Consider the following 115,343-nt stretch of genomic DNA (forward strand, 5'->3'; position numbering starts at 1 on the left):
GCAATGATATGGCCTGAATCCGCTTTGCGCAGCAGAGGCAGTCCAGCGCGGATCGTGTGCATGACGCCGTAGACGTTCGTATCAAAAACGCGCTCAATATCCGCGTGATCCGCTTGACCTAGCGAGCGTAGATAACCGAAGCCGGCATTGCAAAAGAGAACATCCAGATGTCCGTGTTCGGTATCTATTTGATCGAAAACTCGCTGCAGCGATGCTGGATCAGTCACTTCCATTTCCACGAAATGAAGATTACCGCGCTCGGCATACTGGGCACGATCACGCTCAATTTGACGTGTTCCTGCATAAACAATCCACCCTTTTTCCGCCAACTTCAATGCTGTAGATAAACCGATTCCTGATGATGCGCCAGTAATGGCAATAATTTTACTCATGTATGAACGCTCCTTATGTTTAAAATGAATACTGTTTAATAACTAAACAATATAATTATTAAACAAAATAGTCAAGCGGAAAAAGAAAAAACCACCGCTTTGCATGGTGGATTTAGAGTGGCAACTTTTCCAGGAGCTTTCTAAGTGAGCTGAGTTCGCCAGCGTCAAAAGGCTTGAAAAGTTGTACGATTCGATTATTATACTCAAGGAGAATCGATTCTATGAGCTGAGTCCCTTGTGCCGTGACATGAATAAGCTGGCTTCTTCGGCTTGTCGGATGAGGCATCCGCATAACCAGGCCTTGTTGTTCCAACTTGTCCAGCAGTTGTGTAACCGCACCGCGGGTCAGGCCGAATTCGTTAGCTATTTGGACGGCGATGCAATCCGGATTTTTACGCAAAAATTCCAATGTGTACATCATGATGGGTGAGATCTCATAATTCGGAAGTACCTGCGTCAGGTAAGAGGTGAGCGAATTTTTGATTTCACGAAATTTTGCCGTTATGAAAAGTGTATCCTCCATCGTAGCAATCCCTCTATTTCTGTTTAGTTGCTATACATTATAGCAAGTTGCCGAAGGAAAAGATATCTACCAGGCCAGTGAACCCTTGAGTTTGCTGGTTTTTTTGCATTTCAAAGCTTCTTAATTCCCCGATCAGGCATAGAGGAAATTCGATATTTTACTGTAGACAGATGTTACAAATGCACTTATTATTATGTTATAAACAAACATTACAGGTTACAAAACAACATTTACCCGAGGAGATGATCAGTTTGTCCTTAAAACCAAGATTAAACCGCATGTTCAGCGCACAAGGCAAATGCTTTGATGTGGCGATCGACCATGGCTTTTTTAATGAGATTTCGTTTCTGTCCGGTATCGAAAATATGAAGCAAGCGATCGCGACGATTGCTGAGGCTGGACCGAACTGCATTCAATTAAGCATAGGGCAGGCCGGGCATCTCCAGTCGATTCCAGGCGGTCAGAAGCCAGGGCTTGTCCTTCGCACGGACGCAGCCAATATTTATGGCAATGTGCTGCCGCGATATTTGTTCAGCGAACTGATTGACAAGGCGATCGAACATGCCGTTCGGATGGATGCGGTTTCCGTATGCGTGAATCTTTTGCTGCTCCCTAATCAACCTGAACTTCATTATCAATGTGTGAAAAATGTTTCCTTACTCAAAACCGAATGTGAAAAATACGGCATGCCGCTCATGGTGGAACCGCTGGTTATGCTCGCTAATGAAGTAAAGGGCGGCTATATGGTGGATGGCGATATCAACAAGATCATGCCGCTCGTCAGGCAAGCTGTCGAATTGGGCGCAGATGTGATTAAAGCGGATCCCTGCGATCATGTAGAGGAATATCATCGCGTTATCGAGGTTGCCTCGGGGGTTCCGGTCCTTGTACGCGGCGGCGGAAGAGCCAGCGATGAAGAAATTATGAGCCGTACCGTTGAATTAATGAAGCAAGGCGCTTCAGGTATTGTGTATGGACGTAATGTCATTCAACACCCTAATCCGGCTGGCATGACTAAAGCATTGATGGCCATCGTACACCATGGAGCCTCTGAAGAGCAGGCACTGGCGTTATTATCACAATAGTTCGAGAGGGGATACTTGGAAATGTCCAAAACAATCATTCGCTTTGGCGTGATCGGCTGCGGGTTAATGGGGAAAGAGTTTGCCAGTGCGGCGTCCCGTTGGTGTCATCTCACACATGTTGATTTCGAACCGAAAATCGTCGCGGTTTGCGACGCCAATGCTGCAGCAAGTCAGTGGTTTCAAGAAAATGTCGCAAGTGTGGAAGCGGCTTATACGGATTACAAAGAACTGCTTGCTGATCCGTCCATAGACGCAATATATTGTGCCGTCCCGCATAATCTTCATGCGCAGATCTATATCGACATTATCGAATCAGGCAAGCATCTGCTTGGAGAAAAGCCGTTCGGCATCGATCAAGAGGCGAACCGTTCTATCCAAGAAGCCATGAAGAAAAATCCTAACGTCATTGTTCGATGCTCCTCTGAATTTCCGTTTTTCCCGGGAGCGCAGCAAATCTATCAATGGGTTCAAGAAAAGAAATTCGGTCGAATCATTGAAGTCGAAGCGGGTTTCTGGCATTCCAGCGATCTGGATCCAACAAAAACGATAAATTGGAAAAGGCGAATTGCAACGAATGGCGAATATGGCTGTATGGGGGATTTAGGCATGCATGTCCTGCATCTGCCGATGCGTTTCGGATGGAAGCCGAAGTCGGTAAGAGCGCTATTATCTAAAATTGTACCGGAACGGCCGGATGCACAAGGCACTTTGGTACCTTGCGAGACTTGGGACAATGCGATCCTGGCCTGCGATGTTGAAATGGAAGACCAGCAGTTCCCTATGGTTCTATCGACCAAACGTATCGCCCCGGGCCATGCGAATACATGGTTTATCCGGATTGCAGGGACGGAATTCTCTGCGGAATTTTCCACCAAAAATCCCAAGCAGGTCGCTTCCTTGCCTTATACAACGGGGGGCGTTCAAGCATGGCATGTGATGGATGCACCTTATAAATCGGCTTATGGTACGATTACCGGTGGTATTTTTGAGTTCGGTTTCTCGGATTCCATTCTCCAAATGTGGGCAGCCTTCTGTGATGAGCTTGCGCATGGCCATGAAACTCAGCAGCCTTTCCATTGCGCAACCCCCGAAGAAGCTGCTGACAGCCATAGAGTATTCACAGCTGCACTGGAATCTAACCGGACAGGACAGACTATTCCGATCAATTGGAGGGAATAACTTTGAGTCGTACCGATGCGGAAGTGATCGTGGCCGGACACATCTGTTTGGATATTATACCAACGATTTATGAGAAACAGTCGGGGATGGACGCCTTATTTGTACCAGGTAAACTGGTTGATATAGGTCCTGCCGTAATTTCGACGGGGGGCGCGGTTTCCAATACGGGGATAGCGCTCCACCGCCTGGGCAGCCGCGTTAAAATGATGGGGAAAGTCGGGGACGATCAGTTCGGCAACGCCATCCTGACGGTTTTGCGGCAGCATGGCTCTACGTTAGCCGATGGCATGATCGTGTCTCAAAATGAGCATAGCTCTTACTCCATCGTCATCAGCCCACCTCATGTGGATCGCACTTTCCTGCATTCAACCGGAGCCAACGATACATATTCGGCTGCAGACTTGAGTCCCGAACAACTGGAAGGAGCGCGCTTGTTTCATTTTGGATACCCGCCATTAATGCGGAAGATGTATGAGAATAACGGCGCTGAATTGGCTCTATTATTGAAAAAAGCTAAGGACAGCGGGTTGACCGTATCCCTCGATTTGGCGAAGCCGGACCCGGAGTCGGATGCGGGGAAAGCCGATTGGCGGGCGATATTTGAACAAACGCTCCCATATGTGGATGTGTTTATGCCCAGTTTCGAGGAAATTCTCTATATGCTGGAACGAGAGCGCTATCATCAGTTGTTGAAAGAGGCTCCTTCAGGAGACTTGCTGCCCTACGCTAGCGGAACGTTGTTATCCGATCTCTCCGATCAGTTACTGAAAATGGGAGCGGCTATCGTGGCGCTTAAATTAGGTGAACACGGCTTTTATGTCCGCACGACTTCGGATGAAGGCCGTCTATCTGCAATGGGACTTTGCGCTCCTGCTCCGGAACTCCGCGCCAACTGGCTCAATTGCGAATTCATTACTTCCTGCTACGAGGTAGTTGTGAAGGGAACCACTGGAGCCGGCGATTGTACGATTGCAGGCTTTCTATATGGCTTCATGCAAGGCTTGCCCATGGAGGAAACGCTTCATGCTGCAGTAGCGGTTGGTGCATTCAATGTGGAACAGGCCGATGCGACTAGCGGCATTCCCCATTGGTCGGACGTTCTCAGCCGAATTGGCAGGGGATGGGCCAAGCGGGAGATGAAGCTTGAAATAACGGATTGGACGCTGAATGAACAGCAGCTGTGGGTAGGACCGCATCATAAATTGCAGGAGACGGGAAGGGATGCCGGATGAAAAGAAGTGAAGTCAGCCAGGCTCAGAAGCAGACGGCGGCGATTTTAAAGGCCAGCGGTATTGTTCTGACTGCGCATGAAATCGGACATATTGAAGTCGCCGGGTTCGGGCTCGGCCAGCTTGAAATTCAGGGGTTGCAGCTCGTTACGTATGTCAATACAGACCGATATTGCGCCAAAGAATTAGTCTTGTTCCCGAATCAGACTTGCCCCGAGCATTTGCACCCGCCCGTAGGCGGTGAGCCTGGCAAAATGGAAACGTTCCGCTGCAGGGCAGGGAAAGTGTTTTTGTATGTGGAGGGAGAAGCGGCTCCGTCGATCCAAGCGAGCTTGCCGGCGGGCAGCGAAGCTTACTACACGGTATTTCATGAAATAGCTTTACTGCCGGGAGAGCAGTACACGATCCAGCCTGGCGTTAAGCACTGGTTTCAGGCCTGCGATGAGGGAGCGGTCGTTTCCGAGTTTTCCAGTATGAGCCGGGACGAGTATGATATTTTTTCGGATCCGCGAATTGAGCGGATGCCGGTCATTCGGGAAGATGAGTAGGGCCAGGTGAGATGAATCTCTACGGTAAAGAATGGACGAGACGCGAATTGGAAGCGCGAGTAGGCCGGATCGAGCAAATTGCCGGTATACGGCGATTCATGGGCGTCGAAGGGAATGAAGCAGGTGTTGAGCAGATTCAGGTTCGCACGGGAGCGGGGCTTAGTTATTACGTAACGCCGACCAAGGGACTAGACATCTCTCTGGCCGAGTACCACGGCGCGTCGATCAGCTGGCAATCCGGTAACGGGGACGCGCATCCTCATTATTATGAGCCGCAGGACAACGGCTGGTTGAGAACGGCATCGGGTGGCCTGTTAATGACCTGCGGATTGATGCAAGTCGGCTCCCCATGCGAAGACGAAGACGAGAGGCTCGGGCTGCATGGCCGGGTGCACCATACGCCGGCGAAACAGGTAGCAGCGGAAAGCAGCTGGCACGAAGATGAGATGGAAATGCGCATTTCCGGCGTTGTCGAGGAAACGGCCATTTTCGGCGGTCATCTACGGATGACGAGGCAGATCCGCAGCCGCTTGGGGCAGAACACCATCCATATTCAGGATGAGGTGCGGAATATGGGCTTTCAGTGTTGTCCGCATATGATGCTGTATCATTTCAACTTCGGTTTCCCTTTGTTAAGCGAAGAAACAACGGTCAAGTTCCATTCAACACAGGTGAAAGCGCGCGAGCGTGAAATGCCGATCGAAGGATATGAAGCTTGGCAGGCCCCGGATGCCGGTTATCGAGAGCGTGTTTACTATCATGACAGCAACGAGAAACCATGGGTGCAAATTGAGAACCCGAATTTTCCGTTCCATTCAGGCAGGGGAAAAGTGCGGGTTTCGCTGCAATGGTCGGCAGAGACGCTGCCAAGGCTCATCCAATGGAAAATGCCGGGAGCCGGCACACATGTGCTGGGCATTGAGCCTGCGAATTGCCTCGTTGAAGGCAGACGGAAAGAGCGTGAGTGGGGATCGCTCTTCTTCCTGGAACCGGGGCAAACCGTTAACTATGAAATCAGGTTGAACCTTGAATGAGATGTTGGGATAATAGAGACATCGAAGAAAGAACTGGGGGTTCTCATGCCGCATCATCAACTGAACCAACGCCAACAGCAAATACTGGACCGGATGGCGCCAGACGGCGAGGTGAAAATCGCCGAGCTGAAAGAAATGTTCCAAGTAACCGAAATGACCCTCCGTAGGGACATGGAGAAGCTGGAACAATGGGGCTATATACGCCGTACGTTTGGCGGCGCGATTTTGCTGGGCAAAGATATCGCTCTGCATGAGCGGACAAGCGTATTAATTGAAGAAAAAATGCGCATCGGCAAACGAGCGGCACAACTTGTGGAATCTGGAGATTCCATCTTTCTGGATGGCGGCTCGACGACGCTTCAGGTAGCGAAATATTTGCAGCCGGACCGGAATATCACCGTTGTCACCAATGCGCTGAATATTGCTGCCGAACTGCAAGGCAAGCGAATTCCGACGATTGTGATCGGGGGCGCAATGCTCGACAATACGTCAACCTTGGTTGGGCCTGTTGCCGCTAATGCCATCGCCAAAATGGCTTTCAACCGCGTGTTCATCGGGACTACGGGGGTGACCGTCAGGCATGGCTTCAGCAACTCGAACATGCATGAGGCGGAAATCAAGCAGTTGGCGATCGAACGGGCGGCGGAAGTGAACATCGTCCTGGACGTAACCAAGTTCGGCAGACAGGATCTGTTTTCATTTGCCCCACTGAACGCCGCTCATCGTATCATTACGGATGGTCTTCCCGATGAGGAGCTAGGCATTGCCTTGAAGGAAGCATCTGTAGAAATCTTGATAGGCTCATGAATGATAATCCCTTTTGGAACGGAAAAATAGGCAGCGAACGGCATATTTTACAATAGATTGTTGCTTCTGTTTGTCAAAGTAATCTTCACATAGATCTACATACATTTCTTTACGAGTTAAAAGATAAAACGCAATCCGTAACATAGCATGGGCCACATTTATTGCTGCTCGTTTTTTACCTTTTCGAGCAGCTGTACGTCTATACATCGCTCCGAGAAAGTTCTTTGATGCAGCAACGGAATGGGCTGCTTCAACGTTGGTGAGGGTTTACATAGCCTTGAAGAGCAAGTTCAAGTTCTTCCTTTTTTCGCTTCAAGGTATAGCTTTTCCTATCTGAATTTGGATCTCCTTTCCTGTAGAAATTAGTATGCACGACTTGAAAAATAAAGTCTTAGACCCGCTGCTTAAATTGTGCTATCGTCACCCGTTAAATCCAGAACGTCTACGTCGATAATTTTGTCTCCGTATTCACTTTAATTCCAACTCCATAAACACATCCGCTCTTACATAGGGCATGGGACCGATCTGCTCAACAGGAACGTGCTTGAACCCCATCGATTCGTAAAGATGAACGGCGTTCGGTAGCTTGGTGCTGCTGCCCAAAAAGAGCGATGTTGCGCCAAGCCCGCGTGCGCTGTTAATGGCGGCATGGATGATTTTCCGTCCGTATCCGCGCCCCCGCAACTCGGGTGTAACGCTCATCTTCGAGAGCTCGAACACACCAGCCCCAGTTGGCACGAGTGCAACGCATCCAACGATCGAATTGCTGTCGCGTGCGATAAGTACGTCTCCTCCTCTGTTCACGATGTTCTCCACTGGGTTATCGAGGATTACCCGGTCCGCCTCTTCGATGGTGAAGATTCGGGAGATCCACTCCTCGTTAAGTGTTTTGAAGGCCCGAGCTTCTTCGGGCGTCTGCATCGAAGTGATCGTGAGCACTGTTTCAAGCATGCTATGTTTCCTCCTCTTGTAAAGGTTACTTTCACTGTAAAAAAAACCGGGTATTCGGAATTTATGGTGGAAATATCAATACCAAGCAGAGTTGTTTCTTCCGATTCACGAATAACGGGGGGCACTTTGAAGCTTGTAGAGGTTCGCTATGCGTCCACAATGAGGGCAAGCTAAAGGTGGAGAGTTCGTCACCACTTGTATTAGAAAATCAAATTCATTCTCACTAATCCTTAGTATGTTGAATTTCTTCAATGCATTTATGATGCAAGTCCCTTTTTTGTTTTCGAGTGAATAGTCAAAATACCACTTAATATAAAAGATAGCAACGAACCGGCAAAGCAAATAGCTGCAAAAATGCCTACGGCGGAAAAACCGTTAAAAGTCGCATAAATCAAGCCTGCGATCCAAGAGCCGAGTGTTGTCGCAGCGTACATGATCGAATTGGCCAAGCTTGAGATCGTGCCACGGATTGTCGGATTTAACGAATTCAGCAGTCCCAAAATCAGCGGAAATGCGATTCCCATATTAGCAAATATTAAAAAGTATACACCCTCGAAAGCCGAAACCGATGGAAGGTGAGGCAAAGCAATAAAACATGCAATAGAGACAAGAAAGCCCACAACCATCGTATTGAAACGGTTCAACATTTTGATCACATAAGCACCGCTAATGCTCCCGACCATATTTCCAAGACCAAGGAAAAACATCACGTACCCCACTTGATCAATCGAAAGGTGATAGCGGTCCGTCATCCATTTTCCAATGAAAGAAAAGGCAGCAAAGAATCCACATTGAAATAAGAAATGAGCCAGGAAAGATCTTCTCGCTATTCGGCTTGTCAATAGTGGGACGTATCTTCTAAATATAGGAATACTGCCTCTTTGGTCTTGATTCGGTTTCATTTCGGGAAAAACATAAAGGATGAATATCGCCACCAATAACGAGCTTGCACCGATTGTAAAAAAAGGATAAGACCAATGGGTTGCAGCAAGCAGGCTTCCAATAGGTATGCCGAACGCTTGGGAAGCAGCCAAGCCTGCCATTACGATTCCTGATACTTTGGCGATCTTTGGCGCAGGAAACAGAGCAGGAATGGATGCCCAGACTTGAGGCGCTGTAAATGCTGCACTGACTCCGGCTAAAAAACGGAATACAAACATCGACCAAAAACCTGTGGCAAAACCGCATAAAATGGTTGAAACCGAGAAGCAAACCATACCGGAAAGCATTACTTTTTTTCGATCCCATCCATCAGAAAGCGGTCCGGCAATCAGTGCAAACACGGCATAACCTAAAGCATAGGCTCCCACCATCCAACCGGAATACTCGGTCGAGATATGAAACAAACTCTGAAGAGTGGGGATGAGCGGAGAAATCAAAAATGTATCGGTACCGATCACAAACATGATGAGGAATAATAATGCTGTTAATTTTTTCATGCTATACTGCACCCTTCCTGTCATGAGATAAACAGCGAGTCATTGAAGCCATCACCGATCGTTTCATGGGCATGTCCTGCGGGCCTACCTGCCTTGCGCCTTATCGCCCCTTAATGTCATACAAGTGCTTGAGGCATGAGCGATGAGTTTACCGTTCTCGTCAGTAATATCGCATTGGATGAACCCGATGGTTTGTCCTCGCTTATACAGCGTAGCATGGGCCTTTATTTTGGCGTTCCACACAGGTCTAAAAAAGTTTACTTTCATCTCGATCGTGGTGAAGGTTTCGTCTTTTTGCAAGGTAGAGCCGTAGGCAATGCCCATGGCCATGTCGGCAAGAATGCCGATGATGCCGCCGTTGCATGTGCCTTGCGGATTCGCGTGGTGTTCCGAAGCCTGCATTTCATACGTGGCCTCGCCCTCTTCTACGCTAATTAGCTTCAGTCCCATAAGGCGCTCAACGGGAGACTGCTCCAATTCTCCGTTCAGCACTTTCCGATAATGCTCAAGAATGGTCATTTTGCATATTCACCTGCTACTTTCCTCTGTCTCTGAATCAAATTATTCATCACCAGCGCGATAATCACGATGAGGGTCCCTGCAAACTGCAACCTTCCGACTTCAACGCCCTGGAGGGCACTGATCGTGACTGTTGTAACAGGGACGATGTTCATAAATAGCATGCCGTTCTCCGGCTTCAAAATTTTATTGCCGACGTTCCATGTGAACACGGCAAGTACACCTGCGATCAAGATCATATACAGCAGTTCCGATCCTGCGCTTCCGATCCTCTCCGCGCTTGGCATCGTCAAGGCTCCAAAAACCGTTGCCGACAGCACGATTAAAATATTCATCAAGGATCCGAAGCACGTTGTCAAAGCGGTGTAGCGAAGCGGAGACCAGCCTGCAATTTGACTGGCACCCATCGTATAGACGACCCAGCATAGAGCACCAAGCATAATCAGCAGACTGGCGCCAATATGCTCTTTGGTTTGAACGATTAGGGAGGGATCTCCATTTGTTATGACTAGCAGTGCGCCTGAAAGCGCAATGAAAATTGAAATAAAAGTAGACGGCTTGGGTTTACTTTTATTCATAACCCAATTTACGCACGTCGTCATTAGTGGCATTAACGACATGATAACGGAGGCAATGATTGCGCCTGACGGTCCGCTGAGTTGTTGTCCGACAAAGGTAAGAAAACCGAAGCCGGAAAACCCAGCAGTGCCAAAAAACAATAACTTCCACGATTTCCCCTCCAATCGGAGAACGTTCTTCCCTTCGAAAACGATCAGCATTCCCAAAAGAATGAGGCCAGCCCATATGTAGCGAATCGTTGTGAAATAGAACGGATCGAGAACCTTCAAAGCAACTTGCATGACGGGAAACATACCTCCCCACGCCAGCACAGGAATCAAACAATAGGTGATACCCGTTAGTAAAGTGTTTCTGTTTATACTCAAAACCTTCTTTCTTGTGATATGCGGATTTTCCAGCGGACTTGATCAGAACCTCCTTTTTCCCATCATAAACGAAGGTGAGTAGAACAGATTTAAAGTTCTAGAACAGAAGGCGTGAGTTTCCGGTATAATAGAGACACATGCGCGAGTGTGTATTTGCGGGTTAATGGGCCTGGGGGCAAAACATATGAAAAAAACAGTTCTTTCAAGCGGATATGCAGGAAAACTGTTTGAACAAATCTATGACTATATTCTGGATCGGATCCGTCGAGGAGAATGGAAGCCGCATGAGAAGCTTCCCTCCATCCGCTCGCTGGCGATGGAATTCAATGTGCATCGACTGACGGTCTATAAAGCCTATCAGCTACTGAAGGAAAATCGGATCGTTGAAGCGAAGGACAAATCCGGCTATTATGTGAGACCGAACGGCAGTCTTCCTGCGGATTCGCTACATGATCCGATCATTTCCGCTTACGTGCATGAAAGCCATCTTTCTGAAATCCATCAGGTGCAAGCCGAATATGTACTGTCAAAATCGCTGCTCGACCCGAACCTGCTCCCTAATCTTTATTTTTCGGAATATGTGAAGCAAGTGTTCGATTTGTATCCCAAAATGCTCGGCACCTACTTTACCGCGCAAGGAGACCAGGAGCTGCGGGATGCTTTGTGCCGTTACTTCACCGATTGCCACCGGTTTCACTTGTCTGCAGACGAATTGTTGATCACTTGCGGATCGCAGGAGGCCATGGATTTGGTTGCCAGAGCACTGGTCAAGCCGAGAGATGCCGTTATGTTGGAGCGTCCTACCTACAGCACGGCGATTGATATTTTCAGAAGACAAGGCGCAGCTATCGTTCCGGTCGAGATCCACCCGTACGGCTACGATCTGGAGCAGGTGGAGAAGCTGATGCAAGCCTACAAGCCGCGGCTGTTTTATCTAAATCCCACCATTCAAAGTCCAACAGGCTATATCGTGCCCGCCGAACAAAGGAAAAGGCTCGTTGAGCTTGCCGAGCGGTATCAATGTCTGCTATTAGAGGACGATCCTTACCGCGACATTTATTTTGGCGAAGAGCCGCCACTGCCTCTTTTTGCTTACGATACGGCAGGATGGGTCATTTATCTTCGCAGCTTCAGCAAATATATCGCTCCCGGCCTCGGCATCGCCATCGTTGCGTGCCGCCCTTCCATCATGAACTACCTGATAAAAGCCAAATTGTTGTCGGACAGCGGGACGCCTTTGGTGAATCAGAAAATTTTTCTGCATTATTTTTTCTCCGAGCGGCTGCAGCAGCATATGGAGAAGCTTCGCATTGCGCTTGCGGTCCGCAAGGATATCGTAGAACAGGAATTGTCCGCTACCGACTGGCAGTGGAACTCCCCAGCAGGCGGATTCAACTTATGGGTGAAGCTTCCGGAAACGGTGGAGGTTGAACGTTTACTCAGTACATGCATCAAGCAATCAATCACCTTTGTGCCCGGAGCGATTTGCGATCCGCTCAAGGAGTACAAATCATGGATACGCCTCAGCTATTCCTATCTGAATGAGCAGCTATTGCGAGAAGGCATCCGGAGGCTTATTGAATTGGCAGACGGGGACAGCGGTTCATCTAAGAGACAATAACAATTTTCACCTTGCATAAAAAGAGGAACCATATACGCTTATAAAGCACCTTACAGTGGACAATAACGAAAAACGATAGTAAATAAATAAACGAAAACCAGTCTAACACTTTATTTTAGTGTTTTGACTGGTTTTTGTTTTTTAGTATTGAACAGTCATTTATTTTCTTTGTAGTTCCGTTTCTGCGCATAGTTTGAATACTGACTTTTGTGCCGGAATAAGCAGTTTTCGAACTATGCAGCGCCTGGAAAACTCATTATTGTGAAGGTGTGAGCAGCAGCAGCGACTACAGACAGGAAGGAGTATCATGCGTATGGGTTTCGTCAGGGAGATTACCAGGAATCGTCAGCTTTATGTACTAGCCGTTCCGGGGATCATCTTTTTAGCTATCTTCTCCTATATCCCCATGCTGGGTCACTTGATTGCGTTTCAACACTTTCAACCCGTAAAAGGCATTTGGGGAAGCCGATGGGTAGGGCTAGACAATTTCAAGTTTTTTTTCGGAGGGCACGATTGGGTGCGGGTTACGCTCAATACGGTGTTTCTGAACTTGTTGTTTCTTGTTTTCGGCATCGGGACTGCCATCGTCTTGGCTATTTTAATTAATGAAATCAGGTCCACGGTCATCAAGAAAATGAGTCAATCGCTTATTTTTCTTCCTTATTTTATCTCTTGGCTCGTTGTAAGCTTAATGATGCTTGCTTTTATGAGCACGGACGGCTTGGTGAACAACTGGTTGAAGAATATCGGGATGGATTCGGTTAACTGGTATCAAAGTGTGCAACTGTGGCCATTTCTTTTGACGCTGGTTTACATCTGGAAGTTTTCCGGCTACTATTCGATTATCTTTTTAGCAGCTATCGTGGGCATTTCATCCGAGTATTACGAATCGGCGAAGATCGATGGGGCAACCCGGTTTCAGCAAATCATTCATATTACGGTGCCTTCGATTCGATCGGTGATCGTTGTGCTGATGCTGCTCGGTGTCGGACGTATTTTCTTCGGAGATTTCGGTATGATATACGGCATTATCGGGGATAACTCGATTCTGTATCCGACGACGGATGTGATCGATACGTATTCGTTCCGGGCGCTGCGCCAGTTGGGCAACTTCGGCATGTCCTCGGCCGTTGTATTCTATCAATCGCTGATGGGCCTCATCACTATTCTTATCTTCAACCGAATCGCCAAAAAAATTGATCCCGATTCCAGTCTTTTTTAGGAGGAGTATATGGAAGCAGCAGCAATGACATCACCTAAAAATAAGGCTCGAACACGCATCCAAACGGATACGTCCTGGCGTGAGAAAGCGTTCCTATGCCTCATTTACTTGTTCATTATCAGTTTCAGTCTCATTTGCGTCATTCCCTTCTGGATCGTCTTAGCGGATTCCTTCGCTTCCGAGTCCAGTTTTCTCCAGCTTGGTTACCAGATGCTTCCAAGTGAGTGGAGCCTGGCTGCCTACAAGTATTTGCTGCATGGAGGACAATTTCTCACAAGTTACAAAAATTCGCTAATTGTCACCAGTGTGGGAACGGTGCTTGCTGTCATCATGACCTCTATGTTTGCCTATGTGCTGGCGCATCCGAAAGTAAAGTACCGCCATGTGCTTTCCTTTTTAACGTATCTGGCGATGGTGCTTGGCGGGGGATTGGTCGGGTTTTACATCATGGTGACGAATTGGCTCCACTTGAAGGATTCGCTTTGGGCGCTGATCTTGCCATATTTACTGAACCCGTTCTATGCCTTCATTCTCGTTGCTTTCTATAAATCTCTGCCTTATGAGATTAACGAGGCGGCCACGATTGACGGGGCGGGGGACATCCGGCTTTTCTATAAGATCATTTTGCCGATTTCCACGCCGGTGATTGCTACGGTCTCGCTCTTTTATGCCATCCAGTATTGGAATGACTGGTATCTATCCCTGCTTTTCATTGACAACTACAAGCTGCATCCGTTGCAATTAATGATCCGCCAATTGATTTCGAATCTCAATGTTTCCGCTTACGTCGGCGGCGGGGCCAGTTACCAAGTATCCGCGCCCACAAGCGCTATTCAGCTGGCGACGGTTTGTCTGACGATCGGTCCGATCGTGTTTCTGTATCCTTTTCTGCAAAAGTATTTCGTGAAAGGCATTACCATTGGAGCTGTAAAAGGCTGACAACACGGCACGGCGGATTCACCCGAGACTCTCGGTATCATATACACACATAGGAGGTCGTAACAATGAGTACGAAAAAATGGACAGGTGCAGCGCTAAGCCTGATAATGCTGGCAAGTGTGCTCGCCGCATGCTCCAGCAATAAGGGTGCGGAGCCTTCAGCTACAAACGCGCCTAGCGCATCAATGGATGCCGCCGTAGGACAGAAAAAGCTTGATCCTGTCACGCTGAAAATCATGGTGCCCGGCGATCGCCCCAAAGATTTTGACGCTGTCATCCAAGAAGCGGAAAAAAGAATGGCCGATTCCTTAAACGTGAAATTGGACGTCGTTTTCGTTCCTTGGGCGGATCTTGCTCAGAAAACGCAGGTCACCTTGTCTTCCGGCGAAGACATCGATCTGATCTTCGATGCGCCTTGGCTGCACCTTACCCAGCAAATTGCGGCTGGCAGCTATGAGCCTTTGGACGATCTGCTCAAGAAGTACGGGCCGAACATTCTCAAAAACCGTCCGCAGCAGATGTGGGATGCGAACAAATTCGACGGAAAAATCATGGGAATCCCTAACGGCAATTCATTTGTTCAGGGACGTGTTTATTACGTGAGGAAAGATCTTCGCGAACAGCTCGGCATTGCTCCAATCAAAACGTATGATGAATTAATCAAATTTGCCTATGCGGTAAAGGATAAGGTGCCGAACATCACACCGCTTGTTCCGGCAGGCCAAGATGTGAACAAAGGGTTGTCGGAAGGCGCTTATCGCCATTATTGGGCGGATAATAAGGAGAATTTGAAACCGAGCCCGGCGCTCTCCGAATCGCTCACTTTGTATACGAAAAATAACGATGGCAAAGTATACAATCTATTTGATCAGATGGAGCCGATGGTTTGGTCATGGATTCAAAATGCCCGCAACCTGTATCAAGATAAAATCATCACCCCGGATGTGCTGGCCATCAAGGATGTTATGGAGCCGGCCAAGCAAGGGAAAGCCGCCATAGTTGTCAGCAATGATTTTGGCGTGAAAGACGATATCCAGAAGGCACTGAAAGGCGGAAATCCTAAAGCGGAATTTGAAGCGGTCACGTTCATGAATCTGAACAAAGGCTCAACCCTGACGAACTCGCAGCAATACAATTTTATCTCGGTTCCTGTTGTCAGCAAGCATAAGGAGCGGGCCATTCAATTCCTGGATTGGGCGAACCAGAAGGAAAACTATGATTTATTAGTGTATGGCATTAAGGATAAGAACTGGGAAGCGATTGGGGATGACCAGTATACGTTTAAAGGCGACGGCTATAAATGGTTCCCTTATGTCTGGGTTTGGAATCCGACGACAGACCGCCAGGATGCCAGTCAGGACGAAGAGACCAAGAAGCTGAACAAGTGGACGGCGGATGCCAGCAATTTTGCAGTCGACAAGCTTTCCGGGTTTACCTTCAACAATGCTTCGGTCAGTAATGAGATTTCCCAGTACACTGCGATTGAAGCCAAATATTATTCCGCCTTGTTCAACGGCGTTGTCGATCCCGAGTCGTATTGGGCCAAATTTAAAGCGGAAGCGGCACCTTTAGCCAAAAAAATTCAGCTCGAAGAGCAAAAGCAAATTGATGCTTTTCTGGCCAAAAAGTAAAAACCAAACCTCATAATCAATAATCGAACCTCACATCTGCCGATATTTGTGCTTTAATAAATAGGGACAAGAGACGATGAAGGGGAATTCAGATGCGGAGATTACTGCCAGAACAAACATACCTTCGAAATTTTTTGAATATGGGAATTTTATTTACGATTATTATCCTGTTGTTCTCCTATTTATTAAGGCAGCAATATTCCAATCAGGCTTATGCGGATATCAATCAATTGATGGAAACGAAGACCGACAGCCTGACTCAAGGCTTTGAGTATCAATTGGATCATCTTCGCTCTTACGCTTTAAATATGTACCAGGATCCTGAAATTACGAATTGGCTGATGTCGGGTACGAATGAACCTTTGCCTGCGGCAGCGGCATTTAAAGCAGTTTCTAAATTTATGAGCTTGCAGTCATTCATCTCTTCGACCTATTTGGTGAATATGAAGACGCAGCAGGTGATTAATTCCAAGGATGGGATTCATACGTTTGCGGATTTTGAGGATCAGGATATGCTGGACCGCATCCGGAACCATCCTCCTGCAATGTTGAGGTTTTTCGATCATACGCTGAATGGCCAATCTTACTTGGCGTTAACGGCTCCTGCGAACCGTTCGAAAATTCCCAGCCAAGGGTATGTCGTGATTTTGCTTGATAAAAGCCTTTTGGAAAAATATTTGCTGCAAAATCTGAACGATGCGACCGCGAGAATTATGATTATGGACGGGGAGCAGCATGCCATTCTTGGGGGTTCCGATACGTTCGATGCCAAGCAATTGCTCCAGCCGGGTATGAAAAATCATCAAATCAATCTGAACAATAATGTGTACCTGATTCATGCTCATGCGTTTAAAGTGGAGGATTGGAAGCTCTACTCTACGGTTAAATTGAAAGACATCAGCAAAAATATCGATCGCATCGAGCTCGAAATCATGGGAATGTGCTTGTTTCTGCTCGTCTTGCTTTCCGCGCTGACGTTTTGGAACTCGCGCCGCCATTTCAAGCCGTTTAGCCAGCTCGCCAGCCATATGAAACAAACCGTTGCTTCCGCCTTGCCTGCGGCCGAGACGAAGCCGAACACAGAGTTCGCGATCATCAAGTCGGGCCTTGATCATATGGTCAAAACGATGGAAGAAATGAACAGTGTGATTCGTAACCATCAGGAAGTGATCAAGCATGAATTTTTGCGGCAATGGCTGCTGCAGGGCGCGTACAATAAGGCTTTTCTGGAAAAAGCAAGCCCTCGTTTGCAAGCGCTGCTCGGCTCCGATATTTATTTGGCGGTCATGCGAATTAATCGCTTCCAGACGTTCTCGGATCGTTATTCGTATGCCTCCAGAAAACTGCTGATTTATGCCATGGGCAATATCGTGGAAGAGGTTCTAACGAAGCATGGCTTCGTGTCCGAGACGGTCGACCTGGGAAGCGACCATTTGGCCGTCATCATTGGTAGCGGCACGGATGACGCAACGCCACTACAGGCCTTGTATGAAGCAAGGGCGGAAATCAGCAATTGGCTGCAGTTCCACGTCACCGTATCGCTCAGCGGGAAGACGCCCGTGCAGAGCCAAATGCGCAGCGTGTACGATCGTACTTATGACCTGACGCTGCTCCGGTTTTTCAATGAGCAGGATAAAGTGTACGTGGCGGATGACTTGGGCGATTATTGGCCGGAACAGCAGCCGGATTTTGATGAAAAGCTGGTGCAAGAACTGATCCAATCCGTGCGCAAGTCGCAGAAGGAGAAGGCGCGCGAGCAATTGGATGGGCTGTTCGCCAAGCTGCAAAACCTGACCTACGCGGAGTGCCAGTTCCAATTGAAGCTGCTGCTGTTCTATATGTTCAAGGCGTTCAACAAAGTGATGGCGGATCAAGAGACAGGCGGCGTAGATTTGCTCCTTCAGAAATTCGATACGCTAATGGATGTGAAGGAGTGGATTTACGGCCAGTTTGTCAAAATTATCGACAGCGTTGCGCTCAAACATTCGACTTCCAACCGGAAGGAAGAATTGGCATCGGAAATTTTCGATTATGTAAAGCAGCATCTTCACGACCCTATGCTGACTCTGGAAAGTATAGCGGATTATTTGGTGCTTTCCGTCAGTTATGTCCGGTTGGTTTTTAAAGAAACGTATCTGATTACCTTATCCGATTTCATTCATCAAGAGCGATTGGAGCAAGCGAAACAGCTGCTCGTCTCTACCGATTGGCCGGTGCTCGATATTGCTGAACGTTCCGGGTTTCAATCGAAAACGACATTCTTTACTTCCTTTAAAAAATACACAGGGTTAACGCCAAACCAATACCGCGAGCAAAATGGCGAATGATCGTTGTAGAACCTATGGAGGTGTATTAATGATAATGGGAAAAAGCAAGAGAATGGTCTGTTTCTTACTGGCATGGATGCTTGCCTTATGCAATCTGCCTGTCTTTATCGCATCGGCAAGCGAGCCATACACGCTGGATAACTTGCTGGCGGCGGATATGGATACGCACTTTGACGGGGGAACAAGCCCGTTTACGTTAGACAAGAGCACGACCGGAGGATCGCAAAAGATTGTAAAGGTTAACGGCAACAACGCGCTCGAGCTTCGCGATGCTTCGCTCGGTTCGAATTTGGCCAGCTATTTTTATTATCAGTTGAACAGCGGCCGACTCAAGAATCGCATCAATGAAGTCTATAATATGCCGGCGGGAAGCCCTCCGGTGGAGTTTATCCTCGAATACAAGCTCAAGCGCAGCGCTGCAAGCGATAAGCCTGTAGCCAAAGATATTTACGCCCAGCTCCAATTCGCGCCTTACGACAATAATCTGGTACCTCGCTTCCCGGCGGATGTGCCGAGTATTGCGGGTACCGCGGCTTATCTGAACAGCCAGCCGGATGTGCTGCTGCCGGTTAACGACAGCGATTTACCGAGTTACCGATTTAAGGTGTACCCCAATGGCGGGCAGCGCACCATCACGAGTGTGAAGCTTGCATTCTCTGTTCGCGTTGATACCGGCGGTACGGATGAAGCTTACATCATCGACGATCTGGCGCTTTATGAAGTGAAAACCGGGCAGACTCAGGACGGCCAAGCGCCTACGGCGCCATCAAATTTAACGTTTACGGGGAAGTCGGATACGAGTGTGAACCTGTCATGGACGGCTTCGACGGACAATGTGGGCGTTACCCGATACGACATTTACCGGGATGGCATTTTATTTGATAATGTAAGCGGTGTCACAACGACGTATGCCGCCATTGGATTGTCGCCGAATACGACGTATCGTTATTCCGTGAAAGCGAGGGATGGTGCGGGAAACGTATCGGATGCCAGTAATGAAGTCTCGGCGACGACGGATCCATCGGCCGGCGGGTTGCCTGCACCTTTGGGAAACCGGGATATCGGCAAAGTAAATCCTGTCGGCAGTGCAAGCTACAACCCGGATACCGGCACGTTCAGGGTACAGGGTTCCGGTACTGATATTTGGGGGACGGAGGATGCGTTCCAGTATGTATACCAGCCTTGGAAGGGAGATGGCCAAGTGGTGGCCCGCGTCTACGGTGTGGAGAATACGGTCACTTGGACAAAGCCTGGGGTTATGATCCGGGGGAGCATGTCGGAGCAGTCGCCTTATGCGATGATGGCGGTTACGCCTGCCAACGGGGCGGTTTATCTAGATCGTCTACAAACGGGAGCGGCCTCAACACTGACGTCGGGGACGAAAGCGGTGTCGCCATATTGGGTAAAGCTGGTGCGGGTGGGCAATGTGATCAGCGCCTACGATTCGAGTGACGGCACGAACTGGACGCTGGTTAAGAAAGAGGCGATGAATCTGCCGGAGACGGTGTACTTCGGACTGGCAGTGACGAGCCACAACACTGGAAAGCTGGCCACGGCGATATTCGATCATGTGAGCATCGGCCAAGTCCCTCCGTCGGAAAGCACAAATTCACCCTATCCGGGAACGATCGAGAGCAGAAGACAGTGGCTATGGGACAAAACCAAAACCATGTCGGAAATGGGCTTGCAATTAAATATCGTCCAGTACGTGGCCCAAATTCTCGATAAACAAAATGTAGATGTGAATCTTCAAAAAATTGACAAAATGTTTCAAATTTATGATCCCGAGCAGTATAAAACGGTTTCCAAAATGTATGCCTATCTGATGGTCGGCGACCAATTCAGAAGTTCCATGATGGACCATGTCAAATGGTATTTCTCGCAATATGCTTATGCCAAGCTGCCGCAAACTGAAAACCTCAGGATGAGCAATTATACGGCAGGATATTTAGTGGGCCAGTATTTTCCCGATCTTAAAGATTTGAATGGCAATTCCGGGGATACGCTGAAAAGCATGAATAGAGCTAATATCGAGGCTATGATTAATGCGGGGGTTCATTATGGGTGGGCTGAATATGAAAGCCCGGAATACACGTTTATGACTTACTTCTGTCTGAATGCCTTATACCAGTATTCCAATGAACCGGATTTTAAGCAGAAAGTAAAAATGGCCATGGATGTGATGTGGTTTGAGTGGGCGAATGACTGGATTGACGGAAACTTCATTTCCACTTCTAATCGGGCAAAAGGCGACTCCGTTTCAGCGAGCGACCCGACATGGAGAGGGGCAGACCATACGGCTTTATCCTGGATGTATTTCGGCTCCCATCGCGCGCAGGAAGGGATAGGCGAATCGGACGCCATGGTTCCTTCCACTTACCGGCCCTATTTAGAATATTTGGGTATGGTTCTGTATCGTGGCATGAACTATACGCCGCCGGAAATGGCTGTCCGAATCGGACAGTCTGCGAATAAAAGCTACACCTCACGCAAGACCAATATGCAGAATTCGAGCGGACGCAACTTGAAAACCTACCGTCAGGCTTATGTACAACCGAATTGGGGCCTTGCAACTGAGGTAACCTACAATCGGGTCGATAACTGGATTGAAGATATTCCTGTTGCCTTACGCTGGCATTCGGCTAAGCCGAACCCGCTGTTTAGGGTCAATGCCGATCAGGGCGACAGCCCTATTGGAAATTACGATCAACCCGCAAACCATCGGATTATGCAGGACGGGAAAGCGGCCGTAGCTGTGTATAAATTAGTAAACAGCCCAAGCTCGAATTATCTCAACGCCATGTTTCCGGACACAGGCTCGATCATAACCCGGCAAGAGCAATCAGGATGGGTCTTTTCCGATACCGGTCCGATGTATTTTGCCTTTAAAATGATAAAGCCTTACGCCTGGTATTATCAGACGCCTACGGATCCGGCGAATAAAGTCAAGACAACGACCCAACTGCATCCTACGAAGCAATTGCTTTATAACTATAATATACTTCGCAGTCAGGCTGACACGAACGGCTGGGTGCTAGAAACCGCAGATGCCTCGGAGTATCCGGACTTCGTCAGCTTCAAGAACGCTATTCTGACGAATACGATGATAGACAGTTCTCATATCGATGATACGAATCCGCGTCTGATTTACAAAAGCTTAAACGGAGATTCGATGGACATTACCTTTGATTCAGCTGCCGACGCTTATAACAACACACATAAAATCAATGGCAATGCCATCAATTATTCGGCTTTCAAGCTTTTTGATACGCCTTGGCTTCAGCAGGGTCAGAACTCGGATACGTTTACCGCGACTCAGGGCGGTGAAGTAATGACCTACAATTTCAACAATTGGACGATAACCAAACAAGGTGAGTCTGTGATTGTTCCTAACGGCAGCTTTGAAAAGGGAGGAACAACCCCTGATGACTGGACCGACAGTTCTTGGGGAGGAACCCCTGTCAGAACATGGGACACTGTCACGTCCAGAACCTATGGCCATGCTGTGAAAATCGATAATAAAGCGCCTGGCGATTACGGCGGGTGGAGCCTGACGGGCGGTAAGCGGATAGCCGTTAATCCCGGAGGCGCGTATACGCTCAGAGCATGGGTTAAAACCAATAATGTCAACCTAGTTGACGGGGCCCATGCAGGAATAACGTTCTTCAAGAACGACGGGACTACGGTCTCCGGCAATACTTCCTTTTCAAATTTTGTGAGGGGCACCGGTAATTGGACCCAAATCGAAGTGACCGCAACGGCGCCGACTGATGCTGCCAAGATTGGGCTTGATTTGAGGCTTAAGGGAGCCGGAACCGCTTGGTTTGATGACGTAGAACTGGTTGGCCCCGCTCCCCAAATGGATGGCACGCCCCCGGTCACCGCAGTTGCGGTAAACCCGGCTCTTCCGGATGGAGCCAACGGCTGGTATGTCCATCCGGTACAGCTGACTTTAAGTGCAGAAGACAATCTGTCCGGAGCTGCGACAACGGAGTACAGTTTGGATGGGGGCGTTTCATGGGCATTGTATTCGGAACCGGTGACGCTGGATAAAGATTCCGAATATACCGTCAGCTATCGCTCGACAGACCATTCAGGAAACGTGGAAGCCGCAAAGTCTGTCAGCATCCATCTGGATTCGACGGATCCGATCATCACAGGTGCACCGACGACGAGTGCAAACGAGAACGGCTGGTATAACACCGATGTAACGTCACTTTACCTGTACGGATGCCTTGTCAGGCATAGGGGGCTGTAATCAGGACACTACCGTCTCTGCGGAAGGTACGGATCAAAGTGTGAGGGGGGAAGCCACGGATCAAGCAGGGAATACCGCCTTTGTTGCTGTAGCGGGTATCAACATCGACAAAACGGCACCTGCGACTACGGATGACGCTCCTGCCGGCTGGGTGAACAAGGACGTGAATGTAACGCTCACCGCCAGTGATAGCGGTTCAGGTATTGTCGGCACTTACTACACGGTTGATGGTGGGGCCCAGCAGCAAGGCACATCCATTGCGATAACGGCAGAGGGTACGCACTCGATTTCCTACTGGAGCGTTGACAGAGCAGGCAACGTTGAAACTCCGCATACGGCGACCGTACAAATTGACAAGACGGCTCCAAGTCTTAGAGTCGTTATGGATAAAACCGCTCTGTGGCCGCCTAATCACCAAATGATTACGGTGAGTGCATCTGTTTATGCCGATGACAGCTTATCCGGAATTGGCTCTGTTGTCCTTACATCCATTACCAGCAACGAGCCGGACAGCGGGTTAGGTGAAGGCGATTTGCCAAACGACGTTCAAGGTGCAGAAATCGGCGCTGCGGATACGCAATTTATGCTTCGGGCTGAAAGGGCCGGTAACGGCGGCGGACGAATTTATACCATTACGTATACGGTTATCGATCGTGCAGGCAATAAAACGGATGCGGTGACGACCGTTACTGTTCCTCATAGTCAGTCAATGATTAGGTAAGATTCAGGACCGGTACATGTTGTGCCGGTCCTTTTGGGGTATGCACGGGGTGGGCATTGGCCCTGATTAGACTTCTTTATGACGGTATCCGGCGGTAAAGCAGATAGATACTGCGTGCGACTTTGAACTTAGCGGGTTTTTATGACTTTTCCCCGGTATTATTGTCCTTCGCTCCGGTTTTCCGGCCATTCGATTTCCGATAAGCTAGCTAGTGTAAGCACTTTCTTCATCGGGCATGGTCAGAGACAGAGAACGGACAGGAGGAGAACGGGATGGAACTGGTGACCGCCAAGATCACCGAATCTAGAGAAACACCGCTGATGCGACAGATAAGGAGGATTTGGAAATATAAGTTGTTATACGCACTGCTGCTTCCCGCCATCGTTTGGGTTTTCGTATTCGATTATCTCCCGCTTTACGGGATCAGCATTGCGTTTATGGATTACAATGCCATTCAGGGCTTCTCCGGCAGCCAATGGGTCGGGCTCAAATATTTCCGGGCGCTGTTCGAATCGGAGATGTTCCTGAATGCTTTCAAGAATACGCTGCTTATCAGCCTGTACAAAATGATCAGCGGCTTTCTTTGTCCGATCTTGTTAGCGCTTGCACTCAATGAAATTAGGGTTGTCTGGTTCAAAAAAACGCTCCAAACGGCCGTCTATTTGCCAAGGTTCGTGTCCTGGGTCGTGTACGGGGGAATCATCACGCTGCTGCTTTCGCCCGAAACGGGTGTCATTAACAAAATCATCGAGTTCTTCGGCGGCAATCCCGCTTACCTGCTTGTGGAGCCTGCCTATTTCCGTACGATCCTTGTCGTCACGGATGCCATGAAGGAAATGGGCTGGGCAGCCATTATCTATATCGCCGCCATTGCCGGGCTTAACCCGGAAGTATATGAGGCGGCTATCATGGACGGTGCGACCAGATTTCAGCGAATTCTTCACGTCACTTTGCCGGGTATTACAGGGACGATCATCGTCATCTTCATCCTGAGAGTCGGATATATCATGAGCGCCGGTCTGGATCAGGTCATCAACTTGTACAATCCGATGGTCTTCGAAGTCGGAGATATTTTGGATACGTACATTTACCGTGTAGGCATCGAGCAATTCAGTCTTAGCCTTGCGGCTGCTGCTGACGTCATCAAAGGGGCTATAGGGCTTGTGTTGATGCTGGTGGCCAATCAAGTCGCCAAACGGATCCATGATTCCGGTATATTCTGACGAAGGAGAAGAGAACCGATGAAGCTTACGAAAGGCGAGAGCGCTTTTGTCGCGACCAATTATGTTGTTCTGACCGTTTTAACGATCATCATCGTGATTCCTTTCTGGTACGTTATTTCCGTATCGGTGACACCGTACCATATTTTCAGCGAGAAGAACGGTTTGATCCTGTTTCCGACCTCGCTTAGTTTGGAGTACTACGCTTACTTGCTCAAGGAAGGTTCGCTGATTTTTTCCGCTTACGGCAATACGATCCGCAATACGGCAGGAGGCGTCCTGCTCGCGTTATTCCTTACCACAACAGCGGCTTACGCGCTTGCGGAGAAAAGGTTGCCCGGCAGGCGAGTCGTGATGCTCTACTTCGTTTTCACCATGCTGTTCAAGGGCGGGATGATCCCCACCTATATCACCATCAAGCAGTTGGGTTTGCTGAATACGAACTATGTGCTCATTCTGGTCATGGCCTACAGCGCTTTCAACATGATCATTATGAAATCGTTCTTTGAAGGCATCCCCGAGAGTTTGCGGGAATCCGCTTCGATCGATGGCGCGTCCGAGTTCCGAATTCTGTGGCAGATCGTGCTGCCCTTATCCAAGCCGGTCATTGCTACGATCGGTCTCCTTTATTTGGTCGTCTATTGGAACGACTTTTTCAATGCGATGCTCTATGTGACCGATTGGCACAAAGCTCCCGTACAGCTCGTGCTTCGTACCATTATTGCCAGTTCCAGCCTCCCACCGGAGCTGCTTGAAGCGGCAGGCTCAACGCCGCCGCCAACAATCGGCATCCAGATGGCCGCCATTGTAATCGTAGCTTTACCCATACTTATCATCTACCCGTTCATTCAAAAGCATTTCGAACAGGGCATGCTGATCGGATCGGTGAAAGGCTAGAAGGTTTGCTTTCCGGCTTCATCCCCATGGGGCGCATATAAAAGAAAAACCAAGGAGGTCTGTTCATCATGTCAAATCAAGCGAAAGTTTGGTCGCATGGCGTGCTTGCGGCCATATTGGCCGGCACGGTTACCGTCGCGGGGTGCAGTAAGGCCGGCGACCCGGCTGCGGCTTCGTCTTCGCCGTCAGCAAGTACGGTCTCGGCAGCACCAAAATCGGAGGAGCCTTACGAGCTTAAATGGTTAAAGGCTCAGGACATCTCCAAGCCTTACGATCCAACGAAAGATGCCGTCAAGCAAGCCGTCGAGAAAAAGCTTAACATCAAAATCGTTCCGGAGATGGTGGACGTCCAGCAGTACAAAACGAAGCTGAATCTGAAAATGTCCAGCGGCGACATTCCCGATGTGGTCCGAATCGATTTTGCCGACGATTTCCAGAAATATGCGCAGCAGGGCGCTTTCGTCGACCTTACGAACCTGATTAACGAAAAGGATACGCCGAATATTCTCAAGGAAGTGCCGAAGGAAGTGTTCGAGCAGGCGAAAGTGAACGGCAAAATTTACGGTATCCCTTATCAGGGAGGACCGGGGGCCGGATACCGCTGGAACCTGGTGCTGCGTAAGGATTATGTGGAAGGCATGGGCGCTCAGGTACCGAAAACGCTGGATGAATATTACAACCTGCTAAAAAAAGTCAAGGCGGAGAAGCCGGACGTGATTCCTCTGGGCGGCTATACGGCTCAGATCGGCCAGCAGAAGTACGCCAACAATTCCTTTGATCATATTTTTGGCGCTTTTGGCGTGACACCCGGCTTTTTCACGGAGAAGGACGGTAAGTTCAACAACTATGATATTGATCCGAAAATGAGAGAAGCACTGCTGTATCTGCAAAAAATGTACGCAGAAGGACTCATTGACAAAGAATTCGCGACCATTAAAGAAGAGCAGCTGCGGGCGAAGCTGTATAGCGGTAAATTATTCTCCTGGATGGGCTGGTGGTCCACGCCGAACGATTACGATACCCAGGTCGAAACCAACGAGCTTAAGAAATCCGGAAAACTGGCAGCAGACGGGAAGCTCCCTGACCAGTCCAATCAACCGTTCAAATATTTGACCTTGACCGATTCGCTTGTCGGAACGGATGGCAAAGCGGTTGCCCCAGCTGGCGCACCATTCGGTCAAATGCACGCGATCAGCGCCAAGACGAAGGATCCGAAGAAAGTGCTGTCCATCATCGAGAACTCGTTGTCGCTTGAGAACCAAATGCTAACCGTATGGGGCATTGAAGGAGAAGATTACAAGATCGACAACGGCAAGATGAAGGTTGTTACCGATCTGGTCGATCCGAAGACGCAGCAAGACAAGAACGGAAACTTCCGTGCGATTCAAAGCTACCTGTTCGCTCCTGGTCTCAAAGGCTGGCCACGTTACCTGGAGTCGCTTCCGCTTCGCCATTCACAGGCGCTGGACGTCGCTATTCATAATAAATTCCAAATTACGGACGCATCCAACTATCTGGACTCCCCGACCAAAATCGCCAAACTGGTGGAGCTGAACACGATGCGCGATTCCGTCTTTACGCAAATTATTATGGGCGGCGACATCAAGAAGTTCGACGAATTCGTGGAAAAGTGGAAATCGCAAGGCGGAGCCAAAATTTTGAGCGAGCTGGAGGAATCTTTTAAGAAAAAGTCAGGCAAGTAGAATCTGTTAGAAACCGGAACCTCCCGCCAGTTATGAGATGCCTGGATTGGCGGGGGTTCTTTTCACCATTACTGGAGGTGATTGATTTATGAAACGAACGTTTAGAAGCTTATGCATGCTGATGCTTGCCTTGCTTTTGCTGCCCTGGTTTCCGGTTCATGCCGGTGCGACGGAGCCGTCACCGCTGTTTGAGGACAATTTTGCAGGAGGTCTGAGCAACTGGGATTTGTTCGGAAGCACATCATGGGCAACCGAAGGCAGTGGGATAGATGCCCTGCTTAAAGGTACAACAGATGCGACTTCTCCCCAGCGCGCGATAGTCAAGTCATCCAAGCTGCCTTATGGCTCCACGGATTACAACATCGGATTTATGGCGAAGGGAGACCGCTTCAGGCTGGTATTCCGTTACGCCTCAGGGACCAGTTATTATTTTCTTGAATTTAAAAATACGAAGTCCGTCGAATTATGGAAATATCCGAACTCGTCTACAAGCGTTCAGGTCGGGACACCTGTCGATATTGGAGCGGCCGTCACGGGATTCAGTCTAACGGATTGGCATCAATACCGGATTGAGGTGAAGGGGAGCGAGTATAAGCTCCTCATTGATGGGGTTTCTGTTACGACGTTTAGCGACTCGGCGCTAACCGCAGGCGGGATTGGCTTTTCGCTGAAAAGTATCGGTCCAGCCGTTAGCGTGAACGTGAAGCAGCTGCTTGTAACGCCGATTGCCCCAGAGGCTGCGTTCAAGATCGTACATACCCCGGCGGCAGAAGTTCCATATAATACGGATCTGCCGGTTTCCTTCACCCTGACGGATGTGTCGAATGCCTCTGCCAGCGCTTCGATCCATTATGCCTATGGGGACGATGCGCCTGATCAAATCATTCCGGCCGCGGGAAGCGGGAGTGGCCCGTATTCGGGCACAATTGCCGGATCGAATCGGGATAACAAGATTCGTTATTACATAACGGCGCAAGACGCTGCAGGCAGGGTGGCGCGCTACCCCGATACCGGGGAGATTACTGTCCCTATCCGCGAGATCGTGCCTTATGCGAATGACTTTGAAGGAGAGACGGCGGGTGCGGCGCCGGCAGGTTGGAAAGTGGGAGGTAACACCAAGGTCATCCAGCTTCCGGATGGCAATAAAGTGTTCAATTTGAATGGTTCGGGCAGCGCCAAGCTGAATATTCCGATGTACCAAAACGCGGATAATTTTACCGTCAAATTCAAAGCGAAATACGAACGAACGAGCACAGCTGTGCAGAACACCTGGCGGTTTCGTTATCGTGCCGTCGACGACGCGAACAATAACGCTATGGAGTGGGCGACACATAACTCCAAATATTTTATCATGCGGAAAACAACGCTCGGCGGCAACTATTATATAGCCAACTATGTCAAATCGATGCTCGATGAGTGGCATGATTACGAGCTTCGCGTAAGCGGCATCACCCATAAGCTGTTCATTGACGGGGTGGAAATCGCAAGCGGGGACGATTCCGATCCGCTCGCACTGAAGAAAGGGTACTTTCAATGGAATGTCGTTGGCGGCATCAATTTGATGATTGACAATTTCACCATTGAACCGATCCCGGTGCCTTATGTGATGGATCTGCAGCCTTCCGGCAATTATGCCGGCATTTATACGCAGGAGGAGTCGCCGGGCTTCAAGCTGGCTTTGGAAGCAGGAGCGGAGGCGCATGACTTTCAGATCGATTATACCGTGCGCCGGGCAGACGGGGACCAATCGATCGTTGCAACAGGAACGAAGTCGTACCGTTTAGAAAAATATGCGAAGCAAACCGAAATTGTGCCTTTTGAGCCAAGGCTTAGCGCGATCGGCACCTTTGAAGTGTCGGCTGCTTTTACAGTTGATGGCATAGCGCAGCCTGCCCAATCGAAAAAGATGCGGCTGGCCGTGATCCATCAAGCAGCGCCCGTCCTGGCACCCGATTTGGACAATGAGAGTAAGTTCGGCCTGAACACGCACTATGCGCTCAATTGGAACGACGATATCATAGACGGAGCCCGCAAGTTGGGGGCGCGCCACCACCGCTCCGGCATTTCATGGGAAGACGTGGACAAAAACGTGAAGGATGCATTAGGAAATACGGTGTACGATTACAGCAGGGTGGATCCGCAGCTTAATAAGCTGTTTTCGTATGGATTTAATCAAATTACAGTGTTAGGCATTGATAAAAACGCCGGCTATCAGGAAGGAACCGTCAACACGACCTCTTCTCTGAAAGCAATGGGCGACTTCGTAGCTCGCACGGTCAGCCGATATAAAGGCCAAATCCGGCAATGGGAGATGCCGAACGAACCCGAGATTTTCTCCAAGCCCTATGTGCCTAGCGAATTCGTACAATTACAAAAAGTAGCATATTTGAATATGAAAAAGGCCGATCCGGACGCGATGCTGCTTGCCGGCGATCACACCTCCAGCGTGCGCAGCGTTCTTCCCAAGGAGTTGGAAGCAGGCTCATTCGATTATGCCGACGCCTATTCTTATCATCCGTATGTCTATAACTCCATGCCGGACGGCAACTTACAAAGTGTCATTGACGGCGTGAAAGAACTTGTAAACGTTTACGGTGGATGGAAAGATTATTATTTGACGGAGGGCGGCTGGCCGACGGCCAAAGCCGGTTACCCTTCGGTTTCAGAGGAAACTCAGCGCGACTATATCGTTCGCGCCTTCCTGAACGATATGATAACGGATCAGGTGAAGGCATACGAATATTACAATTACAAAAATGACGGTACGGATGATCGGTATTACGATATTTTCTGGGGGATGACCGACAATGACGGGAGGCCGAAGCTGGCTTACGCCGCCGTCAATCAATTGATGACTACGCTGGATCAAGCGCGTTACATCGGAACCTGGGACACCGGTGATCCGGACGTCGCCATTCATGTGTTTCTGAACAAAGGAAAACCGGTTATAGCTGCATGGAAAAAAGTAGACCAAAAAGACAATCCGGCCATCAAACCACCTGTAAGCACGATCACGCTTCCATTTGCCGCAGGGGGCGTGCAGATCAAGGACATTAATGGTGTAGACATTCCTGTAACGGCCGTGAACGGTAGCGTGCAGCTTACTGTATCCGGATCGCCTGTCTACATCACGGGGGCATCCGCCGAATTTGTTTTCCAATCCGCGATGAAGCTGTTGCAAGGCAAGCGGCAGGCAGCGGCACTCAAGCTTGGCGTGGCAAAGACGCAGGACAACGCGGCTCTGATCGAGGCCGATATGGCAGAGCTTAACCGCATAGCCTCGCAGATAGAGGCGGCGGCGGGGAGTGGAAGCAAGGCAACTGGGTTGGAGCAGGGCGTCAAGGAGATATACACATTGATGGGTCAGATCGCCGGGCAGATCAAGAACGGCTCCGTGGACCATGCTTCCGGATACGTGGCGCTTGAGGCGCTATATAACATGGCGGAGAGCGTATCCGTCGCCCTGTCCTTTGCACTCGAAGGCTCCGGCGCGAACAGCCTGGATTATGCGTCCGCGGTGCAAGCCGCGACCGCATCGTTCAATGCCAAAAAAGGCGCCTACAGCGTCATGCCGATCTCAACCTCAGCCGTACTGCGCTTGAACAGATACGGTAGGCTGGCGGAAGCAGCTTTCAAACGAGGCAGCTTCGCAGAAAGCTACGCATACAATTTATTGGCGCGGGAGTTTGCGGCAGCAGCTGCTGCCATTGTTGATTCGGAGGCAGCCAAATTTATCGGCGTTTTGGCCAATGTCGTACCGACACAAGAGAGTGGAGAGGCCGGTTACGCCAGTACGATTAACCTATCCCTGGTAAACAACACGGACGTTCCCCAACAGGTTACTGTCAACTTGAAAGTGCCGGCTGGATGGGAATCTTCTCCGGCGACAACCGATGTGACGATTCCTGCGCAAAGCTCGCTTGAGCAGTCCTACGCTGTGCTCGTCCCGGAGAATTCCCTAAAGGGCCGATATGATATTTCTTTTGACATCGTGCATAACGGCTCGGTATTCGATTCGAAGAAGGTGCAGTTAACCGTAGAAGACGGCATCGATGTGAAGCTCCTTCCAGTGAAGAAGACCATTGAAGAATTGGATATTTTGTCCATTCAATTGACAGGAACTTCGTCTTTAGCCAAGACAGGCAAGGTAACCGTTAAAGGCCCGGACGGCGCATTATTGGTGCCGGTCGCCTCGGATGCGTTCAGCGCGCTGCAGAAAGGGGAACACGTTCAGCTGGATTTCCGGTGGACGTATCATCAACCTCTGCCGTTCAACGAATATGCCGTAGATATACAAGTTGAAGAGACGGCCCGTAACAAGGAGATTTTCCGCGATCCGGTCATGCCGGTCGAATTCAATCTTATTCAGCAGGCCCGCAATGTGACGGTCGACGGCGACCTGAGCGATTGGCAGGATGCATTCCCGTTTCATCTTCGCAGCAAGACGCAGAATTCGAGCGGCTACCACGATCCGGACAATTTGGAGGCGACGGCGTACGCCAAGTGGGCTTCCGATGGACTGTATATAGCCGTTTCGGTTCGGGATGACATCCATAAACAATCGGAGAATGCGGCCAATTTGTGGAAGAATGACTCTGTCCAGATCAGTCTGGACCCGTTGAATAACCGGGAATCGCCGTATGGCGCGGATGATACGGAATGGGGCTTTGCCCTGACGGATGACGGTAAGCTGCTCGTCAATATTTTTAACTCCACGCTGCCGAATCCGAATGGGGACGTGAGCGGACTGACGCCGTTCCGAGCGGTTCGGGACGAGGCGGCAGGCAGAACGATGTACGAGGTGAAAATACCATCCTCCTATGTTAAAGATTTGAAGCCAGGGCTCGGAGGAACCATCGGATTGAACGTCGCCGTCAACGATGCGGATCTCCAGAACGGCCGGGATGACTTTATCCAATGGACCAAAGGGACGGCGGACTCGAAGAACACAGCGTTGTATGATTCCTTTCTGTTCATGGACTATAACCCGCCGATTCCGGCAGCGGGCGTTTCCCTGGAACCTCAAGAGCTGCTGCTCCGTCCTGGACAGGAAGCGCCGTTAGCGGCTAACGTCACACCGGTTGAGGCCACAGATAAGACGCTGCTTTGGTCGAGCGCGAATCCAACGGTTGCTGATGTCACCTATAGCGGGACGGTAAAAGCGGTAAGCGACGGGGTAACCGCCGTTACAGTGACAACCAGGGATGGCGGATTCCAGTCTTCCGCGACATTGACGGTGGATGGCACTGCGCCTGTAACTGTCGACAACGCAGCTCCTGGCTGGCACCATGAGGCCCAAACCGTAACCTTGTCGGCTTACGATCAATTGAGCGGTGTCACTCAGACGAATTACCGTCTGGACAACGGATCGCTGATGGCCGGGACCACCGTAACGGTGTCGGGAGACGGGATTCATTCGCTTACTTACTACAGTACGGATCGGGCGGGCAATGCGGAAATGCCAAAAACGGTCGAGGTCAGAATCGATTCAACGCCGCCGGTTATCCGTATGACGGGACCGCTGACCGTATCTCGTGTAACGTACGGAACTTTGGCTTTTGCAGCGGAAGATTCGGGAAGCGGCTTAGTCGAAACATCCTTCCTGTTGGATGGCTTATCCATACCGAACCCTTACGCATTCGAACCGATGTCCATTGCAACGGGCGAACATCATTTAACCATAGAAGCGACAGACGCAGCGGGCAACCGGGAGACGGAGAATTTGATCTTAACGATCACATTTACCATAGAAGAGCTGGATGAAATGCTCGCATACTGCTATGAAAAAGGCTGGATCGACGGCCGGGGCATATTGAACAGTCTCCTGGCGAAGGTTCAACAAATTCAAAAGGATGCCGCCGAAGATCAGAAAAAAGTCGACTTCAACCCCTTGCTCCAAGAAATCCAAGCGCAAACCGGCAAAAAAATTGTTGCTGCATTTGCATCGAGTTTAAAGGAAGATATCGCCTATTTGAAGAAACCATAAAAGAAATAAGCCCCCTCGGACGGCATATACCGGCTGACGGGGCTTCTGCCATAACGCTGTAAAAGGGGGAGGTAAGGATGACGATTCGCGGACAAGTACGGAGCGGCCGTTCTGGATTATTGTCGAGGCTCAGTCTTCCGATATTTGCGTTGATTGTCACGTTCATCGCTCTTTTTGCAACGGCGGCCAGTTACATCCTCATTCGGGTGCAGAACGACCATACCCTCAAAATGGCTGAGCAGTCGATGAAATTCGTTTACAGAAATGTAGGCTACCAATTCGACACGATGAATAACGTTGCTGCTTTCATTCTAAGCAATCAATCGATTGAAAATTTGCTGGAGAGTCATTATCAGGAATCTTTCGAGGCGGCCGGCGATTATTACACGCTGGAGACGAATTTGCAAAATCTATCCTTGCTGTCCCTCTTGAACGATTTCGGCTCCCGCAGCGTTGCGCAGCAATCCTACGTGGTTTCTATCGCGCTGGAACCGGGGAGCGGGCTTTACGCGATGGCACCGGACCATTTTTACCCGATTACGGGGATTTTTAAAAATGAGGATTTGCAGAATAGGGAATGGTTTCACCAATTGAACCGCGGGGAACGGCAGAACGTGTGGTGGGGCGAGAAGGCGGACCCGGCAAATGCCGCTATGATTTATTCAGCAAGGAAAAAAACGAGCCTCAAAGATGGCCGGAGCATCGGTACGGTGATCGTCGGCGCGGATACATCCAGCATCAAGGGCATGTTCGACAATGCCCCGCTTGAGAAGGGCTATCATCTGCTGCTGGATGAAAACGATCGGGTCATCTATAGCGAGCGGTACGATTTTCTCGAAAATGCCGGAGAGCTCCCGTATGTACGCTCATTGACCGGTTCCAAAGGATCGATCATAACGAGAATCGACGGAGAGAGCCACAGGGTGATGTTTGAGACCATGGAAAACGGCTGGAAGCTGCTGGCGGTAGTTCCGGAGAGCCATTTTAGCAGGTACACCTTCGCCATATCGGCATTCGGCGCTGCTATTACAGCGGCAGCCTTGCTCATCGCGGGATTCTGGCTTCGCAGAATCGTCGTGCGGGTAACCGTTCCCATCACTAGGCTGGTTAACGCCATTCAGCGTCCGGAAGTCGTGGAATTCAAAGAGCCGCTTCCTTACCAATACACGGGGATTTATGAAGTGGATGAGTTGAATCAGAAGTTCGCCTCCATGCTCGTCACGATCCATAGTCTGATCGAAAAGTCCTTTACCGAGGAGATTGAACGTCGTCAGCTTCAACTGGAGCTGCTGCATGCACAGATTAATCCTCATTTCTTATATAACACCTTGGATTTAATTAACTGCCGGGCCATTATGGCTGGGGACCAAGAGACGAGCCGGATCGTTCGTTCCCTTGCCAATGTATTCCGCTATGGTTTGAATCGGGGGCAAACCTGGATCTCCTTGGATGAAGAAATGAAACAGGTCGAAGCCTATCTCCATATTCAAAAAATGATGCTGGATGATTTGCAAGTGGATATACGAGTGCCTGACGATCTCTTATCGGTGCAAATCGTACACCTTACGTTACAGCCTTTGGCGGAGAACGCGATCATTCACGGGTTTGCAGACCGTACGTCGGGCTGCCGGATCACAATTTCAGCCCGATTCGAAGGGGATGGGCTTGTTGTGCTGCGGGTTGAAGACAACGGTCGTGGCTGTGAAGCAGATCGGATGAATTTTATGCTCAGGCAGCAGCCGGTAAGAGAGACAGGCGGTAAAACGAATGAATCCGGAACCGGCTACGGCACCCTGAATGTTCACCGGAGAATTCAACTGCATGATGGGGAGGCGTATGGCTTGCGTTATGTGGAGGTGGGCGAGGGAACCTGCGTCGAAGTCGTCCTGCCTTATCATCCGGAGCAACTGGCAGGAAGAAAGGAGGTTGTGAATGTTTAAGCTGCTTATCGCGGAAGACGTGAAAATTGTCCGGGAAACGTTAGTGCGTTCCATAAACTGGCCGGATTTAGGTATTGAACTTCTGGGCGCCGTAGAGAATGGAGAGCAGGCGCTGGCCTGGTTGGACCGGGAGGAACCGGACCTGCTGTTGACGGATATCGGGATGCCGAAGATGAATGGGCTGGAGGTGATTGAGGCTGTAAAAGCCCGTAAACCGGATATCCACTGCATCATATTATCTGGACTGAATGAGTTTGAGCATGCAAGGCAGGCGATTAAGCTTCAAGTGCTGGATTATGTTCTGAAGCCGATCGACCCTGTTGAGATTGCAGAAGTTCTTTCTCGTGCGGTCGAAACGCTGCGCAAAGAACGGGGAGAGCGAGAGGCGTTGACGCTCGCGGAACAAGCCGCCAAGGACAGACTTCCGAACTTGACGGAAGCGCTGCCTCTAGGGGAATGGACCGGTAGTTTGAAAAAGAAAAAGCTGGTCGAGCAAGCGATCCAGTATGTGAAGGAAGGGTACATGCGCAAGGATTTGGCGCTGTCCGACGTCGCAACCTCGGTCGGGTTAAGTGAAAAATATTTGAATGTGCTGTTCAAGGAAGTGACCGGCATGACGATAAATCATTCGATCATTCGTCTTCGCATGGAGGAAGCAGCCCGGCTGCTGAAGGATCCCTCCATCAAAATTTACGAAATCTGCGACTGGATCGGCTATACGGATCAGGATCATTTCCGGGAGAGCTTCAAGAAACAATACGGTTTGACGCCGACCGAGTATCGCAACAAGTTTTTGTAGGAAGTTTTTGAAAGACAGAGAATACCGGATAAAATAATAGATAATGAAAGTCAAACAGGCATGAATACGCTTCCGATTAGCGTATTTTCTTGATATGATCAAGAATTCATTCCACACCTCATTTTACATTTTTTTCAAGAGAGCGTATCATTCAATTCATCAACTAAATACTGTTCCTGAATCGCTGAATCCCAAGAAGGAACGGGGGAACCAAAGTCGATAGCCATCCGCAAAAGATGGTCATCGAAGGGGTGAATCACCTATACAAATTATTTGTATGGGGGTAGGGCAATCTCGCTGCCCGAATCCGACAGCTAACCTCGTAAGCGTTAAGTGAGAGAGGATGACCGCCATGATCAATAACTGACCACGGAGAGCCATGTGCCTCTGTGGTTTTTTTTGCAGTAAAAGGAGTTAATCATCCATTTTATAACATTTATGAGAGGTAAGTGATGGAGCCATGGTTCATCGCATCGAACAACTGGAGAAAGATATTCCTGAAAAAAACAAAGATATTCTACTGTATGCTAAACACGTGATCAAGTCATTGGAAGATTTTGAGGATCATCACCGCAGACTTGTTGCAGCACAAGCCATAGCCGGGATTAAGCCTATCGGTGATCAGGAAGTTGCGTTTTATGAAACCGTAAGAGAGATGAAAGAGCAAATTGTCTCAACGCTCGTGCAAACGATTGATGATCTGAAGCACAAAGGAGATAAGTACCATGAGAAGCACTTCCCTGATGGAGTAGAATAATTGGGTATTGGGAAAAGGTGAAAGAGGAGCTTGGTTAGTCACAGCTCCTCTTTTTTTGTTGAGGTAAAATAGGGCAAGAGACCCCAGCATGTTCAAGATGGATAATCCATTCTGCTTACTTTTTGATCGGATTATGAACATTTAAGAAACGTGCTGAATGCATAAGGCATTTGCAAGAAAAAGGCTGGATCAATAGTGTTCGCATGCATGATCTAACCTGAGGAACTGCTATAACCCTTTGAAGTGGAACGACAATCCGCTATTTTGAGAAAAACACGCTACAATTTGAAGTAGCGGAACGTGAGTACGTTAACCGAGGAAATAGGGCTTTTCGGAAGCCGAAAAGACGGAATAGATGATCCTAGCTTGTTCCTCTTACATCATTAAATCGGACGTTTTTTAGGAAATAACGTATTCACGATCCCTCAATGAGGCTAACGGAATATTCTATTTTATTGGACATAAGAAATGAAAACACTCATATTGTAAAACAACAAACAACAAACAACAAACAATAAACATGAATATGATTGTTGTTTGTTGTTTTTGTGTTGACTTAATTTGTTTGTTTTCATTATGATTAGCTTGTAAAAGGGGATGATGTAAATGACGGGAAAGAGGGTTTCAATGATGAGTGCAATTGCGAATCGTGTTTTTGTTATCGGACTTGATGGTGCGGGCAATTTTATTAAGGACACGCCGACGCCTAACATTCATAGGCTACTGTATGATGGGGCGATGACTTATAACGCACAAACCGTATTTCCTTCTATCAGCGCGCAGTGCTGGGGTTCTATGTTCCATGGCGTCGAGCCGGATAAACATGGGCTGGACAATGCGCTCGCATCGGATACGCGTTATCCGGAAGACAGCCCCTATCCATCCTTTATGAAGCTGGTACGTCAAAATTGGCCTGATTGCAAGATAGCCGCTTATTCGGAATGGTCACCGATCAATTACGGCATTATCGAGCAGTCCTGCGGTTTCGAAGATTTATCCGTGCCGGATCCACAGCTCGCAGAAGCGGCAGCCGCTTATATTAAGGAAAATCCGGATCTCAAACTGATGTATATTCATTTCGGCGATCCCGACTACACGGGACATGAATTCGGGTACGGTGCGCATATTCCGGAATATTTGGCGAAAATTACGGAAATCGACGGGTACGTCGGCGTTGTACTGGAGGCGATCCGCGAAGCGGGGTTGATGGAAGAAAGCTTGATTATCCTAACGTCCGACCACGGAGGCGGAGGCGACCACCCGCGCGGACATGGTAGCGACCATCCGGCCGATATGACAGTTTTTTGGGGCTGCCACGGACCGAAAGTCGCTAAAGGAGTAGAAATTACGGATCGTGTGTTGCTTAAAGATACGGCTGCGGTCATTGCTTACGCATTGGGCATGAAGCCATGTCCGGAATGGGAAGGCAAGGTGCCTGCGGGAATTTTTAAGGACTAATAAAATTTCATTAAAGAAGCTGCGTAGAATTGAGTTCTATGCGGTTTTTTCTTTTAGCAGGAGGCTATACCCTTCTATGTTTTATCTAGAAACGTACTGAAACATTTCCTCATGGATCGTGGGTCCACTTTTTTCGAACAAAATATGGAGCGAGTTAGGGCTGTGAAGCATGTGAAGGGGAAATGTACACGGTATAAGGGGCTAGTCACCATGAAAGTTGCAACGCGTAGAACAAGAGACAGAAAGTGCATAGCTGCAGAGATGTTTTACATCGTAAGAGACATGTGGGTTTGCAGTCATGTCTCTAACGATATTTCTGAGGCTGTCGATTTACTGTTCATACCTTCGGAAATCTGCGGGAGACCACAAAATGTATGCGAAAAATCATACAAAATGAGCGGCGCACACATCGAATCAGTCGATTCTATTCGAAATTTCATACACAAAACGTGATTTGGGCCCTGATTCTGTAAATGAATACGAAAAATCATATACATTCTCAGCATGTTTCCGTTCACGTCAAAACTATCCCAAATAAATCGACAGCCTCTTTCTCATCTTTACAGACGAGAAAAAAAGCAAGTTTGTACAGGGAGCGAAGCTGGAATGATGTTTTACATCGAAAGAGACATGTGAGGATGTTGCAGTTGTGTCTCTAACGATCTTTTTCATCTTTACAGACGAGAAAAAAAGCAGGCTTGTACGCTGAGCGAAGCTGGAATGATGTTTTACATCGTAAGAGACATGTGGGGGCGTTGCAGTCATGTCTCGAACGATGTTTATCATCTTTACAGACGAGAGAGGGAGGATTGTCAAAGACAAGTCCGCCCCCAAACGTACGGCTATAGACAAAGGACCTGGCCATCGGCCAGGTTTTCTCATTTTTCCAAAGAAATAATTCGTTTTAACGAACGGATGATGAGGATTCTAAGCTATACTCAACAATTATTTAACAAAATTGAATTATAAGGTACCACTTCATTCTTAATAACGAACACGAACAATATAAATTGAGCATGTACATCGCCGGTTGGATCTAATTGTCTGATGAGAGTCCAACAGCCCTTGTTTCTGTAGCCTATATCTAATTATCGAAGGAGTTTCCTGTGAAAAGACAACGTAAACGGCCAAAGTTCCGCCTTGCTAGTAAAGTCGCGGTTCTCTGTCTAACTTTTACTGGAGCCATCGTCTCCCAACCGGCGGATGCCGGTATCACCAATTCCAATCAAGTTCACGCCGCAACCGTAGACCGTCCGTTTTATAAAGCGACTTGGCTATGGGATACAAGTTCGGCGCTGGAGAACAAGGAAAGCACGCTGCAATTTCTTCAGCAGAACGGGGTCAATCTTATTTATTTGCAAGTCGATCCCGATGTTCCCGTGGGTGACTACAGAAGCTTTATCGGAGAGGCTTACGCTCGCGGAATAGAGGTTCATGCATTAGGGGGAGCACCGGACTGGGTGCTTCGGGAACAACAGATTAAAGTGTACAAGCTGATTGATTGGGTGAAAACTTACAACAATGGCGTATCAGCCGCAGAACAGTTTAAGGGCATTCATCTTGATGTCGAGCCATTCGTCCTGAAGGCTTGGTATGCGGACACGGATACCATGCTGGGGCTTTGGCGGGATACGATTAGCGGGTTTGTCGAAGAAATGAAAATAGAAACCCCAACTTTGACGGCTGGCGCGGATTTGCCAGTCTGGCTGGAGAAGTTCAACGTACCTGACGGGATGGGTGGTCGGACAACCCTATCCAACTGGATGATTCGAAAACTTGACCAATCCACTCTTATGGCTTACCGCGACAATGTAACGGACATCAGCAGCAGCGTTGCGACTGAGCTCGGTGAAGCGGAGCAAAACGGCAAACCTCTCGTCATTGCGGTGGAGACACTGCAGAGTTCCGAGAGCTTCATTTCCTATTATGAAAAGGGGAAGTCGCAAATGATGCGCGATCTAAGCGCTTTGGGTGAAATACTCCAAGGCCGTACTTCTTTTGCCGGAATTGCGGTTCATGATTATGATGGCTGGAGCCGTTTAAAAGAGTAGGTTAAGGGCAACCCGGCATGTACACTCAATCCAATTCGCAAGCAAGTAAAAGGAGAGATAAGCAGTGAACGAGACATTTGCAATCATACTGGCAGCTGGATTAGGAACCCGCATGAAGTCTTCAATTCATAAAGTTCTGCATCCGCTTTGTGGTAAACCGATGATTCGTCACGTAACCGATGCCCTGAAAGGTACTGGCGCAGAACGCTTACTTATGGTTGTCGGGGCTTATGCCGAACAAATAGAGCAAGAGCTTGGAGATGAAGTTGAATACGTCCGGCAAGAGCGGCAGCTCGGTACAGGACATGCCGTCATGCAAGCTCGTGAAGTTATCGGAAATCTGGAAGGTACTACCCTGGTTTGCTACGGAGATACGCCGCTTGTGACAACGGACACTTATCAAGCTTTATTAACTGCTCACCGACAATCCGGAGCAGCCGTTACGATGCTAACCGCTTTTGTTGATAATCCGTTCGGATTGGGGCGAATCGTTCGTAATGAAGCAGGTGACGTGCTTCGGATCGTAGAGGAGAAAGACGCCTCTGCGGATGAAAAACGTATACGTGAGATTAATCCGGGTCTTTACTGTTTTACAAACTCGGTTTTATTCAGCGCTTTGGAACAAGTCAATAATCGAAATGCACAAGGGGAGTATTACCTTACGGATTGTATTCAAATTATTTTAAATATGGGGCTATCCGTCCACTCCGTCGCTGTCTCGAATGCGAATGAGGTGCTAGGGGTCAATGACCGGGTACAACTGGCCCAATTAACTCAAATGCTGCGTAATACGATTAACGAATCACATATGCGAAATGGTGTTACCCTGATAGACCCGGGCACAACGTATATTGATAAAACCGTTACCATTGGAGAGGATACGGTGATCGGGCCGGGAGTAACGCTATCGGGTTTTACATCCATTGGTCAAGCATGCTATATCGGAGCGGGCAGCGAAATTGAGACAAGCACCCTCGGGGATCGGGTCAGCATTCAACATTCAATCGTGAGGGACTCGGTCATTGCGGATGAGGCATCGATCGGTCCGTTTGCTTTTATTAGACCCGGTTCGGTCATTGGGAAACGTGTAAAAGTGGGCGATTTTGTTGAAGTGAAAAATTCGATGATCGGAGCGGGGTCTAAAATTCCCCATCACGCCTATGTCGGCGATTCCGATATTGGCCAAAACACGAACATTGGCTGCGGAGTGATAACCGTTAATTATGATGGAGCCAATAAGCATCGAACCCTCATTGGAGACCGCTGTTTTGTGGGGAGCAATTCCAATTTGATAGCGCCGGTAACGATTGGCAATGATGCTTACATAGCTACGGGGTCTACAATAACACAGGATATACCTGACGGAGCGTTTGCCATAGCCCGCGAACGTCAAGTCAACAAAGCGGATTATGCCGGGCATTTACGAGAGCGTCTGGTCCATTCAGGCAGTGGAAAGGGGAATTCATAAATGGGACGTTATTTTGGTACGGATGGTGTAAGAGGTGTGGCCAACCAGGAATTAACTCCGGAACTCGCTTATAAATTAGGACGTGCAGGTGCTTATCTGTTAACGAAAAAGAAAGCACGGGCATCGATTGTTGTCGGCAAAGATACCCGGATTTCGGGTGATTTGTTAGAGACGGCGCTGATCGCAGGAATCCTATCGGTTGGCGCCGATGCGATTCGCGTGGGCGTTATTTCAACGCCGGGAATTGCTTACTTAACCCGGACGTTAGTGGCCGATGCCGGTGTGATGATTTCCGCTTCTCATAATCCTGTTGCGGATAATGGGATTAAATTTTTTGGCAGCGATGGCTTTAAACTGGACGATGAGATGGAACAACAGATTGAGGACTTGATGGATCAGCCGGATGATCAACTGCCAAGACCTGTTGGCGCTGAGATCGGGCGCGTATGGGTTCGTGAAGATGCGACGGAGTTGTATGTAAAATTTCTGGAGGCAACAACCCGTGAACGTCTGGACGGAATGAAGGTTGTTTTAGACTGTGCGAATGGAGCTGCGGCTGCGATTGCACCCGACGTGTTTCGAGCCGTTGGGGCCAATGTCATTCTACTGGCGGCAGAGCCGAATGGGATTAATATCAACGCAGCTTGCGGGTCTACGCACCCGAGCACTTTGCAAGCTGCAGTGGTTCGGGAGGGGGCGCAGTTAGGCCTTGCATTTGATGGCGACGCAGACCGCTTAATTGCGGTGGACGAGACAGGGGAACTTGTGGATGGCGATTATATCGCAGCCATTTTGGCGCGTAGTTTGCTTAATGACGGAAAACTCGATCACCGCACAGTAGTAACCACGGTGATGTCCAATGTGGGCTTCGTTAAGGCGATGAAAGCTTTAAACATCAACTTGGTTCAAACCGCCGTTGGAGACCGTTATGTGATGGAAGCTATGCGCAGCGGTGGCTATGTGCTGGGTGGCGAACAGTCGGGCCATATCATTATGCTGCATTACAATACGACCGGGGACGGTATCCTGACTGCCTTACAATTAGCGGGTGTGCTGGTGGCAACGGGACAACACTTGAGCGAATTACGCACCGTCATGCGTTCTTACCCGCAATTGTTGGTAAATGTACCTGTCGCAAGCAAGGTAGGTTGGGATTCTAATCCCACCATTAGGAGGGCGATTGAAGCAGTTGAGGCTAGCCTTGGTGACGAAGGGCGTGTGCTTGTACGTCCATCCGGAACGGAGCCGCTAATCCGCGTCATGGTGGAAGGTCCTGATGCTGCCCTTTTGGAGGCGTATGCGGAGCAAATTGCTGCCGCCATCCGTTCGGAAATAGGCTTAATGCATAAGGTAGCTACGGCCTAAAGTTGTATCCTATTTGAACGACCGTCACCGTTGAGTGTTGAAATTGGCCGCGTATAAGCGGCCTGTTTTTGACTTATTTCAAATTGGGATTAAGCCCAAAAATGCCCAAATTTTTGGTATACCCGCACAAAAGCGGACTAGGGCACGAATTGTATAGGGAGCCACCAAGTTACCAGAAATCTGGAGGGATCGGGCTATGTCCGTAAAACAAACGCTTGTACCCAACAAGAACCTGGACGAGAACTGGGTTAACCTGATGATCGTTGCTCGCGATTCGGGGCTTTCCGCTGAGGAAGTCCGGCAATTTTTTCGCGAATGCAAAGAAAATGACGATGAACCGAAACATTAATGCGAAGAGAAAAAGAACGAAAAGATAACAAATTTTTTTAGTTGATTATGTTAGCGCTTCCATTAGTAATAATAGAAAATAAACATCCACAGAACGAACATTTTTTGTTAAACTATTTTTAAACGATAAGAAGAATTATCTCAAACTGATGGAAGTTAAAAAGGGGTCGCTACCATGATTGGCAAGAAAGTCAAGCAGCTGCGCTTGGAACAAGGCTTTACCCTTACCGAACTGGCGGAGAAAGCCGGGGTAGCCAAATCCTATCTGAGTTCGATCGAACGTGAGGTCCAGTCCAACCCCTCGATCCATTTTCTGGAGAAAATTAGCGCGGTGTTGGGCGTTCAGCTGGAAACGATTATTCATCATCAGAACCAGCCTCAGGAGCAGTTGGATGAGGAATGGCTCAGTTTGGTCAGAGAGGCTATGGATTCCGGCATAAGCAAAGAGCAGTTTGTGGAATTTTTAGAGTATAACAAATGGCGCATTAAACAGAAGAGTTCCGAAGAATAAAAGACATAAGCCCCGATAATCAATGAGTTCTGCTCATTGGCTATCGGGGCTATTTTTCTGCGTAGAGGCTATTGCCCGGGTACGCTGCTGTCAATTTGATGAAAGGCATCCTTCATCAGGTCGTAGCTTTTCTTAGGCCGCTCGACGTATTGCACCTTGTTCCAGGCGGGCCAAGAGTAGATCGGCAGCTTGGAGACAGGGTAGACGCCACCTTCGCCATCCAATCCGAGGATATGGCCGTCCGATCGCTGAACGATCCATGGGAGCAAGCGTATCCCTTTGGCCGTCGTGGCAATCAGTTTGCCTTCCTTATCGCCGTAGCTCATCACCTGCAGCGAGCTGGGGTCGGTGAACCCGAGCAGCATCCACGGAATGCGCATTTCTACGACGCTGCCTTTGGCTTGCCACATGGCCAAGGAATTGTAATCCGGCGAGGCTGGATCGGTCGTACCGCGTTTTAGCATACCTGCAGGTACATCCTGGAACGGATTGTACTGGGTGGAATCCGGCGGACTCTGCTCGAGGCCGACGGCCAGCTTCCACGGGTCAAAGATGCCGGAATCGTCTTTCATGTCCTCCGGCTTCACTTTAAGCATGCCATACTGATTGCCGTAAAGCCGGGTGTGAAAATCATAGTTGGAAGCGATCTTCACCTGGCTTTCCCCCTCTTTCCCGAGCTCGATAAGCGTTTCCAGCCCTTCGTCGAGCTTAGCTCCACCCAGTTCCTTCGCATGCCGATTACCGCCGGGCGTCGTATCGACGCCCAAGTAGAGCTGCTCGCGCTCCGGATCAAACGGCTGCTCCAGCTCACCCATGATGTAGACGTAGGCTTCGTCGTGGGTCATCCAGAGGGATTTCCATCCCGGATAGGTGCCGGCGAGTTTTTGCTTATCGCTCTCTTTGAGCGCTGCCCAGTCACTCGCATCTCCATCGATCTTGAGCGGCCCATCTTTGCCGGAGAGCTCGGCAACGAGCCCGAAGTGCTGTTCGTTCGTCAAAACGTTGGTCCACAGCTTACGGCGGCTTTGGGGGATTTCGAAATGCATCGTGTTCCAGGTGCGCTTGAACCATTCATCCTGCCAGGAAAAGACGATGCCTCCCGCCATACCGGCCTTCACGATATCCTGGAGAAGCGAGGCGTTGATTTGACCCTGCTCCGTCTCGTTATGCCCGCCCTGATTCCGGTCTTTATTCGCCAGATGCCCGACCCCCAAAGAGGATGGAACGCCGAATTCCGTAATCATGACAGGCATGTCCTTATGGTAAGCCTTCAGCTTGGTCAAGTAGCTAAGGTACGTGTTGGCTGTTCCGTCCTTGTCCTTCATATCCATCATCGTTTGGTCCAAAGCGAAAAAGTCGGGATAGTATGGATAGGCATGGAAGGAAGCGAAGTATCCGGCCGGCCAGTTGTGTACCTCCAGATGGGTCGCATCAACGCTTACCATATCCTCTTGAATGAGAATTTCACCGGGATGCTTGAGCGGATCGGTGGTTACCCAGTTGGTAAAGGTCAGCGGATGCTTCCATCCGTTCTGCGACTCCAGCACGGCGACATGGTCGAGCATTTCCGCGAGCCAGTTTTCAAAGGGGGTGGCGTTTGGTCGAGCACTGACGTGGGTACCTTGGAAACCGGTCTTGTCTTTATGCTTATCGATCGTATTCTGAACCATTTTCGGATCCCACTCCGTCCCGATATGCCACGCCAGCAAATAGGGGCCGGCATTGTAACGATACGTGCCGCTTGCCTTGCCGAACCGCTCCGGAATATCAGTGGCTCCGTACACAGCTCCGACGGCATAAGCGATTTCGCTTTGGAATTCGGTGTAAATGGTATCGAGGTAGGCGTCTTTTTTGTCGATCAGCTCTTCTTCCGGTGTCCATATGCCTTGAATGAAATAGAGCGGCGAATCCGTATGCTGCTGATTGTATTCCACAAGGGATTGATAAAAAGCCGGCGATAGAATCGTATACACCCGAATCGTATTGGCGCCGAGATCCTGGATTTGCTTGAACCATGCCAAATACTGCTCCTTGCTGATCGGCAGCTCGCCCGGGTCATGCCCCGGAAGCGCAGCACCCACATTGACTCCTTTGACAAAAAAGGGAGTCCATTGTTGTTTGTCGTAAATCTCGATGCGATCGCCTTGCGTACGGAATTTGATTTGCGAACCGTCCGCGCTTTGGACGCTTTCCACTTTCTTGGCGGGCCAGTAGTGCCATACTAGGAATAATGCGGCGGCAAGCAAAGCCAAACGCAGCAGCCAGGCGATCGGTGAAGTGTTCCGCTTCATGGGCATGAACTCCTTTACCCTCAAAGTAGGTTAGGCAAGCAGCCGCCTAAGACGCGCTTCGAGCTCCATGGGCGAGAAAGGCTTCTTGATCACATCGGCAACGCCCAAGTCGAAGCATTTGCAAATGTCCTGCTCGACCGTAAGATCAGTCAGGACGACGACTTTACATGTCCGGCTTTGGGATTTGCGGATGCGTTGAATCACTTGATAGCCGTCGAGTGCGGGCAATGCTAGTTCTGTGATAACAAGGTCCGGTTGGACCGATTCTACGAGCCTTAGACCTTCCATGCCGTCCTGCGCCGGACGGACGGTATAACCTTGCAGGCCGAGCCGGACGCCCAGAAAATCAAGCAAATCGGCGTTCGGATCGATCATCACGACCGTCGGCGTTTCCGCAGATTGCGGTTGTCCGTTATAAACGGCGATCTCCGATTGTTCTTTCTCGCCCAGCAAGGCAACAAAGTCGGTCAGCGCTTCTTCTGACACAGGGGCGCTTTCGGAGAAACTGGTTATCGCGATGCCGCCAGCCAGAACGCCTGCATCCTGGAGGAAAGCTTTGGCCGACAGGGCGATGAAATGGGTGAAAGCCAGAGATTGACCTGGCAGCAAGATGATCAAAGAACCTTCAGCCGCATGGTAAGCGGCGTTAACGACCAGATGTTCACCCTCCATGCTGAGACGCGTTTCCAAATCTTGGAGAAGGGCTTGGCTAATGTCGTGTGTCGCTGCTGCGACCATACCGCACTCCGTCCACTTGGCGGACGTTTGAAGCATCTCGTTCAATTGGGCATACAGACGTTGAGATAAGCCGGATTTTGCTGATAAGGCAGATTTCATGGTTTTTTCACTCCATTTCTATACATATGTTTAAACGGCTTGTGCTTTGGTCGTCTTCGTTTTCGTCTTCGAGGCAGCTGTACCGCCCGGCTTTGCCGTTTCATCCTGCCAACTTCGGCGTACCATATTGCCCCAGGCATTGTTACGGCGGAGGTAATCCCATTGTCCGAGCAGTTTCCAGAGCGCATTGATCTGATCGTAACCGACCGCCATCACCACCGATAAACCGATGATCCGCAGCAGGTCATTCGTAGAAATCGGGCGGCGGAATGCAAATTCTTCGATCAACAGCGACCCGCACGTAAAGACCAAGCCGATCAGCAGGTTGACGAGCAAAAAGATCAGCAAAATCGGCAATTGCGTCATATCCAGCATGACATAGGCGATCAAGGCCGCCAAACCGGAAAGCCGGACGAACGGACTGAAAAGTTCGTACAAAACGGTGTAGGGCAGGGCGAGCCAGCCGATCACCTTGTACTTCGGGATGAACAGCATCGCGCGGAACTTGCTTACATTCCACAAACTGCCGCGAATCCAGCGGCGGCGCTGGGCGCCGAGCACTCGAAGCGTATCCGGCGCTTGCGTCCAGCATACGGCATCCGGGCAAAACACGATGCGATAAGGCAAATTGCGGTCCAGCATATATTTGTGAAGCTTCATGACGATGTTCATGTCCTCGCCGGGGCAGCCTTCTTCATAGCCGCCAACCTTGACCAAATAATCCTTTCGGAACAGGCCGAAGGCTCCCGACACGATAAGCAGCCCGTTCATGGCGCTCCAGCCGATGCGGCCGCCAAGGAAAGCTTTTACATATTCGACATATTGCATGGCGGGGAGCCATTTGTTCGATAACCGGACCGACAGCACGCGGCCGTCTTCAATGGAACTTCCGTTTGCGATCCGGACGTTGCCCCCGATGGCGATATGCTGCTCGGGATTTTCCATATAGACGTTGACCAAGCGGATCAAAGCGTCTTTTTCCAGCAGGCTGTCGGCATCGATGGTAGCGACCAGCGGATATTTGGCCACGTTGATACCGGCATTCAAGGCATCCGCTTTACCGCCATTTGCCTTATCGATAACGACGAGCCGGGGATAAAGGGGATTGTGATACACATTACGAATCGCCTTGGAATCCACTAATGGCCGGAATCCGGTTAGACGGGATGGCTTCAAGTCAAAAGCTTCAAGCAGCACTTGCAGCGTCCGATCCGCCGACCCGTCATTGACGACGACGACTTCATAAACGGGAAATTCCAATGTCATTAAGGATTGCACGCTCTCAATGATCGTCAGCTCCTCATTATAGGAGGGGACCAGAACCGACACAGGCGGGACGAATTCCGAACCGGCCAGTTCCCGGAAGCGTGAATTCATGGAGCTTTTGACAATAGACAGCATCTTTTGGTGGGAAATCGCCAGAATGCATATATATAGCAAACTGGATCCGATAATCAGATAAGTGACAATGATTCCGTAATTTAACAAAAACGCTCTCATCCGGATCCCCTTTCTACGAGCTGATCCGCGCTCTATGGGCATGCCGGCCCGTGCCGGAGTCTCCCAATATGCGCCGGTAAATGAAATTCAGCCGATTGTAGTCAGGTAATTGCCCTACCCCGCGCGAAACGGATGCCGCAGCACGGTCCAGCTCCTCATGGACAGCCTCCCATGCAGACTCGCTGGTAGCGCCGATCTCGGAACTGCCCGCAGCTTCGCAAAGCGCCTTAAATCCGGCAGGCCCGAGTCGCGATAAGCTTTTGGCGCTATGGTAGCGGACCCACCACTCCTCGTCGGCCATGGCGCGGGTGAGCGTCTCCAGATAGAAATCGAGCTGCTGGTCGCCAATTGCTTTGGCCGCAAACGCGCGGATTTCCCAATCCGGGTGGCGGATCAGCTCGCCGATTCGTTCGGTCGGCAGCAGGTGTGCGTAATGCAGCCCTATTTTTACCGCTTTGATCCGAATTTCTTTGGATTCGGACCTCATCAAGCGATCAAGCGCGCCGAACATGTCGGGTTCGTTGCGTTTGGAGAGGCTGATCAAAGCGACACAAAGCACAGCTTCGTTAGTTTCATGATGAAGCAGCTCGGCGAAGAGCGGAGCCGGATCCAAAGAAGAGGAGGCGATGATATCGGCAATCAGCTGATGCGCCTCTGGATGGTGCCGGGTAAGCAGCTCCAGCAAGCTGTGCAAATCCTGGTGCGTATCCGCACACTTGGCCGCAGCTCGCCCGACGACGAAAGCGGTCGATTCGCCGCCTTCCCGTTCCAGAAGCTTAAGCAGTTCGCCGGTACATTCAGCTGCCCGCATAACTCCCAAGCGATAAGCGGCCTCGATGCGTATTCCGTGTCTGGTGCTGCGGAGCCGCTGAAGTTCCAGCTCCACAAGTCCCAGCTCCCGGCATAGGGCCGTTAGCTTGCCCCTGTACTCGCCTCCGATCGTTTCGATCCACTCCAGCAGCTTAGACTGAATGGCTTTGAGCTCCATAGGGCTCAATTGGCCTGGCGGCGGGAGCAGCGCATCCGCTCCGTCAATGTTGGCGCTGAGGTAGGTAAAGTAATCCTGATGTTTTTCCAGCCCTTGTTTCATCTGTTTCTCGATGGCCCCGTGCCTGGCCCGCAGCAAGAAGAGAGCGGTAAAACCGCCGGCGATCGTCAAGCTCAAGGCGTCCAGCACCGAGGCGGCCTGGTCTAAAGGCTCCATCCACATACGATTTCTCCTCCTATCTCTGACTTGCTCTCTCTATCCGTGTGACCAGATCGACTACTCGACCGTTACGCTTTTGGCCAAATTACGCGGCTTGTCCACGTCATTCCCCCGGATTGAGGCTGTGTAGTAAGCAAGTAACTGCAGCGGCACAACCGCAAGGGCGGGTGTAAACAATGAAAAGGTGCGCGGCACGTAGATCACTTGATCCGCAGTCTTTTCTATTTCGGTATTGCCTTCCAAAGCCAGTGCGATCACGTAGGCGCCACGCGCTTTGACTTCCTTGATATTACTCACGGTCTTCTCCAGCAGCAGTTCCTGAGTTGCCAGAGCAATGACCGGCGTACCTTCCTCTATTAGCGCCAAAGTCCCGTGCTTCAATTCTCCGGCGGCATACGCTTCGGAATGAATGTAAGAAATTTCCTTCAGTTTAAGCGAAGCTTCCATCGCAAGGCTGTAGTCGAGCCCACGGCCGATAAAAAACAGGTGATTGTGGCCAGCGATCCATTCAGCGACGTGCCGGACAGGTTCCATGCCTTTCAGCATTTCCTCCACTTGAGAAGGCAGCCGTTCGAGCATAATAATCAGCTCGCTAAGCGTCTCCTGATCTAATTTTTCTAAGGCCTGTGCCATGTACATACCAAGTAAGTAGAAGGCAATCAGCTGCGAGCTGTAAGCTTTGGTCGAAGCGACAGCGATCTCGGGACCGGCCAGCGTAAAGAGACAATCGTCCGCTTCACGGGCCACGGAGCTGCCGATTACATTCGTGATGGCCATGACGCGTGCGCCCCATTGTCTCGCCTCTCGCATGGCAGCGAGGGTATCGGCGGTTTCACCCGATTGGCTGACGGCGATGACGAGCGTGTTCTTGCGGATTACGGGCATCCGGTACCGGTACTCGGAAGCAAGGTCGACTTCGACCGGAATGCGGGTCAGGCGCTCGATGACGGTTTTCCCGACGAGAGCCGCATGATAAGCCGTCCCGCAAGCGACCAAATGGATCTGCTTCAATCCGCGAACCTGAACTTCGGAGAGTTCGACGCCGGGGAGCAGGACTTTTTTGCCTTCTTCGATTCTTCCGCGCATCGTATCCAGATAAGCCCGCGGCTGATCGTGGATTTCTTTGAGCATGAAGCTATCGAAGCCATTTTTCTCCGCGATGATGAGATCCCAATCGATGCGGAACAACTGCTTGGCGATGAAGTTGCCCTCGAGCGTCATCAGCTCAACCGCATCCCGGGTCAACACGGCCATCTCGCCGTCATTTAAAATGTAAACATCGCGCGTGTGCTCCAGAATGGCCGGAATATCGGAGCCGATGAAATTTTCGCCTTCGCCGACGCCGATGATGAGAGGGCTTGCCCAGCGCACTGCAACCAGCTTGTCCGGTTCGTGTTCAGAGAGCACCGCGAGGGCATATGCTCCCCGCACATGACTGACGGCCTTCCGCACAGCTTCTACGATATCTCCGTCATAATGATGAGAGATCAGATGAGAAATGACCTCTGTGTCAGTCTCGGATACGAACCGATAACCGCACTGCTCAAGCTCTTCCTTTAACTGCAGGTGATTCTCAATGATACCGTTATGTACAACGGAAATTTTCATGTCGTTATCGGTATGTGGATGCGAATTGGCATCCGAAGGTTTCCCATGGGTGGCCCAACGGGTATGGCCGATGCCCGCGAATCCGGCAAGCGGCTCAGCCTCCAGCCTGGTCTCCAGCTCGCTGATGCGTCCTTTCGATTTGCGGAGCTCAAGTCCGGAGCTTGTGTGAATCGCCACCCCGGCGGAATCGTATCCGCGGTACTCCAGTTTTTTCAAACCTTCCAATAAAATGTTCTGTGAATCCCTTTTGCCGATATAGCCGACAATGCCGCACATGCTTACTCCTCCTCATTCTCGCTTTGGCCTACTTGCCATTTTCGAAATTCAATGATGCTTTTCAATTCTTTCCGGCTGATGCCGTATTTCACAGCATCTTGAAACAAGTCATACCACTCCTGCACCACCGCGGGATCGGGCTCCTGCTCTGGTGTATCCGGCTCTAGCAGCTGTTTCAGAGAAACGTCCAGCGCGACCGCAATTTTGTTAAGCAAGTGGACGGACGGATTAGAATGAATGTCCCGTTCGATGGTGCTCAAGTAAGACTTGGCAACACCTGCGGCCTCCGCCAGTTCAGAGAGCGATAATCCCCGTTCCATGCGCAGCTTCCTCACTCGTTTTCCCAACATGATCCATCGGTCCTTTGTCGTAATTTCATTGCGAAAAGCCTAGGCGTGCCGTTCGATGTGTCGTTCATTATAACGAACGAACAATTGAAGTATAGCGCAAAAAACGGCAAATGAAAAATCGTACAGCTTGGATTATTTCGTTTTAACGAACAAAATCCGCAATATTCCTCCTTTATCCTTCAAAATACAACCTATTATCGTTCTTTATAAAGAATAAAACGTTCGTTATAATGAATGTCGGAACGGATGGAGTCCGTCATCCTCTGACTTTAACCGCACCTAAATCATGAAAAAGGAGGTTTGATCATGTCCCAAACCAAAGCGCATGCCAAACTGGAAGGCTGGGGAAGCCGTCCGGTTGCCGTCCGTTATCTCGCCTTGATGCGGCCCCGGCAGTGGACGAAAAATTTGCTTGCATTTGCAGCCCTGATCTTTTCCATCAGGCAGGCGGATATGAATATGCTCGGTCAAGCCTTAGTCGGCTTTGTTTTGTTCTGTCTCGTCTCCAGCTGCGTGTATGTGCTCAACGATTATGTAGACCGCGAACGAGACCGGATGCATCCGGAGAAAAAGCATCGGCCCCTCGCCTCCGGCGCCATTCATCCGCAGACGGCGCTGCTGTTCGGCTTCGTCTTGCTTACCTCTTGTCTGGTTCTGGCGTTCCGCTTCCAACTAACTTTCGGCCTGGTGCTGACTGCTTATTTTTGCATGAATGTGTTGTACTCCTTACGGCTCAAACATGTCGTCATCATCGACCTGCTCATCGTGGCCTCCGGGTTCGTGCTTCGCGCGGTTGGCGGCGGCCTAGTGATTCATGTGCCTCTAACGCCGTGGTTCCTGCTATGCACGATGCTGCTGGCTTTGTTCCTGGCGATCGGTAAACGCAGGCATGAGCTGGCCTTGATGCAGAGCGGCTCGGGTTCGCACCGCAAAGTGCTGGAATCGTATTCGATGGAGATGCTGAACCAAATGTCGGGGATCGTGACGACGGCAACGATCATGAGCTATGCGCTGTTTACGTTTACCTCCGGGCATACGATCCATCTGATGTGGACGTTGATTTTTGTGCTATATGGCGTTTTCCGCTATTTATATCTGATTCATATGGAAGGAAAGGGCGGCCGACCGGAAAAGCTGCTGCTTGAAGATAAGCATATTTTGCTGACGGTCGTGTTGTACGGTTTTTCCGTAGTCATCATTCTGTTGTATTTCAAATAAGAAGCTAAGGCTTACGAAGACAGCTATCCCACCGGGTAGCTCTTGGAAGGGAGAAATCTGCGGTGATTCATTATGTATGGCTAATCGTTTCCGTCCTGCTTGGCGCCGCGGGGCAGGTGCTGATGAAGTGGGGGGTCAGCTCTCCGAAACCGGCGGGTGCAGGATTGTTGTCCTGGTCCAATCTCACAGCCTCTTGGCCCATTGCGGCCGGGCTGGCTTGCTACGGGCTAAGCTCGGTATTTTGGCTGTTTGCGCTCAAGAAGTTCCCGCTCAGCACCGCTTATCCGATGGTAAGCATGGGCTATATCCTGGTCATGCTGCTCGGATTTTATTTATTTCATGAGACGTTATCGATGCAAAAATGGTTCGGCGCCGCCTTCATCTCTTTCGGCGTGCTGCTCATTGCACGCGCATAACGGAAGGGGGAATGTGAAAATGAGCGCAGGCTTGTTGTATCCGGCTCTGCCTTTTATCGCCTGGCTTGTGTCCGGGACGCTCAAGTATATCGTGAACAGGCTGCGTCACGGACACGACGCCCGGAAGCTGATCGGCAATGGCGGTTTTCCGAGTACGCATACGTCGGTCGTATCCTCGGTTACGATGTTGATCGGCTTCAATCAAGGCTGGGGAACGCCGCTGTTTGGTCTTGCGGTTGCCGTGAGCTACGTCGTCATGATTGATGCAGTGGGCATCCGCCGTGCCGTAGGAGAGAACGCCAAACGGATCAATGCGCTGACCGTTGAAATCGCCGCCACTAGGGAGGCTGATCTGAGGGAAAGACAAGGTCACACTCGGCTCGAGGTGCTTGTCGGACTTGCGGTCGGCACGCTGCTCGGGTGGATCGCTTCTCAGATGATGGGATAGACAAGTACATATTATAGATGCCATTGTTGGCAGCACTTATTAGATATTTTCGGATAGGGGGAGTTGTACGATGAGAAACCGAATTGTTTCCATGAGTTTGGTCACCGGAATGACGCTCCTGACGCTCCTTGTCGCCGCTTTTATGATACCCTCGCTGTTATTTCTGGCCGGCTTGCCGGTAATGAAAGGGGACTTCTGGCTCGCTGTAGCATTAGCCGTATTGCTCGGTTGGGTCGCGTCGAAGAAGCTGGCGGAGGAACGGCAGATGACGGTTTTCGCCGTTTCAGTAGGATTATGCGCTTTATTGTTTATTGGCGGATTCCTCATTTGCGGGTACTTCTACGATTTGTCCTACGACGGACAGGCCTATCACCAGGAGATGATCATTCATCTGGCTGAAGGCTGGAACCCCGTCTACGATAAGGAAGTTGCTCAGCCGACGGGCAATAGCATCTGGATTAACCATTATGCGAAAGCAGCCGAAATTGCAGCGGCTTCCATTTATAAGGCAACCGGAATGATCGAACAAAGTAAGGTCATCAATTTGCTGGCGATCGCGGCTTCCGGCCTGCTCAGCTTAGGAGCCTTGCTGACCTTGAGGCCAGGAAACCGGGTCACGGCGTGGGTGGTGGCCTTGCTGCTTGCGCTTAACCCGGTCAGCGTGTACCAGTCATTCACGTTTTATGTCGACGGACTGCTGGGTTCACTGCTGCTTTGTCTGCTGGCGCTCGGGTGTTTAATTGTAACCCGCCCGGGCTGGCTGCCGATTTGGATGTATACTCTCGTGATGGTCATGATGATGAACATCAAATTCACTGCGATCGGTTATGCGGGCGTGTTAACCGTAGGACTGCTCATTGCTCTTTATATGAGCGAGCAGTTCGCCAGGCTCAAACGGCTGTTTCGCATTGCGGCCCTCGGAGGGATGATCGGCGTGCTTATCGTCGGATACAATCCTTACGTCACGAATACGCTCCATAACGGGCATCCTTTTTATCCGCTTGCCGGAGATGATGCCATCGATGTTGTGAAGAACTTTACGCCGCGGAATCTGGAGCGGATGAACCGCTTCGAGCAGGTTGCAGCGTCTTACTTCGCTGAACCTATGGGCAACAGCACGGACAAGAAGCCGACGCGGTTTCAATGGCCGTTTGCCTTTAGCGCCAAAGGACTTCCGACTTTTGCCGAAACGGATGTGGCGGTGGCCGGCTTTGGGCCTTTGTTCAGCGGGGCGCTAGTTCTCGCCCTGATCGTTCTGGTGCTGGCCTTCCGCAAGCGCCCCGGCGTCACCTTGGCGGCCATCGGGGTCATAGCGTTGCTGGCGGCATCCTCCTTCATCAACCCTGCGGCCTGGTGGGCGCGTTATGTGCCGCAGCTCTGGACCGTGCCGCTGATCTGCGTCTGGCTTGCCCTATCCCTGAAGGGATACCGGCTTCTGAATGGTACCGGCATCGCCCTGGCTCTCGTGATTGCCGCGAATTCGTTCTTGGTTAGCGGCTCATATACGACCAGTCAATGGGCCTGGAGCCAGGAACTGCGCGGCCAGTTGGCGCAGCTGCAAGCGGCGTCCCAGCCGGTGAAAGCTGAATTTACGTACAGCTGGTCCAACCGCGAACGGCTCAAAGCGTACGGCATCGCATTTAAGGAGGAAACGCCGCTTTCCTGCAGCAGCGAAAAGGTGATGCTGATTAAATCAGGCACTACCCTCTGCGTTGATCATCAGGGCATGCAGGCTAATGCGCAGTAAAGATCAAGGAGGGTATCATGCACGTCATTACGATAAATAGAAAAATTGTGTTCGGAGTAGTTATCTTCGCCTTACTGGTGGTTTGCACCGTGCTGTTATCCTGGGGAGGATTGTCTCGACTTTTCAATGGGGGGAACAAGAGCGTGCCTGTCTCAGCCTTGCCCGTGTTTGAAGAGGGAGGCGTGAAGCAAACTTCTGCCACCAAGGACGGGCATCTGGCCGTTTACGACGGGACATCTTGGAAGCCGAAGTTCTGGTCCGGCGTGAACTTGGGGGCTACGACGCCGGGGCATGCGCCGGGAGAGCTCAGCCCGACCAAGGCGGATTATTTGCGCTGGTTCGGACAAATCAAGGACATGCATGCGGATGTCATTCGGATTTACACGATTCTGCCGCCTTATTTTTATGAAGCGCTGGCCGAATTTAATGCCGGACGGAAGGACCCGCTTTATATCCTGCAAGGGGTCTGGGCACCTGACGAACAGCTTGTCGGGGCAGATGGGCATGGCATGGATGCGCTGCAGCCAGAAGCCATTGACCTGTTCAAGCAAGAGATCCGAGATGCCGTAGGGGTCATTCACGGACAGCTGAAGAGAAAGTCGGCGGCCGGCCATGCGTCGGGCAAATTCGATGCCGATGTATCGCCCTACGTGCTGGGTTGGGTGATCGGCACCGAGTGGGACCCTTATACCGTGAAAGCGACTAACGACGCGCATACCGGGATGTCGCCTTTCCAAGGCGCTTATTTCCAGGCGGTTTCCGGTGCTTCCCCATTTGAAAGCTGGCTGACCCAAATGATGGATACCCTGGCGCAGGAAGATATGAAATTCGGCTGGCAGCACCCGGTTTCATTCACCAACTGGGTGACCACGGACCCGCTGACTCATCCGAATGAACCCGCGGACAACGAGGACATGGTCTCCGTCGATCCGATGCATGTGAGTCCTCAAGCAGCCTGGAAGGGAGGATATTTTGCCTCGTATCATATTTATCCGTATTATCCGGATCTGCTGCGGTATGAGGACAAGTATCAAACCTACAAAGATAGTGACGGGAACGTCAATCCATACGCTGGGTATTTACACGATATGCGGGAGCATCATAAGGGCATTCCGCTGATCGTGGCGGAGTACGGTGTGCCAAGCTCACGCGGGATGGCGCATTACGGACCCATTGGCCGTAATCAAGGGCTGCATACGGAAAAGGAACAAGGGCAGATCGATGCCGATTTGTACCGCAGCATTTACAACGAGAACTTGGATGGAGCAGTTCTATTCTCCTGGCAGGATGAGTGGTTCAAAATCACATGGAACACGATGGAGCTTGATTCGCCTGCCGCACGGCGGCCGATGTGGCGCAACATGTTGACGAACGAGGAGCATTTTGGCGTCCTTGCCGTTGAGCCGGGCAAATCTCAGGAGGATACGATTGTACTCGACGGAAAGACGGACGACTGGGATCGCCGTAAAAAAACCGTAAGCAAGGACTACCCGGAGTACAGCCTAACTGTTTCGCATGATGAAGCGTACTTGTATCTTCTGCTGAAAAACAAGCTTGGTGACTGGAAGCCGGGAGAGCAACCGCTTTATATCGGCTTTGATACGCTCGATGGCGGTAGTATGAAAGCGGACAAAGCGCCTGGAGTGGGCTTCAGCGAAGGTCAGGAATTCGTCATGAAACTGGGCGGGGACAAGGATTCAGCCCTCTATGTGGAGAGCGCGTATGATTACCATACTTGGCAGTACGGTTTCGTGAACAAAATGATGCCCTGGCAGCAAGCCTGGTCCCATGCGGAGAACGGCATCTTCCTCCCGTGGAGGCTGCCGGTCAGCAAACCGCTGCTATTGCCGCAAAGCCAGAAGAAGCTGCCGTTCGAGGATGTCGAGATCGGTCAGCTTCATCCGGGCACGACCGACCCGAAGAGTCCCGAGTTCAACAATTTGGCCGACTGGTACGCTTCCGGGTCTGTCATGGAGGTCCGTATACCTTGGATGCTCTTGGGCTTTACCGATCCCAGCTCGCATCAAGTATGGCGGTACCCTTATGAAGCGGGCGGGTTCAAGATGACGGAAAGCAAAGCGGTCCGTGTCGAACCGCATCTCTCAGGGAATCCGAATCCGGTGGCGCCTGCCGTTTACAAGTGGGAAAATTGGAACCAACCGACATCGCACGAGCGACTTAAGGAGAGCTATTCGATCCTGAAGGATGCGTTCGGCGAGCTTGGAAAAATGCCGCCTAAGGCAGTTTCTCCCGATGCCAATGGTGCCGCAAAACCTTAGTTGCCTAAAGCGCGCCAGCCGGTGAAATCATGAACGGCAATGCCCGAATATGAAGGGTGTGTCTTCAATATGAGGTCGATGAGAGCCAGCTGGCGCTCCATTTCGGCGGCGCCTTTTTCATGGAATGTGATGTGCGGAGAATCCGGAGTCGGATTCGTTTCCAAGCTGATCCATACCTTTTTGCCTAGACGGTCGCCTGTGGCTATTTCCGATGCTGCCAAATCGAGCACATCCTCCGCTTGAATGCGGTAGGACATCAAGGCTGTTTCGTCCAACTCGGCCATAAGGGCTTCGCTGAGCGTACCGCTTCCGTTCGGGAGCTTGATGCTGTCTAGCCAGAACGGCAAGGCTGCGGCCGTCGTTAAGGTGGAATCCTTTTTCACCAGCTTATGAAAATAGGAGAGGGATTCCTGCCAATTCACGGCGATCGCGTTTTGATCCGTGGTCCATTCCGGCAGCAGGTACGGCTCGATATCCACTTGAATGCCCGCAAAACGCTCGCTTTCCAGCACTGACGCGTTGTAGTTTTTAACCCAATTGACCAGATCTGTGATCTTTTGCCGGTTTTCCGGAAGCGCCCACTTCGGAGCGCCGCCCAGCGCGTGGACCTGAATGCCGGAATCCGCCGCCGATTGGATGAAGCTCCGGTAACTGCTTGGGGCTACTTCCGGATTAACCTGCAAGAAGATGCGTCCGATCTGTTGATTTTTTGCAAATAGTAAAATGTCGGACCTTCCTGCGCTTGTGCGGATCAGTGAAGTATCCCAAAGCCAGGTTGCCTTCGGCTTGATCGCGGTCAAGGCATCCGCCGAGGGAAGGGACGACGATGTAAAACCCGAAGACAACCACAAGAGCAGCATCATGATAAGCATTTCTAATTTCTTCCTTCCGTACAGCTTCTTTCATACCTCAATTATACCAAATGATAACTGCATGAAAAGGAATATCATTTTCCTCAAGTATTCAACTAAGTAAATGTAACGGTAATGTAATTGTGACTGCCGTTCCGAGCCCCTCCTTGCTTTCGTATACGATTTTTCCATTCATGGCCTCAATAATTCGCATGGCTACCGCTGTTCCTAATCCTGTTCCGACTTCTTTTGTAGAGAAGAATAAGGTGCCGATTCGAGCGAGCTGCTCTTGCGTCATCCCTTTTCCATTGTCTGTGATCTTGATTTGAGCTTGTCCGTTCATGCACACTGAACCTATCTGCACTTCTCCGCCTGCGGAGGTAGCTTCAATCGCATTCTTGATTACGTTTACCAAGGCTTGTTGCAATTGTCCGCGATCCGTATATAAATAGATTCGATCTTCGATGCTGCATTGGATCTGAATACTGTTCTTATTAGCCATCGGCGTTAAAAGGACAATAATGTTATTCAATACCTCCGACACGGGAAACGACTCTAATTTTGTCAATTTAGGTTTGGAAAAGTTTAAGTAATCATTAATGATAGACTCCGCTCTTGCAAGTTCATCCAAAGCTATCGTTAAATAATGCTGATTTTTTGCTGTCTCCTTCGGGTGCATTAGCTGAAGAAATCCCCGAACCACGGTTAACGGATTGCGAACTTCATGGGCAATAGAGGCAGCAAGTTCACCTAATGTTTTCATTTTTTCGGCTCGTTGGATTTCTGCCTTCATTGCAGATCTTTCATGATTAAACTCATGCAGCATGGACGATAACCAGGTTCCTAACGTTTGCAATACAGCGAACAATAAAACGGCCGGAATCGTGTGGAATTCGATCGGCTTCTGTACATCGCTTTGTAAGGTAAAGGAAATTAAGATGACTAACATGACTAAGGAAGGGCATAGGGAGATCATCACGGTGGCTCTTATCCTGGAACTGCCTGTTAATCCTTTTATTTTGTAAGCTGCTAATAGGAGAGTAAGAAATGTCAGGGTGATGCTCATATAACCAAATAAAAGCGCATTACCGGAGAGATACGTACGGGTCGCTAAAATCATGAATAAATTGATAAAGCCGGCAGCAGGTCCGCCATATATCGTAGAGATGACAAGGGGGACATAACGCAGGTCCCAATATAAATCAAGCGCATAAAAGGAAAATAGCAGGCAAAGCGAGGAAGCTGTTCCGTGGAGCAAACCTAGTACATAGGAAGATTGAGCGTAACGCCATCTTTCTCCAAAGGCGGTGTACACTAATACTGGAGCAATAACGATTAGAATGTTAATAAACAATTTTTCAAGTAACATGACTAGTGATATCGCCTCCAAACTTTATCCTTAATTTTTCTTCATTTGATGCGATTATCCTTTTTTGAAGCACCTTAGTCTAAGATCTCATAACATGCTGCCACACAAATTCTCGTATTTGAAGGGGCTACTGAGCAGGGGGATAATTAGAGAATGTACTTTCCCTAATAGAGACCGGAAAGGCGCTAAAAGGTGAGGAATCTACTAGCGCCCCATATTCTCTAAATCTACTGGAACTGCATACTTTCAATCTCCCGCAGCATATACGGGGCACCTGATTTTTCCCTTGGTACTCTCCAATCCAATTAGGTGGCTTAATAGGTAATAGCAAATAGTCATCTCGCATAGTGACCTTTGCTAGGATACAGATTTTTATTTTGTAAGCATAATTTTATTGGTTTTCCTAATAATAACTCCAATGGTTTGTAACTTGATTGCCGCCCGGGAGTGACGACATGCCAAACGAAATCGATGAACTAAACAGAAAAGCGAATCAAATGGAGATGGATTGGTGGCTTCACCACGACCTGTTTTCGTTCCAGTGGTGGATTATTGTCATCGTCAATGTGCTATTTTTTGCGCTGCTGCTTTTCTATATAGATCGAAAAAGGACTTTGAAAATTACACTCGCATTATTGTTTAGCTTTATAATTGTGGGCACTTTCGATCAAATCGGCATATTTTTCCAGTGGTGGAGTTACCCGCATCAATTCATAGCTTTTACTGAGCAATACAATGCGGCAGACTTCTTTGTCGTTCCTTGTATTTTTGCCTTGATTTATCAGTGGTTTGCTGCATGGCGGTCCTTTCTGGTTGCGAATTTAGCTGCTTCAGTGGTTATTGCATTCATAGGAGAGCCGATTTTCGTTGCGCTGGGTATCTATAAATTAAACAATTGGTCTTACTTGAAGTCATTCCTTGTTTTGTTTGTCATAGCGATTCTTGTAAAAGCGATCGTGGATTGGATTGGGGAAAATAAACTTCAAGTGAATGCGGACCGTGAATTAACCATTGATTTTAATAAAAGTAAGCAGAAAATACGATAGAACGAATGAAGGAGCTGCTGGCATAGCGGCTCTTTTTTTGTTCAATAAACAGATCCCGGTCTCGAATTTTCATAAGCCGTTCCTAACATGTTATAATGAACCCGATTAAAGGCAGGAGATGAGTATACATGGGGTTCGGGTTCGGGAAACACTATCGCGATTACTTGAAAAATAACTTGTTCATGAGACTGCTTCTCCTGTTCTCCTTGATCACAGTGATCACGATTATTTCGTTTTCCTATTACATGTATCACTCGATGTCTCAAGCGGCGATCAATCGGGAACTGGATATTCAGAAGAAAGCCATGACGAACGTCAACAATTATTTAGGCGATAAATATGAATCGGCGCAGTCCATTCTGTTCGGTTTATACCGGGATAGCGCGCTGGCTGCCGGCGTCACCTTCATGCTGCGGCATCCATTTCAAGAGTATGTGCAGCATAGTCTGGAGCAGTACAATTTAGGCGGGAACAGCACATGGAATGACGGGCTGCAGTATTTCAAAAATCGTCTGGAAGACGATGCGGATATTCGCAATCTGATGCTGTATAGCGTGGATCAACAGGTATTGTATGTGTTAAGCCACGATCGGCAAATGAGGATCATTTCCACGAATGCCACGCATTCTTACATTCCTGAAGCGATGGCGCTCGACAGCAAGAGTGTCTCCTTGCCGAACGTTTGGCTTCGCGAAGCCGCGGATCAATGGGACAATCATTTGTATTCCGTTCGGTCCCCGATCAATGATAAACAAACGCTCAAAAATATAGGTCAACAGATTGTATTCTTCAGCTCGGATGGGATTTGGAAAGTATTATCGAATGAAAAGGAAGACCTGAAAGGGACGATTCTCGTCTTGTCGCCGGATGGGGGCGTCGTGTTCGACTCCTCCGATCAGTATTACGGCAAGCCCTATCCCTACATGGATCAGGTAAATTCGCTGTATGAAAATAGTGGCTCCAATCAACATGACTACGTAACAAAGCTTACACAAAGCAAAGGGGATTTTATTGTTGTCGGCATCATGCCGAAAAATGAGCTCGCCACGTCGTCGCGGCGTATTGGGACAACGATTTTTACGATTAGCGCGGTTTGCATTTTTTTCGCGATATTGCTTCCTTCCCTGGTGGTGCTTAACGTAGCTAAACGAACCCATCAGATTATTCGCTTCACGCGAAAAGTCAAGCAAGGCGATCTGACCGCGCGAATTCCGGATATCCGGGAGGATGAGCTCGGGCAAATTTCCCGCAGCTTCAACGACATGATCGATGAATTGAATCAATACATTGACCGCGTGTACAAGGCGGACATTAAGCAAAAGCATACGGAGCTGTCGGCCCTGCAGGCCCGCGTCAATCCTCACTTTTTATACAATACCCTGGAAGTGATTCGCATGCGCGCGATATCCCAAGGCGCTCATGACGTCGGCGAAATGATCTACAGTTTATCGGCATTATTCCGAAGCTTTGTCCAGCAGAAGAAAATATACACGCTGAAGGACGAGCTTGAGGCCTGCCGCTTGTATTTGGAACTTTTTCAGATTCGATATAAGGATAAGTTTACGTATTCGATCGATTGGGACCGAAAGCTGGCTTCACTTCGCGTGATGAAAATGTCACTGCAGCCCGTTATTGAAAATTACATCGTGCATGGTTTGCGAAACGAAAGCACGGATAACGAGCTGCGCATTCGAGTGAATCAGGTGGAGGAGTTCCTTCATGTCCAAGTCGAAGACAACGGAAAGGGCATTTCCCAGGAACGTTTGAACGAGCTGGAGCTCTTCTTGCAAGCGGAGGAAACGGAAGGGGAATCCTTCGGTCTGCGCAGCATCAATCAGCGGCTCAAGCTTCTTTACGGCAGCAAGTATGGCGTTCAATTGCGAAGTGATCCGGGGCAAGGAACGACGGTAGACATCTGGCTGCCCATGGACGATGGAAAGGAGGGATACGATGTTTAGGGTTTTTCTCGCGGACGATGAGCCTTTCATTATTGAAGGGTTATATGACATTATCGATTGGGCTGAAGCAGATCTCGAAATAGTGGGACATGCCGGCAACGGACAAAAAGCTCTGGAGGCTTTAAAGGAAACTTCGGTGGATATTCTGCTGACGGATATTTCCATGCCGGTCATGAACGGTCTGGATTTGATTCGGGAAGCTAGAATCGTTCATCCGGATTTGAAAGTGATTGTGTTAAGCGGTTTCGATGAGTTTAGTTATTTAAAAGAGGGCATGATGCTCGGCATTGAGAACTACCTGCTGAAGCCCATCAATATCAAGGAACTGAAGGCGACGCTCCACAATACCGTCGAGAAGCTGAATACGTTCCAAGAATCTCGATTGGTGCAAGCTCATAGCAAGCAAATACTAAAGGACAACACGCTTCACCGCTGGTTAACGAATCAAATTGCGCCGCTGGAATTCGATGAGCGTGCGGAGCTTCTGGGCATCGACCTTGATCGTACCTATATAGCAGCGGCAGTGTTGCGGACGGAATCCGAACCGGAGGAAGTTTTTGACCTCATATCCAGGCAGGTTGAGTCCTACGACGGGTTGACCGCGTTCTTTGATTTGGACGGAGATATCGTGCTGCTTGCCGCTATGGATGATGCCGAACGCGGCAGAAAGGAGCTGACTGAACTGCTTCTGCAGTTTCAGTCCGGGTTGCATCAACGTCCGATTCGCATCTCTATTGGCAGCGTGGAGCATCTTCCCGAACAAGCGGGACAAAGTTATGCGACCGCAAAGAAGGCACAGGAATACTTTTGGATCTATCCCGAGCTTCCATTGATCGATTATAACGAACTGGCGCATCATGAAAGCAATCAGAAAGCAGATTTCTCCATCCTTGATTGGTCCGCCTATGCCAAACTTATCGTGGGCAAAGACCAAGAAAATCTGCGTCTGCTCATTCAGAACGATTTTAAACGGCTTCAGGCGCTGCCGGGAATTACACCCCAAAATTTTCAGGACATTGCTTTTGAAATGGTTGTCCATTTTAAAATGGAGTTAAAAGCAATCCGTCATACCGAGGAAACGGATGTATACAATCAGGCTTTTCAGCAAATTAGGAACGCTGTTACGCTAGACGATCTGGAAAAAGCGATTCTAGAGATTGCCGACATCACGGTCGGTCTTCTCATTTCAGATGTTCGAAGCCCGATTGTGCAGCAGGTATTGAAATATATCCATGAATCGTATGCCGAAGAGCTTTCGCTTAAAATGCTGGGAGCGCATTACCATATTCATCCGGTCTATCTGGGGCAGTTATTCCATAAGGAGACCAATGAGTCGTTTACGGAATATATCAACAGGTACCGGATCGAGAAGGCGAAAGAGCTGCTCAAAACCTCGCATGCGAAGGTTCATGCCATTGCCAAAGATGTGGGGTACTGGGAAGTGGGCTATTTTTATAAACAGTTTAAAAAGTATGTGGGGATATCCCCGACCGATTATCGAGGACTGCTCTAGGGAAAACTGGAGTGCAGTCCTTTTTTCTTTTATAGGGGGGGAGACACTTTTCTTTGATTTTTACATGGTTTCATTTAATTTATCGTCTATTTGTAAATGCTTTCATGCGGTACTGTAAATATAGCCCCTCGGGCTTAAACAATAGAGCATCAACAGGGAGGATCATACGATGAGTAAGATGAAGAAACGCCTGGTTACTACACTTGGGCTGACGCTTGCAGTTTCTATGACGCTTAGTGCGTGTGGAAATAAGGCAGCCAGCGATACGAAAGCGGCGGGAACGCCGAATAAACCGGTAGAATTGATTTGGTACACGATCGGAACGCCGCAAAAAGACGTGGATCGCGTCATGGCCGAGGTTAGTAAATATACGGCAGAGAAAATCGGCGTAACGGTGAAAATGAACATGACGGACTGGGGCGATTACGCGCAAAAGATGCAAGTGATGACCGCTTCCGGCACGCCGATGGACATTATGTTCACTTCATCGTGGGCATTTGATTACGTACAAAACGCTCGTAAAGGCGCTTTCAAGCCGATTGACGACCTTCTCCAAAAAAGCGGACAAGGCATCGTGAAAGAATTGGATCCTGCATTCTTAAACGGTTCCAAAGTGGACGGGCACAATTATGGCGTGCCTGCTAATAAAGAGCTTCCCGCACAAGACGTATGGCGCTTTAATAAAAATCTGGCGGACAAGTACAATTTGAACCTGGATAATGTGAAAACGCTTGAAAGCTTGGAGCCGCTGCTCAAAACGATCAAAGAAAAAGAACCGAACGTATACGGATTAGCGGTGGATAAAAACTATATGCCGTATGTGCCTTACGACTACATTATTGAGAAAATGCCGATGGCTGTGCGTGTAGACAACCCGGACTTTAAAGTTGTCAATATTTTGGACACGCCGGAAATGAAGCAAGCGCTTCAAACGATGAACAAATATTACAAAGCGGGTTACATTCCGACAGAAGCATCGACGTTGACCTCGCTGAACGATGTACAAGTTACCGGCAAATGGTTCTCGGACAAAGCGACGAACCAGCCGTTCGCGGACAACCTGTGGTCGGCTAGCTACGGTTATCCGGTTGTATCCAAACCAGCTAGTCCCGCTCTGATTTACAACTGGTCGGTTATGGGTTCCATGCAAGCGATCTCAGCGAATTCCAAGTACCCGGAAAAAGCGATGGAGTTCCTGAACTTGCTGAATACGGATCCGGTTCTGCGTAATATGGTGGATTCCGGTATCGAAGGCGTGCATTACAAAAAAATCGGCAACGACAAAATGGAAAACTTGCCGGATTCCAAAAACTACGACATGCCGACGTTCTCGCTTGGCAACGTTCTGCTGACGTACAAAGACCAAAAAGATCCTGATAACAAATGGGAAGAGTTCAAGAAGTTTAACGATACCGGCAAACCGGCACCGCTCCTTGGCTTCAACTTCGACCCATCGAAAGTGACAAGCGAAATCGCCGCGGTGCAAAACGTAAAAGAAGAATTCTGGGCTACTTTGATGACGGGCACCGTCGATCCTGAAAAATTCATTCCTTTAGCTAATGAAAAATTCAAAGCTGCCGGATTGGATAAAATCATCGCTGAAGCGCAAAGTCAAATCGATGCGTGGAAAGCAGCTAACAAGAAATAATGGATTTGGATTAGGCGAATGGCTGACATTCGCCTGATCTTTTTCATCTAACGAGGAGAGGTGATTTTATGACAAGAATAGGAGCATTTTTCAAGGATGTTAAACAAAGTAGAGTGCTGCTGCTGATGGCTTTGCCGGCAACGCTTTGGTTCCTGTTCTTCTCTTATTTGCCGATGGCCGGAATGGTGGTTGCATTCAAGCAATACCGCTATAGCCGGGACGGTTTTTGGGCGAGCATTGTAGAAAGCAAATGGGTAGGATTGCAAAATTTCAAATTTCTTTTCAGCACCAATGATGCGTATATCATTACGCGCAATACGCTGCTTTACAATATCGTATTTATCGTTGCAGGGTTAGTACTATCTGTTGCGTTAGCCATAGTGTTGTCCGAAATAGCCAACAAGAAGCTGGCCAAGGTGTACCAAACGGGCATGTTCCTGCCTTACTTTTTATCCTGGGTCATCGTAGGCTACTTCGTCTTCAGTTTTCTCAGCTTCGATAAAGGGATGCTTAATCATATTCTCTCCTGGTTCGGCGTCGATCCGATCCGTTGGTATAACGATAAAACCTACTGGCCGCTTATTATCATCGTTGTTTACCTATGGAAATCCGTTGGTTATAGCAGCGTCGTTTATTTGGCGGCGATTATGGGGATTGATAAATCGCTCTATGAAGCTGCGATGATCGATGGCGCCAGCAAATGGCAGCAAATCAAGCACATCACGTTCCCGATGTTGAAACCGTTAATGACGATTCTGACCCTGTTGGCGATCGGACGTATTTTCTACGCTGACTTCGGGCTATTCTTGCAGGTGCCTAGAGATTCCGGAACGCTGTACTCGGTAACGAATGTAATTGATACGTATGTTTACCGCGGGCTTAAATCCACAGGCGAGATCGGGATGAGCACGGCAGCGGGCCTGTATCAATCCGTGATCGGTTTTATTCTGGTTATGACCTCGAACTATATCGTAAGAAAATTTGATAAAGATAATGCGCTGTTTTAAACACATTCACGGAAAGGAGGACATCACATGATTGCTAAACCGATCAAAAACCGTGATTTTCATAGATTGCCGCCAGTATTGAATATCCTTTTTAACCTTGTTGCCGGAATATTCGCTTTCGCCTGTGTTTTTCCATTTCTGTTTGTAACGATCATTTCTTTTACAGATGAGAAAACATTAAGCGCGAACGGGTATCGAATATTTCCCGAGAAATGGAGTCTGGAAGCCTACAAATATCTTTTTAAAGCGGGGGATCAGCTTCTCCTCTCTTATGGGGTAACGATTTTGGTCACCGTGGTGGGCACGCTTGTAAGCTTAATTCTAACGGCTACGTTTGCCTATGCCATTTCACGCAAGAGCTTTAAATTCCGCAATTTTTTCGGTTTTTTTGCTTTCTTTACGATGCTGTTTAACGGTGGACTCGTACCGACCTATATTGTTGTTACACAATTGATGGGACTTAAAGACTCGCTGTGGGCTCTGATTTTGCCGCTGGCGGGAAATGCGTTTTACATGATGATTATGCGTACGTTTTTCAGCACATCCGTTCCTGACGCGATCATTGAATCGGGGAAAATTGACGGGGCCGGCGAATTCGGCATTTTCGTCAAACTGGTGCTGCCGCTCTCCCTTCCGGGGCTGGCGACCATTGGCTTATTTAGTACGCTCGGGTACTGGAACGACTGGTTTAATGCGCTGCTTTATATCGATACGCCAAATCTCGTTCCGCTGCAATCGATGCTGATGCGGATTGAGAACAGCATGCAGTTCTTGCTTCAAAATACGAGCAATCCGTCCATTGGCGTGGGCTTACTGCAATCGCTTCCGCAAGATACGTCACGGATGGCCATGGTTGTCCTTGCAACGGGGCCGATTATTTTTGCATATCCGTTCTTCCAGCGCTACTTTATTCAAGGTTTGACCATCGGTGCAGTGAAAGAATAACTCATCACATTCTCTTTAATGGAGGACTTATCATGGAACAATTCAGATTGCCGAAAATTCCGATGCCGAAGCTGGAACTGCCGAAGGCCATCCAGGAAGTGCTGGCGGAAGCGGAAGAGAAGCTGGTGCATCGTCCCAAGCTTTTGCAACTGTTTAAAAACTGCTTCCCCAACACGTTAGAGACGACAACCAAATTGATGGAGGATGGAACTACGTTCGTCATCACCGGGGATATCCCCGCGTCATGGCTGCGCGACTCTGTCGAACAAGTGATTCATTACGTACCGTTTGCGAAGAACGATCCGGATCTGCAGCGTATTATAGGCGGGTTGATTAAGCGGCATATTCAATATATTCATATCGATCCGTATGCCAATGCGTTTAATGAATCGGCGAACGACTGGCATTGGAATAAAGCGGACGTGACGGACATGTCGCCATGGGTATGGGAGCGCAAATTCGAGCTCGATTCGCTATGCTTCTCGATGCGTCTAGCCTATGCGTACTGGAAGGAAACGGAGCTTACGGATATTTTCGATGCCGGATTTAAAGCTGCGATGTACAAGATTTACGAGCTGTTTAAAACGGAGCAGCGTCACTTTGAGTTTTCACCGTATCGTTTCACGCGCAATAACGGCATTCCGACGGACTCGCTGCGCAATAATGGCATGGGGATGCCGGTGAACTACACGGGTATGGTTTGGTCGGGCTTCCGTTCCAGTGACGATGCCTGCGATTTCCATTACAACATCCCGGCAAATATGTTCGCGGTTGTTGCTCTTCGCCATATGCAAGAGTTCGCGGAATTGGTGTTCCGGGATACGGATTTCTTGAACGACCTGAAAGCGCTCGAAGCGGATATCGATCACGGCATCCAATTGTATGGCATATATCGTCATCCCGAGTTCGGACCGATTTATGCGTATGAGACAGACGGCTTCGGCAATTACTGCCTGATGGATGATGCGGGTACGCCGGGACTCATGTCGATTCCTTATCTCGGTTATGTTTCCGCAGATGATCCTATTTATCAGAACACAAGACGGTTCGCCCTAAGCAAAGAGAACCCTTTCTATTTTGAAGGCAAAGTTGCGAAAGGGATCGGCAGTCCGCATACGCCTGACGATTATATCTGGCATATGGCCTTGTCCATGCAGGGTTTGACGGCTTCCACGGCGGAAGAGAAGCTGGCAATGATCGCGATGCTTGAGGCGACGGATGCCAATACCGGTTTTATGCACGAAGGTTTCCATGTCGACGATCCGACCATTTTTACGCGAAAATGGTTCGCCTGGTCGAACAGCTTGTTCTCCCAGCTTGTGTATAAAACGATGAAGGAAGGACTGCTATGAGTCAACCCGTCCTTGTTTTTTATGATGCCGCGTTTCCGGGCGGCTCTGAGGGTCAAGTGCCTGTCGATCAACTGGCTGCGCAAGGCGCGATCGTTGTAGGGGCCGATGCGCTCGGCGAAGCGCTTCGGAGCGCGGATGGAGGATGCTTTGTCAATCTGCATGCTCCCTATTTCCCTAAGTCCGCATGGCCGGATATTCTTGCGTTCTTGAAACGTGGCGGCGGGTTGCTTAGTATCGGCGGCGCAGCTTTCAAGCGCCCGGTGCGCAGAGAAGCGGACGGTTGGCATGTGGAAGCTGAGCAGACCGCTTATCACCAGCAATTATTCATTCATGAAATGCTTCGTGTTGATGCCGCTCCTGTTAGTTCTTATACGGCGTTAGAAACCGTGCCGCTGCTGAATGGGCAGGAATCTTTGTTTGCGGTTGCCGATACATGGAACATGGTGCCGCATACGACTCGCAATAGCGATTTGCCTCATCAAATGGGGGCAGCGGGTACGATGAGCACACAGATCTATCCGCTTTTGAAAGGAGTTAGCAAGGAGGGCCGCGAGGTCGCTGCTCCTGTTGTCCTATGGGAAAATTCACGTGGCGAATACGTGGGATCGCGATGGATTTTCGTCAATGTGCCACTAAGTTCCTCGTTCTGGGAAGCAGGCGGGGCACAGGCATTAATGTCGTGGGCGGCATTTTGCGCCATAGGGGTTACGGAGCTGTGGATCAAGCCGAACTATGCCAGCTATGAGCCTGGGGAGCACGCGGTGCTGACCCTTCAAACCCAGCTTTTGGTACGGAACGGAGCTGGGGCCAGGGCTTCCGTTAAAACGTGGACATTTGATCTTACGGTTGAGCGTGAAGATGGTTCGCAGGCCGGTTGGACACAACGTTTGACGTCCGAAGTGAACCAAGAATTCAATGTCGTACGCATTCCGGTGCCGTTAGAGATTGGCCGAGGCTTATATCGTGTGATCTGTAAGGCTGAGGCAGCGGACGGTGAAGTTCGAGTGCTGCGCCAAGGCTTCTGGGGCCACGATCCTGTTTTGCTCGCGGAGGGAACCCCTGTTGCTTGCGGCCGCGATTATTTCATCAAGGACGGACGGCCGCTTCCTGTGGTCGGTATGACATACATGACCTCCGATGTCGCACGTAAATTTTTGTTTTTGCCGAATGCGGATGTTTGGGATCGGGATATGGCCCAGATGGCGAAAGCGGGCATTAACTGGATTCGCACGGGCATCTGGACGGCTTACCGCAATATCATGCAAGTTGATGGTCATGCATCTGAAGAGGTGCTAAGAGCCATCGATGCCTTCTTCTTGACAGCTAAAAAGCACAATCTGCAGGTGACGTTTACCTTCTTCTCCTTTACACCGGAGACTTGGGAGGGGGTCAACCCTTACTTGGACCCGCAAAGCGTAGAAGCGCAGAAGCGGTTCATCCGCTCCATCGTGTCGCGCCACCGTGGCTCCACGCATGTGGATTGGGACTTGATCAATGAACCTTCGATGTTTGATCCGGCGCAAATCTTCTCGAATGGACCCCGTTCCAGTCGGGATGCTTTTGAAAAGGCTGCATTCGTCGAATGGCTCAAGCAGCGTCATGGTTCTATCGAACTGCTGCAAGAGCGCTGGAATATGTCGCCGGAGCAGCTTCCGACGTTTGAAGCGGCAGCTATACCTGAGGCGGAGGAGATCAACTTTGACGTGCAGGATATGCATCGGGCCAAGAAAGGGACGCGCTGGTTGGATTACTGCTTGTTCTCGATGGATATGCACAATCGTTGGGCGAAAGAGCTTTACGATACGATCAAGGAGTTAAGCCCGGATCATCTTGTCGTCGTCGGTCAAGACGAAGCGCTTGGCGCGCAGCGGCCATCTCCTTTGTTTTACGAGGAAGCCGTGGACTATACGACCGTGCATTCGTGGTGGTTGAATGATAATCTCGTTTGGGACGGCATTTTTGCGAAAACCCACAATAAGCCGAATGTCATTCAAGAAACGGGCATCATGTATGTGGAGACTCCAGATGGACGCGCCAAACGTTCGGAAAGCGAGCTGCGGAGCTTGTTAGAGCGCAAATATGCATATGCCTTTGCAACGGGTGGTGCAGGCGCCATTCATTGGATTTGGAACACTAATTTCTATATGGATAATGCGAACGAATCGCATATCGGCGCGCTCCGCGCGGACGGTACGGAGAAGCCGGAAGCCGATGTATCTTACGATTTCGGGCGATTTATGGCTGAAAATCGGGACCTGTTCCAGGATCGTGAGCTGGAGGATATCGTAGCCATTTTCCCTTATTCAAACGATTTCTCCAACCGGAAAATGGCGTTCGATGCCACGACGCGGCTGACCCGCGTGCTCTCGTATCAGATGAACATGCCGTTCCGTGCGGCATCTGAATATCATTTGGACGTGCTCGCAGAACAGCCGCCGAAGCTGATTTTGCTTCCAAGCGCGCATAACATTGATGAGCATGCTTGGAATAAGCTGGTGGAAATTGTACAGAAAACAGGTGCAACTCTGCTTGCGACGGGTCCGCTTAGTCTTGATGCGTATTGGAAACAAACGTCTCGGCTGGTAGATCTGCTGGGTGACGCGGAGCTTCAAAATGTACGCAGGGAAGAAATGCTCCAGTTGCAAGGCGCATTGCTGCCGGTTTCCTTTGGACAACGCCGCATTGCTGAAGTGGTTAAAGAAGTGCGGACTGGTCGTTCGGAAGCGGGCGCGGGAGATGCGGTTGTCGATATTCCGCTTGGCAAGGGCAGACTTATTTGGAGTCCGCTGCCGGTAGAGCTGAACGAACGTACGGATACCATGATGGAACTTTATCGTTATGCAATCGATGCAGCAGGATGTGAACGCGGAATGCAATGGATTCAAGGCGGGGATATCGCGGGCGTATACGGAAGAAAGTTACGTTTTAAAGAGGGCTTCCTTTACGTATTCGTATCCGAATTTGCATGGAACGTGAATATCGAAGTGAAGGATACGGTTAGCGAGGCGACCTATGCGTTCACCCTGGAGAAAGAGCGATCGGTGCTCTTTGCAGCGGACGCCGAAGGCAAAATTATCTCCGTATACCGTCCGGATGAAGTCCATATTGAGAGGAGTTAAGCCATGAGCACGAAGAGAACAGCCCATATCATTTCCCATACGCATTGGGATCGGGAGTGGTATTTGCCCTACGAGAAGCACCATGTCCGCCTCGTGAAGCTGGTGGATACCTTGCTGGATAAACTCGATAACGATCCGAATTACCGCAGCTTTTATTTGGACGGGCAAACGATTATTTTGGAGGATTATCTTCAGGTCAGACCGGAGCAAAAGGGGAAGCTGGAAAAGTATATTCAAGACGGCCGCATTATCATCGGTCCCTGGTATATTTTGCAGGATGCTTTCCTTACAAGCGGCGAAGCCAATGTTCGCAACATGCAGATCGGACACCAAGACGCGAAAAAATATGGCGACATCGCGAAGGTCGGCTATTTCCCCGATACGTTCGGTCTTGTCGGCCAAACGCCGCAACTGATGCAGCAATCCGGCATCACGAACGCCGTATTCGGCAGGGGCGTGAAGCCAACGGGCTTTAACAATACCGTTTCCGACGGCGATTACGAGTCCTCGTTCTCCGAGCTTGTGTGGGAAGGGCCGGATGGTTCCAAGGTGCTCGGCATTCTTTTTGCCAATTGGTACTCGAACGGCAATGAAATTCCTGCGGAGCGGGAAGAAGCGAAAGCTTACTGGGAGCGGAAGCTGGCGGATGCGGAAAAATACGCGTCGACAGGCGAGCTGCTTTTCATGAATGGCTGCGACCATCAACCGGTTCAGTTAGATTTGCCCGATGCGATTCAAACAGCCCGTGAACTATATCCGGATACGGTATTCATCCATTCGAATTTTGTTGATTATTTGCAGTCTGTCCAGTGTTCCTTAGAGCATGAGCTTTCCACGGTGAAAGGCGAGCTTCGCAGTCAACGCACCGACGGCTGGTCGACGCTGGTGAACACCGCTTCTGCGCGCGTCTATTTGAAACAGATGAACCAGCTCGGGCAAGCGATGTTGGAAAAGGTGGCTGAACCGCTGGCCGCATCCGCACATGTTCTTGAAGTCGGGGAGAAATACCCGCATCATTTGTTCACGTACGCCTGGAAAACACTGATGCAGAACCATCCGCATGATAGCATTTGCGGCTGCAGTGTGGACGAAGTGCACAGGGAAATGGTCACCCGCTTTGAAAAGAGCCGGCACGTGGCGGAAGCGATTGTTGAAGACAGCACGCGCGCGATTGCCGAAGCGATCGATACATCCGGTTTTGCGGGAATGGGGAAAGATGCGCTGCCAGTCGTTGTCTTTAACACATCCGGTTGGGAGCGCAGCGGCGTTGTGAGTATCGAGGCGGATGCCTTGTGCTTGTACTTCCGGGACGGCCATACGCTTGAAGAGGCCAGCAGTATTGCAAAAGCAGCGGATCTATCAGGACGTACGCTAGTGGACGATAAAGGTATCGCGATCCCTTGTACGGTGGGCGATCTCGGATTGCAATTCGGATATGATTTGCCGGACGACAAGTTCCGCCAGCCATATATGTGCCGCAAAGTGAAGCTGACGTTCGAAGCGGAGAAGGTTCCAGCACTAGGGTTTAAGACGTACGCCTGGGTGAAGAAAGAAGGGGCGGCAGAGGCATCATCAATGCTCGCTGGTGATAGAGTGCTTGAGAACGATGCGCTGAAGATCGAAATTGCGGATAACGGTTCGTTCTCATTGACTGACATGAAGAACGGCCGTACGTATCGGGATCTCGGCGTATATGAGAATACCGGAGATATCGGTAACGAGTATATGTACAAACAACCGGATGGCGAAACGCCGCTCACGACCCAAGGGGTAATTGCGCAAATCCGCGTGTTAACAGATACGCCTTATCAGGCTTCGATTGAAATCGTGCACGACTGGGAAATTCCAGCATCAGCGGACGAGAAGCTTGAAGAGGAGCAGCACGATTTGATCTACTATCCGCACCGGAAAGCGCAGCGATCCGAGCGCATGGTGCCCATGCGGATACGCACCGTAGTCAGTCTGAGCCGCAGCGGCAAAGGGGTAGGGATCGAAGCTTCGTTCAACAACCAAGCGAAAGACCATCGTTTGCGGATGTTGTTCCCTACGGATTTGAATGCGAACGTCCACCGTGTGGACTCGATGTTTGAAATCCCGCAGCGTGATAACAAGCCGGCAGCAGAATGGGAAAATCCAAGCAATACGCAGCACCAGCAGGCGTTCGTGGATGTTAGTGAAGCCGGGGCTGGGCTTGTCGTAGCTAACCTCGGTTTGAATGAATATGAAGTTCTGCAGGACGGACGCAATACGATTGCGGTAACGTTGCTTCGTGCAGTTGGCGAGCTTGGCGACTGGGGCTTATTCCCGACACCGGAGGCGCAGTGTCTGGGGGAACACACGGTTCGTATGGAAGTGATTCCACATAACGGAGATGGCATACGGTCCGGCGCTTATGCGGAAGCCTACCAGTTCCAAATACCGTGGACGCTTTGTCAGACCGGTGTTCATGCCGGCCGTATCGCTTCGACGTATGCGCCGTTCCAGTGGGAAGGCGGCGACATGGCTTTTTCTTCACTGAAAATGAATGAAGGAACAGGCGATCTGCTACTGCGTTGGTACAACATGAACTCCCAAAGTGCGGTGCTGAAGCTTAGCGCCAGCATACCGCATTACTATTTCTACAAGAGCACCATTCTGGAAGAACACGGTGCACGCGTGGATGCGGACGCTGAAGGCCGATTGTCTTTACCGGTCGGTTCTTGCGAAATTGTGACGATCGGGATTAATCGTTAACATGAAATGAAACCAGCAAACTCTTGAGTTGAGTTTGCTGGTTTTTTTAGGTTGGAGCGTACTTGCATAGGTGTGGCCTGTGGCGCCCGTTTTGACAGCTACAGGCAAGAGTTAGGCTGAGCGCCTGCCTGAAAGGGCCAAAAAGGCACCTACAGAAGCGGAAGCCCCTGGTCCGCAGGAGGAACTTGAGTTGAAGCGCCCATTTTGGCCGCTACAGGCGCGAGTTTGTCCGAGCGCCTGCCTGAAAGGGCCAAAAAGGCACTTACAGGAGCGGAAGTCCCTCGTCCGCAGGAGGAACTTGAGCTGAAGCGCCCATTTTGGCCGCTACAGGCACGAGTTTGTCCGAGCGCCTGCCTGAAAGAGCCAAAAAGGCACTTACAGAAGCGGAAGCCCCTCTTCCGCAGGAGGAACTTGAGTTGAAGCGCCCATTTTGGCCGCTACAGGCGCGAGTTTGTCCGAGCGCCTGCCTGAAAGGGCCGAAAAGGCACTTACAGGAGCGGAAGTCCCTCGTCCGCAGGAGGAACTTGAGCTGAAGCGCCCATTTTGGCCGCTACAGGCACGAGTTTGTCCGAGCGCCTGCCTGAAAGAGCCAAAAAGGCACTTACAGAAGCGGAAGCCCCTCGTCCGCAGGAGGAACTTGAGTTGAAGCGCCCATTTTGGCCGCTACAGGCGCGAGTTTGTCCGAGCGCCTGCCTGAAAGGGCCAAAAAGGCACTTACAGAAGCGGAAGCCCCTCGTCCGCAGGAGGGTCGGGTCCCTGGATTAACCATCCGATAACGGAACTTTGGCGATCCTTACATTTGATCGGGCCTTCCCATCCCAATTAACCAGGAAAATGCCTGCGCAAATGAATGCCCCGCCTAATCCGACAAACCACTCGACCTTCTCACCGAGCAGCAGCCAACTGGAAAGGACGCCGAATAGCGGTACCAGAAACAGAAATGCGCTCGTTTTTGCCGGATCACCGTTGCGAAGCAGGTAAAACCAGAGCGAGAACTGGACGATCGAACACATCACGACCAGCATTAGCAAAATGGTCACCGAGGAGCCGTTAAAGGTGAAGTAAGGGTGCTCAGTCACCGCACTTAAAATGAGCAGCGCGATTCCCCCGGACAGCATCTGATAGGCGGCGAGAACCGTCATATCGAACGAGGCGCCCCATCGCTTAAGGAGCAAGGTCGCAGTTGCGAAAGAGACAGCGCCGGCGAAGCTGATGAAGGTACCCGGCTGGATGCCCATATGGAGGCCGAAGGTGATGGCGACACCGACGAAACCGACGGCAACGCCCAACCATTGGCGTCCGCGGTATGTCGCTCCGGTAAGCAGCGTCCCGAGTATGATGACAAGCAGCGGGTTCGTGCAGGTGATGATGGAGGATTCGCCCGAAGTAATCCAGCGCATGCTGTAGTAGGCGCAGCCCATTACGCCAGCGGACTGAAACAAGCCGACAGCAGCCGCTTGCAGCCATTGCTTTACACCGCGGGGCTGGGGTCTCCTGGCGACGATGAGTGCCAGCAATCCGCCAGCCAATACGAAGCGAATACCCATTAGAAAGAAAGGCGGCGCATACTGCAGGCCTATTTTGCCGACAGGAAATGCGAGACCCATGATAAGCGTCGTGAATAAAATGAGACCGGTATACTTAAGTTTATTCATGTTGGAGCCCTCCTTTTTACAGGTGATGTTCATATTGTAACGGAGACTTGATTTTATGTATAATGATTGCAATTGATACTATCTATCACAAATTATGATACCAAATCAATCAATCGAACTTTCAATCGATCCTCTAATAAATCGAACGGACGGAGGTTTATTTCAATGGAAAGTGGAGATTTACGCGTATTTCAAATGGTTGCCCGCGAGGGTTCGATTACGAGAGCCGCCTCGAAACTGGGCTACGTTCAGTCCAATGTGACCGCCAGGGTTCAACAGCTGGAGTCCGAACTGGGCACCGTCCTCTTTTTCCGCCATAACCGGGGCATGACGCTCTCTTCGAGCGGTAAAATGCTGCTCGGATATGCCGATAAAATCGTAGGTCTGCTGGACGAGGCAACCATGGCGCTCTCTTCCTCCAGCGATCCGAGCGGTCCGCTCATGATCGGTTCCACACAGACGGCTGCAGCGGTTCGACTGCCAAAGTTGCTTGCATCGTATTATGACCGGCATCCGAATGTACGGTTGTCGCTGATGACCGGGCATACGGAATATCTGATGGAGAAAGTGCTCCATTATGAACTGGACGGCGCCTTCATCGGGTGCCAGTGCGATCATCCTGATCTCCAATCCGTCCCGGCCTTCGATGAAGAGCTCGTAATCGCATCTGCAGCTTCGGTCGCCAGTCTGGAGGATGCCGTCAAACGGCCGATCCTCGTGTTCAGTTCGGGCTGTTCGTATCGGGATGTCCTGGAGCAGTGGCTGCTTTCCCGCGGCTTGACGCAGTCCATCATCATGGAGTTCGGCACGCTTGAAGCCATTATTGGCGGCGTATCGGCTGGGCTTGGGATCTCATTGCTGCCCCGAACGGTTATCCGCAGACAAGAAGCGGAAGGCGAGATTCGGGCGCATGTGATCCCGGGTTCGTTTAGACATATTAAGACGGAATTTATCACGCGCAAAGATTCGTATATCAGCAGCGCTTTGCGTGCATTTATCGATACGCTGCCTAATGCCGGCGTAGCTACAAAAGCCAGTACGCTAGCGGAAGGCTAATTACTGGCTTTTTTCCAACCACATAAGAATTTATAAGTTCCGAGGTTACCGGAAGGAGAAATTCTTATTGGCGATAAAAACAACCGTCTTATTGGGGTCCCCACAAAGTATTCGGACGTTGCCTCGAAGCATTACATCACTTTGTGGGGTGGAAGAGCGGTCGCTCATCCTCGAAGGACTTCGATAGAAGTTTTTTTCATAAGATTAACTTGCACTTGCAGCAAGATCGGCTGATTGAGCACCTTCCGATACTTTTTTCGGCTTCTCTTGCTTTTTCAGTGCGGTCACCAGCAATGTAATACTTACACTGCCAAGAATAGTAACCAACAGTGTCCAAACATCCTTGTCTGTATGGATGCCGCCAAATTGTAAGTTCATGATGCCTTCAACCGCGTAGGTAGCAGGTAAATACTGGCCGAACCCTTGATAAAAGTCGCTTAACATTTGTCGCGATACGATAGTCCCGGAAGTGACGAGCTGCAAGGAAAGCATCGCCATATTAATAAACATTCCCGCCATGCCGACGACAATAAGGAACATTTGTGCAAAAAACATGAAAGTTAAAAGAGTTAAAAAGTGAAACAGCCAGAATGTCACGAAACCACTTTCCATCTGCCCGTTCAGAGCCGCAATGAGTGAAGAGCCCGCTAAGGAAATGAGAATGGCTGCAACAACAATAATGAGCGAACGAATTGCAAAATGATGCCATTTGGAAATTGCAGATCCAATCGATTCCGAAACTTGATGGATGTTCATAGCCATCAGCATAGCTCCGACATAGGAGGCTAAAACAAGCATCATGGGTACCATTTGATTTTGCATGCCGTTTACAGGATTTAAATATTGCACATCGGAATCCACTTTATTAAGGATACTTTGAGCGGTTTTAGAAGCTTGGTCTGAAGGAAGTTTTAATTGTTGTAAGACCACTTGGGTACCTTGCAATGCAGCATTATGACTCAATTCATTCGTAACTTTGGTTACGATGGTTTGCATCACGTTTTTGGTGAGCTGAGGATTGGATTCGTTAATGACATAAGATAGTTTCGCCTGCATGCCTGGTGTTGTTAAAGATTGGCCGAATTTCTCCGGGATGGTCAAAATCAAATGGACATTGCGCTGCACAAGGTCATCCATGGCTTGTTCTTTAGAAGGTGTTGTAATTTCAAAGGGCAGGTCGCTTTCTAATTGTTTTTCAAGAGTATTTCCAAATTCGCCATCTTCATTGACGATGGCAATTTTCAGATGATTGACCCGATCCAGTACTCCGTCGTATGCCGTCATCCAAACCACACAAAAAATAAGCTGAGCCATCAAGGCCACGACCACCGCAAGTATGGTCTGTGGTTTTTTTACATACATGAACAATGAGTTTTTCATTTCATTTCCCCGTTTCATTAATATTTGTTTTCGATAGGTTAACTTAGATATAGGTCAATATTAACCTATGAAATTATCAGTGTCAACAAAATAATGGGTTAAATTTAACTTATGTTATTTTGGTTGTTAATGAATCGAATATAGATTAAAATGAACCTATAACAAATTTGTAGTCATACGAAAAGGAGTTGTTATCATGAGTTCCATTCGGTATGCCATTCTCACTTTATTGGCGCGCGAACCACTCAGCGGTTATGATATCAAGCAACAAATGAACAGCCGCATCGGTCCTTTCTGGAAAGTAGGCAGCAATCAGGTTTATCCTGAATTGTCTAAAATGGAAGCAGAGGGACTAGTAAGGTTGCAAGGCGTAGAACAGCATACTTACCGCCCTGCCAGAAAATTGTATGAGATCACGGAAGAAGGACGGCAAGACTTAATACTGTGGACTTTGGAGCCGGGGGGAACGGAAACCGTCCGCGATGATTTCCTTTTGAAAGCCTACAATTCTTGGATGGTAGAGCCGGAGAAGATGATCCTGCAAATCAGGGAGATGAAGAAGCAGCACGAGGAGAGATTGGCCGAATATTTGGACAAAGTATCCGAGCTGAACCAAATGCTCGATCCATCTAAAAGCGACGATCCTATCGCCTCCAGCATCTCTGTTGTTGAATTTGGCGTTGAATATGAGCGACTATACATCAACTGGTGCGACAAATTAATGAATAAGCTGTAAACAATGTGGAGCATAAATAGTCAAAAGCCATACTGCGCGTGCAGTACGGCTTTTTCTGCTTTACTTTTACCTTCCAGCATTTATCCTTTTTGTATTTTCGAAGGATTGTTGATTTTGTAAGGAACGGGATGCTTAGTAAGTTTCTTGGCTACAATTTTACCTTCAAAAGTGATCGTATCCCCGATTTCGAGCTCCAATTTTTTAAGCGTGGTGCTGTGACTGGACCAAGCCGCACCGATCTCCGTTGCGGGTTCCTCAATCGAAACCGCCTCGTAGATAACCACTTCATCTTCCGAATCGGAGAAATTATTAGGTACAGTCGTAAACTCTTTTACGGTCGCAGTCATTTTGACTTTATCTTCAGGAAGCTGGAGTTTAGGTGCCTTTTCTTTTTTGGCGTTCCCCTTGGGAGCCGCTTCGACTTTAGGTTTTTCAATTTCGGCTTCCTTGCGTTCTTCCTGGGCGGCTTCGGCCTCTTGCGGTGTTTCAAGGACTACAGCTTCTGACTCTATCGTTTCTTCCGCTAACGCCAAAGGCCTCTGGCCATAGTTCGATGCCTGCATCTCCTTAAGGTAGGAGGGGTGGATACAATGTTGTTGTTTGTTTTCAAGCTCAATGACCGCGGTCATTTTATCGACGAAACCGATGATCTCACATGCAAGATTCATGCCGTTTCCTTTGTAGAAAAACGCTTTGGTTTTGGTCGCTTTCTCAGACAGCAGGCCCCATTCTTTACATTTTTCAATTTGTTCGGCCTCGTTCTCGAAGGCGCTGTATGTCTTGGGCTCGATGGTAAATGCATGTACCATAACTTCTCCGCCTTTCTATTTATATAGTCCTATTTTATCATTTTTTCGAAGCTTTGAATCAAATGATTACACTGGCCTAAGCACTTTGAAGTGCCAATGATAAGGAATGCCGTTGCACCGCAGTGCGCCTCAGGACTGAACACTCCGCGTGTGTGCTGCTGTTGCAAAAGTTCATACGAAAAAGGCGGAAAAGTTCATATTGATCTGTAATTTTCAGTTGTTGAAAGCCCTTTCATGCGATAACTTTAAACACCTGAGGAGGTGTTGGAATGAAGCTTGATGGCAGTTCCCGCTGCACATAGGCAGGTCGAATGAATGATTACCTAGATGTTCATACCCAATCTTGAAGGAGGGTGTTTCATGCACAAAACGACGAAAGTTTTTTCAATGCTTATGCTTTCCCTAGTTATTCTATCCACTGTTTTTACTGCACATCCAGCAGCATCGGCCGCTGATTCAAGCGGGAACACAGGGACATCGGCAATCCCTTTTACGGAGCAGCAGTTAAAAGATAATGATTACATTTTATACTTTGTGAATGCAGGTGACCCGACTCCGCGAACAGTGGAAGGAACCGATAAAATGGGGCTGCTTGCCAGTGTGACGGAGCAGGTTTACGGGCTTGACCCTGTTACGGGCAAATCATGGGGCCTGGTCACGAGTACAAGCGGAACGAACGTGTCCAATGCCGCGAACAAGTACGGTTCTTTACGGTATTATAATGGTCCTCAAGTTCGCAATAAGGCGCTGACTTACAATTTTGAGCTGCCGGAAGGCGATTACGATGTCACGTTCGGCTTCAAAAATCCGTGGAGCGGGCGGACCGTCAACATCATCCTGGAAGGCAGCAATGTATCGAACGGCGATTATGATATCGGCAGCTACGGCGCTGAAAAAGAGGTCGTTTATAAAAATATTCATGTCATCGACGGGCAGTTGAATGCCAGCATACAGGGGCCGTCGTCCGGAACGCTGACGAACTATAACGATCCGTTAGTGAACTATATCATTGTCAGATTGCACGTAACGATTCCGATTACCGATTTGCAAGCGCAAATTGCGGCAGCAAAGGTGGAGTCCGGAAAGAGCATATATACGAAGTATAGTCTGGATGTATTGAACAAGACGATCCTTCAAGCTGAGGCTTTGGTAGCCAGAGTCACGCAAAATGGCGTAGACATTGCGACCGTTCAGGATGAAGTTCGCGCAGCAATCAATCAGTTGAAACAAGCTATGGCGGATCTTGCTGTTTACGTCCCTACTAGTGCCTATACCCCAGGGGCACCTTGGTTGGATACGAATGGCGCTCCGATTCAAGCTCATGGCGGCGGAATTCTATATGATGAGCATACCCACAAGTATTACTGGTATGGTGAAGACAAGACGAACGGTTATCTCCCGGCGAGAGGGGTGCGCGTGTATGCTTCCACGGATTTGTACAATTGGCAGGACGAAGGGCTCGCCTTAACTGCGATCGAGTCGATGGGCCAATTCGATACCGATCCGCTCATCTCGCAACTATATGCCGGTAGAACGGATAAAGCGGACATTTTTAACGATATCGGTACCCAGAGAATCATTGAAAGACCTAAAGTTATTTACAATGAGAAAACCCACAAATATGTCATGTGGATGCATACCGACGGTCCTTCCGCGACTTCCACAGCGAACTATGCTAAGGCCGAGGCAGGCTATGCGTTAAGCGATTCACCGACAGGGCCTTTCGTCTATCAGGTCAGCAACCGTATGGACAGAGTTCCTCCGGGCGCGACCTATGACGGTCAGCCGAATCAGCCCGGCATGGCGCGGGATATGAATTTGTTCAAAGATGACGATGGAACGGCCTACCTGATCTATTCCAGCGAAGAGAACATGACGATTTATATCTCGAAATTGAACGATTCGTATACGGACGTCGTCGGTTGGCATAAAGATGGGCAAGCCGCGCGCGATACGACCTATAAGGCTGAGTATGGCAAAGATTATATCCGGGTATTCCCTGGTGCGCAGCGTGAAGCTCCAGCCATGTTTAAATATGCCGGGAAGTACTATCTGATCACTTCCGGCGCAACCGGCTGGGCACCCAACAAAGCGCTGTACACGGTGGCCGATCAAGTTTTCGGCGACTGGAAGCCGATGAGGGATCTGGCTGTAGGCACGAAAGCATCTACGACGTTTGATTCGCAGAGCACCTATGTCATTCCCGTCGACCCCGCCAAGGGCAAATTCATTTTCATGGGGGATAGATGGAACGAAAGCAATCTGAAGGATTCCAGATATATTTGGCTGCCGATCGAATTCGGGCAAAACGATGAAATCACGCTGAAATGGTACGATCAATGGAACTTAGAGCTGCTGAACCGAATGGGGAGAGTCACGGTCGATACCGTGCTGCCAACCAGAGTTACGGTCGGGCAATTGCCGGAGCTGCCGGGCATCATTCATGTAACGATGGGAGACGGGACTTCCCTGAATACCCCGGTCAACTGGTCCGTGAACGCATCCGACTTTGCAAAACCGGGAACGATTACGGTGAACGGGACATTACCAGAATTTGGCGGCAAGACCATCCAGGCGAAAATCAACGTGATTCCTGAACATGCAATCTACTTCGTACATGCCGGGGGAGCTGCAACCAGCGATTATGTAACTTGGTCCTCCTATATGCAGAAAACGCTGCTTAACGGAAACACAATTGATCAGCAGTATGATCCAGCTAAAGGTCAAACATGGGGCTATAAAGGGAATAGCACGAATGCATCCGGTAACGAAACCGGAAACCTGTTCACGTCTCTGCGGTATCTCAAAGGGAACTCAGGCAACGATCTTTCTTATGATTTCGACTTGAACAAAGGTCATTATACCGTGTATGTCGGACTCCATGATCCATGGTATCAATGGTCGAAAGGAAGCCGCATTGCCGATATCAAGATCAACGGGGAAACCAAGACAAGCGGCTATGTGTTTAAAGACACTTACGATGTACTCGGATACTCGAATGTAGAGGTGACGAACGGGAAGCTTGAACTTACCGTGCATCGGTCTGCGTCCGCACCCGCTACGAATTCCGATCCGCAAATCAGCTGGATCATTATCGTGGACGATGTCGCTCCGGTAACGGCAGCAGCGCTAACCCCGGACCAACCCAACGGCATGAACGGCTGGTACACCTCGGATTCAACGCTCACTTTGACGGCTACGGATGAAGGCGCCGGAATCGCGACGACCGAGTACCGCGTAAATGGAGGAGACTGGCTACCATATACGAATCCGGTCCTTCTGACCGATGAAGGGAAGCTGACCGTCGAATACAGGAGCACAGATCTTGCAGGCAATACGGAAGAAAGCAAGACATTGGCCGTGCAATTGGATAAAACGGTTCCGCAACTGCAGCTATCTGTAGATAAACCGGTCATAGGACCGCCTAATCATAAAATGGTACCGATTCACGTAACGATAAATGCAGACGATTCGGCGTCCGGTATTGCGAAAGTGGAATTAGTGTCGATTACCAGCAATGAGCCGGATAACGGTTCTGGCGATGGCAATACGGTGCAGGACATTCAGAATGCCGAATTCGGCACGAACGATACCGATTTTAGCCTGCGGGCGGAGCGTTCGGGCAATGGCAGCGGTCGAGTGTACACGATCACTTACAAAGCAACGGATCATGCAGGACTGGAGACAGTTGGTTCCGTTCAGGTGAGGGTGGAAAAATAGAACGAAGTGAACCCCCGGGCGTTAGATTCCCGGGGGTTGTTTTTATGATTTGATGCAATTATTTGAATGTGGTATCATAATATTAATAAAGACCAAGTGCTGAGAACACTTGGTCATACAATTGGCTTGGATGGTTTATTCCCTTCTAAGTCCTAGGGCAATAAGAACCCACCTTCGGCGGACAACCTTGGGGTGGGTTTTTACTTTCTCTTGTTGTTATTGATGTATGTTAAAAGAGCAAGAATAAACATTCCAAATAGGAACATAATCGTCATTGCATCTTTTACTTCCATGGCTTCACCTCCTTTCGAAGGGAAACCACGCCCACCCAAGATTCAACTGTATCTATATTTTACCTTTTAATTAAAGTGCGCACAAGTGTTCTTGTCTAATTTAATAGAATTGAATAATATTAGGTATTACTGGATTGCTTCTCTTCCCACTCAACGTTGTTTGTTTCTACTAACCCTTAGTGGTTAAAGTAGTAGATTCGGTTCTATTCAAAATTAGCACGTACTAATTATTTATCAATTTAGAAAAGGCGATTTTCGTCAGCAATCCCTAAGCTGAAGTTCTAATATTAGGCGAAAATCTTGCAAATGTGGGCTCTAATTGCGGAAACTTAAAATTTATATATTCAGCAAGCCAAATGTACTTCTCTTTAATTGAAGAGTTTTCTAGCTTGTTTATTTGAGTTATTATTGAAGCAAGATATGTTCTTAAAACTTCATTCTCTGAATGAATTAGGTAATCAATAAAATAATAGCCATCGTTTTCTTTAATAATTAATAGGCTAGCAGGTATTTCATTAGTTGGGTACACAAGATCCAATAGATCCGGTGATAGGATAACCCTTGGATACCGTGATATTGTAGATTCAATTTTATATGCTTCAATTAATCCCAAACTATACATAAAGCCATCATTGTAGAAATGTTTTCCAAGTGCTACACCTCCTCTTGTAAGTATCCCCTCACAAAACAAATCAAACTGAAGCCTCGAAATAACACGAATAAATTCTTCCACTAATTCAGGTGAATATGGAGTTGCCAATACAATTGAATCTGAGAATTGAACAATATTAATATTAATACCATTTGCACTAAGCTCTAGTGTCTTCTTATGAATTTTGTATAAACGATCGAGATATTTTTCTGACCCTTTTGGTGCTTCAAGATCAGATTTAACCATTGCGGAAAAACCTAATATATCAATAAATGCTACAAGATTGAACTCTAAATTTTGAACACCATGTTCCATATTATAAGCGCTCCAGCCTGTGTTGAATCTCAATAAATTTTTCTTTAAAATCACTAATTCGTTTTGATGCATCCTTCCAAGTACCGCCTCCCCAAGGTAGCTGGGATTCAGTTATTAAAGAGGTATCTTCACGAGTAATTTGAAAAACTGCTTTTCCAACTTCTTGCATTAGAGGGGCTAAACTTCCAAAATCTGGTATATTGGTAACAGATATTTCATTAATACCTAAATTAGATGTTAGATCATGACCTTCTACTGAATGTTTAATAAGAACTGGGAATAATTCATTATTGATTTTATGTGGTATTCTATCCATCCACAATTGAAATCCAGGTTTCGGTTTCCCATTATTTAATTTAAAATGTTGGATCGTTGTTCCTAGAAATTGTGGTTTTCCAAGCTTTACAGGTAATCCTATTTTTCTAAAATCCTCAACAATTTGGCTATGTTCAGTTAACCATCTATCAAGTATTGTTGAAAGTGTTCCAATTGCTTGTACATTAAACCTGTCCGGTGCTGTAGGTATATAAAAGGCATCACAAGCTAAAAAACAACTTCGTGTAAGAGCACCTGAACTTGGTCCTACATCAATCAATATATATTCATACTCGTTTGCCACTCCGAACCTTGTTAAGAAATCTCCAATTGCAACATAAGTTCTTTTTTCATGTATCTTTGTTGCAAAACGTTGAATATGTGCTTCAGCAAGTGCATCCTCAACATTATTCAACGATACATCTCCTCTAATCAAATCCAATCGATCATTAACTGCGACTACCTCAACAGATTTAAGATCGATTTCTGGAATCTCACCATCGATTCTTGGTTTTAATAATTCTAGTAGTGTAGATCCGGGAAGGTGATTTTCTTCTCCGGTTTGTTCTAAATTTGCATCAAGTTGCTCAATTAATGGAGCCAACAGAATCTCAGTAATGTTACACTGAGGATCTGCATCTACAACTAGTGTTTTATGCCCGGTTTCAGAAAGAAGGTGTGCAAAATTAAAAATTGTTGTTGTCTTTGCTACACCGCCTTTATGATTATAAAAAGTTATAATTTTTGCCATATTACACCTCTTTAAAATTAGTTTTTGGAAACATTCGACAATAGCTTCATATTTCCTCTTGTTTTCGCTAATTTTAGCTAACTTTTTATTAATGTGAACATCATAAAATTTCTTATCGCATTCCCATCTTTGTTGATACCATAATATTTCCAAAGTGTGATTCACTTAAAATATTCACACCAAAATCCCACCCCAAGCCTTCCTCAACAACAAAACCCCTCTTTCCATATCCTGCTCACTTATTCCCGCAAATCCAAGATAAATCTTCGGATAACCGGTTTCATTCTGATTCATCCACATTTGCTGAAAATTATAAACGCGAACGCCATCATTGGCGGCGAGCTTCAGCAATGTTTGAGCATTGAGATGCGTTTTTACAGTCACTTGAATATGGAGACCTGCGCTGTGTCCCGTGATATCAATGTAATCTGCAAAATGCATATGCAGCAATTGAATGAAACGATGATGCTTTTTGCGGTACGTGTTACGCATTTTTCGAATATGGCGGTACCAGTGCCCTTTCTCGATAAATGCTTGCATGGCCCATTGGTCGATCCGTGACGGACTCAGCAGGGAGAGATGAATTTCTGCTAACTTTTTCACCAAGTTCATAGGCAAAACCATGTAATTCATCCGCAAAGCGGGGGTGAAAGCTTTAGAAAACGTTCCAATGTAGATGACTCTCCCATGCTGATCAAGGCTTTGCAAAGAGGGGATCGGTTTGCCAATATAGCGAAACTCGCCGTCATAGTCGTCTTCAATAATGTATGCGTTTCTAGCGTTGGCCCAATCGAGCAAATGGGTGCGTTCGGCGTAGGGGATAATGCTCCCGGTAGGAAATTGGTGAGAGGGTGTGGTGTATACGGTCTGCGCTTTGCTTTTTTCCAATTCCTCCAGGGAAAGTCCTTTATCATGAATGGTGATCGGAATCAATTTAAAGCCATGAAGCAGGAATTGCTCCCGCACCGTTTCATAACCAGGCTCCTCAAATGCCACATGTTCAACTCCGGAAAGGAGTTTGGTCAGAATGTAGATACTGTGGGAGATCCCTGAGCCAATAACGATTTGTTCTGGAGCACACACTACTCCCCGTGAATTCCTCAGATAGTCGGCCAAAATACGACGGAAAGCATACTCGCCGTGAGGATCGCCGTATTGGCCAATGTCGTCGGCGAAACTTTCCAGCACTTCATGGAGCATTTTTCTCCAGGTTCGAATGGGAAACATGTCTTTGTCCACGGCTGCAGGGTTGAAATCAATGCGGTAGCTTTGGGCTAGAGGCGCTCGTAAGGATGGTTGGAGGTCCTGTAAATGTTGACTGGAATCAATATCATTCTGCAAGGTGGATCCAATCTCGTGCGGATTCACTGCGAAAAGCCCGGAACGAGGCTTGCTGACCACATATCCCTCAGCGGACAGCATTTGAAACGCCGTCTCAATGGGTGTTTTGCTGATGTTGAGGTGCAGTTGCAACGACCTAACGGAGGGCAGGCGTGCGCCATTCGCAATGACACCGCTTCGAATATGTTGACGAATTTGCATATATAGCTGCATATATAGCGGATGATGGGTTTGATCCGAAAGCAGAATATCGAACATCGGAAGACTCCTTGCTCAACTGTCTTTAAATATGGTAATTAACTGACCATTTATTAAGGGTCAATCTTATTATAGGATTTAATTATGGATCCAACAATATAGGGATGATCTGCGCTGCTTGATTCTTTGCACGGATTGGTGTCCTGATGTAATATGGAATATACCTGTTCAGGCTGTGATGAATGAGTTTCGATCTGTATAATGCCGGAACGGAGTATCAAGACGTCATTGTAAAAGAACTTCGTGAGGTGCTTTGGGCACGGAGTCATTAAGTCGAAAGAAGGGATACACGTGCCACGCTCGCTATTTATCGCTTTATTTTTACTTAGTCTTATTTGGGGAGGCTCGTATTTTTTTATAAAAATACTGCTTCATGATTTTGGACCGTGGACGATTGCTTTTCTCCGGTCTTCCTTGGGTTTGGCTGCGATCGTAATCATTATGCTGGTTTTGCGGATTCCTTTTGCTTTTAGACAGATCCGCTGGATTCCGATGGTGGTGATGGCTTTGATTAATACAGCTATCCCGTGGGCGATCATCGGATTTAGCGAAACCAGATTGACGAGCACCATGGCCTCAGTCCTGAACGCCACGACACCGCTGTGGACGATGGTTGTAGGGATTTTATTCTTCCAAGCAGTCGCAAACCGTCTGCAGTGGATTGGTATGGGGATTGCCATCGTTGGCTTGATTATTCTGCTAGGCGTAAATACGCATTCGCTTATATCGGTAGATCTCCTGGGATTTATTTGCATGGTTGCGGCATCGTTATGTTATGCGATCGGATCTCAGTTGTCCAAGCGCCTTTCCAAAGGGCTGTCGATGTATCAGATCACCTTCGGCACCTTGCTCAGTGCTATGCTTGGCAGCGGCAGCGTTGCCTTTTTGACGGAACCTATCGCCTTCTCGCATCTGGCATCGCTCCCGAATATAGCCGCATTGGCGGGTTTAGGCATATTTGGTTCGGGTATCGCGTATATTCTCTTTTATTTTATCGTGCAAAAAGGAAGTCCTGAGTTTGCCACCATGGTAACTTATCTGATACCGGCCAGCGCCATGATTTGGGGATATACGATGCTGAACGAGCAAATCCATTGGAGCCTGCTGACCGGATTGGTTCTCATTCTTGGCGGCGTGTTTTTGGCGGGCAGAACCCGCTCTAACGCATTGCCGACCAGTGCTTTGAATAAAAAGGCTCTGCAGTAGAGCTGCAACTATTCCGCTCCGCCATTCGTATGCAAAAGAAAAGGAGGCGGTAAGGTTGCAACTTTATTTCCGGGACAACTTTTTCAACGCAGGGCAGACGGATATCCTCAATGAGAAAAACGAACGAGTGGGCGAGGTGGATTTACGCAGCGCGTTCGGATCCGCTCTTGATGTTTTCGATCGAACCGGCAACCAGGTATACGGCGGCAAGTTTGCGATGTTATCAAACAAATGGATCGTAACCGGGCCTTCCGGGGATGAGTGCGGAATCCTGCGTCACCGAATGTCTTTCATGTCCAAACGATATGAGTACGACGCCTTTGGAAGGGGCATCTATGAAATCGAATCAGAGGCATTTTCGCGCGAGTATGAGATTAGCGATGAGAGTGGGAGCGTAACAGCTTCATTCGAAAAAGTGAATGGTTGGTTCTCCGCTTCCGCATATTGTCTGACGAATCAAACGAACGAAATCGATAGCTATGAATGGATTGCCGTCATTCTTGGCATGCACGAGATTCAGAAGCGAAGTCAATAGGTGAACTTTCTGTTTATCGCCGCTAAACAATTGCAAAAATTCCTTACAGCTCGCGTTGTAAGTTAAATGCGGGTTTTTGGATATTTATGGATATATGCTGACGGAAGTAGGAGGGCAGTTCCTTTGGGTCTATTTGACTTTTTGGGACTGCCCTAGCTCGCTTTTTCCGCTTGAGGTGCGTGATTGCGCCGCTGTAAGGCCCAATTCGGGCCTAACAGGTGAGAACTCGCGCTAGCCTGCGCTTGTAACGCCCAAAATGGGCGTTAACAGCTCGCTTTTCCACTTGAGACGCGTGATTGCGCCGCTGTAAGGCCCATTTCGGGCCTAACAGGTGAGAACTCGCGCTAACCTGCGCTTGTAACGCCCAAAATGGGCGTTACATCTCGCTTTTCCACTTGAGGCGCGCGATTGCGCCGCTGTAAGGCCCATTTCGGGCCTAACAGGCGGGAACTCGCGCTAGCCTGCGCATGTAACGCCCAAAATGGGCGTTACATCTCGCTTTTTCCGTAGAGGAATGCCGAGCCTGTAAGTGTAAGTAAACCAGATATTCATGCATATATCACATTGCAAAGTTTGGGTTTAGCAAGGGTTATGGCATCATGAGAATCAGAGACATTGTTACCATTACATGGTAAAATATTGAAATGATCGCTGCTTTAGCAGCCAACACAACACGCAATGTTCCCGCAGCCTTCTACGTTGCACAGCCTAATCCACAAGTCCTTCCCAATCGCAATTCTTTCCTCACGATTATGCATTAGGTACAGTTACAGTTATGCAAATCAAGTCACAAAAATTGGCCACTAGTGCCGACCAGTATTGGAACAGAGGAGTGAATGTATGTTATTGAAAAAATACCGGGTGGCGCTTATTCTAATGCTTTCCCTAGCGGCAAATTTGACAGGGGTAGTTTCGGTGCAGGCCAGCGATTCTACGCTTACCATTCGGGTGGATGGGGAGCCACTGACTTTTGCTCAGCAGCCGTTTATTGAGAAGGGGACCACCCTTGTGCCCTTTCGCCCACTTTTTGAAAAGATGGGCTGGCAAGTAAATTGGGATCCCCAAATGAAGAGAGTAACTGCAGCCGGCGACGGGTTAAAGGTTGAAATGACACCAGGGCTGAAAACGGTTATTGTAAACGGGGAAAATGCTGATCTGGATCAAACGCCAGCTTTAGTGGACGGCACGGTCTTCGTTCCGCTGCGATTTGTAGGGGAAGCTAGTGGCAGAAAGGTCACCTGGATCGAACGATCGCGAACGGTCACAATTGGCGAGCCTAAACTTTATCCCGTTCAACAGGATGGAAAGTATGGTTTCACTGACAACCATGGTCATAAGGTGATGGATGCGCCATATGGGTCTGTTTTACCTTTCTCCGAAGGCTTGGCGCAGGTATGGGATACAGCCCAGGACGGTAATGGCTGGGGATATATCGATGCCACAGGACAATTGGCCATTCCGCGTCAATACTACGAAACGGCGCCTTTTTCGGAGGGATTGGCCTACGTCACCATACTAATTAAGCAAGATGTGAAGAAACACCAGTATATTGACACGACCGGCAAGGTAGTCATGGAGCCGGATATTTTATTCGGCAATCCATTTCACGAGGGGTTGGCGTCAGTCGCTGTTTCGTCTCACAATGATAACGGGTATATCTATGGCTACCTGAATGCAAAAGGTGAGTTCGCCATCTCTCCTCATTTTGATTTTGGGCACGATTTTTCGGAAGGGCTCGCAAGAGTGAAGATTGGCGATAAATTCGGCTTTATCGATAAATCGGGAACAACCGTGATCGATACAAAATACGACGACGCTCTGGATTTCCGGTACGGATTAGCCCCCGTTAAAGTCGGAGAAAAGTGGGGGTATATCAACCAAAGCGAAGACTGGGTGATTCCGGCTCAGTACGAGGAAGCTCAGCCATTCTCGGAAGGCCTCGCCGCCATACGCTCAGGGAACAAATGGGGATTTATTGACAGCAAAGGGAAGCCGGTCATTCAGCCCGCTTTTGATAAAACCGATCGTTTTGCAGGCGGTCTGGCTGCGGTTCAAATCGGTGATTGGGAATGGGGTTATATCAATAAAAAAGGTGAGATCAAGATAAAACCGACCTATTACTTGGCGGAGCCTTTCGCAGCGGGAATCGCGAATGTTCATGTTGGTTGGGCAGGGGAGGGCCCGGATTCAGGGTATATTGACGTAAATGGGAACTACATTTGGACCCCTAGCAGGTAGGCGGCCTATCAAGCAAGCATAAAAACACCGCGACACAGATTCTTCGCTGAATCGAGTGCGTGGTGTTTTTTCATGTTCGCTCAGCCCCGGATTTCAACCGTACTTGCTCTTTTTTCAGCTTCGGTGATACACTAAACGCGAAATCAGATGGATCGGTGGAACAATCATGCATAGAAACGGGCAATACGGCAGGCGAGACAAAGGACGCCATTCCGCTGACCAAAGCAAGATACGTGAAGCTCACAATCTTGAAGGCGACGCAAGGCGGCGACACGGCAGCTCGCATTTATGAATTTGAGGTCAACGGGCTGGAGTAGACTCTTTGAATCGTCTCCGATCGCATCTCGGTTATAAGTACCGGGACGCGTCAGAGGCGTTTTTCTTTTTAGCGGATTCGAGGAAACGTAATCCAACCCAGCAGGTTGATCCGCGACTTCTTTCCTTTTTCTCGAACTTGGCCAATAAATTCGCCCAGAAATTTTTCCCATTTTAAACCGATTTCTTTCTTTGCGCCATCGTTCTCAAGCACACTTCTTACGCTAAGGTTTATTGCCGTTTCCAGATGAGCTAGTGCTTCCTTAAGATGAAAATCAATATTTTGCTCCATGATGATCGTATTCTCCTCACTAATCATGCTGCTCCTCGGCATCAAGCATGCCAATTTCTTTATCGAGCTGCCGTTTCATTCTTTCAAACTGGGCTTCGGCGACAATATCTTCAACCTCTTCCCGGGCCATTTGAAAAAGCGATCTGGCGCGTTGCAACAAGTTTGCGCCGCCCTCCATACCGGCAGCGGCAAGCGGCTGCAGGGCCGTTTTGGCGATGGGGAGTAAAGCGGAGGCGGCTACGGTAAGCGCGGTACCGACAATAATTTTATCGATGTTCTTTTGTATCATGGTTATGCACCTTTCGAAATTTATTGTGACAACTTGCAAAATATCAAGCGCTGCGGACATTTAAGCCGCAGCACTTATGGATTCGTCGGCGGGCAGCTGCAGCTTGTTTGACTGCGTTCTCGAGAGAAGGGACAGCACCGGTTTTGATAACAGAGATACAGATCCGGCTACGCCGATGATAGGTACCCAATGGCCGATCGAGAGCGGAGCGGTATGGAAAAATCCGGCGAAAGTCGGTACATACAACGCAGCAAGCAAGGCTACCCACGAGATGCCCATCGCGCCAAGCAATAACCGGTCCTTGGTCCAATCACGCATCGTTTCTTCCGAGCCTTCTTGACGCCAAGAGAAAGTTTGAATCAATTGACCTGCGACCAGCGTCGCGAACGCCATACTTTGCGCAACCGGCACTGGCGCACCCGCTGCAAGACTGGCAGCAAATAAGCCGATGGATCCTAAGCCTAGAAGGACGCCTCTGGTAACTACTTTTTGATACAATTCCTTATCCACGATATCGGTCCGCTTCGTTTGCTTCGTCTTATTTCCCGGATTTACTGCCAGAATCATTGCAGGCAAAGCATCCGTCAACAAATTCATCAGCAGGATTTGAATCGGAACTAGCGGAATCGGCAGTCCGACCATGACAGCGGCGCTCGTCACAATAATCTCGGCCAGGTTTCCGGTCAGTAAACAGCCCAGCGCTTTACGGATATTACCGATGATTGTTCGGCCTTCTTTGACGCCTTCCACTATCGTGCCGAAATGATCTTCGGTCAAAACCATATCGGCCGTCTCTTTCGTCACTTCCGTTCCCGTTCGCCCCATCGCAATCCCAACGTTGGCTTGCTTGATGGCAGGAGTATCATTGACGCCATCTCCGGTCATAGCGACAATGTGTCCCTGTTTTTGGAAAGCCGTGACGATACGAAGCTTATGTTCCGGTGTAACCCTGGCAAAAATCGATGTTTGGTTCACAATCCGGTCCAGTTCTTCATCCGTCATACGATCAAGCTCATGTCCTGTAACGACATTCTCTGTCCCGTTGTAAATCCCGAGTTGCTTGGCGATGGCAATTGCCGTAATCGGATGATCGCCGGTAATCATCACCGGTCTCACTCCAAGCTCCAAAGCCTCGCGTATGTTATGCGCAACATCGGATTTAGGAGGGTCCATCATCCCGGCCATTCCCACATAAATCAGTTCTTTCTCGTCCACTCCCTCTTCTTGGGCATGTTCCTCGATATGTCGGTAGGCGAAAGCCAGAACACGTAACGCGTCCGAAGAAAGTTTATCATTCTGCTGCAAAATCAGCTGTTTCTGCTCTTCCGATAAAGGGAAAATTTCCCCGTTCTTTTGATATCGGTTGCAATGGCGAAGAATGGTTTCTACGGCTCCTTTAGAAAATACATAGCAATCCTGCTCAGACTTGGTGTCTTTACAAACAACACTCATTTTTGCAGTGCCGGAGTCAAACGGAATTTCCAGTCCTCGATGCCAATGGGACAGATCTTTTTCCCATAAGCCTGTTTTGGCTGCTAAGGAAAGAAGAGCGCCTTCGGTCGGATCGCCTTTCGTGAACCATCGCCCTTCTTCCTGTTCAAGTTTACTGTTATTACACAACACGCATATTTGTAAAAGCCGTTTTAAATCCGGATGACTCCCGACTGGATGTTGATCTTGAATTTCCAATGGAGCTGCCGACGAAGCTGCCACCTCTGGAATGAATTCCTCAAACGTGCCTGTCGGTTCATACCCGTCACCTGAAACGTTCCATAACCGATCAACCGTTGAAACGGCTTTAACCGTCATTTCATTTTTGGTTAAAGTACCGGTTTTATCCGTACAAATAATCGTCGTTCTACCTAACGTTTCCAAAGAGGAAAGCTTTCTGATTAACGCGTTTTTCTTAGCCATGCGGAAAATGCCCGCGCTAAGCGCAATGGTAATCGTCACAGGAAGCCCTTCCGGTATAGCGGATGCCGCCAGTGTAATGGAAGTTGAGATCATTTGCGTAATCGGGATGCCGCGCAGCATACCGGTCAGGAATACAAGCCCTCCGGCCACTAGTGCACCTTTGATAAACTTTTTGCTGATGGAAGTTACTTTTTCCTGTAAGGGAGTGACTTCTTTTTCATGATTTTTCATGAGGGACATGAGATGGCCCATCTCGGTGTGCATACCCGTATGGACAACAATGCCGATGCCTTTGCCTCCGCATACATCGGTTCCCATGAAAAGCATATTCCTTCGCTCGGAGAGCGGGCAATCTTCAGTCAAAGACGATTCGTTTTTTTCAACAGGCAGCGATTCACCGGTCAGGGCAGCCTCGTTCACACGTAAATTCCATGAATTCAGTAGCCGGATATCAGCCGGAACACGATCCCCGGCTTCGAGGCAGACGATATCTCCCGGTACGAGTTCGGCCGCGGACATTTCAGCTTCCCGCCCATCCCTGATGGCCTTGCAAGCCGGTGGTTGGAATTGATTCAGCGTCTCGACGACTTTTTCGGCTTTACGTTCCTGGATTGTTCCAATGGCGGCATTGGCCAGCAGAATACTTCCCATGGCGATACCGTCGAACACACCTCCTGTAAAAAGTGCAAGGACGGATGTGCCGAGCAGGATTAACGTTGTGAATTCTTTGAACTGTCCTAAATATGAAATAAGCCATGGAGTAGGCTTTTTACTTTCGAGCAGGTTAGAACCATAACGGTTTCGAAGCGAAATAACCTGATCCGATGTCAGACCAAGCCTTTGATTGACGTGGAAATTTCCGGTGACCTGCTCGCTAGATAGGGCGTGCCATACCGTGGCTTCCGATGCAGCTGCAATTTCCGTTTGATACGAAATGGCCGGTGCATGAGGTAAGGTTTCGCTTATTTTCTTCGATCTGGACATAAAAACAAGAGACAGCGCATCCGCAGCCAAATTAACGACAGGCGCGCTAATCATGCCGAACGTTGCCAAAGCGCTTCCTAGTAAATTCCACTTTTTTGTAACATCAGCATGCAGGTTGACCGTTTGATCGATGATCTCGGCGTACTTAGCGCTTTCCTGAATACTTTTCAGCTCATCGACAGAAATGGACGGTAATCCGGCTTCTTTAAAAAAGGCATTTACCGGATTCTGGACCGTGTCCGCGACAAATAATACTTCCTCGCCATGCTGCTGCATGACGGCGATTTTTTCAATGATGTCGCCTTGCTCAAGTAGCAACCAGCTTAAGTCCATACCGTGTTTGGAGAGCATTTCATTGCTAATATTCAAACGATTATGTAATAGCTGGACGCGCCATCCTTTTTCAACGAAGGACGCTGCCGTAAGGCCGTGCTCATTGATCGCGGTTTCCAAATGTCGAACGATCAGACCCAGACATTCGCCGCTCCTGGTTCCTTGTTTTCCGATAAACAGGACACTGCTGCCCTTTTTGATCAGCCTTTTTGCTTTAAGTTCGAATGACGTACAATCAATGCCATGCTGCTCCAGATATTGCATACTGCCTAGCAGTACACGGGCATCGTTGATTTTTCCTTGTATGCCTTGTTCCTCTTCTTCCACATGAAATGCGGTGCGAATCGTACGGCACGTCTTTTTGGCTTTATTCCAAATATCTTCTTTCCAGGGATGGCTGCTTTTTGCCATCAAAGATGCTGCATAACAAACGATTTTGTCCGCATCATCTTCATTCGATGTCAGACACTCGATTTCTTCAATTTCTGGAGGGTCAAAAAGAAGTGAAGAATCTTCAATTAAAAGCGTTTTTGTGCGTGCAAGCTGGGACAACGATCCTTTGGCCGGAACTACGTAATTTCGTTCATCCGAAACGACTTCAGCTTGGCTCCAGGCACATTTGGCGGGTATCGTCATCGGCCGCGGATTGGCAGCTAAAAGTACCGCGATGGCACGAAGCGGATTTCGGGTAACTGCCCAAGTAACGCCGGCTGCAATCATCCCTAGTTTGCCGGCCTTCTCACTATAAGCTTGGATTTCCGGCGATAAAGCAATATCTTGCTGCGCATTCAATAGGGACTGACTTCTCTTCCAGTTAACGAATTGCAAAATGCTCAGCCCGGCTAGTACAACCAGGTTTTCACGAATAAGCGCGAGAGCCAGCGCACTGGTTCCTAAAATCAGGTCTGAATTGATCTGTTTCTTTTCCGAGAAGTTCTGAACGCCCCGCTTTAAGAAGGGATACCCCGTTACGACCGAAACCAAAGCCGACAAGTAAAATGGCGCCGGGCTTCTGGCTAAAGCCGACCGTCCCATGAATAACTGCTTAGCTCCCAGAATCGTAAGTCCGCCCAAGGCTAAAGCCAAAGGGAGAGGGATTTTTTCCATAGATGGTTTCGTATTCTGCTTTAACATTTGCGGAAGAACCCTGATGTCTTCTGGCAGTTCAAGGTCAATATCTCTTGCAGCCGCTACTTCCTGCTTGGCTTCTTCTTCTTTAACCCTATCAGCATAGGCAGCTTGGACTGGGGCGCTCTGCGAGCAAATCTGCTCTTCAACCTTTCGGATCATCCCGAAAATATCTTGCAGCGTAATCTTCTTCTCATCATAAAGAAGCAGAAGTCTGCCTGTAAGGATACAAGGCTCTGCTTTATAAATCCCTTTACGTGCCAAGAAGGCATGAACAAGAAGTTCAGCACTATGTTTGCTTCCCTGCAAGCCGCAGATTTCCATGCGTAATCTCCCAGGTAAGACGCGGAGAAACCTGTCTTTGCTTCGTAATGAAGACATCCTTTCCTCTCCTTTTCCCCGTGATGAAATTTCAACTTGGATCATTTTTGTCTGGTTATTATTCACAACCGAAAATGAAATATTCCATTCCTTCCTGATTTTTTTTAATCGCCGCATGAAGTATAAAAATTTCATTTTTTGGCATTATTTTATTCATTACAAGATGGAGGGATTGCCAATGAACAAATCAATTTTCGGCATTATTTTGGGGGCTGCCGCTGTTGCGCTTGCTGTGTCACCGAAAGGAAGAAAAGCCGCGCGTAAGCTAGCGGTCAAAGGTGCAGGCGCTTTCCTTGATATGAAGGATCAGATGAAAGAAGCGACTTCACAGCTTCAATCCTTGCATAAGGACAGCAAGAGGGAATCGGAAGAACCGGTCGTCTGACCAAAGTTGTTGGAAAAAGTTCGCAATACGCAATTCGAAGATTTTTTAAACAAAGGGGCACAATCTTAATGTGACATTATAAACAAGGAGCGATGAACATGTTGCAGGGCGGTTCTTTATGGGCAGGTTTAATTTCCGGCGGGCTATCTCAATTGCAGGATACGAGAGATTTAACAACCGGACAAATGGATAGAAAACAATTTGCAGTGAAAACGACCGGGAATGTGACAGGAGCTTTTGGCGTTATGGCAGGTATCGAGTATGGAGCGATACTTGGCACTACGGTCTTGCCCGGGGTTGGGACAGTTATTGGATCCATTGTCGGAGGAATCGTAGGAAACAATTTGGGTCAGACGCTTGGAACGCAAGCCGGAAATGCGCTTGTTAACAATCGTTTATTGAATCAAATGACGAAATCGGTAACGTCATCTTCAGAAAATGAGTCGGCCATTCAAATATAAACTTTTCACGAATATGGAAGAATTCTTATATCACCTGCTAACTTTCAAAACTAGCGGGTTTTTTTCTCTATTTTCCTATGAAAAGGATGATGAATCATGCAAAATCAGGACGACAATAATTCCGGTTATATTACCTTTCGCAGCAGTACCACATGGCAGCTTTTGCGTAAAATAGGAGCTTTATTTGTTAGAAAAAAATGATGAGGGGCGAAGGCGCGCCGTGGAAAAAGAAAAAGAAATTAGCACCGATTTCAAACATAAATATATTAATCGCGAACTAAGCTGGCTCCAATTTAACAGGCGCGTTCTTGAAGAAGCTCAAGATGAGAGTACGCCGCTGCTCGAGCGGACCAAATTTTTATCGATTGTTTCTACCAATCTTGATGAATTTGTAAGCGTTAGAGTTGCAGCCATCATGGATAAATTGAAAGCGGGAAATCATGAACCGGATAGGAGCGGATTTGCTCCTGAAACTTTACTAGAGAAAGTAATCATGCAGATAGAGGAACTCATTACTGAGCAGTATAAAACGTATGAGCAAATCGTTGAACTGCTTGAACAGGAAGGTATTTCTTTCATTTCATACGGCAATTTAGAGAATCATCAGCAGAAGGAGATGGAGGACTATTATTTTCAGTGGGTATTCCCGGTCTTAACGCCACTCGCTGTGGATAAGAGTCGTCCGTTTCCTTTAGTTCGTTCGAAAAGCATCTATTTGGCTGTTGTTTTAAAGCAATCTTCAGTTGTTTCGAATCAGGAAACGCATGTTGCTCTAGTTGAAATTCCAGCTAATTTGCCTCGTTTTATTGAAGCTTCCCCCATGTTAGGCAGTAAAAAGCGGTATTTTATTTTGCTTGAAGATTTAATCAAGGCGCATATGCATACCTTATTTACTCTATATTCGCCCGTTGCCTTCCATTCATTTCGCGTAACCCGCAATGCTGATTTGGTTGTGGGCGAGGATGGCTCGGACGATCTTTTGGATGAAATGGAAAAGGTGCTGAGAAAGCGAAAATGGGGGACACCGGTTCGCTTGGAAATGGAAAAGGGGTTTGATCCGATTGCGCTAGAATTAATCAAAAATGAGCTGGAAATCGATCATGATCTGCTGATTACAACGGGCGGACCCGTTGATTTGAGTTACTTCATGCAATTTTCAAGCTCGATGAAGGGGTATGAGCATCTCAAATATCCGAGGTTTGAACCCGTATATCCCTTGGAATTCTCGCATAATGCCCCTATTTTATCCGTCATTCAAAAGCGGGATGTTGTTGTCTTTCATCCGTATGAATCTTTTGAAGCAGTAACGGATTTTATTGGGCAAGCGGCTGCGGATCCTGATGTTTTGGCTATAAAAATGACCTTATATCGGGTTAATGGCGACTCGCGGATTATTCGGTCCCTTATCCGTGCAGCAGAAGCGGGCAAACAGGTTACCGTTATCGTTGAATTGAAAGCCCGTTTTGACGAAGCCAGAAATATCGAATGGGCGAGAGCGTTGGAAAAGGCCGGATGTCATGTGGTATATGGGTTAGCAGGACTCAAAATTCATGCGAAAATGACACTGGTAGTACGCCGGGAAGCCGATTCTCTAAAACGCTATATTCATGTTGCATCAGGAAATTACAACGAAGTATCCGCCGGAATGTTTACGGATATAGGCCTCTTCACTTCCAACCCGGATATAAGTGAAGATGTGGCAAACTTATTCAACAAGATAACGGGATTTTCCATACCCAAAAACTGGCACTATCTTGACGTGGCGCCGACACATTTGAAACAGCGTTTATTTACCTTATTTCAGCGGGAATCGGAGAACGCTTCATTAGGTAAACCGGCAAGAATTATCGCTAAAGTGAATGCATTGGCGAATCAAGAACTCACCGACCAGCTTTATGCGGCTTCTCAAGCGGGTGTTCGGATCGATCTGATTGTCCGCGGCATCTGCTGCTTGCGTCCAGGAATACCAGGCTTAAGCGAGAATATTACCGTTCGCAGCATCGTGGATCGCTTCCTGGAACATTCCCGGGTTTTTTACTTTGAAAATGCGGGGTCGCCCGAGGTATGGATCTCAAGCAGCGACTGGATGACAAGAAATCTGGACCGGCGAATCGAGTTGATGTGTCCGATCTTAAACGATCCCCAGAAGTCGATTCTGATTCAATACTTATCGCTTTTGCTCGATGATAATGTGAAGGCCCGTCAACTACTTCCCGATGGCAGCTATAGGAGGATAGAAAATCAAAAGCAACCTTGCCGCAGCCAGTTTGAGGCCAAAGATCTGGTAAATGAGAAGTATAACCATTCGGATACACGGGTGGAATATGACTCTATTGCGGTTCCTCTAGAGTTTTACGACCATGATTCTCATGAGTCGGCGATTTATCACTGAATCAAGGAGAAATAATAGCCGATGCTGCAAACCGTTGAAATTATCCTTAGAACCATAGTCGCCTTTATGTGGCTATGGATGTTTATGCATTTAGTCGGAAAATTAATCATTGCTCACAGTAACTATCATTTTTTTATTCTCTCCACCGTACTCGGGACTATTGCCGGTAATATGGCGTTCAATATCCATATTCAATTTATATATTTTCTTTTGTCTCTGTTCATATTTAGCGGTATCGGCTATGCGCTGACAGTCATCTCGCTAAAAAGCAGCAAGGCCAGAAAGTGGATTTCAGGAGAGCCGACCATTATTATTTCTAATGGCAGTCTATTAGAAAATAACATGAAGAAATGCAAATATACCCTGGACTCCTTACAACAAGGACTCAGAAGCAAAGATATATTTGATTTGAAAGAAGTGGAGTATGCCGTTCTCGAAACAAACGGGTCTTTATCGGTATTAAAAAAGATCGATTACCGGAATGTGATTAACAAAGATTTATCAACTTCACAACAAGAGCGAAAATAAAAGGAGGTCATGTCGATGAATGTCGAATTATGGATGTAACAACATTGAAAAGGTGGTTGTGATAATGAAAATTTCAATGATCTTAAAGGTAATGTGTGTTATTTTTCTATTGTTGTCAGTCCTGAATGGCATTAGCGTGTACCTTCTTCAAAAAGACATTAAGCAAGAACGGTTGTCCTTGCAAAGACAATCGGAATTTAAACAGCTGGGCATAGATCTGGCTAATGCTTCAGACTATCTGACCAATCAGGCCAGAAGATACGTGCAATTCGGGGAAAAAGAGTATTTTAACAATTATTGGAAAGAAGTTAACGAGACGAAGACACGCGATCATGTTGTCATGAAATTAAAGGAATTGAATGCTCCGCAGGCAGAATTGGATCTCATAGAAAAAGCAAAGCAAAACTCGGATGCATTAATAAAAACAGAAGATGACGCCATGAAAGCAGTTGAGAGTAAAGATTTTGACAAAGCCAGGAAGCTAATGTTTGACAAAAATTATGATGCTAACAAGAAGATCATTATGGACCCTATTGACGAATTTCAGACAAAAATGAATACAAGGGCAGAACAAGAAGTCATTCAAGCAAGACAACAGGCAAGCAACATGTTAATCCTTGCAATTATTTTGTTAGTCATCACATTCGTCACATTCTTCGCTATGCTTTTTTTCATCGTTGTTAAGCTGAAACCTTTAAAAACGGTAAATGAAAAAATAGCGGAATTAGCAAGTCGTGGTGGCGATCTTACGACAAGACTATCTATAACTTCGAAAGATGAAATCGGAGAGATCGCTTCCTCATTAAATGCTATGCTGGATAGTCTGTTGGCTATGGTTTTAGATATATCCCACGCCTCCAAGCATGTATTTCAATCCTCGGAAAAATTAACTTGCAATACGAAAGAAACCGCAACCGCAACAGAGGAAATTGCCAGGAACGTAGAAGGCATTCAAAAAGGAGCAACGGCTTCCGTACAAAGTACATTAGACGGGGCTCGTGCCATTGAAGAAATGGCCAAAGGTGTGCAAAGAATAGCGGAATCCGCTAATGAGCTATCCGAATCTGCCGGGGACACCGAAGTTGAGGCCGTAGAAGGTTTTGGTCATATGGAACAAGCGCAGCAGCAGATGCATACGATTGATGCGTCCCTTAAATCTTCCCTAAACATTGTCAACCAGCTTAGTGATCGGTCCTCTCATATTGAAAAAATCGTTGGAGCAATTATGGAGATAGCGAATCAAACCAACTTGCTTTCCTTAAACGCTTCTATTGAAGCTGCGCGGGCAGGCGAGCACGGCAAAGGGTTCTCTGTTGTAGCATCTGAAATTAGAAAGTTGGCTGAAGGATCAGCTTCTTCGGCATCGGAGATATCCGATTTATTAAAACAAATTAGAAGCGATTCTACGGAAACCGTAAAAGCCATGCAGCGAGTAAGTGAAGAAGTGGTACTAGGGAATCAAAAAGTTCTGTACGCCAGAGACTCTTTTCAAAAAATCTTACATTCCGCGAGAGGCATCGCTGTCCAAATTCAAGAGCTGTCAGCGGTTTCAGAACAAATGGCTGCCGGCTCCGAAGAAATTTCAGCTTCCGTATCTGAGATGGCACATGTGTCTCAAGAATCTTTATACCAGGTAAAAACAGTGAATGATAAAACAATCATACAGACTGATTTGGTTAAGGAAGTATCCTCATTGTCAAATTTACTTAGTCAAGAAGCGGAAAAAATGGAGAATATCATTCTAAAGTTTAAAGTCGTATAAGTGACTATCTCATGGATTTTCTATGAGCTGTCGGGGTCAACCCCAAGACCCTTTTGAACATAGCATGAAAATGAGGCAAACTTTCAAACCCGCACGGCGATCTCCTCGAAAATTTGCAAGTAGGAAAACGAGTCGCCTAATGGTGCAACCTGGACAAGGGTCGGGCTGAAATATGGTCAATAAAGAAGGTTCCTTTGCTCCGATATACATACACAATCTCGTATCAGTCGTGAAAATGATCCGGAAGCTCGCTTTGCGAGCTTTTTGTGTTTTTATAGGCAAAAGAATGAGCAGGAATGCATCCGCACCGTACATACAGCCGTTGATCTGGGCATTAATTTGATTGACGTGTCTCCCTTTTACGGACTAACGAAAGCGGAGACAGTGTTAGGTAAAGCCATTTCCCAAATGAACCGGGAACGCTTCATTCTGACAACAAAAGCGGGGCGTTACGGCGAGGCTGAGTTCGATTTCTCAAGGCAGCGGATACTGGCTAGCGTTGAGGTGAGCTTGAAGAGGTTGCAGAAGAGGCATTTCCCGCGCTAGATGAGCTGAAAAAGGCAGGGAAAATTCGCTTTTTCGGCGTTTCAGGATTGCCGCTCACCGTCTTCGAGACTGAGCGCATACCGACGATACTTGTCAGTACCGCCAACCCTGACAACATCCGCCGCAACATCGAATGGACGAAGTCGTCCATCGATGAGGAGCTGCTTGGAGAGGTGCTCGATATTCTGGCGCCTATCCATAATCAGACATGGTTGAGCGGAAGACCTGAGTATAACGAGAAGGTTATATAGAATGAACATGCAATAACCAGGAGACCCCTGGCTAAAGCCGGAGTCTAAAGTAATCAAGGCGATAGTAATGTTGTAAGCATTGTAAGCAGTGAAAGCAGGTCTTTCCTCCACTTCCCTGCCAGAAGCATGTTCTCGACCGGCTTGGTTCATTGGAATTCATCCAATGGATTTCCAAGGTTAAGCACGTTCTGGGTCTTACGGTTGGATTTTCTCCAATGAAATTCATGAAACGGAAGTCTCCTGCCCATTTTGACCGCAGGTGATTGGACATTTTCCAGCAGAATCCATACACTTTGCAAGATTCGATACATGAGATTGGATAAATTCCAATAGCAGACTCCCGGGTGCGCGTTGTGTCGCCGACGAATGGCGGCGGTCTCTTAGCTCTAGAAAACTTTTGCAGCTGCAGGCTCTGGTTACAGCAGCAGTCCTACTTTCAATCTCTCACATGATGCTCGATCATCTAACAAGGGTAATCTAGCAAATGCCTCAACCGGCAGGTTTCTCCAGCTCTGCCACAAAAGCGGCAGCCGCATTGGAGAGTGGCATACTCTTTAGCGTAATTATGCCGATTCTCGTAGAGGGGATCGCGGCATCGAGCTTTACTTCAAATAAGCTGCCTTCATCCAGCTCCTTGGCGACGAATTCTTTGGTGACGAAGGAGACGCCGAAGCCGATTTTGGCAAATTCGATGAGAAGATCGACGCTGCCTAGCTCGATTTCGGGTTCCAGGATTAGGCCATGCTCCTGGAATAAACGAGTTATAAATTTGCGCGAGCTGCTGTTTCGCGAAAACAGAATAATCGGGTAGCTCAGCAGCTGTGAGAGCGACACAGGCTTTACGCTGAGCTCGCGGTACTTCGGTCCTGTGACGAAACAATCCTGGATGGTGATGCCTTCGCGTACCAGCAGCTGATCGTCAAGTATAGGCGTGCGTACGATGCCGATGTCAATCTTGCCTTCTTTCAGCTGCTTCACGATTTCTGGCGTTGTTCCGTTAACCAGATTGATTTGCACCTGCGGGAACTGTTCGTGGAACGATTCCAAAAACGGCAAAAGATAATGCTTGCAAAGCGAATCGCTGCCGCCGATTTTAATTTCCCCGCTGGAAAAATTGCGGAGTTCGCTCATTTTCGCCTCCGCAAGAGAAATGAAATTATACGCTTGTTCGATATAGGAATACAGAATAGCGCCTTCTTTCGTCAGTTCGACGCCTTTGGACGTCCGGGCGAACAGCTGGAGTCCGACATTGTCCTCGAGCAGCTTGATCGAGTGGGAGACGCTTGGTTGAGTAATGTAAAGCTCTTTTGCAGCTTTGGACAAGCTGCCGGACTTGGCTGTCAGGTAAAAAACTTTATAAAGCTCAAAGTTAATCATATAGACACCTTCTATGACGAGTATCGAAACTATCAATTATTTGAATGCTCTGGCTAACCTTATAATAAAGGGGAGGTAGGGTCAACACAAATTTATTGATGGAGGCGATCTGTTTTGAAACAGACAACGGTTTCTATTGAAGAACTGAGCATTAATACGATTAGAACGCTTACAATTGATGCGGTCGAAAAGGCGGCAATGGGTCATCCGGGCATGCCGATGGGGGCGGCGCCGATGGCGTACGCGCTTTGGACGCGGCATCTTAAACATAATCCGGTCAACCCTAAATGGGCGGACCGGGACCGCTTCGTCCTGTCGGCCGGTCACGGCTCGATGCTGCTGTACAGCTTGCTGCATCTTAGCGGATACGATGTATCGCTGGACGACATCAAAGAATTCCGCCAGTGGGGCAGCCGTACGCCGGGACATCCCGAATACGGTCACACTGCGGGTGTCGAAGCGACAACAGGTCCGCTCGGTCAAGGCGTCGCAATGGCGGTAGGAATGGCGATGGCCGAAGCGCATCAGGCTTCGGTGTACAATCGCGATGGCTTCTCGATCGTCGATCATTACACGTACGCGATTTGCGGCGACGGCGATTTGATGGAAGGCGTGTCCAGTGAAGCTGCGTCGCTTGCAGGGCATTTGAAGCTCGGCAAGCTCATCGTACTTTATGACTCGAACGATATCTCGCTGGATGGCGAGCTGAACATGTCGTTCTCCGAAAACGTGCGGACTCGCTTCGAATCGTACGGCTGGCAGTATTTGCGCGTCGAGGAGCAAAACAACGTCGACGCGATCTCCGCAGCGATCGCGGAAGGAAAGGCGGACCTCGGTCGCCCGACCCTGATCGAGATCAAAACAACGATCGGCTACGGCAGCCCGAACAAAGCCGGCAAAGGCGGCCACGGCGGCACGCACGGCAGTCCGCTCGGCAAGGAAGAGCTGCTGCTGACGAAGCAGGCGCTCGGTTGGCCGCTGGAGCCGGACTTCTACGTGCCGGCTGAGGTGGTAGAGCACTTCGCCCGCTTTAAGCAGCAGGGCGCGGAAGCCGAACACAGCTGGGAGCAGCTGTGGAGCGCCTATGAGCAAGCTTATCCGGAGCTTGCCAAGCAGTTCGAGCTCGCGACGCGCGGCGAGCTGCCGGCAGAATGGAATGCCGAAGTACCTCGCTATACGCCATCAGATGGGGCTATCTCGACACGTACGGCATCCGGCAAAGTGATTAATGCGCTGGCGAAGCGTGTGCCGAACTTCGTGGGCGGCTCGGCCGATCTGGCCAGCTCCAACATGACCATGATTGGCGACGCCGGGAACTTCAGCGCCGGCAACTACAGCGGCCGCAACTTCTGGTTCGGCGTGCGCGAATTCGCGATGGGAGCTGCGCTGAACGGCATGCTGCTGCACGGCGGATTGCGCGCCTTCGGCGGCACGTTCCTCGTATTCAGCGACTACCTGCGCGGCGCAATTCGCTTGTCCGCTCTTATGAAGCAGCCTGTCGCATACGTGTTCACGCACGATAGCATCGCGGTCGGCGAAGACGGCCCGACGCACCAGCCGATCGAGCAGATCCCATCCTTACGGATGATTCCGGATCTGACGCTGTTCCGTCCGGCGGACGCCAACGAAACGGCGGCAGCCTGGGAGTATGTGCTGCAAGCCAAGGAAGGTCCGTTCGTCTTCGCGCTCTCGCGCCAGAACTTGCCGGTGCTGCCAGGCACGGATACGCTCGCTTTTGCCAATATCCAATACGGCGCGTATGTGTTGTCGGATGTCCCCGCAGGCGCTAAGCCTGACGTACAGCTCATCGCCACCGGCTCTGAAGTCAGCTTAGCGCTTGACGTACAGAAGCAATTGGCTCAAGATGGTATTGGAGCTCGTGTGATCTCGATGCCAAGCCGTGAGCTGTTCGAACAGCAGTCTTTGGACGTGCACCAGTCGATCTTATCGCCGCATGTAAAAGCCAACGTAGTACTGGAGATGGCTTACCCGGCAGGCTGGGAAGACATCACAGGCGGTGAAGGCTTCGTTGTCGGCATCCGGAAGTTCGGAGCATCAGCGAAAGCCGATAAAGTGATTCGCGAGTATGGTTTTACAGTGGAGGCTATCGTACAACAGATCAGACAGAAGTATTTCCAATAATGCCCATGACGGGGGAAAAGGCAGGTTTGCGAAATGAAATTGTTTATCGACACAGCCAATGTAGATGAAATCCGCAAAGCACATGAGCTTGGCGTTGTTGCGGGGGTTACAACCAATCCTTCGCTGATCGCGAAAGAAGGAAGAGATTTTTTCGAGACGGTGAAGGAAATCGTCTCCATCGTCGGAGAAGTGCCGATTAGCGCTGAAGTCATTTCCTTGAAAGCCGATGAAATGGTCGAGCAAGGCAAGAAGCTGGCTGAACTGGGGTCCAGCATCGTGATCAAGCTTCCGATGACGGCTGACGGATTAAAGGCAACCAACGTATTTAGCAAACTGGGTATACCTACGAACGTAACCCTGATATTCAGCTCGACGCAGGCGCTGCTGGCCGCTCGTGCGGGAGCGACCTACGTGTCGCCTTTCATCGGACGTCTGGACGATATCAATCAGATCGGGATGAATTTGATCAAAGAAATCAGCCAGATTTTCCAGGTTCATGGCATTAAGTCCGAGATTATCGCGGCCAGCGTGCGTCATTCCGCACATGTTATCGAAGCAGCTCTCGCCGGCTCTCATATTGCAACAGTACCTTACAAAGTAATTGAATCTATGATCAAGCATCCGTTGACCGACGCCGGAATCGAAAGATTTTTGGCGGATTGGGAAGGCGCGAAGCAAACCAAGTTTTAACAAGGATAAAGGGGCTGTCCCAAAGTAATTCATATTACTTTGGGGCAGCTTTGCTTCTGCCGGGCAGTCGTCAGTTTATCCGCAAATGCGTTCCAAAGTGCACGAATATAGAATCTCGTGACACGCTCTTCCGCAGATTCGAATGCACATCATGCAATCTTCGGCCACTTTCAAAGAAATGAGGGGTAACCTTCCGGGTCACCCGCTTGACAAAGAACAAAGGTCGTTATTAGTGAACAAGTTTGACGCTAAATTTCGGAGAAATAGCCATTTCAGGGCTCGAAAGAACAAAATTCCATAAACAACGAACAATCTTCGCTAATTATGGAATTTTATTCGTTCGAAGCCTGATTGATGGTCATTTACCCACCAAATGCGTCAAAATGTTCTCTATTTAGCGACCTTTGTTCTTTCCACGACGGGTAAGGGGGAACTGTAGACATATAGGGCATTACCGACTGTTTAGGCATTTCATTCTTCTATACTCGAGCTTTTGCGGTCATTGCGGACCTTATTAACGACCTTTGTTCTAAGTACTTCGCAATCTCCGTGTAATCGCCTCGCGACCCCTTCTTTTTACACATGGAGGTCAACTGGTTGTTGTTGTTGTTGTTGTTGTTGTTAGCGAACTTTCGAGTCTGCTCCCCACCTCTTAAGCATACCCGAATCGCATCATGCCCTCTTTCGCATCCTTCCTAATATAGGCCAGTTCATCCTTGTTTCTTTCGCTTCGGGTACTGTTCAATCGGACGGATAACACGCTTTCGATCGTGTCACCAGACACCTCCGCAAGATCGCCAAGCAGCTTCAGCGCGTTCGGATCGCGGTTAATAATATCTTCATACCGAAGCAGGTAGATCCCTTGGTCCGGAGAGTGGAGGCTATCATACTCAAGGGCCCTTCTGTTCCAATCGTTGCAGAATACCTCAACCTTATTCGACCAGTAGACCGTCTCACTTTTCCATACCTCCAGAGGATTACGTACGAGGAGCAGGATTACCGCATGTTGAAAGCATTGCCGGAGCAGGAGAATTTCTTCCTGGCCGTAACGAACTTCTTTAAACCCGACACGGTCATAGGCATCTCTATATTGTGCGTATAGTTTATCGAACATGGCCTGAATCGAAGCGATAACGCCTTGATCTATATAGGCAAGATCAGGTGTCATATTAGCCGTCCACGTATTCGGTTTATGGCTGCCATCAAAAAATGCGTGCTTTTCAAAGGCGCTGTTTAGGGAAAAATGGGTCAGGAAATCCTTGATCTGCAAGAAGTTTGTGATGATTCCACCTTGTTCACCCCATACCAGCGTTTTCGGGTTAGCATTAAAGATACGCTGAACCAATGTGGATCCTGTCCGTTGAGTTACTGCTGAAATGATCAAATCCATGAAGTGTCTCAGCCCTCCTCCATCCAGAATGCCGTTATCGGCTTTCCGATGACTTCCTGGGGTACGGAGGGTTCAGCCAATATGACGTCGGGTTCTGACAAATTTTCTTGTTCCCAGCCCAACCACTGCACCCGCATAAAACTGTTGTATTTAAAGGCTTTACCTTCTTTTAAGCGTATATAAATCAAATCTCCTTGCTTTAATAGCCCTGTCACCAAAGTACCCAAAGCTTGCATTTCGCTTGGAACTTCGTTCAGCCAAATTTCCACTAACCTGCCCTGCGTGCTCGGCTCCGCTCCGTCCGAGTTGGTATCTAAGCCGGACATCTGCTCGCGCAAGAGCTCTGACCAATGCTTTTCCCATCTTTTTTTGGAGAAAACCGCAGCAACCTGGGAGGCTTTCTTCTTCATTTCGGAAAGTTTGGCTGGATCAGCCAGCAATTGAAGGATGGCAGTTCTCAAAGCAGGAGCTTGAGGTTCAATTAATAAACCATTCCAATCATGGATGACCAGGTCCGACAGACCGCCGATTCGCGTAGCGATGACGGCATTTCCGCTAGCCATCGCTTCCAGACAGGAAAGGCTGGTTCCTTCGCTGTATAAGGTTGGGATTAATGCAATATCCGCCTTCCGATATACTTCGGGCATATCCTCCAGGTCGATTTCGGACCAGGACACTCTTCCCGGCCATTTGGCCATTTGTGCAGTGACATGCTTCGTATCCTCCGGATCACCCCTACCGGCAAAATAGAACTCAACATCCGGATAAGCTTCCAGGATGTCATCCATAATTTCCAATACCATATATAATCCTCTTGCCGCATACAGCCTCCGCGGGTATAAGATCACGATTCGATCAGAGTTGTCTTTGCCCGCAACCTCTGGTTTGAATAGCTCCGTGTCCACGTAGTTCGGGATTACTTGAATTTGTTGCCCCAGCGCATAGTCGATGGTTTGGAACCAATTCGCTGAATTCGTATCCACGGACACCATTTTCCCGCAAAGTTTAGCCCCTTCGATAAACCGCCGGTTTACTTCCCAAAAGACGTCGCCCTGCTCAAAGCGCGTTTGCGGATGATCCCATGACACCCCGTGAATGATGCCGATGCTTGTCACCGGATCCGCAAATGGCCATGCGTTGAAATAAGCGGAATAGATGGAGAAAAGGACCCGCTCGGCGGCTTGCTCCTGAAAAAGGCGGTTAAATGTCTTGACCGTGGCGATTGAAAAAACATGGACATTCTGGCCGCCTCTTGCCAGCGAAATCACATCCACGCCGCGAATGCGTCGTATCCACGGCGTGTTGCCGTATTGATAAATCACCAGTTCCTTGCCGATTTGCCGGCATAGCTGATGAAGATCCAAGACATATCTCTCAGCGCCGCCTGAGAAAAAATGGTCCCCGTTATAATCCAGAAACGTTGTCGTCATCGCAGCTATTTTACCGGAAGGATTGTAATTGCCATAAGCTTTCCAAGCAGACTGCTTGCTTGCCAATAGCTTCTCCATCACAACGACTCGGCCCGACCATTGGTTCTTTCGGGCAAAGAGGATGCCCTCCTGCTTAGCCTTTAAGGCAATAGAAGGAGATAGGCAATCCGTAATCGCTGATTCGAAATCATTGGCATGCGCGGCAATTCGCACCCAATCATTCTGGTAGGCATTCATTTCTTGAATAGGTGTGGAAACGACCGGAATCCCGAGCGCCGCATATTCAAAAAACTTGACCGGCGAAACGCCGTTCGTCGTCTCCGTGATCTTAAACGGAATAATGCCGACTTGAAAATATTGGCCGTAGCCGGCTATTTCACCATAAGATTTAGCTCCCAGGAAAATGACATTGCTCGGCAAAGCAGGCAGATCAAGCCCGCTCACATTGCCAATAATGACGAACCGCCAATTTGGCCGCTTCTTCGCCACCTGCCCGATAAGTTCAAAGTCGAACCAGCTTTCCACGGCTCCAAAATAACCGATAACCGGAGCACCGTCACGTAACAGTGCTTCCAAATCAGCCGGAGGCGGGCCGCCGGCATGGGCGAAATCCTCGGCTCGTACCGCATTGGGCACTAACACGGCATCCGCACGCTTGCCGACATACTTCAATAAGCTGTTTGCCGTATAAGTGACAATATCCGCTTGTCTCGTTACTTGTTCGTGCTTTTTCAGCATGTGTTCATCATACAAAGAAAAAAACTCCAGACGATCGAGTTGATCGTACCAAAGCACTTTGTGAGGCAGAAGATCCGCCCAGGCCATTTGCAATAGCCAGCTGCATAATACAATGACGGACTGGCTTCTTAAAACAGGCAGGAGATAAGCTTCACCGTTAACGACGAATAGATTGGGCGATTGCTCTTCTATTGTGAACGTCGTACCGAAAGAAGCATCGCAGAAAAAGCATAAATATCCTCGCTCCGCAAACTCCTTTAGCAGGTGCTGTGGACGTTGTCGAGGCTCCCAGGCTACGGCTTCCGGGTAAACGATAATCGCCTTGTAGGCTCTCTCCTTCAGAACGGTCATGATTTCCCTGCTAAACGGAGGGATTTCACCGTGCAGAAAAGTCCCATAGTAGCTTTGGCGATTCCTATACTCCGCTTGAAACGTTGGTAAAGTCTCCAAATCATCCACATCCTTAATACAAATACCCCGCATAGGTTGTTTCATCAATTTCATTGGGACAGGTTCCCTGCTTACAAAAATTCACATATAAGTACATTAGTTTTTCCACTGTCTGTAGTTTGAGGAGGAGGTAGGTTTACAGTGGTATTAGAAAATGACGAATTCATAAAAGGGTTGCCCAAAGTGATCAATAAGCTCAAAGAATCGCTGCACACAGTTAAGAAAAGAGTGAGAAGGCTGTCCGCAGAGGTGAGTGATCTTCGGCAGCAAGTAAACAGGATAGATTCAGAAGGAGTTATCCTGCGGAGTAGAGTCATACAAAATGAACAGGTTTTCGGTACGGAACTTGCAGCCGTTCGCTCACAAGTCAACGGCATCCTTGCAGGCGGCGGTCAAGCAGAGGCTGCCAGACAATTCCTAGGTAATAGAACGGGATCTCCGGCCATCATTGATACAAATGCAGGTGCCGTCTCAGGAACCGTGCTTGCTGTAGGGAGCGACCATGTGGAAATGCTGGAACCAAACGGAACTATCGCGCTTATCCCGCTAATGAAGGTCGGTTCCGTATCCTAACTTTGTATAAGGAGGAACATGTTATGAGTTTTACTGATGCTTTGGCTGGCTTTATTGGCCGGACGATTGAAGTATTCCAGATGAGTCAGTTCCTTCAAGGAACTTTGCTGAGTGTTGGCAATGGATTTTTTAGCATAGAAGTCACGGGATCAGGCTATTATCCTCCAACGGGCGAAGTGACTGTGTTTGTGCAAAATGTTGAGTTTGTTCGCATACTTGCCCCATAATGGTGGCGGTTCTCATTGAAAAGGAGGATATGCGGCCTTATACCAGCTTACCCATGATTCGTAGTCATCTTGATGCCGATGCGACATGCTCGCCTTTCTCAATCTGCGGTGATATAGAGGCTTAGAGATATGGCTAGCAGTTCCGGCTTCAAGCAGGCGAGCGAGCATATATAAATCTTCATACAATCTCCCGGAAAAAGGGTCGGACAGCGTCCATCCGCCCGCTTCTTTGAGCGCTGCAATCCGGTACATCCTTGGGGCCAACGGGATTGCATCCGCAAGCAGCTTACCTGGGTGTGACACTTGGGGTGCAATTCGCACCTGATGAAAAAGCAGACGTCGATCCGGCCGTTCGAGCCATTCTATATGATCCGCGTACACGAATACCGGATTTCCCGGCGCCGAGACGGAATCTAAAAGTATTTCCAGACAATCCGGCGTCAACCAATCGTCGGCATCCAATTCCAGCAGCCACTGACCCGAAGCCAGAGATAACGCTCGATTCAAGCAACCCGATTTGCCTTGATTGTGCTCAAGATTTAACACGGAAATACGTTCATCCTTGGAGCGTGCGGCCAATAATTCCAGCATGGATTGCGTTTCGTCTGTCGAACCGTCATTAACGATGATGAGCTCCCAGATGGGGTTGGTTTGAACACGAACACTGTTGATCGCCCATGGTAAATAACTGGCATTGTTATAAGTGCAAATGACGACAGAAATAACCGAATTTTTGCTTTTGACAGGAGATGCATGCTGAGCCTGGAGGATGGGAGACAAATAGGTCCACTCCTGCTCTTTCTTCTCCCAAGGCCAATGTTCTCGGATGCGCGGAGACCATGCGGCGGTCTGCACCATTTTCCAAGACCAGAACGGGCTTAACTGGTATTGCTTCTCTATCAGCACATAAGAGTCGAAAGGAAGCCTGTTGAGATCCGAGAAGCCGGTTGTTGCCCCTGAACGCAATGCTTCGGTTCGCCAAATGACAGGGCCTCTTGGCGTACGATACTTATGGTTCCTGTGAAAGTTACGAAAGTCTTCAGTGGAATCCAAAACAATCCCTGCTTCGTGATCGGCGATGTTCTGCAACCACTGCTCCATTTCATGCCGAAACTTTGGTAGGAGGCATTCGCCCGCATAGAGCGTAAGGAAAAATGGCTGCTCGTAATCGATTAAGGCTGTATTCAAACCGGTTCCAATGGATCCTATGGAAGAATCCAACGTAATGACCTCGCAATCCGGTAATGCTTTGCTAATGTATTGAACAGTTTGATTCCAAGCAGCAGGGTCCTTCGAACCTATGACAAATGCGAGCATCATGCGGGCATTCCCCTTCAGAGAAAGAAGTTCATGACTGGATAGTATATGATGTTATCTTCGCGAAGGTTATCATTTATGTGAAAGGATGCACGCGATGAGCCTAATCATATATCCGCCGACTTTAGATTGGTCATGGATGAAACAACGACCGCAGCATATCATGAGCCAATTGGCAAGAAGCGGGCATACCGTGTA

Annotated in this window: 86 protein-coding genes, 1 pseudogene and 1 riboswitch (2 of these 88 only partly in view); of the genes and pseudogenes, 59 read left to right on the plus strand and 28 right to left on the minus strand. The window is 48.8% G+C overall.

Annotated features, from left to right (window positions below; translation table 11 throughout):
• A protein-coding gene (locus ACFQZT_RS07235) for an SDR family oxidoreductase (protein ID WP_379298127.1) crosses the window boundary here: on the minus strand, nt 1-392 show its beginning. It extends 448 nt beyond the left edge of the window; 392 of the gene's 840 nt are visible here — the first part of the coding sequence; it begins with the start codon at nt 390-392; its stop codon lies beyond the left edge, outside the window.
• 112 nt (nt 393-504) lie between these two features.
• Nucleotides 505-915, minus strand: a complete 411-nt coding sequence (locus ACFQZT_RS07240; RefSeq protein ID WP_379298129.1) for a MarR family winged helix-turn-helix transcriptional regulator — start codon at nt 913-915, stop codon at nt 505-507.
• A gap of 251 nt (nt 916-1,166) precedes the next feature.
• On the opposite strand from ACFQZT_RS07240, the gene ACFQZT_RS07245 reads away from it, so the two are divergent.
• Genes ACFQZT_RS07245 through ACFQZT_RS07270 form a run of 6 tightly spaced genes read left to right on the plus strand, consistent with a single transcriptional unit; the run spans nt 1,167 to nt 6,797 of the window.
• Nucleotides 1,167-2,000: a class I fructose-bisphosphate aldolase gene (locus ACFQZT_RS07245; RefSeq protein WP_379298131.1), complete on the plus strand. Its 834-nt coding sequence runs from the start codon at nt 1,167-1,169 to the stop codon at nt 1,998-2,000.
• A gap of 21 nt (nt 2,001-2,021) precedes the next feature.
• A complete protein-coding gene (locus ACFQZT_RS07250; protein WP_379298133.1) occupies nt 2,022-3,179 on the plus strand; it encodes a Gfo/Idh/MocA family protein in 1,158 nt (385 codons plus the stop codon).
• Nucleotides 3,180-3,181: 2 nt separating this feature from the next.
• Complete coding sequence (locus ACFQZT_RS07255; protein WP_379298135.1) at nt 3,182-4,411, plus strand: carbohydrate kinase family protein; 1,230 nt, start codon at nt 3,182-3,184, stop codon at nt 4,409-4,411.
• Nucleotides 4,408-4,956, plus strand: a complete 549-nt coding sequence (locus tag ACFQZT_RS07260; RefSeq protein WP_379298136.1) for a D-lyxose/D-mannose family sugar isomerase — start codon at nt 4,408-4,410, stop codon at nt 4,954-4,956. The genes ACFQZT_RS07255 and ACFQZT_RS07260 overlap by 4 nt, the downstream gene beginning before the upstream one ends.
• Before the next feature lie 11 nt (nt 4,957-4,967).
• Nucleotides 4,968-5,990, plus strand: a complete 1,023-nt coding sequence (locus ACFQZT_RS07265) for an aldose 1-epimerase family protein (protein ID WP_379298137.1) — start codon at nt 4,968-4,970, stop codon at nt 5,988-5,990.
• A gap of 45 nt (nt 5,991-6,035) precedes the next feature.
• Nucleotides 6,036-6,797: a DeoR/GlpR family DNA-binding transcription regulator gene (locus tag ACFQZT_RS07270; RefSeq protein WP_379298139.1), complete on the plus strand. Its 762-nt coding sequence runs from the start codon at nt 6,036-6,038 to the stop codon at nt 6,795-6,797.
• A 468-nt stretch (nt 6,798-7,265) separates the two neighbouring features.
• On the opposite strand, the gene ACFQZT_RS07275 is transcribed toward ACFQZT_RS07270, so the two are convergent.
• From ACFQZT_RS07275 to ACFQZT_RS07290, 4 genes are all read right to left on the minus strand, one after another.
• Nucleotides 7,266-7,748 carry a GNAT family N-acetyltransferase gene (locus ACFQZT_RS07275; protein WP_379298141.1) on the minus strand — a complete coding sequence of 161 codons (483 nt, stop codon included), beginning with the start codon at nt 7,746-7,748 and terminating at the stop codon, nt 7,266-7,268.
• Between the two features lie 257 nt (nt 7,749-8,005).
• The gene (locus ACFQZT_RS07280; RefSeq protein WP_379298143.1) at nt 8,006-9,187 is read right to left on the minus strand and encodes an MFS transporter; all 1,182 of its coding nucleotides are present in this window, start codon (nt 9,185-9,187) and stop codon (nt 8,006-8,008) included.
• Between the two features lie 84 nt (nt 9,188-9,271).
• Nucleotides 9,272-9,706: a PaaI family thioesterase gene (locus ACFQZT_RS07285; protein ID WP_379298145.1), complete on the minus strand. Its 435-nt coding sequence runs from the start codon at nt 9,704-9,706 to the stop codon at nt 9,272-9,274.
• Nucleotides 9,703-10,650: a DMT family transporter gene (locus tag ACFQZT_RS07290; RefSeq protein WP_379298147.1), complete on the minus strand. Its 948-nt coding sequence runs from the start codon at nt 10,648-10,650 to the stop codon at nt 9,703-9,705. The genes ACFQZT_RS07285 and ACFQZT_RS07290 overlap by 4 nt, the downstream gene beginning before the upstream one ends.
• Nucleotides 10,651-10,834: 184 nt before the next feature.
• Between ACFQZT_RS07290 and ACFQZT_RS07295 the strand changes: the two genes are divergently transcribed.
• From ACFQZT_RS07295 to ACFQZT_RS07390, 20 genes are all read left to right on the plus strand, one after another.
• On the plus strand, nt 10,835-12,271 hold the full coding sequence (locus ACFQZT_RS07295; protein WP_379298149.1) for an aminotransferase-like domain-containing protein: 1,437 nt from the start codon (nt 10,835-10,837) through the stop codon (nt 12,269-12,271).
• Between the two features lie 313 nt (nt 12,272-12,584).
• Nucleotides 12,585-13,493 carry an ABC transporter permease gene (locus ACFQZT_RS07300; RefSeq protein WP_379298151.1) on the plus strand — a complete coding sequence of 303 codons (909 nt, stop codon included), beginning with the start codon at nt 12,585-12,587 and terminating at the stop codon, nt 13,491-13,493.
• Between the two features lie 9 nt (nt 13,494-13,502).
• Nucleotides 13,503-14,432 carry a carbohydrate ABC transporter permease gene (locus tag ACFQZT_RS07305; RefSeq protein WP_379298153.1) on the plus strand — a complete coding sequence of 310 codons (930 nt, stop codon included), beginning with the start codon at nt 13,503-13,505 and terminating at the stop codon, nt 14,430-14,432.
• Nucleotides 14,433-14,497: 65 nt separating this feature from the next.
• A complete protein-coding gene (locus ACFQZT_RS07310) occupies nt 14,498-16,063 on the plus strand; it encodes a DUF3502 domain-containing protein (RefSeq protein WP_379298155.1) in 1,566 nt (521 codons plus the stop codon).
• Between the two features lie 92 nt (nt 16,064-16,155).
• Nucleotides 16,156-18,390, plus strand: coding sequence for a helix-turn-helix domain-containing protein (locus ACFQZT_RS07315; protein ID WP_379298157.1), 2,235 nt, complete (start codon nt 16,156-16,158; stop codon nt 18,388-18,390).
• A 28-nt stretch (nt 18,391-18,418) separates the two neighbouring features.
• The gene (locus tag ACFQZT_RS07320; protein WP_379298159.1) at nt 18,419-22,648 is read left to right on the plus strand and encodes an OmpL47-type beta-barrel domain-containing protein; all 4,230 of its coding nucleotides are present in this window, start codon (nt 18,419-18,421) and stop codon (nt 22,646-22,648) included.
• A complete protein-coding gene (locus ACFQZT_RS07325) occupies nt 22,626-23,369 on the plus strand; it encodes an OmpL47-type beta-barrel domain-containing protein (protein WP_379298161.1) in 744 nt (247 codons plus the stop codon). The genes ACFQZT_RS07320 and ACFQZT_RS07325 overlap by 23 nt, the downstream gene beginning before the upstream one ends.
• Before the next feature lie 272 nt (nt 23,370-23,641).
• Complete coding sequence (locus tag ACFQZT_RS07330; RefSeq protein WP_379298163.1) at nt 23,642-24,592, plus strand: ABC transporter permease; 951 nt, start codon at nt 23,642-23,644, stop codon at nt 24,590-24,592.
• Between the two features lie 18 nt (nt 24,593-24,610).
• Nucleotides 24,611-25,486: a carbohydrate ABC transporter permease gene (locus tag ACFQZT_RS07335; RefSeq protein ID WP_379298165.1), complete on the plus strand. Its 876-nt coding sequence runs from the start codon at nt 24,611-24,613 to the stop codon at nt 25,484-25,486.
• Between the two features lie 68 nt (nt 25,487-25,554).
• Nucleotides 25,555-27,189 carry an extracellular solute-binding protein gene (locus ACFQZT_RS07340; RefSeq protein WP_379298167.1) on the plus strand — a complete coding sequence of 545 codons (1,635 nt, stop codon included), beginning with the start codon at nt 25,555-25,557 and terminating at the stop codon, nt 27,187-27,189.
• Nucleotides 27,190-27,277: 88 nt separating this feature from the next.
• Nucleotides 27,278-33,175, plus strand: a complete 5,898-nt coding sequence (locus ACFQZT_RS07345; protein WP_379298169.1) for an OmpL47-type beta-barrel domain-containing protein — start codon at nt 27,278-27,280, stop codon at nt 33,173-33,175.
• Between the two features lie 77 nt (nt 33,176-33,252).
• A complete protein-coding gene (locus tag ACFQZT_RS07350) occupies nt 33,253-35,115 on the plus strand; it encodes a cache domain-containing sensor histidine kinase (protein WP_379298171.1) in 1,863 nt (620 codons plus the stop codon).
• A complete protein-coding gene (locus ACFQZT_RS07355) occupies nt 35,108-35,914 on the plus strand; it encodes a response regulator transcription factor (RefSeq protein ID WP_379298173.1) in 807 nt (268 codons plus the stop codon). The genes ACFQZT_RS07350 and ACFQZT_RS07355 overlap by 8 nt, the downstream gene beginning before the upstream one ends.
• 172 nt (nt 35,915-36,086) lie before the next feature.
• Nucleotides 36,087-36,259: riboswitch (cyclic di-AMP (ydaO/yuaA leader) on the plus strand.
• Between the two features lie 115 nt (nt 36,260-36,374).
• Complete coding sequence (locus ACFQZT_RS07360) at nt 36,375-36,671, plus strand: hypothetical protein (protein WP_379298175.1); 297 nt, start codon at nt 36,375-36,377, stop codon at nt 36,669-36,671.
• A gap of 627 nt (nt 36,672-37,298) precedes the next feature.
• Nucleotides 37,299-38,129, plus strand: a complete 831-nt coding sequence (locus tag ACFQZT_RS07365; protein WP_379298177.1) for an alkaline phosphatase family protein — start codon at nt 37,299-37,301, stop codon at nt 38,127-38,129.
• A gap of 1,106 nt (nt 38,130-39,235) precedes the next feature.
• The gene (locus tag ACFQZT_RS07370; protein ID WP_379298179.1) at nt 39,236-40,180 is read left to right on the plus strand and encodes a glycoside hydrolase family protein; all 945 of its coding nucleotides are present in this window, start codon (nt 39,236-39,238) and stop codon (nt 40,178-40,180) included.
• Nucleotides 40,181-40,244: 64 nt separating this feature from the next.
• Nucleotides 40,245-41,648: a bifunctional UDP-N-acetylglucosamine diphosphorylase/glucosamine-1-phosphate N-acetyltransferase GlmU gene (gene glmU / locus ACFQZT_RS07375; RefSeq protein ID WP_379298181.1), complete on the plus strand. Its 1,404-nt coding sequence runs from the start codon at nt 40,245-40,247 to the stop codon at nt 41,646-41,648.
• Nucleotides 41,649-43,013, plus strand: coding sequence for a phosphoglucosamine mutase (gene glmM / locus ACFQZT_RS07380; protein WP_379298183.1), 1,365 nt, complete (start codon nt 41,649-41,651; stop codon nt 43,011-43,013). It abuts the gene before it with no gap.
• 196 nt (nt 43,014-43,209) lie between these two features.
• A complete protein-coding gene (locus ACFQZT_RS07385) occupies nt 43,210-43,362 on the plus strand; it encodes an anti-repressor SinI family protein (RefSeq protein ID WP_379298185.1) in 153 nt (50 codons plus the stop codon).
• Nucleotides 43,363-43,536: 174 nt separating this feature from the next.
• Nucleotides 43,537-43,872 (plus strand): helix-turn-helix domain-containing protein, encoded by a 336-nt coding sequence (locus ACFQZT_RS07390; protein WP_379298187.1) that lies wholly within the window; start codon nt 43,537-43,539, stop codon nt 43,870-43,872.
• A gap of 68 nt (nt 43,873-43,940) precedes the next feature.
• Here the strand turns inward: ACFQZT_RS07390 and ACFQZT_RS07395 are convergent, their stop codons facing one another.
• From ACFQZT_RS07395 to ACFQZT_RS07420, 6 genes are read right to left on the minus strand one after another with little or no spacing between them, the layout of a single operon-like run.
• Nucleotides 43,941-46,163 carry a hypothetical protein gene (locus tag ACFQZT_RS07395; RefSeq protein WP_379298189.1) on the minus strand — a complete coding sequence of 741 codons (2,223 nt, stop codon included), beginning with the start codon at nt 46,161-46,163 and terminating at the stop codon, nt 43,941-43,943.
• Between the two features lie 30 nt (nt 46,164-46,193).
• Entirely contained in the window at nt 46,194-47,000 is an 807-nt protein-coding gene (locus ACFQZT_RS07400; protein WP_379298191.1) for a response regulator transcription factor, read from the minus strand.
• A 30-nt stretch (nt 47,001-47,030) separates the two neighbouring features.
• Complete coding sequence (locus ACFQZT_RS07405; protein WP_379298193.1) at nt 47,031-48,500, minus strand: glycosyltransferase family 2 protein; 1,470 nt, start codon at nt 48,498-48,500, stop codon at nt 47,031-47,033.
• 13 nt (nt 48,501-48,513) lie between these two features.
• On the minus strand, nt 48,514-49,710 hold the full coding sequence (locus ACFQZT_RS07410; protein WP_379298195.1) for a HEAT repeat domain-containing protein: 1,197 nt from the start codon (nt 49,708-49,710) through the stop codon (nt 48,514-48,516).
• A 54-nt stretch (nt 49,711-49,764) separates the two neighbouring features.
• Entirely contained in the window at nt 49,765-51,591 is a 1,827-nt protein-coding gene (gene glmS, locus ACFQZT_RS07415; protein ID WP_379298197.1) for a glutamine--fructose-6-phosphate transaminase (isomerizing), read from the minus strand.
• 2 nt (nt 51,592-51,593) lie between these two features.
• Nucleotides 51,594-51,941 carry a helix-turn-helix domain-containing protein gene (locus ACFQZT_RS07420; RefSeq protein ID WP_379298199.1) on the minus strand — a complete coding sequence of 116 codons (348 nt, stop codon included), beginning with the start codon at nt 51,939-51,941 and terminating at the stop codon, nt 51,594-51,596.
• Between the two features lie 306 nt (nt 51,942-52,247).
• Here ACFQZT_RS07420 and ACFQZT_RS07425 point away from each other — a divergent pair, with 306 nt between their 5' ends.
• From ACFQZT_RS07425 to ACFQZT_RS07445, 5 genes are all read left to right on the plus strand, one after another.
• Nucleotides 52,248-53,159: a decaprenyl-phosphate phosphoribosyltransferase gene (locus tag ACFQZT_RS07425; protein ID WP_379298201.1), complete on the plus strand. Its 912-nt coding sequence runs from the start codon at nt 52,248-52,250 to the stop codon at nt 53,157-53,159.
• A 62-nt stretch (nt 53,160-53,221) separates the two neighbouring features.
• Nucleotides 53,222-53,575 carry an SMR family transporter gene (locus tag ACFQZT_RS07430; RefSeq protein WP_379298203.1) on the plus strand — a complete coding sequence of 118 codons (354 nt, stop codon included), beginning with the start codon at nt 53,222-53,224 and terminating at the stop codon, nt 53,573-53,575.
• A 19-nt stretch (nt 53,576-53,594) separates the two neighbouring features.
• Nucleotides 53,595-54,023 (plus strand): divergent PAP2 family protein, encoded by a 429-nt coding sequence (locus tag ACFQZT_RS07435; RefSeq protein ID WP_379298205.1) that lies wholly within the window; start codon nt 53,595-53,597, stop codon nt 54,021-54,023.
• A 70-nt stretch (nt 54,024-54,093) separates the two neighbouring features.
• A complete protein-coding gene (locus ACFQZT_RS07440) occupies nt 54,094-55,770 on the plus strand; it encodes a hypothetical protein (RefSeq protein ID WP_379298207.1) in 1,677 nt (558 codons plus the stop codon).
• Nucleotides 55,771-55,787: 17 nt separating this feature from the next.
• Nucleotides 55,788-58,049 (plus strand): hypothetical protein, encoded by a 2,262-nt coding sequence (locus ACFQZT_RS07445; RefSeq protein ID WP_379298209.1) that lies wholly within the window; start codon nt 55,788-55,790, stop codon nt 58,047-58,049.
• On the opposite strand, the gene ACFQZT_RS07450 is transcribed toward ACFQZT_RS07445, so the two are convergent.
• Nucleotides 58,046-58,921 carry a hypothetical protein gene (locus tag ACFQZT_RS07450; RefSeq protein WP_379298211.1) on the minus strand — a complete coding sequence of 292 codons (876 nt, stop codon included), beginning with the start codon at nt 58,919-58,921 and terminating at the stop codon, nt 58,046-58,048. The genes ACFQZT_RS07445 and ACFQZT_RS07450 overlap by 4 nt on opposite strands.
• 91 nt (nt 58,922-59,012) lie before the next feature.
• The gene (locus ACFQZT_RS07455) at nt 59,013-60,269 is read right to left on the minus strand and encodes an ATP-binding protein (protein ID WP_379298213.1); all 1,257 of its coding nucleotides are present in this window, start codon (nt 60,267-60,269) and stop codon (nt 59,013-59,015) included.
• A 455-nt stretch (nt 60,270-60,724) separates the two neighbouring features.
• Between ACFQZT_RS07455 and ACFQZT_RS07460 the strand changes: the two genes are divergently transcribed.
• The 9 genes from ACFQZT_RS07460 to ACFQZT_RS07500 all read left to right on the plus strand — a co-directional run bounded on the left by ACFQZT_RS07460 (nt 60,725) and on the right by ACFQZT_RS07500 (nt 75,590).
• A complete protein-coding gene (locus ACFQZT_RS07460) occupies nt 60,725-61,315 on the plus strand; it encodes a CBO0543 family protein (RefSeq protein ID WP_379298215.1) in 591 nt (196 codons plus the stop codon).
• 128 nt (nt 61,316-61,443) lie between these two features.
• On the plus strand, nt 61,444-63,273 hold the full coding sequence (locus ACFQZT_RS07465; protein WP_379298217.1) for a sensor histidine kinase: 1,830 nt from the start codon (nt 61,444-61,446) through the stop codon (nt 63,271-63,273).
• Nucleotides 63,266-64,786, plus strand: a complete 1,521-nt coding sequence (locus tag ACFQZT_RS07470) for a response regulator (RefSeq protein ID WP_379298219.1) — start codon at nt 63,266-63,268, stop codon at nt 64,784-64,786. Before ACFQZT_RS07465 ends, ACFQZT_RS07470 begins: the two co-directional genes overlap by 8 nt.
• 169 nt (nt 64,787-64,955) lie before the next feature.
• Nucleotides 64,956-66,434, plus strand: coding sequence for an ABC transporter substrate-binding protein (locus ACFQZT_RS07475; RefSeq protein WP_379298221.1), 1,479 nt, complete (start codon nt 64,956-64,958; stop codon nt 66,432-66,434).
• 68 nt (nt 66,435-66,502) lie between these two features.
• Nucleotides 66,503-67,441 (plus strand): ABC transporter permease, encoded by a 939-nt coding sequence (locus ACFQZT_RS07480; RefSeq protein WP_379298223.1) that lies wholly within the window; start codon nt 66,503-66,505, stop codon nt 67,439-67,441.
• Nucleotides 67,442-67,468: 27 nt separating this feature from the next.
• Nucleotides 67,469-68,386 carry a carbohydrate ABC transporter permease gene (locus ACFQZT_RS07485; protein ID WP_379298225.1) on the plus strand — a complete coding sequence of 306 codons (918 nt, stop codon included), beginning with the start codon at nt 67,469-67,471 and terminating at the stop codon, nt 68,384-68,386.
• Nucleotides 68,387-68,418: 32 nt separating this feature from the next.
• Entirely contained in the window at nt 68,419-69,738 is a 1,320-nt protein-coding gene (locus tag ACFQZT_RS07490; protein ID WP_379298227.1) for a glycoside hydrolase family 125 protein, read from the plus strand.
• Entirely contained in the window at nt 69,735-72,857 is a 3,123-nt protein-coding gene (locus tag ACFQZT_RS07495; RefSeq protein ID WP_379298229.1) for a beta-galactosidase, read from the plus strand. Before ACFQZT_RS07490 ends, ACFQZT_RS07495 begins: the two co-directional genes overlap by 4 nt.
• Nucleotides 72,858-72,860: 3 nt before the next feature.
• Nucleotides 72,861-75,590, plus strand: coding sequence for an alpha-mannosidase (locus ACFQZT_RS07500; protein WP_379298231.1), 2,730 nt, complete (start codon nt 72,861-72,863; stop codon nt 75,588-75,590).
• Nucleotides 75,591-76,351: 761 nt separating this feature from the next.
• Here the strand turns inward: ACFQZT_RS07500 and ACFQZT_RS07505 are convergent.
• Complete coding sequence (locus tag ACFQZT_RS07505; RefSeq protein WP_379298233.1) at nt 76,352-77,245, minus strand: DMT family transporter; 894 nt, start codon at nt 77,243-77,245, stop codon at nt 76,352-76,354.
• 165 nt (nt 77,246-77,410) lie between these two features.
• Here ACFQZT_RS07505 and ACFQZT_RS07510 point away from each other — a divergent pair, with 165 nt between their 5' ends.
• Nucleotides 77,411-78,301 carry a LysR family transcriptional regulator gene (locus ACFQZT_RS07510; protein WP_379298235.1) on the plus strand — a complete coding sequence of 297 codons (891 nt, stop codon included), beginning with the start codon at nt 77,411-77,413 and terminating at the stop codon, nt 78,299-78,301.
• 204 nt (nt 78,302-78,505) lie between these two features.
• Here the strand turns inward: ACFQZT_RS07510 and ACFQZT_RS07515 are convergent, their stop codons facing one another.
• Complete coding sequence (locus ACFQZT_RS07515; RefSeq protein ID WP_379298237.1) at nt 78,506-79,663, minus strand: YhgE/Pip domain-containing protein; 1,158 nt, start codon at nt 79,661-79,663, stop codon at nt 78,506-78,508.
• Between the two features lie 214 nt (nt 79,664-79,877).
• Between ACFQZT_RS07515 and ACFQZT_RS07520 the strand changes: the two genes are divergently transcribed.
• Nucleotides 79,878-80,417, plus strand: coding sequence for a PadR family transcriptional regulator (locus tag ACFQZT_RS07520; RefSeq protein ID WP_379298239.1), 540 nt, complete (start codon nt 79,878-79,880; stop codon nt 80,415-80,417).
• An 80-nt stretch (nt 80,418-80,497) separates the two neighbouring features.
• On the opposite strand, the gene ACFQZT_RS07525 is transcribed toward ACFQZT_RS07520, so the two are convergent.
• A complete protein-coding gene (locus ACFQZT_RS07525; RefSeq protein ID WP_379298241.1) occupies nt 80,498-81,226 on the minus strand; it encodes a hypothetical protein in 729 nt (242 codons plus the stop codon).
• A 360-nt stretch (nt 81,227-81,586) separates the two neighbouring features.
• On the opposite strand from ACFQZT_RS07525, the gene ACFQZT_RS07530 reads away from it, so the two are divergent.
• A complete protein-coding gene (locus tag ACFQZT_RS07530; RefSeq protein ID WP_379298243.1) occupies nt 81,587-84,946 on the plus strand; it encodes an OmpL47-type beta-barrel domain-containing protein in 3,360 nt (1,119 codons plus the stop codon).
• Nucleotides 84,947-85,146: 200 nt separating this feature from the next.
• Here ACFQZT_RS07530 and comI read toward each other — a convergent pair whose 3' ends face one another.
• The 4 genes from comI to pdxR form a co-directional block, all read right to left on the minus strand.
• Nucleotides 85,147-85,239 (minus strand): competence inhibitor ComI, encoded by a 93-nt coding sequence (comI, locus tag ACFQZT_RS07535; protein ID WP_379298245.1) that lies wholly within the window; start codon nt 85,237-85,239, stop codon nt 85,147-85,149.
• A gap of 268 nt (nt 85,240-85,507) precedes the next feature.
• Nucleotides 85,508-86,278, minus strand: coding sequence for a hypothetical protein (locus ACFQZT_RS07540; RefSeq protein ID WP_379298356.1), 771 nt, complete (start codon nt 86,276-86,278; stop codon nt 85,508-85,510).
• Complete coding sequence (locus tag ACFQZT_RS07545; RefSeq protein ID WP_379298248.1) at nt 86,208-87,425, minus strand: ParA family protein; 1,218 nt, start codon at nt 87,423-87,425, stop codon at nt 86,208-86,210. The genes ACFQZT_RS07540 and ACFQZT_RS07545 overlap by 71 nt, the downstream gene beginning before the upstream one ends.
• 21 nt (nt 87,426-87,446) lie before the next feature.
• Nucleotides 87,447-88,871, minus strand: coding sequence for a MocR-like pyridoxine biosynthesis transcription factor PdxR (gene pdxR / locus ACFQZT_RS07550; protein ID WP_379298250.1), 1,425 nt, complete (start codon nt 88,869-88,871; stop codon nt 87,447-87,449).
• Between the two features lie 88 nt (nt 88,872-88,959).
• Here pdxR and ACFQZT_RS07555 point away from each other — a divergent pair, with 88 nt between their 5' ends.
• The 5 genes from ACFQZT_RS07555 (at nt 88,960) to ACFQZT_RS07575 (ending at nt 93,167) form a co-directional block, all read left to right on the plus strand.
• Nucleotides 88,960-89,073 carry a thioredoxin family protein gene (locus ACFQZT_RS07555; RefSeq protein WP_379298352.1) on the plus strand — a complete coding sequence of 38 codons (114 nt, stop codon included), beginning with the start codon at nt 88,960-88,962 and terminating at the stop codon, nt 89,071-89,073.
• A gap of 89 nt (nt 89,074-89,162) precedes the next feature.
• Nucleotides 89,163-90,077, plus strand: coding sequence for a DMT family transporter (locus ACFQZT_RS07560; RefSeq protein WP_379298252.1), 915 nt, complete (start codon nt 89,163-89,165; stop codon nt 90,075-90,077).
• Nucleotides 90,078-90,132: 55 nt separating this feature from the next.
• A complete protein-coding gene (locus tag ACFQZT_RS07565) occupies nt 90,133-90,612 on the plus strand; it encodes an LURP-one-related family protein (RefSeq protein WP_379298254.1) in 480 nt (159 codons plus the stop codon).
• Between the two features lie 840 nt (nt 90,613-91,452).
• Nucleotides 91,453-92,850, plus strand: coding sequence for a WG repeat-containing protein (locus ACFQZT_RS07570; protein ID WP_379298256.1), 1,398 nt, complete (start codon nt 91,453-91,455; stop codon nt 92,848-92,850).
• A gap of 155 nt (nt 92,851-93,005) precedes the next feature.
• Nucleotides 93,006-93,167 carry a hypothetical protein gene (locus ACFQZT_RS07575; protein ID WP_379298358.1) on the plus strand — a complete coding sequence of 54 codons (162 nt, stop codon included), beginning with the start codon at nt 93,006-93,008 and terminating at the stop codon, nt 93,165-93,167.
• Between the two features lie 68 nt (nt 93,168-93,235).
• On the opposite strand, the gene ACFQZT_RS07580 is transcribed toward ACFQZT_RS07575, so the two are convergent.
• The 3 genes from ACFQZT_RS07580 to ACFQZT_RS07590 are packed head-to-tail and all read right to left on the minus strand — an operon-like array spanning nt 93,236 to nt 98,486.
• The gene (locus ACFQZT_RS07580; RefSeq protein ID WP_379298258.1) at nt 93,236-93,457 is read right to left on the minus strand and encodes a hypothetical protein; all 222 of its coding nucleotides are present in this window, start codon (nt 93,455-93,457) and stop codon (nt 93,236-93,238) included.
• A 19-nt stretch (nt 93,458-93,476) separates the two neighbouring features.
• The gene (locus ACFQZT_RS07585; protein ID WP_379298260.1) at nt 93,477-93,746 is read right to left on the minus strand and encodes a DUF5132 domain-containing protein; all 270 of its coding nucleotides are present in this window, start codon (nt 93,744-93,746) and stop codon (nt 93,477-93,479) included.
• Nucleotides 93,747-93,806: 60 nt separating this feature from the next.
• Nucleotides 93,807-98,486, minus strand: coding sequence for a cation-translocating P-type ATPase (locus tag ACFQZT_RS07590; RefSeq protein ID WP_379298262.1), 4,680 nt, complete (start codon nt 98,484-98,486; stop codon nt 93,807-93,809).
• Between the two features lie 178 nt (nt 98,487-98,664).
• Here ACFQZT_RS07590 and ACFQZT_RS07595 point away from each other — a divergent pair, with 178 nt between their 5' ends.
• From ACFQZT_RS07595 to ACFQZT_RS07620, 6 genes and pseudogenes are all read left to right on the plus strand, one after another.
• Nucleotides 98,665-98,871 carry a hypothetical protein gene (locus ACFQZT_RS07595; protein WP_379298264.1) on the plus strand — a complete coding sequence of 69 codons (207 nt, stop codon included), beginning with the start codon at nt 98,665-98,667 and terminating at the stop codon, nt 98,869-98,871.
• A gap of 92 nt (nt 98,872-98,963) precedes the next feature.
• Nucleotides 98,964-99,332, plus strand: coding sequence for a hypothetical protein (locus ACFQZT_RS07600; RefSeq protein WP_379298266.1), 369 nt, complete (start codon nt 98,964-98,966; stop codon nt 99,330-99,332).
• A gap of 220 nt (nt 99,333-99,552) precedes the next feature.
• A complete protein-coding gene (gene ppk1, locus ACFQZT_RS07605) occupies nt 99,553-101,724 on the plus strand; it encodes a polyphosphate kinase 1 (protein WP_379298268.1) in 2,172 nt (723 codons plus the stop codon).
• A gap of 21 nt (nt 101,725-101,745) precedes the next feature.
• Nucleotides 101,746-102,252: a DUF421 domain-containing protein gene (locus ACFQZT_RS07610; RefSeq protein WP_379298270.1), complete on the plus strand. Its 507-nt coding sequence runs from the start codon at nt 101,746-101,748 to the stop codon at nt 102,250-102,252.
• A gap of 64 nt (nt 102,253-102,316) precedes the next feature.
• Complete coding sequence (locus ACFQZT_RS07615) at nt 102,317-104,014, plus strand: methyl-accepting chemotaxis protein (protein WP_379298272.1); 1,698 nt, start codon at nt 102,317-102,319, stop codon at nt 104,012-104,014.
• Nucleotides 104,015-104,287: 273 nt separating this feature from the next.
• A pseudogene (locus ACFQZT_RS07620) lies at nt 104,288-104,811 on the plus strand (aldo/keto reductase); the annotation flags it as partial.
• A 489-nt stretch (nt 104,812-105,300) separates the two neighbouring features.
• Here ACFQZT_RS07620 and ACFQZT_RS07625 read toward each other — a convergent pair.
• Nucleotides 105,301-106,188 (minus strand): LysR family transcriptional regulator, encoded by an 888-nt coding sequence (locus ACFQZT_RS07625; RefSeq protein WP_379298275.1) that lies wholly within the window; start codon nt 106,186-106,188, stop codon nt 105,301-105,303.
• A gap of 114 nt (nt 106,189-106,302) precedes the next feature.
• On the opposite strand from ACFQZT_RS07625, the gene tkt reads away from it, so the two are divergent.
• Together tkt and fsa are read left to right on the plus strand one after the other, a co-directional pair.
• A complete protein-coding gene (tkt, locus tag ACFQZT_RS07630; protein ID WP_379298277.1) occupies nt 106,303-108,330 on the plus strand; it encodes a transketolase in 2,028 nt (675 codons plus the stop codon).
• A 33-nt stretch (nt 108,331-108,363) separates the two neighbouring features.
• Entirely contained in the window at nt 108,364-109,020 is a 657-nt protein-coding gene (gene fsa, locus ACFQZT_RS07635; RefSeq protein ID WP_379298279.1) for a fructose-6-phosphate aldolase, read from the plus strand.
• 652 nt (nt 109,021-109,672) lie between these two features.
• On the opposite strand, the gene ACFQZT_RS07640 is transcribed toward fsa, so the two are convergent.
• A complete protein-coding gene (locus tag ACFQZT_RS07640) occupies nt 109,673-110,410 on the minus strand; it encodes a sulfotransferase (RefSeq protein ID WP_379298281.1) in 738 nt (245 codons plus the stop codon).
• Between the two features lie 8 nt (nt 110,411-110,418).
• Entirely contained in the window at nt 110,419-113,082 is a 2,664-nt protein-coding gene (locus tag ACFQZT_RS07645; protein WP_379298283.1) for a glycosyltransferase, read from the minus strand.
• A gap of 87 nt (nt 113,083-113,169) precedes the next feature.
• Here ACFQZT_RS07645 and ACFQZT_RS07650 point away from each other — a divergent pair, with 87 nt between their 5' ends.
• Both ACFQZT_RS07650 and ACFQZT_RS07655 read left to right on the plus strand, forming a co-directional pair.
• Nucleotides 113,170-113,601, plus strand: coding sequence for a hypothetical protein (locus ACFQZT_RS07650; RefSeq protein ID WP_379298284.1), 432 nt, complete (start codon nt 113,170-113,172; stop codon nt 113,599-113,601).
• A gap of 23 nt (nt 113,602-113,624) precedes the next feature.
• Complete coding sequence (locus ACFQZT_RS07655) at nt 113,625-113,828, plus strand: hypothetical protein (RefSeq protein ID WP_379298286.1); 204 nt, start codon at nt 113,625-113,627, stop codon at nt 113,826-113,828.
• Nucleotides 113,829-113,840: 12 nt separating this feature from the next.
• On the opposite strand, the gene ACFQZT_RS07660 is transcribed toward ACFQZT_RS07655, so the two are convergent.
• Complete coding sequence (locus ACFQZT_RS07660) at nt 113,841-115,148, minus strand: glycosyltransferase family 2 protein (RefSeq protein ID WP_379298288.1); 1,308 nt, start codon at nt 115,146-115,148, stop codon at nt 113,841-113,843.
• A gap of 94 nt (nt 115,149-115,242) precedes the next feature.
• On the opposite strand from ACFQZT_RS07660, the gene ACFQZT_RS07665 reads away from it, so the two are divergent.
• A protein-coding gene (locus ACFQZT_RS07665; RefSeq protein ID WP_379298290.1) for a glycosyltransferase crosses the window boundary here: on the plus strand, nt 115,243-115,343 show its start. 925 nt of this gene lie beyond the right edge of the window; 101 of the gene's 1,026 nt are visible here — the first part of the coding sequence; the start codon lies at nt 115,243-115,245; its stop codon lies off the right edge, out of view.

It is taken from the genome of Paenibacillus sp. GCM10027628 (assembly GCF_042676385.1).
Taxonomy (GTDB): Bacteria; Bacillota; Bacilli; order Paenibacillales; family NBRC-103111; genus Paenibacillus_E.

Excerpts from the sequence above, each read along its gene's own strand:
- ACFQZT_RS07240 (WP_379298129.1), bottom strand. The coding sequence starts at position 915 with ATGGAGGATACACTTTTCATAACGGCAAAATTTCGTGAAATCAAAAAT.
- ACFQZT_RS07250 (WP_379298133.1), top strand. The coding sequence starts at position 2,022 with ATGTCCAAAACAATCATTCGCTTTGGCGTGATCGGCTGCGGGTTAATG.
- ACFQZT_RS07260 (WP_379298136.1), top strand. The coding sequence starts at position 4,408 with ATGAAAAGAAGTGAAGTCAGCCAGGCTCAGAAGCAGACGGCGGCGATT.
- ACFQZT_RS07265 (WP_379298137.1), top strand. The coding sequence starts at position 4,968 with ATGAATCTCTACGGTAAAGAATGGACGAGACGCGAATTGGAAGCGCGA.
- ACFQZT_RS07270 (WP_379298139.1), top strand. The coding sequence starts at position 6,036 with ATGCCGCATCATCAACTGAACCAACGCCAACAGCAAATACTGGACCGG.
- ACFQZT_RS07275 (WP_379298141.1), bottom strand. The coding sequence starts at position 7,748 with ATGCTTGAAACAGTGCTCACGATCACTTCGATGCAGACGCCCGAAGAA.
- ACFQZT_RS07280 (WP_379298143.1), bottom strand. The coding sequence starts at position 9,187 with ATGAAAAAATTAACAGCATTATTATTCCTCATCATGTTTGTGATCGGT.
- ACFQZT_RS07285 (WP_379298145.1), bottom strand. The coding sequence starts at position 9,706 with ATGACCATTCTTGAGCATTATCGGAAAGTGCTGAACGGAGAATTGGAG.
- ACFQZT_RS07295 (WP_379298149.1), top strand. The coding sequence starts at position 10,835 with ATGAAAAAAACAGTTCTTTCAAGCGGATATGCAGGAAAACTGTTTGAA.
- ACFQZT_RS07300 (WP_379298151.1), top strand. The coding sequence starts at position 12,585 with ATGGGTTTCGTCAGGGAGATTACCAGGAATCGTCAGCTTTATGTACTA.
- ACFQZT_RS07305 (WP_379298153.1), top strand. The coding sequence starts at position 13,503 with ATGGAAGCAGCAGCAATGACATCACCTAAAAATAAGGCTCGAACACGC.
- ACFQZT_RS07310 (WP_379298155.1), top strand. The coding sequence starts at position 14,498 with ATGAGTACGAAAAAATGGACAGGTGCAGCGCTAAGCCTGATAATGCTG.
- ACFQZT_RS07315 (WP_379298157.1), top strand. The coding sequence starts at position 16,156 with ATGCGGAGATTACTGCCAGAACAAACATACCTTCGAAATTTTTTGAAT.
- ACFQZT_RS07320 (WP_379298159.1), top strand. The coding sequence starts at position 18,419 with ATGATAATGGGAAAAAGCAAGAGAATGGTCTGTTTCTTACTGGCATGG.
- ACFQZT_RS07330 (WP_379298163.1), top strand. The coding sequence starts at position 23,642 with ATGGAACTGGTGACCGCCAAGATCACCGAATCTAGAGAAACACCGCTG.
- ACFQZT_RS07335 (WP_379298165.1), top strand. The coding sequence starts at position 24,611 with ATGAAGCTTACGAAAGGCGAGAGCGCTTTTGTCGCGACCAATTATGTT.
- ACFQZT_RS07340 (WP_379298167.1), top strand. The coding sequence starts at position 25,555 with ATGTCAAATCAAGCGAAAGTTTGGTCGCATGGCGTGCTTGCGGCCATA.
- ACFQZT_RS07345 (WP_379298169.1), top strand. The coding sequence starts at position 27,278 with ATGAAACGAACGTTTAGAAGCTTATGCATGCTGATGCTTGCCTTGCTT.
- ACFQZT_RS07350 (WP_379298171.1), top strand. The coding sequence starts at position 33,253 with ATGACGATTCGCGGACAAGTACGGAGCGGCCGTTCTGGATTATTGTCG.
- ACFQZT_RS07355 (WP_379298173.1), top strand. The coding sequence starts at position 35,108 with ATGTTTAAGCTGCTTATCGCGGAAGACGTGAAAATTGTCCGGGAAACG.
- ACFQZT_RS07360 (WP_379298175.1), top strand. The coding sequence starts at position 36,375 with ATGGTTCATCGCATCGAACAACTGGAGAAAGATATTCCTGAAAAAAAC.
- ACFQZT_RS07365 (WP_379298177.1), top strand. The coding sequence starts at position 37,299 with ATGATGAGTGCAATTGCGAATCGTGTTTTTGTTATCGGACTTGATGGT.
- glmM (WP_379298183.1), top strand. The coding sequence starts at position 41,649 with ATGGGACGTTATTTTGGTACGGATGGTGTAAGAGGTGTGGCCAACCAG.
- ACFQZT_RS07385 (WP_379298185.1), top strand. The coding sequence starts at position 43,210 with ATGTCCGTAAAACAAACGCTTGTACCCAACAAGAACCTGGACGAGAAC.
- ACFQZT_RS07390 (WP_379298187.1), top strand. The coding sequence starts at position 43,537 with ATGATTGGCAAGAAAGTCAAGCAGCTGCGCTTGGAACAAGGCTTTACC.
- ACFQZT_RS07395 (WP_379298189.1), bottom strand. The coding sequence starts at position 46,163 with ATGAAGCGGAACACTTCACCGATCGCCTGGCTGCTGCGTTTGGCTTTG.
- ACFQZT_RS07400 (WP_379298191.1), bottom strand. The coding sequence starts at position 47,000 with ATGAAATCTGCCTTATCAGCAAAATCCGGCTTATCTCAACGTCTGTAT.
- ACFQZT_RS07405 (WP_379298193.1), bottom strand. The coding sequence starts at position 48,500 with ATGAGAGCGTTTTTGTTAAATTACGGAATCATTGTCACTTATCTGATT.
- ACFQZT_RS07410 (WP_379298195.1), bottom strand. The coding sequence starts at position 49,710 with ATGTGGATGGAGCCTTTAGACCAGGCCGCCTCGGTGCTGGACGCCTTG.
- glmS (WP_379298197.1), bottom strand. The coding sequence starts at position 51,591 with ATGTGCGGCATTGTCGGCTATATCGGCAAAAGGGATTCACAGAACATT.
- ACFQZT_RS07420 (WP_379298199.1), bottom strand. The coding sequence starts at position 51,941 with ATGTTGGGAAAACGAGTGAGGAAGCTGCGCATGGAACGGGGATTATCG.
- ACFQZT_RS07425 (WP_379298201.1), top strand. The coding sequence starts at position 52,248 with ATGTCCCAAACCAAAGCGCATGCCAAACTGGAAGGCTGGGGAAGCCGT.
- ACFQZT_RS07435 (WP_379298205.1), top strand. The coding sequence starts at position 53,595 with ATGAGCGCAGGCTTGTTGTATCCGGCTCTGCCTTTTATCGCCTGGCTT.
- ACFQZT_RS07440 (WP_379298207.1), top strand. The coding sequence starts at position 54,094 with ATGAGAAACCGAATTGTTTCCATGAGTTTGGTCACCGGAATGACGCTC.
- ACFQZT_RS07445 (WP_379298209.1), top strand. The coding sequence starts at position 55,788 with ATGCACGTCATTACGATAAATAGAAAAATTGTGTTCGGAGTAGTTATC.
- ACFQZT_RS07450 (WP_379298211.1), bottom strand. The coding sequence starts at position 58,921 with ATGCTTATCATGATGCTGCTCTTGTGGTTGTCTTCGGGTTTTACATCG.
- ACFQZT_RS07455 (WP_379298213.1), bottom strand. The coding sequence starts at position 60,269 with ATGTTACTTGAAAAATTGTTTATTAACATTCTAATCGTTATTGCTCCA.
- ACFQZT_RS07460 (WP_379298215.1), top strand. The coding sequence starts at position 60,725 with ATGCCAAACGAAATCGATGAACTAAACAGAAAAGCGAATCAAATGGAG.
- ACFQZT_RS07465 (WP_379298217.1), top strand. The coding sequence starts at position 61,444 with ATGGGGTTCGGGTTCGGGAAACACTATCGCGATTACTTGAAAAATAAC.
- ACFQZT_RS07470 (WP_379298219.1), top strand. The coding sequence starts at position 63,266 with ATGTTTAGGGTTTTTCTCGCGGACGATGAGCCTTTCATTATTGAAGGG.
- ACFQZT_RS07475 (WP_379298221.1), top strand. The coding sequence starts at position 64,956 with ATGAGTAAGATGAAGAAACGCCTGGTTACTACACTTGGGCTGACGCTT.
- ACFQZT_RS07480 (WP_379298223.1), top strand. The coding sequence starts at position 66,503 with ATGACAAGAATAGGAGCATTTTTCAAGGATGTTAAACAAAGTAGAGTG.
- ACFQZT_RS07485 (WP_379298225.1), top strand. The coding sequence starts at position 67,469 with ATGATTGCTAAACCGATCAAAAACCGTGATTTTCATAGATTGCCGCCA.
- ACFQZT_RS07490 (WP_379298227.1), top strand. The coding sequence starts at position 68,419 with ATGGAACAATTCAGATTGCCGAAAATTCCGATGCCGAAGCTGGAACTG.
- ACFQZT_RS07495 (WP_379298229.1), top strand. The coding sequence starts at position 69,735 with ATGAGTCAACCCGTCCTTGTTTTTTATGATGCCGCGTTTCCGGGCGGC.
- ACFQZT_RS07500 (WP_379298231.1), top strand. The coding sequence starts at position 72,861 with ATGAGCACGAAGAGAACAGCCCATATCATTTCCCATACGCATTGGGAT.
- ACFQZT_RS07505 (WP_379298233.1), bottom strand. The coding sequence starts at position 77,245 with ATGAATAAACTTAAGTATACCGGTCTCATTTTATTCACGACGCTTATC.
- ACFQZT_RS07510 (WP_379298235.1), top strand. The coding sequence starts at position 77,411 with ATGGAAAGTGGAGATTTACGCGTATTTCAAATGGTTGCCCGCGAGGGT.
- ACFQZT_RS07515 (WP_379298237.1), bottom strand. The coding sequence starts at position 79,663 with ATGTATGTAAAAAAACCACAGACCATACTTGCGGTGGTCGTGGCCTTG.
- ACFQZT_RS07520 (WP_379298239.1), top strand. The coding sequence starts at position 79,878 with ATGAGTTCCATTCGGTATGCCATTCTCACTTTATTGGCGCGCGAACCA.
- ACFQZT_RS07525 (WP_379298241.1), bottom strand. The coding sequence starts at position 81,226 with ATGGTACATGCATTTACCATCGAGCCCAAGACATACAGCGCCTTCGAG.
- ACFQZT_RS07530 (WP_379298243.1), top strand. The coding sequence starts at position 81,587 with ATGCACAAAACGACGAAAGTTTTTTCAATGCTTATGCTTTCCCTAGTT.
- comI (WP_379298245.1), bottom strand. The coding sequence starts at position 85,239 with ATGGAAGTAAAAGATGCAATGACGATTATGTTCCTATTTGGAATGTTT.
- ACFQZT_RS07540 (WP_379298356.1), bottom strand. The coding sequence starts at position 86,278 with ATGCATCAAAACGAATTAGTGATTTTAAAGAAAAATTTATTGAGATTC.
- pdxR (WP_379298250.1), bottom strand. The coding sequence starts at position 88,871 with ATGTTCGATATTCTGCTTTCGGATCAAACCCATCATCCGCTATATATG.
- ACFQZT_RS07570 (WP_379298256.1), top strand. The coding sequence starts at position 91,453 with ATGTTATTGAAAAAATACCGGGTGGCGCTTATTCTAATGCTTTCCCTA.
- ACFQZT_RS07580 (WP_379298258.1), bottom strand. The coding sequence starts at position 93,457 with ATGGAGCAAAATATTGATTTTCATCTTAAGGAAGCACTAGCTCATCTG.
- ACFQZT_RS07585 (WP_379298260.1), bottom strand. The coding sequence starts at position 93,746 with ATGATACAAAAGAACATCGATAAAATTATTGTCGGTACCGCGCTTACC.
- ACFQZT_RS07590 (WP_379298262.1), bottom strand. The coding sequence starts at position 98,486 with ATGTCTTCATTACGAAGCAAAGACAGGTTTCTCCGCGTCTTACCTGGG.
- ACFQZT_RS07595 (WP_379298264.1), top strand. The coding sequence starts at position 98,665 with ATGAACAAATCAATTTTCGGCATTATTTTGGGGGCTGCCGCTGTTGCG.
- ACFQZT_RS07600 (WP_379298266.1), top strand. The coding sequence starts at position 98,964 with ATGAACATGTTGCAGGGCGGTTCTTTATGGGCAGGTTTAATTTCCGGC.
- ACFQZT_RS07610 (WP_379298270.1), top strand. The coding sequence starts at position 101,746 with ATGCTGCAAACCGTTGAAATTATCCTTAGAACCATAGTCGCCTTTATG.
- ACFQZT_RS07615 (WP_379298272.1), top strand. The coding sequence starts at position 102,317 with ATGAAAATTTCAATGATCTTAAAGGTAATGTGTGTTATTTTTCTATTG.
- ACFQZT_RS07625 (WP_379298275.1), bottom strand. The coding sequence starts at position 106,188 with ATGATTAACTTTGAGCTTTATAAAGTTTTTTACCTGACAGCCAAGTCC.
- fsa (WP_379298279.1), top strand. The coding sequence starts at position 108,364 with ATGAAATTGTTTATCGACACAGCCAATGTAGATGAAATCCGCAAAGCA.
- ACFQZT_RS07640 (WP_379298281.1), bottom strand. The coding sequence starts at position 110,410 with ATGGATTTGATCATTTCAGCAGTAACTCAACGGACAGGATCCACATTG.
- ACFQZT_RS07645 (WP_379298283.1), bottom strand. The coding sequence starts at position 113,082 with ATGAAATTGATGAAACAACCTATGCGGGGTATTTGTATTAAGGATGTG.
- ACFQZT_RS07655 (WP_379298286.1), top strand. The coding sequence starts at position 113,625 with ATGAGTTTTACTGATGCTTTGGCTGGCTTTATTGGCCGGACGATTGAA.
- ACFQZT_RS07660 (WP_379298288.1), bottom strand. The coding sequence starts at position 115,148 with ATGATGCTCGCATTTGTCATAGGTTCGAAGGACCCTGCTGCTTGGAAT.